This is a genomic window from Caulobacter sp. GW821-FHT10F06, assembly GCF_058809215.1.
In genome coordinates this window covers 168016-280512 of sequence record NZ_JBXASK010000003.1, presented here as the reverse complement: position 1 = coordinate 280512, position 112497 = coordinate 168016, and the positions used below count along the sequence as shown (strand labels likewise).

The window sequence follows — 112497 nt, the reverse complement described above, 5'->3', positions numbered from 1 at the left end:
CTGCTGCACTCGGCCGGTCTGCTGGAGCGTCCCGACGCCGGCCTCGTGGCCCTGGGCGGCCGCGACTGCTCCAAGCTGTCCGAGCGCGTGCGCACCCGCATCCGCCTGGGCACGGTGGGCTTCGTCTATCAGTTCCACCACCTGCTGCCCGAGTTCAGCGCCCTGGAGAACGTCGCCCTGCCGGGAATGATCGCCGGGCGCGGCAAGGCCGAGGCCGACGCTCGCGCCGGGGAGCTGCTGAGCGAGCTTGGCCTCCAGGCTCGCCTGAACCACCAGCCGGCCCAGATGTCGGGCGGCGAACAGCAGCGTGTGGCCATCGCCCGCGCCCTGGCCAACAAGCCGCAACTGCTGCTGGCCGATGAGCCGACGGGCAATCTCGATCCCGCCACCTCGGCGGCGGTGTTCCAGTCGCTCTACAGCCTGGCGCGGGGGCAGGGCGTCGCGGCGCTGATCGCCACCCATAACATGGACCTGGCGCGCTACATGGACCGGGTGTTCGCCCTGAAGGACGGCCATCTCGTGGCCCAGACCTTCTGATCTAGAACTGACGACGATAGGCCGTCTGCAGGACCGCTTGCCGTTGGTCGGGCGAGGCGCCCAGACGCCGCCGGTCTGGCCGGTGGCTGTCGATGGTCATGGCCTCGAACACCACCTGGGCGTTCGGCCTGACGTCCCAGCGATAGGCCGCCAGGGCCGACCAGCCGCGTTCGGAATTGTTGTCCACGGCCTTGTTCGTGCGGTCGCTGACCGAGAAGTGGTCGAGGCGGCCCGTCAGGCTGCCAGGGCCCAGCGCCTGGGTGACCGAGACATAGGCGGCCTCGAACCCGACATCGATCCAGACTCCGTTGGCGTTGGAATAGCCCATCAGGGTCTCGCCGCGCATCACCTGGGCCTTGGCCTGGGTGTCGCCCAGGTCCAGCCGTGCTCCGAGGTTCCAGAACCGGGTCTCCCACGACCATTCGCGGGCCTCGACGCTGACGCGGTCGCCGCGATTGTCGTAGCCGAAGAGATCGAGGGCCAGCTTCGGATCCGGTCGCCATTCCAGGCGGCCGTAATAGCCGGTGCGTCCGTCCAGCTCGAGCAGCGGCGTGGTGTGCGGCGCCTGGCGGCGGGCCATGAACGGGGTCAAGGCCGGCAACGGGAAGCGTCCCGTCACCGGCGACTTCAGATCGTGCAGCGCCCAACCTCGGAATGACAGCAGGGTGCCGGAGGTGTCGCCATGGGTGAAGGCGCCGGCGGTCGCCGACAGACCCTGTCCGAACAGCGAGCCGCGCACGGTGGCCTCGATCCCGGCGACCTTGGTCTCCTCGGCCACCCAGCTGTTGAGCGCCGACGGCGTGATGGTGTCGGGCACTGTCCAGTCCAGGCCGTCGTGCTCCAGGGAGATCTGCGGATAGTAGGCGCCCACCCGGCCCGACAGGCGCATGGCGTGGCCGGCGGGACCGCGATAGGACACATAGGCCTCGCCCAGGTCGACGAGGTGATCCTGGCCGTCCTGGCTCTCGGCCACGACGACGGCGGTCAGGCTGTCGGAGAAACGCGGGTTCCAGACCAGGGCGGCCTCGCCCAGCTTCACGCCGCGCCGGCCCGGCCCGAAACGCGACTTGCCCAGGCCGTTATCGACCCACGAGGTCTCGCCATCGGCGGTGGCTATGCGAAGATCCAGCACGCCGGAAAAGGCGTCACGCGAGAACAGGTCGACCTGCGCCTGGGCGGAGCCCGCCGCGAGGCTGGAAGCGACCAACGTGCCAAGAAGTGCGAAGCGCGCGCTGTTCATGGAAAACAGGCTACGCTCAGTCTCTTAGATACACGTTAAGCGCGTTATAGCAGCGCTTGCCTCATCGCCGCGAAGAAGCCGGCCTGGTCGATCTTCTTGACCACTCGGGCGTTGGGCGGCCGGCGCTTCAAGGCCGGGTCGGCCAGTTCGATGTCGGGCAGGATGGCGTGCGAGACGCTGAGATAGCCTCGCGTCAGCTCGCCCAGCGTCTCGACGTCGACCACGGCGTATTCGGCCTCCAGGATCAGGCTTTGGTCCAACGCGACGGCGCAGGTGAGGGCGTCCGGGTGCAGGCTGCCGTTCAAGCCTTCTGTCTCCTGGGCGAAGGCCAGGGAGGCGCGGTTGACCTCGTTAAAGAACCGCGCACGCGGCGTGCACAGCGCGTCCAGGACGGCGAGTTGGTCCAGGTCCAGCAGGCCGTCGCGCAAGGTCTCCGTCCAGGTGACGATGGTCATGTCGAAGCCGGCGTTGACCACGATCTTGGCCGCTTCCGGATCGACGTAGAAGTTGTACTCCGCCGCCGGCGTGACATTGCCGACCCCATTGTCCGTGCCGCCCATGATCCACAGGTGCTTGACCGCCTTGGCGATGCGCGGTTCGCGCAGATAGGCCAGTGCGATGTTGGTCAGGGGCGCCTGGGCGATCAGGACAATCTCGCCGGGCGCGGCCATCACCCGGCGGACGATCTCATCGACCGCGTGGCCCTCGGCCGGGCGCTGCGCGGCGAGGGGATAGCCGCTGTCGCTCATGCCGTCCGCGCCGAACACATAGGCCGCGTCCAGCGGCGCGCGCGAGAACGGCGCCTGGGCGCCCAGATAGACCGGAACCTCGCCGGCCTTGCCGCAGACCTCGAGGGTCTTCAGGGCGTTTTCGGCGTGCTGGACGAAGCCGACATTGCCGTGAGCGATGGTGATGGCCTCGACGGTCACGCCGGGGCGGGTGAGGGCCAGCATCAGGGAGAAGACGTCGTCCCCGGCGGTGTCGGTGTCGATGATCAGGCGCATGGGCTGATCTGACCTGATCCGTCGCCGAGAACCAGAGGCGGCGCGCCTCTACCCCCCCCACCGAGTGACTCGCCCAAAGAAAATGCGGTGGATCGTCGCGGAACATCTTGTGAACAGAACAAAAGCGGAATATGGAACAAAACAAGAAATTTGTGGAGGTTCCGATGATCCGTATCGCTCGTGAGTCTTTGGCCCTTGTGTCCGTGGCCAGCTTCGTCTGGATGATGTGCTCGGTCGCCCAGTTGGTGGCCTGAGTCGACTGAGCGGAGGCATGGGTCATGGCGAACGATGAGGGGCAGGGCTTCGTCCACCTTCGAGTTCGCTCGGCCTATTCCTTGCTGGAAGGCGCCATCAAGGCCGACCAGATCGGCAAGCTGGCGGCCGCGGCCGAAATGCCCGCCGCAGGCCTGACCGACCGGGCCAACCTGTTCGGCGCTCTCGAATACTCGTCCTACGCCAAGGACGCCGGCATCCAGCCGATCATCGGTTGCGCCATTCCCATCGCCGGCATCGGCCAGGGGCCTACCGAACGCTGGGCCCGGGCGCCGACGATCACCCTGCTGGCCCAGAACGAGCGGGGCTATCTCAACCTCTCCGAACTGTCGTCCATCGCCTATCTGGACAGCAGCGAACTGGCCGAGCCGATCGTGCCGTGGGCCAAGGTGGTCGAATATTCCGAAGGCCTGATCCTGCTGTCGGGCGGGACCGACGGTCCGATCGACGCGCTGTTCGCCTCGGGCAAGACCGCCGAGGCCACCCAGGCGCTGGTCGAGATGAACCGAGTGTTCGGCGACCGCTTCTATGTCGAGCTTCAGCGCCACGGCCTGCCGCGCCAGGCCGCCGCCGAGCCGGGCCTGGTCAACTGGGCCTATGAGAACGACGTGCCGCTGGTGGCCACCAACGACGTCTATTACGCCAAGCGCGAGATGTACGACGCGCACGACGCGCTGCTGTGCATCTCCGACGGCTCGTTCGTCGGCCAGGACGAACGCCGGCGGGTGACGCCCGAGCACTTTTTCAAGTCGGCCACCGACATGCGCAAGCTGTTCGCCGACCTGCCGGAAGCCTGCGACAACACCATCGACATCGCCCGCCGCTGCGCCTTCCTGGTCAAGAAGCGCGATCCCATCCTGCCCAGCTTCCCGACGGGCGACGGCCGCAGCGAGCCCGAAGAGCTCGAGCACCAGGCCCGCGAAGGCCTGAAGATGCGCCTCGACGGCCTGGAGCTGGCGGTCGAGGAGCAGGTCTACTGGGATCGCCTGGATTTCGAGCTGGGCATCATCAAGAAGATGGGCTTCCCCGGCTACTTCCTGATCGTGTCGGACTTCATCAAGTGGGCCAAGTCGCACGGCATTCCGGTCGGTCCGGGACGGGGTTCGGGCGCCGGTTCGCTGGTCGCCTGGGTGCTGACCATCACCGACCTCGATCCGCTGCGCTTCGGCCTGCTGTTCGAGCGCTTCCTCAATCCCGAGCGGGTCTCGATGCCCGACTTCGATATCGACTTCTGCCAGGAGCGACGCGAAGAGGTCATCGTCTACGTCCAGGAAAAGTACGGCCGCGACCGGGTGGCCCAGATCATCACCTTCGGCAGCTTGCAGGCCCGCGCCGTGCTGCGCGACGTCGGGCGGGTGATGCAGTTGCCGCTGGGCCTGGTGGACCGTCTTTGCAAGATGGTGCCCAACAACCCCGCCGCGCCGGTGACCCTGGCCCAGGCCATCGATCTGGAGCCGCGCCTCAAGCAAGCCAAGAAGGAAGACGGCAACGTCTCGGCCTGCCTTGACGTGGCCCTGCAGCTGGAAGGCCTGTTCCGCAACGCCTCGACCCACGCCGCCGGCGTGGTCATCGGCGACCGGCCCCTGACCCAGCTGACGCCGCTCTACAAGGATCCGCGCTCGGACCTGCCCGCCACGCAGTTCAACATGAAGTGGGTCGAAAGCGCCGGTCTGGTGAAGTTCGACTTCCTGGGCCTGAAGACCCTGACGGTGCTGGACCGCGCCGTGAAGCACCTGAAGAAGCGCGGAGCCGACGTCGACCTGGGCAAGCTGCCCTTCGATGACGCCAAGACCTACGAACTCCTCGCCTCGGGCCAGACGGTCGGCGTGTTCCAGCTGGAAAGCCAGGGCATGCGCGACACCCTGCGCAAGATGCGCTGCGGGTCGATCGAGGAGATCACCGCGCTGATCTCGCTGTATCGACCGGGCCCGATGGACAACATCGACACCTTCGTCGACTGCAAATTCGGCCGAAAGCCCGTCGACACCCTGCACCCGTCGCTGGAGACGGTGCTGAAGGAGACCTACGGCGTCATCGTCTATCAGGAACAGGTGATGCAGATCGCCCAGATCCTGGCGGGCTACAGCCTGGGCGAAGCCGACCTTCTGCGCCGCGCGATGGGCAAGAAGAAGAAGGAGGAGATGGATCTCCAGAAGATCCGTTTCGTCTCCGGGGCCAAGGACAAGAACGTTCCCGAGGAGCAGTCGGGCTCGATCTTCGAGCTGGTGGCTAAGTTCGCCGGCTACGGCTTCAACAAGAGCCACGCGGCCGCCTACGCCCTGATCGCCTACCAGACCGCCTGGCTGAAGGCCAATACGCCGGTCGAGTTCCTGGCCGCGTCGATGAGCCTTGATATCTCCAACACCGACAAGCTGGCGGTCTTCCACCAGGACGCCCGCCGGTTCGACATCACGGTGCGCGCGCCGGACGTCAATCGCTCGGGCGCCGACTTCGAGGTCGAGGACGGCGAGGTGCTCTACGCCCTGGGCGCGGTGCGCAATGTCGGTCTGGAAGCCATGAAGCACCTGGTCGCTGTGCGGGAGGAGGGCGGCCCCTTCCGAGACATCTTCGATTTCGTCGAGCGGGTGGATCCCAAGCAGGTCAACAAGCGCGCCATCGAGAACCTGGCCCGGGCCGGGGCCTTCGACAGCTTCCACAAGAACCGCGCCCAGATCCTGGCTTCGTCGGATGTGCTGATCGCTCACAGCCAGAGCATCGCCGCCGACCGCCAGGGCGGCCAGCACGCCCTGTTCGGCGCGGATCCGGCCGCCGGTCGGCCGCGCCTGAAGAAGGTGGATCCCTGGAACCAGGTCGACCTGCTGGACGAGGAACTCGCTGCCGTCGGCTTCTACCTGACCGGTCACCCGCTGGAGGACATGGTCGGCATGCTGCGTCGCCGGCGCACCGCCATGCTGACCGAGGTGATCCCGCAGGCCGAGGCCGGCATGGAGGCCTTCCGGATGTGCGGCGTGGTGCGTCGCCGCCAGGAACGCGCGTCGCAGAGCGGGGAACGCTTCGCCTTCGTGTCGCTGTCGGACCCGACCGGCGAATACGAGGTGCTGTTCCCGCCGGAAGCCCTGCGAAAGTGTCGCGAGGTGCTGGAGCCGGGCAAATCGGTGGCGATCAAGGTCCGCGCCAAGGCCCGCGACGGCGAGGTGCGGTTCTTCGGCGACGACGCCGAGCCGATCGAGAAGGCCATCGAGAACGTCGTGGCGGGCTTGCGGGTCCACCTGTCGCCCTCGGCCACCGAGGTCGAGGCCCTGAAGAAGCGCCTGGAGCCGGCCGCCTCGCAGAAGGGCGGCGAGATCAGCTTCATCGCCGCGATCGGCGGCGGCCGCGAGATCGAACTGAAGCTGCCGGGGCGCTATAATCTGGACGCCTCGTTGCGCGGCGCCTTGAAGACGGCGCCCGGCGTGGCCCTGCTGGAAGACGTCTAGGGCGAGGGAGAAGAAGCATGGCCAAGCATCAAGGCGGCTGCCAATGCGGCAAGGTGCGGTTTGAGGTCGAGGTGGGCCTGGACGAACTGATCACCTGCAACTGTTCGCGATGCGGCAAGCTGGGCTCGGTCCTGGCCTTCGCCGGCGAGGACGACTTCACCCTGCTGCAGGGCCAGGACGCCCTGAGCGAGTACCGCTTCAACACTCACAAGATCTCGCACCTGTTCTGCTCGGACTGCGGGATCGAGTCCTTCGGGCGCGGGGAGGGCCCCGGCGGAGTCCGCATGGCGGCCATCAATGTGCGCTGCCTGGACGATGTCGACGTGTTCGCCTTGAAGCCGGTCGAGGTGAACGGCAAGGCGTTCTGATCTCCCTGGCTCGGTCCGCCACCGGCGGCCGACGCCCGCTGGCCGCGCCTGACCAGAAGGCTCTCGGGCGGCGATTCGGCAAGGGCGCATGCGCTCCCTGGGCGACGTTGATGCGTTCGCGCGGACGCTGGTCGACGTGAACGGCAGGGGGTTCCGATCCTTCGAACCCGATACGCCGCGACTCCGATGTCCACCGGTGCTGGGAGCCACTGGCAAAGCCTGGTCAGTAGGTTTGCGGGAGACAGTCCGGCGGTGTCGATGGGGAAGACGATCCGAAGGAGAGGCGTTGTCCCAAAATCCGCGACTGGATCTGGGCAGGGGCCTCTTCATGAAGAGAGCCTTCCGCGTCCCTCCGCGCCCCTCCACGCCGCGCCAAGCGACTAGGGACGTACGCCGCCTGACGCGCCGCCCGCGCCGCCGGGCGTGTCAGGGCAGTCGATCGGGCGCGCGTCGCTGATCCAATCAAGGCCCAGGCGCCCCTCGCGCACCGTGATGCGGACGCAGGCGCCTGTCCTGACGAAGCCGTCTCGCGGGTCGGTCGGCTCGAGATCGGCCTTCCAGGACGTCCCGATCTCAGAGGCCTTGTAATGCGCGATGGTCGAGCCGCCGGCGGATCGCGCCGTGCGCGCGTCGCCGACGACGACCATGTCGTGGGTCCGGCCCGCCTGGATCCCATGGGCGTTGATCCAGACCAGACCGCCGGTCAGCCAGAAGACGCCGACGAAGGTCGCCATGAAGATCCCGACGCCGCGCAGGGTCGCGCGCCATCGCGCTTCATCCGGCCGAGGCGGCGAGGGACGGCAACAGACCACCAGGACGACGGCCACGATCGCGATCCAGCCCCCCTTCACCCACCCGGCGTTCACGAACCCCGTCTGTAGGTCGCCGGGCAGGGCGGTCAGCGGAACGAAGGCCAGCAGCGCCGCGAGGATGAAGCCCACGACGACGATGAGGCCGTCGAGCGCGCCTTGAGCAAGTCTGGTCAACAAAGCCTTCGTCCCCACCGCGCAACGGTAGCCGCCCCGTCGCCGTCTTGCCACCGGCGCATGATCGTCGCGGACCCCGAGGCGAACTTGCGATTCCCCATCGCTCCGCCAGCGCGTTAGATGCGCGCATGCGCCAACGTCCGTCCTCCCGCCTACTGTTGGTAGATCCGGAAGATCGCCTCCTGCTGTTCAGGTTCGAGCACAGGATCGGTCCGCTGGCTGGGCAGGCGTTCTGGGCGACGCCGGGCGGCGGCCTCGATCCGGGCGAAAGCTATGAAGCCGCCGCGTGTCGCGAGCTTCTGGAAGAGACCGGCCTGCTCATCGACGACCCGGGTCCGCAGATCGCGCGCCGCCAGGCGACGTTCCGGACGCCGGAGGGTGAGACGGTGGCGGCCGACGAGCGCTTCTTCCTGGTCCGGGTCGCCGGGCTGGATGTCTCCCAGGACCGATGGACGGCGCTGGAGCGGACGGTGGTGGCGGCGCATCGCTGGTGGTCGCCGGCTGATCTGCGCGCCACCGCCGAACAGGTGTGGCCGGAGGACTTGCCGGATATCCTGGCCGGGGCGGGTGTCTGGCGCACGGCCGACTGAACGCGAGATCCGGCGACGGCGAGGCGCAACCAAGTCGCGGGCGGTCCCTGACCGCTCCCGCCGTCATCGGCAGTCAGAACGACGAAAACCCCGCAGGCGACGGCGGAAAAGGGTCGCGTCTTGCACCTGTCGACGCCCTTTCGATCGACAAGGCTTGCATTTCGATCCGTTCACGACTATCTGCCGCGCCATTCCACACGTGGACGTTCGGTTGCTTCGGGGAGAAATCCTGAAGTCGCCGTTCCGGTCCCGCTTCGAAATGGTTCGAAACGGGGGTGTCCGCGGAGGTTCAACCGGAAAAAGGAAATAGGCCCGATGGCGCTTCCCGAATTCTCCATGCGTCAGCTCCTGGAAGCTGGCGCCCACTTCGGCCACCAGACGCACCGCTGGAACCCGAAGATGGACCGCTACATCTTTGGTTCGCGTTCGAACATCCACATCATCGACCTGTCGCAGTCGATTCCGCTCCTGCACCAAGCCCTGGTGAAGGTGCGTGAAGTCGCCGCCGCCGGCGGTCGCGTGCTGTTCGTCGGCACCAAGCGCCAGGCCAGCGACCCGGTCGCCACGGCCGCCAAGCGCTGCGCCCAATATTATGTGAACCACCGTTGGCTGGGCGGCACGCTCACCAACTGGCGCACCGTCTCGGGCTCGATCGCGCGTCTGCGCGAACTCGAAGGCGTGCTGGCCGGCGAAGGCCAAGGCCGTTCCAAGAAGGAACTGCTGCAGCTGACCCGCGAGCGCGACAAGCTGGAACTGTCGCTGGGCGGCATCAAGGACATGGGCGGCATCCCCGACATCATGTTCGTGATCGACACCAACAAGGAAGCGATCGCGATCCTCGAAGCCCGCAAGCTGAACATCCCGGTCATCGCGATCCTGGACACCAACTGCGATCCGGACGGCATCACCTATCCGATCCCGGGCAACGACGACGCCGCCCGCGCCCTGCAGCTGTACTGCGACCTGATCGCCGACGCCGTCCTGGACGGCCTGGCCGCCGGCCAAGCCGCCTCGGGCGTCGATCTGGGCGCCTCGGTGGCCCCGGTCGAGCCGACCCTGGCGCGCGAACTGACCCCGGAGCCGGTTGCCGAAGCCGCCCAGGAAGCCACCGCCGAAGCGATCCAGGCGGTCGCCGACGAGCCGGCTGCTAACTGATCGAACGACCGTCCTCTGCTGGAGGACCGTTGTGAACATGACATGCGACCGGGCTATCAAGCCCGGTCGCTAAACGTTTGAATCTGGAGGATCTCATGGCTGAAGTGACCGCTGCGCTGGTGAAAGAGCTGCGCGAAAAGTCCGGCGTCGGCATGATGGACTGCAAGAAGGCCCTCGTCGAAAACAACGGCGACATGGAAGCGTCCATTGATTGGCTGCGCGCCAAGGGCCTGTCCAAGGCCGCCAAGAAGGCCGATCGCATCGCCGCCGAAGGTCTGGTCGGCATCGCCGTCCGTAACGACGGCGCCGGCATGACCGCCGCCCTGGTCGAAGTGAACGCCGAAACCGACTTCCTGTCGCGCAACGACCTGTTCCAGAACGCCGTCCGCAAGATCGCGGCCGTCGGCCTGGACATCGAAGGCGTGGACGCCATCGGCGCGGCCAAGACCTCGGACGGCGAAGTCGTCTCCGACGTCCTGACCAACCTGATCGCCACCATCGGCGAGAACATGCTGCTGCGTCGTTCGGCCCGCTTCACCGTGGCTCAAGGCGCCGTCGCGACCTACATCCACAACGCCACCGCGCCGGACCTGGGCCGCATCGGCGTGGCCGTGGCCATCGAAGGCGCCGGCGACCAGGCCAAGATCCTGGAACTGGGCCGCAAGATCGCCATGCACGTGGCCGCGACCGCTCCGCTGTCGCTGTCGCCGGACGATCTGGACCAGGCCGCGATCGACAAGGAACGCGCCATCTTCACCGAACAGGCGCTCGAGTCGGGCAAGCCCGCGGCCGTGGTCGAGAAGATGGTTGAAGGCCGCATCCGCAAGTTCCTGGAAGAAGTCGTGCTGCTGAAGCAAGCCTTCGTCATGAACCCGGACCAGACCGTCGAGCAGCTGGTCGCCGAGACCGGCAAGGAACTCGGCGCGACCCTGACCGTGAAGGGCTTCTCGCGTCTCGCCCTGGGCGAAGGCGTCGAAAAGGCTCCGGAAGGCGATTTCGCCGCCGAAGTCGCGGCCATGGCCGCCGGCCAGGCCTAAGACACGAACGTCGTCCGTCGTCCCAAAAGACGACGGCGGCTTCATACGTCCTTCAAGGGCGCGGCGCGTTCGACGCGCGCCGCGCCCTTGTTGCGCCTAGAGCCTGTCCATTCGCGGCGTTCGAGGCGGATAAACAGGCTCCAGCCGAAATATCTGAAGCCAGGCGGACGCCGAAACCGGTATCCAGTTTCCGCCGCCGCGCCCTAGCGCGCAAAACCGATCCCACTTTTGACGAACGCGCACTATGTTGCGTGCCGACGACTCAGGAAGAGCCAGGTCCATGTCCGAACCCAGCGCCATCACGCCCCAGCGGTTCCGCCGCGTGCTCCTGAAGGTCTCCGGCGAAGTGCTGATGGGCGACACGCCCTACGGCATCGACACCAACACCGTCCAATCCGTCGCCGAGGACATCGCCGAGATCGTCAAGTCTGGCGTCGAGCTGTGCCTGGTGATCGGCGGCGGCAACATCTTCCGCGGCATGGCCGGCGCGGCCAAGGGCATGGAGCGCTCCAGCGCCGACTACATGGGCATGCTGGCCACGGTCATGAACGCCCTGGCCATGCAGGACGCGCTGGAGCGCATCGGCGTCTCCACCCGCGTCCAGTCGGCCATCCCCATGGCCACGGTCTGCGAGCCCTACATCCGCCGTCGCGCCCAGCGTCACCTCGAAAAGGGCCGGGTGGTGATCTTCGCCGCCGGAACCGGCAACCCGTTCTTCACCACCGACACCGCCGCGGCCCTGCGCGCCGCCGAGATGCAGTGCGACGCCCTGTTCAAGGGCACCAGCGTGGACGGCGTCTACACCGCCGACCCCAAGAAGGACGCCAACGCCAAGCGCTACGACCGTCTGACCTATATGGACGTGCTGGCCAAGGATCTGCGGGTGATGGATGCTTCGGCCGTCGCCCTGATGCGCGACAGCAATATCCCGATCGTGGTCTTCTCCATCAAGGGACGCGGCAACCTGCTCAGCGTCCTGGGTGGCGAGGGAACCTTCACCGTCGTCGCGCAAGACGCCGCCTAAACTCCAGCGAAAAGAGCCCAAGCCATGGCCGCTCCCGAAAAGCCCGTCCTGTCCGGATACAAAGACCGCATGGACAAGTCCGTGCTCGCCCTGAAAGAGGACTTCGCCGGTCTGCGCACCGGGCGCGCCTCGTCAAACCTGCTCGACCAGATCATGGTCAACGCCTACGGCTCGATGGTGCAGTTGAACACCGTCGCCTCGATCAGCGTGCCCGAGCCGCGCCAGATCAACGTCAACATCTGGGACAAGGGCGTCGTCTCGGCCGTCGAGAAGGCGATCCGCAACTCGGACCTGGGCCTGAACCCGGTGGTCGAGGGCAATAACCTGCGCATCCCGATCCCGCCGCTGACCGAGGAGCGCCGCAAGGACCTGTCCAAGATCGCAGGCAAGTACGCTGAGGCCCAGAAGGTCGCCGTGCGCAACATCCGTCGCGACGCCAACGACGACCTGAAGAAGGCCGAGAAGGCCAGCGTCATCAGCGAGGATGACCTGAAGAAGATGGAAACCGAGGTCCAGAAGATGACCGACGAGGCCATCAAGCGCATCGACGAGGCCTTGAAAATCAAAGAACAAGAGATCATGCAGGTTTGATCGTCGGCCGAAGTAACGGGGGACGATGAGGGAAGGCTTGAAGCGAATGTCGCCGACGACCGGCCTGCAGGATGTATCGACGCGCGCTGGGGGCGACGCTTCGAACCGCTCCCTGCACGTGGCCATCATCATGGACGGAAACGGTCGCTGGGCGAAGCGGCGCGGCATGCCGCGCGCGCTCGGCCATCGCGCCGGCGTCAACGCGCTCAAGCGCACCGTCGAGGGCGCGCCCGCGTTGGGCCTCAGCGTGCTGACGGTGTTCGGGTTCTCGACCGAGAACTGGCGCCGCCCGGCCCATGAGGTGTCCGAGCTGATGGGCCTGCTGAAGGCCTATATCGAATCAGATCTCGAGCGGCTGGCGCGCGAAGGCGTCCGCGTGCGGATCATCGGTCGTCGGACGGGCCTGGCCCCCGACATCCAGGAGATCATCGAACGCGCCGAGCGCCGCACGGCCCACAACACCCAGTTCACCCTGCAGGTCGCCTTCAACTATGGCGGCCGGGCCGACATTGCCGACGCCGCGCGCGCGTTCGCCGAAGCCGTCGAGCGGGGCGAGGCCAAGGCCTCGGATCTGGACGAAACCGCGTTCGAGGGCCTGCTGTCGACCGCGTCGACACCGGCCCCGGACCTGATCGTGCGCACCAGCGGAGAGCAGCGGATCTCGAATTTCCTGCTCTGGGAATGCGCCTATGCCGAGCTCGTCTTCCAGGACGTGCTGTGGCCTGACTATGGACCTGAGGCGCTTTCGGCGGCCATCGCGGACTATCGCGGTCGCGACCGGCGCTATGGAGGCATTGCCGCCGATGACGTCGCCGTCGCCGGCTAAGCGCTTCAACTGGAAGAATCTTCGGGTGCGGGTGCTTTCAGCCACCGTGCTCGTGCCCACGGTCGTGGCCGCCGTGTGGTTTGGCGGCGTGTGGTATCTCGCCCTGATCTCCGTCTGCGTCGCGCTGCTCGCCCGCGAGTGGGGCATGATGAGCGCGCCCAAGGCGCCCGTCGGCGTGTCCCTGGCCATTGGCGCGGCCAGCCTGGTGGCCCTCGTGGCCGCCTTCCGCGGCCATTACTATCTGACCGGACCGCTGCTGGTGGTGGGCGCGATCCTGGCCGGCCTGCTGGCCCGGGGCCGGGTGGAGCGCCGAGCCGACGCGGCCTATGGCGTCATCTATATCGCGCCGGCCTGCATCGCCCTGATCTGGCTGCGCCTGCTGGAGGCGGGCCTCAGCTGGACGCTGCTGCTATTCGCGGTCACCTGGTTCGCCGACATCTTCGCCTTCGTGGTCGGCAGCATCCTCAAGGGCCCCAAGCTGTGGCCGCGGTTCTCGCCCAACAAGACCTGGTCGGGCTTCTTCGGCGGGCTGGTGGCCTCATCGCTGGCCGCCATCGGCATCGACGCCCTGACGACCTGGCTGCCGTCCCTGCCGGACATGAACCTGACCTGGCCGATCGCCGCCCTGGTGGGCTTCCTCGGCGGGCTGTCCACCATGATGGGCGACCTCTGGGAATCGATGCTCAAGCGCCGGTTCGGCGTGAAGGACTCCGGCGATCTGATCCCCGGTCACGGCGGCATGCTGGACCGCGTCGACGGCCTGATGTTCGCGGCCATCGTCATCGCGGGCGTGCGCCTGATCTACCTGGCTGGATGGGCGCGTTGACATCGACCCGCAAGGTTGTGGTCCTGGGCTCGACGGGATCGATCGGCGTCTCGACGCTGAGCCTGTTCGAGGCCTCGAAGGCGCCGGTCCAGATCCTGGCCCTGACCGCCGGCCGCAATGTCCAGCGTCTGATCGAACAAGCGATACAATGGCGGCCGTCCGTGGCCGTGATCGAGGACGAAACCTGCCTCGAGACCTTGCGCGCCGGCCTGGTCGGGACCGGCGTCCGCGCCGCCGCCGGCACCGCCGCGGTCATTGAGGCCGCGGCCATGGGCGCCGACTGGGTGATGTCGTCCATCGTCGGCGCCGCCGGCCTGGCGCCGACCCTGGCCGCTGCTCGCACCGGGGCCGTCATCGCCCTGGCCAACAAGGAAAGCCTGGTCTGCGCTGGTCCGGCCCTGCTGCGGATCGCACGCGAGGCGGGCGGGTCGGTGATTCCGGTCGATTCGGAACATTCCGCCATCTTTCAGGTGTTGCAGCCCGATTGCATCTCGCGGGTCTCGCGCCTGATCCTGACGGCCTCGGGCGGCCCGTTTCGCACCTGGACTCGCGATCAGATGGCCCTGGCCACGCCCGAACAGGCCATCGCCCATCCGAATTGGTCGATGGGCGCCAAGATTTCGGTCGATTCCGCTTCCATGATGAACAAGGGCCTCGAGATGATCGAGGCGTCCTACCTGTTCGACACTTCCGAAGAGCGCATCGACGTCGTGATCCACCCGCAGTCCGTGATTCACAGCCTGGTGGAATACGCCGACGGCTCGACCCTGGCCCAGCTGGGGCCGCCGGACATGCGCGCGCCCATCGCCTGCGCCTTTTCCTGGCCCGACCGCCTGCCTTGGCCCGCGCCAAAGCTGGATCTGGCCGCCTATGGCCAGCTGACCTTCGAGGCTCCCGACCTGGAACGTTTCCCGTCTATCGCCATCGCCCGCGAGGCGATGAGGCTGGGCGGCGGCGCTCCGGCTGCTATGAACGCGGCCAACGAAGTGGCCGTGGCGGCCTTCCTTGACCGCCAGATCGGCTTTCTGGATATTGCCGCCTCGGTGGCGGGGACCCTGGAACGCATGAACAGTCTCGGGACCCTGGACGAAGCTGCCTCCGATCCGCTTGAAAGTGCGATGACGACGGATGCGAGCGCTCGCCGCATTGCGGCCGAGGTTGTCGCGCAGAAGCGTCAACGGAACTGACCGGGGAACCCCTGCCTTCATGATCGACGCCCTGATCTTTGTCGTCTCCACGGTGTTCGTGCTGTCGATCGTCGTCACGATCCACGAGCTCGGACACTTCTGGGCGGCGCGCGCCTGCGGGGTGGCGATCGACTGCTTCTCGCTGGGCTTCGGCCCGGCCATCGCCTCGTGGCGCGACAAGTCCGGCGTCGAGTGGCGCCTGGCCTCGATTCCCCTGGGCGGCTACGTGCGCTTCTCGGGCGACGAGAACGCCGCCAGCGTGCCCGACCAGAACGACCTGGACGCCATGAAGCGCGCCATCGTCGAACGTGAAGGGGAGGCGGCCGTGGGTCGCTATTTCCACTTCAAGCCGATCTGGCAACGCGCGGTCATCGCCGCCGCCGGTCCGATCTCCAACTTCCTGCTGGCCATCGTGATCTTCACGGTGCTGTTCGCCGCGTATGGCCAGGTGACCAACCCGGCCCGGATCGACGGCGTGCGCCCCGGCGGCGCGGCCGAGGCGGCGGGCTTCCACGCCGGCGACCTGATCACCCGCGCCGACAACAAGCGCATCCGCTCGTTCCAGGACCTGCAGCAGTACACCACCCTGCGCGCCAACGTGCCGATCCGCTTCACCGTCGAACGCGGCGCCGAGACCGTGGTCCTGACGGCCACGCCGCGCCTCGAAGAGCGCGTCGACAAGATTTCCGGCCGCGTGAAGGTCGGGACCCTGGGCCTGGAAAGCCGTTCGCGCCCGACCCTGGTCAAGCCGACCCTCATCGAAGCCGTGCCCGCCGCCTGCGACGCGGTCTGGGACATGCTCAAGACCATCGCCTACTATCTTGGCCGCCTGGTGCGCGGTCAGGTCCCCGCCGACCAGATCAGCGGCCTGATCGGCATCGGCCATACCGCCGGCGCGGTGGCCAAGGCCGGCGCCGCGGGCGCGCCCGACCTTCCTTCCAAATTGTACGGCGGCCTGGTGGGCCTCACCGTCCTGATCGGCAGCCTGTCGGTCAGCATCGGCTTCATGAACCTGTTGCCGATCCCCGTCCTCGATGGCGGTCACCTGCTGATGTACGCCTATGAGGCCATCGCCAAACGCCCCCTGCGCGCCGATTTCCAGGCCGCCGGTTTCCGGGCGGGGCTTGCGCTGATCCTGGGTTTCATGCTGTTCGCGGCATGGAACGACCTCAACCGCTACGACGTGTTCAAATTCATCGGCGGCCTGTTCACGTGAACGCCCGCTCTTCGTCCATGAATGGTCCCATGAACAATCTTCGCGCCCATAGCGCCGCGTTCGCCACCGGTCTGGCGCTTCTCCTCGGCTCCACCGCGCTGGTCGCCCCGCAGGCGGCTTTCGCTCAGGCCGCGCAGTCGAGCGTGGTCCAGCGGATCGTGATCCAGGGCAACGAACGCATCGAGCAGGGGACGGTCATGTCCTACCTGCCGATCCAGCCGGGCGACACGGTCGACGCGGCCCGCCTCGACCTGGCGCTGAAGACCCTGGCCCGCACCGACCTCTTCGCCGACGTGAAGATCGAGATCCTGTCGGGCGACCTGATCGTCAAGGTCGTCGAGAACCCGATCATCAACCAGGTGGTCTTCGAGGGGAATTCGTCCCTGAAGGAAGACAAGCTGAAGGACGAAGTGCAGATCCGCCCGCGCGGCATCTTCACCCGCGCCAAGGTTCAGGCCGACGTCCAGCGCATCATCGAGCTCTATCGCCGTTCGGGCCGCATCTCGGCGACCGTGACCCCCAAGGTCGTGGAGCTGCCGCAAAAGCGCGTCGACCTCGTGTTCGAAATCAACGAAGGCCCCAAGAGCGGCGTGCTCGGCATCAACTTCCTGGGCAATTCGGAGTTCTCGGACAACGACCTGCGCGACGTGGTCGTGACCAAGGAGTCGCACTGGTACAAGTTCCTGACCAGCAACGACAACTACGACCCCGACCGGATCGAGTACGACCGCGAACAGCTGCGCAAGCACTATCGCAACCGCGGCTATTTCGACTTCCGCGTCATCTCGTCGGTGGCCGAACTGGCGCCGGACAAGAACGGCTTCGCCGTGACCTACACCCTCGAGGAAGGTCCCAAGTACAAGTTCGGCAAGATCACCGTCGAGACCGAGCTGAAGAAGCTGGACGGCACGCTGCTGGCCCAGATCCTGCCAATCCGCACCGGCCAGCTCTATGAAGACGAGAAGATCGAGCAGGCGACCGACGCCCTGACCTTCGCCGCCGGCGCCGCCGGCTTCGCGTTCGTCGACGTGCGCCCGCGCTACGTGCCCAACCGCGAGACCAACACCGTCGACGTGGTGTTCCAGGTCCGCGAAGGCCCGCGCGTCTATGTCGATCGCATCGACATCGTCGGCAACACCCGCACGCTGGACTACGTCCTGCGTCGCGAACTCGAAGTGGCCGAGGGCGACGCCTATAACCGCGTGCTGGTCGACCGCTCGAAGAACAACATCCGTCGCTTGGGCTTCTTCAAGGAAGTCGACATCGAGGAAATCCCCGGCAGCGCTCCGGACCGCACCGCCCTGCGCGTGAAGGTCGAAGAACAGCCGACCGGCGAACTGTCGTTCAGCGCCGGCTACAGCTCGGTCGACAAGCTGGTGCTCGACGTCGGCATCACCGAGCGGAACTTCCGCGGTCGCGGCCAGAACATGCGCGGCCGGGTCTCCGTCGGCTCGCTGCGTCAGCAGGTCGACTTCGCCTTCACCGAGCCGCGGTTCCTGAACCGCAACCTGGTGGCGGGCGTGGACCTCTACTCGTTCCGCTACGACCTCAGCGACTACGCGGCGTATGACACCAGCTCGGTCGGCGGCAACGTGCGCGTCGGCTTCCCGCTGACCCAGAACGCCTCGATGAGCCTGCGCTACACCCTGCGCCGCGACGAAGTCAGCGTGTCGGACAGCCTGTGCACCAGCGGCTCGGTCTCGCAGATCCTCTGCCTGCAGCGCGGCGCCTACATGACCTCGCTGGTCGGCTACGGCCTGCGGATCGACAAGCGCAACGACCCGATCCAGCCGACGCGCGGTTGGTTCGCCGACCTGAACCAGGACCTGGCGGGCTTTGGCGGCGACGTGAAGTACCTGAAGACCGAAACCGACGCGGGTTGGTACTGGGGCTTCAACAAGGACTTCATCTTCAGCGCCACCGGTTCGGCCGGCTACATTGAGGGCTGGGGCGGCGACAACGTCCGCATCAACGACCGCTTCTACAAGGGCGGCACCAACTTCCGCGGCTTCGAGACGGCCGGTATCGGTCCGCGCGACATCTCGACGACCAGCAACTCGATGGGCGCCAAGCTCTATGCGATCGGCACGTTCGAGCTGACCGTCCCGACGCTCCTGCCCGAGCAGTACGGCATCAAGGCCGCCGTCTTCAGCGACTTCGGCACCGCCGGCCTGTTGGACGACGTCGATCGTCAATCGTCGACGGGGGTGTTCGACCCGAACATTCGCGACAACCTGGCGCTTCGCGCCTCGGCCGGTCTCAGCATCGACTGGAAGTCGCCGATGGGTCCGATCCGCTTCGACTTCAGCAAGATTCTCGCCAGGGAAGATTACGACCGGACCGAAACGTTCCGGTTCTCCACCTCCACAAGGTTCCAATGATCATGACGTCCAAGTTCCTGTCTGCGGCCGCTTCGAGCGTTGTCGCCATCGCCATCTCGACCAGCGCCATGGCGCAGACGGCTCCGGCCGCTGCTCCGGCCGCTCCGGCCATCACCCACGGCGCCGCGCTTCCGGGCGTCTGCATCTTCTCGAGCCAACGCGCCGTGGCCACCTCGCAGGTCGGCGGCGCCGTCGACGCGCGCCTGAAGACGATCATCTCGCAAGTGAACGCCGAGCTGACCAGCGAGCGCACCGCTATCGACAACGAGGCCAAGGCTCTGGACGCCAAGAAGGCGACCACGGCCCAGGACGCCCTGGAAGCCCAGGCCGCGACCCTGCAAGCCAAGGCCAACGCCTGGCAGCGCAAGGGCCAGCTGCGCCAGAAGGAAGTCGAAGCCACTGAGCAGAAGGCGCTGCAACGCGTCTATCAAGAGCTCGATCCGGCCATCAAGCAGGTCTACCAGCAGCGCACCTGCGGCCTGCTGCTCGACCGCGAAGGCGTTCTGCTCGCCAACCCGGCCATGGACATCACCGACGCTGTCGTGACCGCGCTGAACGCCCGCATCAAGACGCTGACCTTCGATCGCGAACGTCTGGACCAAGCCGTCCCGGGCGCTCAAGCTCTCCAGCCGACCAATAAGTAAGCGAGTCGGCCCGGGGTCAGCCCCGGGCCGTCCGCGACGAGGACTGGATGCCGGACCCGCGCTTCTTCGATGACCTGGGTCCGGCGTCTCTCTCCGAGTTGGCGCGCCTCGGCGGCGCCCAGCTTGCCAATCCGGCCCTCTCGGATCGCATGATCGCCGGCGTCGCCCCGCTCGACGCGGCCGACGACGACGCTGTCGCCTTCTTTTCAGACGCCAAGCGCAAGGACGCGGCGGCCAGCACCCGGGCCGGCGCCTGTTTCGTGCGTCCAGAGCACAAGCACCTGCTGGCGCCCGGTTGCGCCGCGCTCCTGACGCCGCACCCCCAGGCCGCCTGGGCCGCCGCGGCGGCGCGCCTCTGCGCGCCGCGCCGCCATGATCCCAAGACCGCCACGATCCATCCCGACTGCGAGCTGGAAGACGGCGTCCTGCTGTCGGCCGGCGTGGCGATCGGGCAGGGGGCGAGAATCGGACGCGGGACCCGCCTGGCGCCCGGCGTCGTCATCGGTCCCGGCGTCGCCATCGGCCGCGACTGCGTGATCGGCGCCAACGCCGTGATCGGCTTCGCCCTCGTCGGCGACCGGGTCAGCGTCCACGCCGGCGCGGTGATCGGCGAGGCCGGATTCGGGGCCGCGCCAGGGGCCAAGGGGATCGTCGACCTGCCCCAGCTGGGCCGGGTGGTGATCCAGGACAATGTCACCATCGGCGCTAACAGCTGCGTGGATCGTGGCGCTTTCGGCGATACGACCATTGGCGAGAACACCAAGATCGACAATCTGGTCCATGTCGCTCACAACGTCCGTCTAGGGCGCAATTGCGTGCTGGCGGCCTATACCGGAATCTCGGGCAGCACCGTCGTCGGAGACGGCGTGCAGTTCGGCGGCAAGGCCGGTGTCGCGGATCACTTGACCATCGGTTCGGGGGCGAGCATTGGCGCGTCGGCGTCGGTGTTCAAGGACGTGCCCGCAGGCGAAACATGGACTGGGTTTCCGGCGCGGCCGCTCAAGCGGTGGCTCCGGGAGACCGCATGGCTGTCACGCATGGCGGGCGGCCGGGGAACAAGGGGCTAAGTATGGGCCGAGACATCGCAGAACCGGTGCAGACCGACATCGACATCGCCGAGATCCTGGCCAGGATTCCGCACCGCTATCCCTTCCTGCTGGTGGATCGCGCCGAGGACTATCGCCCGCACCAGTCGATCGTCGGCATCAAGTGCGTGACGATGAACGAGCCGTTCTTCCAGGGCCACTTCCCGGGCAATCCGGTGATGCCCGGCGTGCTGATCGTCGAGGCCATGGCCCAGACGGGCGCGGTGCTGATGAGCAAGTCGCTCGAGGTCGACACCGAGGGCAAGACCATCTTCTTCATGTCGATCGACGGCGTGCGCTTCCGCAATCCCGTACGCCCCGGCGACGTCATCCGCATGGAGGTCGAGGTCACGCGCGCCCGCTCCAGCATCTTCAAGTTCAAGGGCGTGGCCAAGGTCAACGACAAGGTCGCCGCCGAGGCCGAATTCGCCGCCATGGTCGTGGAGACCCCGACCAAATGACCCAGGTCCACCCCACCGCCATCGTCGATCCCGGCGCCAAGCTGGGCGCCGACGTCGAGATCGGCCCGTTCAGCATCGTCGGTCCAGACGTGACGTTGCAGGCCGGGGTCAAGCTGATGTCCCACGTGGTGATCGAGGGCGTGACGACGATCGGCGAAGGCTGCGTGGTCCACCCGTTCGCCAACCTCGGCGGCCCGCCCCAGCACCTGGGGCACAAGGGCGAGAAGACCGAGCTGCTGATCGGCCCACGCAACATCATTCGCGAACACGTCACCATGCACACCGGCACGGCGTCGGGCAAAGGCGTGACGACGGTGGGCGCGGACGGCCTCTACATGGTCGGCTCGCACATCGCCCACGACTGCGTGGTCGGCGATCACGTGGTGATGGCCAAGGGCGCGACCCTGGGCGGCCACGTCGCCATCGGCGACTTCGTGTTCATGGGCGGTCTGGCGGCGGCCCACCAGTTCAGCCGCATCGGCCGCTACAGCTTCATCGGCGGTCTGGCCGCGGTGACCAAGGACGTCATCCCGTACGGCTCGGTGTGGGGCAACCACGCCCACCTGGAAGGCCTGAACCTGGTCGGCCTGAAGCGTCGGGGCTTCTCGCGCGAGACGATCAACGCCCTGCGCGCCGCCTATCGCCTGATGTTCGCCGACGAGGGCACCTTCCAGGAGCGCCTGGATGACGTCGCCGAGATCCACGCCGGCAACGCTGAGGTGATGGAGATCGTCGATTTCATCCGCGCGGACGCCAATCGTCCGCTTTGCCTGCCCGAACGCGAGGTCTAGGCTCATCTCCATGCGCAAGCTTGGTCTGATCGCCGGCGGGGGCGCGCTTCCCGTCGAACTGGCGGCCCATTGCGAGGCCGCCGGGCGGCCTTTCGCCGTCATGCGCCTGCGCAGCTTCGCCGACGCCGCCCTCAGCCGCTATCCGGGCCTCGAGGTCGGGCTGGGCGAGTTCGGCAAGGCGTTCAAGGCTCTGAAGGCCGAGGGCTGCGAGGCCGTCTGTTTCGCCGGCACGGTCGATCGTCCCGAATGGTCGGCCCTGATGCCCGACATGCGCGGCATGAAGGTCATTCCGGCGCTGATCAAGGCGGCCCGCCAGGGCGACGACGCCCTGCTGCGGCGGGTGCTGGACGAGTTCGAGAAGGAGGGCTTCGACATCGAGGGCGCCCACGAGGTGCGCAGCGAGATGACTCTGCCGTCCGGCGTGCTGGGCCTGCACGCACCGCGTCCCGAGGATCAACCCGATATCGAGCGCGCCCTGCTGGTGGCCCGCGAGATCGGCAAGCTGGACGTGGGGCAGGGGGCGGTCGTCTGCGAGGGCCTGGTCCTGGCCGTCGAGGCCCAGGAGGGCACCGACGCCATGCTCCGCCGCGTGGCCGACCTTCCCCAGGCCATTCGCGGCACGGCCGAGCACCGCCGCGGCGTTCTGGCCAAGGCGCCCAAGCCGATCCAGGAGACCCGGGTCGACCTGCCCACCATCGGCGTGGCCACCCTTCACCGCGCCGCGCGGGCCGGCCTGGCCGGGATCGTCGGCGAGGCCGGCGCCCTGCTGGTGGTCGACCGCGAGGCCGTGATCGCCTGCGCCAACGACCTGGGCCTGTTCGTCCTGGGGGTCGAACCGCGGAGCCGGGGATGACCCGCCCCCTGACCGTCATGCTCGTAGCGGCCGAGGCCTCGGGTGACGCCCTGGGCGCGGGCCTGGCCAGGGCCCTGAAGCGACGCCTGGGCCAGGCCAATGTCCGCTTCGTCGGCGTCGGCGGCGCCAAGATGGCGGCCGAGGGCGTCCAGAGCCCGTTCGACATCGCCCAGCTGTCGATCATCGGCATCGTCGAGAGCCTGAAGGCCTATCCGCGCGCCATGGCCCGGCTGAAGGACACCCTGGCCCTGGCCGAACGGGAAAGGCCCGACGTCGCTGTGCTGATCGACAGCTGGGGGTTCAACATCCGCCTGGCCCAGGCGCTGCGCAGGCAGCGGCCAAGCCTGCCGCTGGTCAAGTACGTCGCGCCCCAGGTCTGGGCCTATCGCCCGGGCCGCGCCAGGGGTCTGGCCAAGGCGGTCGATTTCCTGATGTCGATCCAGCCGATGGACAAGCCGTTCTTCGACGCCGCCGGCCTGGAGAACGTCTTTGTCGGCAACTCCGCCCTGGCCAAGGACTTCGCCAAGGCCGATCCGGCCCGCCTGCGGACCGCCCTGGGCCTGTCGCCCGACGAGCCGATCCTGCTGGTCCTGCCGGGCAGCCGGCCGTCCGAGATCGATCGCGTCATGCCGGCCTTCGAGGACGCCGTGCGTCGCCTGAAGGCCCAGCGTCCCGACCTCGCCGTGGTCGTGCCGGCCGCCTTCACCGTCGTCGAGGCGGTCAAGGCGCGCGTCGCCGGCTGGCCCTTCCGCGCCCACGTCGTCGAGGACGAGGGCCTCAAGGACGACGCCATGGTCGCCGGAACCGTGGCCCTGGCTTGCAGCGGCACCGTGACCACCGAACTGGCCCTGGCCGGTTGCCCCATGGTGGTCGGCTACCGCGTCAGCGCCACCACCTATCGGCTGTTGAAGATGCTGTTCAAGCCGCGCTGGGTGACCCTGATCAACATCGCCGCCGACAAGGCCATCGCGCCGGAATACCTGCAGGACGACCTGAACGGCGCAGCCCTGGCCCAGGCCGTTGCGGCGCGGCTGGACGATCCGGACCTGCGCTCCCGCCAGATCGCCGAGCAGAACGCGGCGCTGGATCGGATGGGGCGCGGCATGCCTGATCCCTCCGAGGCCGCCGCCGAGGCCCTGCGGGGCTTCCTGGAGCGTCGCCGATAGCCGCTTGATCGACATCGAGCGCGGTTGCTGCGATCCTCGACGCCGACCCCGCCCGGAGCCCTGAGTCTTGGCGATCGATCCGACAGCGCCCATCACGCCGATCCTCCCCGCCACGCCCGCGACCCAGGTGACGGACGCGGCCAAGGCCTTGCAGGCGGCGGCCCGGACCATCGCGGCCGAGAACGCGATGATGCTGGGCGAGATCGCCAGCGGGGAAGGGCGGTCCAACGTCGGCGCCGCTCAGGCCCATGCCGCTTCCGCTTCGACCGGCGTCGACAAGCCTCATACGCCGCCCAGCCTCGCGACCCTGGCTGATCAGGTGACGGCGGCGGTGAAGGCCGCCGCCGCCCAGGCGGTCGGCAAGCAGAGCGGCCTGGCGCCGATGATGACCAATCTGGACGCCGTCCTTCGGCGCCCCGAGACGCCCGAGCCTGTCCGCCAAGCCGCCCGCGCGGTGCTCGACAAGGCCTTGCCGACCACGCAGCCGGTAACCGCCAACGCCCTGCGCGAAGCGGTCCAGGGCTCCGGCGTCTTCCTCGAGGCCAGGTTGGCGAGAACACCGCCTCAACAGACGCACACGGCGCCCACACCGACGGCCCAGGCCGCTCTAGGCGCAGAAGCGGCCGGCGGCGACATGAAGGCCGCGCTGCTGGTGCTGCGCGCCGTGGTCTCGACCTGGCTGGCCAAGGCGCCGGCCCTGAAGTCTCCGACCGAAGAAGAGACTTCCGACCGCGCGCTGGATCCCGAGGGCCGCGCCGCTTCTCCCGCGCCCTACGGAAATACGGCCGCCGTGAGCGCCAGGATGGCGACGCCGGCGCAGACGCACACGACAACGCCGAACCCGCCCCAGGCGCCGTCCTTCGGGCCGGGACAGGCGCTCCAGACGCCCGAAGGACTGACACCGCCCGAGCAGCCTGACGTCGAACCGGCGCCGGTCGGCGTCGCAACGGCCGCCACGCCCTCGCCCGAGGAGCTGATCGACGCGCCGGAGCCGCTTCTGGCGGAAGATCTCGAGGCGCCGCCGCCGCATCCGCCGAAGACCGAGGCCCGCCCCTCGGCGCCCGCCCGTCCGATCCTGATGGTGGGGCTGATCGAGGAGGAGCCACTCGACGATCTGCCGGCGTCCGAAAGACCCGACCCGCCCGCCGTCGCCGCGCGCTATGGGGCCGTCGCCCCGCGTGTGCAGGCCGCGCCCCAGCCGCCGCCTCCGCCCTATGCCGGCGGTCCGACCACGCCCCAGGCGGCGACGCGCTCGGACCTGCCCCAGAACCTGCCCGCCGCCGAACTGGCGCGCCGGCTGCTGAAGGATGTCGGCGGCGCCATCGCCCGCCAGGAACTGTCGCAGATCGCCTCGCTGCCGGAGGGCCGCCACGAGCCGGAAAGAGCGGCCGAGGCCAAGTCGCCCCGCTGGGTGTTCGACCTGCCGTTCCAGACGCCTCAGGGCGTCGCCGTCGCCCAGTTCGAGATCAATCGCGACGGCGGAGGCGGCGGCTCCGACGGCGGTCCGGCCCTCGAACGCACTTGGCGGGCGCGGTTCTCGCTCGACGTCGAGCCCCTGGGCCCGGTCCATGTCCAGGTCGCCCTGACGGGCGCGATGGCCCGGGTCGGAGTATGGGCCGAGCGCCCGGAAGCCATGGCGCGGCTGCAGGCCGGAGAGGAAGGTCTGAACGCCGCCCTCCGCGAGGCCGAGCTGACGCCCGAGGTGGCCTTCCACCCCGGCTCCCCGACGGCCGCCCCGACGGCCCCGGGCCGGTTCGTGGATCGCGCCTCGTGAGCGGCGGCGTCACGGGACCGGGCGGTCGCGGCAAGATCGCCGTGGCGCTGCTCTATGAGGGAACCGACGCGCCCAAGGTCGTGGCCTCGGGCCAGGGCTGGGTCGGCGAGAAGATCGTCGAGACCGCCCGCGAGCACGGCGTGCCGATCGAAGAAAACCCCGCCCTGGCCCAGGCCCTGTCGACCATCGAGATCGACGAGGAAATCCCCGAAGCGCTCTATCGCGCCGTGGCCGAGGTGCTGAGTTTTCTGTTGAGGAAGTAGCGCCCCAACACCTGTCATCCCGGCCGCAGCGAAGCGGAGAGCCGGGACCACCGGAAACGCAGACGCTTGCCGCGGTCCCGGGGAGCCTCTGCGAGGCTTCCGCGATGACAAACTATTTTGCCCAAAGAAAAACCCCGCCTTGCGACGGGGCTTTTCCAGTTCAATCCAAACCGAAGGCTCAGCCGCGGGTTTCGACCGGCACGTAGTCGCGCTGGGTCGCGCCCGTATAGAGCTGGCGCGGACGGCCGATCTTGCGGGTGGGGTCTTCGAACATTTCCTTCCACTGGCTGATCCAGCCGACGGTGCGGGCCAGGGCGAACAGCACGGTGAACATGTTGGTCGGGAAGCCCATCGCGCGCAGGGTGATGCCCGAATAGAAGTCGATGTTCGGGTAGAGCTTGCGGTCGATGAAGTAGGGATCGCTGAGGGCGATCTTTTCCAGCTCCATGGCCACTTCCAGCAGCGGGTCGTTGATGCCCAGCTGGCCGAGGACCTCGTGGCAGGTCTTCTGCATGACCTTCGCGCGCGGATCGAAGTTCTTGTACACGCGGTGGCCGAAGCCCATCAGCTTGTACTTCTTGTCCTTCACGCCCTGCACATAGGCCGGGATGTTCTCGACCGTGCCGATTTCCTCGAGCATCTCGAGGGCTTCCTGGTTGGCGCCGCCGTGCGACGGGCCCCACAGGCAGGCGATGCCGGCGGCGATGCAGGCGAACGGGTGAGCGCCCGACGAACCGGCCAGACGGACGGTCGAGGTCGAGGCGTTCTGCTCGTGGTCGGCGTGCAGGATGAAGATGCGGTCCATGGCGCGCGTCAGGACGGGGTTGGGAACCCAGTCCTCGGCCGGCACCGAGAAGCACATGCGCAGGAAGTTTTCCGAGTACGACAGCTCGTTGCGCGGCGTCACGAACGGACGGCCGACGCTGTACTGGAAGGCGCGCGCGGCGATGGTCGGCATCTTGGCGATCAGGCGATGGGCGCTGATCTCGCGTTGCTTGGGATCGTCGACGTTCAGGCTGTCGGCGTAGAAGGCCGACAGGGCGCCGACGGCGCCGGTCATGATCGCCATCGGGTGGGCGTCGCGGCGGAAGCCCTGGAAGAAGCTGTCGAACTGGGCGTGCAGCATCGTGTGATAGGTGATGTTGCGTTCGAACTTGGCGAATTCATCGGCCGTCGGCAGTTCGCCGTTCAGCAGCAGATGGCAGACTTCCAGGAACGAGGACTTCTCGGCCAGTTGGTCGATCGGATAGCCGCGGTGCAGCAAAACACCGGCGTCGCCGTCGATATAGGTGATCTTGCTCTCGCACGACGCGGTCGAGGTGAAGCCCGGATCGAAGGTGAAGTGGTCGCTGTCGCCGTAGAACTTGCGGACGTCGACAACGTCCGGACCCGTGCTGCCCTTGAGGATCGGCAGGTCGTAGCTTTTGTCGCCGATCGTCAGTGTGGCTTTATCGGTCATGCGGGAAACCCCTTCATCGATGGAACGAGCAGTCCAAGTTTCATTTCGCGAGTGCGTTATAGGCGCCTCATGCGCGCACCGCTAGCGCGTCGTCAAGACGGCCGAGGGTCTCCTCGCGACCGATGGCGGTCATGACCTTGTTGAGGTCGGGAGCCTGCGAGCCGCCGGTCAGCACGCCGCGCAGCGACGGACCGAACTTTCCGAAGCCCACGCCCTCGGATTCCGCGAAGGATTTCAACAACGTGCCAAGCGCCTCGACCTCCCAGTCGGGCGTCTGGGCCAGGCGATCGCGCAGGCGCGTCAGCCGTTCGGCGGTTTCTTCGGTTAGTTGCTTGGCGGTCTTTTCTTCGATCGCCAGCGGACGGATTTTCAGTGCGAAAGCACAGTGTTCCGCCAGTTCGAGGATGGTTTTTGCGCCTTCCTTTACTTGCGGGACCACCGCCAGTAGGCGGGCCAGCGCATCACTCGGCAGGCTTGCGCTCTGGGCGATCAGCGCCTTGAGCACCAGGTCGGCCAGGCGCGAGTCGTCGGCGACTCGCAGGTGATGGCTGTTGATGTGGTTCAGCTTGGCCCAGTCCAGGCGCGCGGGCGCCTTGACCACGTCCTTGACGTCGAACCATTCGATCGCCTGGGCGTCGTTGAACACCTCGTCGTCGCCGTGGCCCCAGCCCAGGCGGGCCAGATAGTTGCGCAGGCCCTCGGGAATGTAGCCCATGTCGGCGAACTCGCCGACCGCCTGTGCGCCGTGGCGCTTGGAGAGCTTGGCGCCGTCCGGACCGTGGATCAGCGGGATGTGGGCGAAGGCCGGCAGGTCCCAGTCCATCGCCTGGTAGATCAGGGTCTGGCGGGCGGCGTTGTTGAGGTGGTCGTCGCCTCGGATCACGTGGGTGACGCCCATGTCGTGGTCGTCGACCACCACCGCCAGGTTATAGGTCGGCGCGCCGTCGTTGCGCAGCAGGACGAGGTCGTCGAGGTCGGTGTTCTTGAAGGTCACCGGACCCTTGACCAGGTCGTCGACCAGGGTCTCGCCCTCGGCGGGGCCCTTGAAGCGAATGACGTGCGGCGCCGACGGATCGGCCGGCGGCGGGGCGTCGCGCCAGGGCGAGCGGATGGCGTGGCCTTCGGCGCGGGCCTTCTCGCGGGCGACTTCCAGCTCCTCGACCGTCATCCAGCAGCGATAGGCGCGGCCGCGCTCCAGCAGTTGCTGCACGACCTCGGCGTGGCGCGGCGCGCGGGTGTGCTGGAACACCGGTTCCTCGTCCGATTTCAGGCCTAGCCAGTCCAGGCCCTCGAAGATCGCGGCGACGGCGGCCTCGGTCGAGCGCTCGCGATCGGTGTCCTCGACGCGAAGAAGGAACTTCCCACCCGTATGGCGTGCATATAACCAGTTGAACAACGCCGTGCGGGCGCCGCCGATGTGCAGGAAGCCGGTGGGCGAGGGGGCGAAGCGCGTGACCACGCCGCGGTCGGTGGAGGAGGGGTTCGACATCGAACTCAATGCTGAAAGGCTGGACGCCGCCGAGACGGCCGGGATCGCGCGCCGAGGCGCGGCTTGGGCGGCGCGTCTTAGCACGGCGGTTCGCGCGTGGCCTAGCCCGACGGCGATCTTGCGTTCGGTTCGCGACGAGGTCGAGGCCAATCTCGAGCGCTGGGTGCTCTGGAGCCCAGTCTGGTTCGGCCTCGGCGCGGCCGCCTATCTGGAAGCGCCGGTCGAGCCGCCGCTGCTTCTGCTCGTTGCCCTGGCGGCGCTGACCCTGGGCGGATGGGTCCTGGCCAGCCAACGGAACGCCGGTCGGGGAATCATCATTGTGGCCGCGCTTATGGCCTTCGCGGCGGCGGGCGCGCTGGCCGGAAAGATCCGGAGCGATCGCGTGGCCGCGCCCGTCATCGATGGCGAGCGTGCGCCCAGGCGGGTCGAGGGCTTCGTGGTCGATGTGGTCAGCCCCGGCGCAGGCGGACCCCGGGTGCTGATCGCGCCGGTGAGCATTTCGGGTCTCGCGCCGGAGGCGACGCCCAACCGCATCCGCTTGACCGTCGATCCGGCCGACGTTCCGAAACCCGGCGACGCGGTGCGTCTGCGAGCGATCCTGGGCGCGCCGCCGCCGCCGGCCGCGCCGGGCTCCTACGACTTCGCGCGCGACGCCTGGTTCGACTCGGTCGGGGCGGTCGGCTTCGCCTTGGGCGAGCTTCGCGTCATCCGCCTGGAGCCGCCGCCTTGGCGCCTGCGGGCGGTGATGGCCGTCAACGCCTTCCGCTGGCGGCTGGCCGAGCGGATCCTCCAGCACATGGGTCCGGTCAGCGGCGGCATCGGCGCGGCCATGGTCACCGGCCACGAGGCCTGGATCACGCCCGAACAGACGGAAGCCATGCGCGCCTCGGGGCTGGCGCACATCCTGTCGATCTCGGGTCTGCACATGGCCATCGTCGGCGGCTTCGTGTTCGGCCTGGCGCGGCTGGGGATAGCGGCCTGGCCTTGGCTGGCCTTGCGGGCGCCGGGCAAGAAGATCGCCGCCTTGGCTGGGCTGGCCGCTGTCGCGGGCTATCTGGTGATCTCCGGCGCGCCGCCGCCGGCCGAGCGGGCCGCGATCACCGCCAGCGTCGCCTTCGCGGCTATCCTGTTCGACCGCCAGGCCGTCACCCTGCACGGCCTGGCCCTGGCGGCGCTGCTGATCCTGGCGATGCAGCCCGAGGCGGCCGGCGCGCCGGGCTTCCAGATGTCGTTCGCCGCCACCGCCGCCCTGATCGCCCTGGCGGAGGCCTGGCCCAGGCCGGTGCGCGAGATCTCGGTGCCCTGGCCGATCCGCGCGATCCAGGCCGCCGGCGGCTGGCTAGCGGTCAGCATCGGGGCCAGCTTCGTGGCGGGCCTAGCCACCGGTCCCTTCGCCATGCAGCACTTCAACCGCGTCGCGGTCTGGGGGCTGCCGGCCAACCTCGTCGTCGCGCCGCTGTCGTCCTTCGTGATCATGCCGTTCCTGGCCTTGGGCACGGTGCTGGAAGGCGTCGGCTGGGGCGAGCCGTTCCTGAGGATCGCCGGCTGGGGCGTGGAGGCGATGGTCGCGGTGGCGGGCCGCTTCGAGGCCCTGGGCGGCCAGGCGATCGTCGCCAGCGCGCCGCCTTTCACCCTGGTGCTGGCCCTGCTGGGCGTGATGCTGCTGTGCCTCTGGACCGGCCGCCTGCGCTGGATCGGCGTGCCCCTGGCCCTGGCCGTGGCGGTGTGGCCGCGCCCCGTCGCGCCGGACGCCTGGGTGTCGGCCGACGGCTCGGCCGCCGCCGTTCGGCAAGGCCAGACGGCGATCGTCCTGCGGCCCGAGGTCCGTCGCTTCGGCGTCGAGCTGTGGGCCCGTCGGCGCGGCCTGGAGCCCAAGGACGGGGAGGGCTTCGCCTGCGATCACTTGAGTTGCAAACCCGGCCCTGGCGCGCCCGCGCCCGTCTCGCTGTCCTGGACCCGCAAGAGCCCCGAAGGCGCGCCGCTGGCGGCTCTGTGCCGAGACGCCGAGGTCGTGATCCTGCGCGGGCCCACGCCGCCCAGTCTGCCGACGGAATGCCGGGGCCGCACTCTGCTGACCGCCGAGGACTTCAAGGCCGGCGGCGCGGCCGAGCTCTATCGGCGCGAGGACGGCTGGTGGGTGGTCTGGGCTCAGCCGTTGCGCGGCGAGCGCCCCTGGTCGAAGCTGCCCTGATCGCTGCTGTCACTCCCTGTCACGCCCAGCCGATATCGAAGGCGAAACCTCGGAGGATCTCCATGTCGACCGATCTCACCGCCCGCCGCGCCGCGTTCCGGGCCCTGCACGACGAGGGCTGCTTCACCCTGCCCAATCCGTGGGACGCGGGCAGCGCCAAGCGCTTGGCGAAGCTGGGCTTCAAGGCCATGGCCTCGACCAGCGCCGGTGCCGCCTGGGCCTTGGGCCAGGACGACGGCGGACTGAGCCGCGACCAGGTGTTGGACCACCTGCGGATGCTGTGCGCGGCCACCGACCTGCCGGTGAACGCCGACTTCGAGGCCGGTTTCGCCAACGATCCCGAGGGCGTGGCGGCAAACGTCGCCCTGGCGGTCGACACAGGCGTGGCCGGCCTGTCGATCGAGGATCGCGTCGGCCGCGACCTCCATGACCTCGATCTCGCCGTCGAGCGGATCAAGGCGGCGCGGGCGGCCATCGACGCGACGGGTCAGAACGTCGTGCTGGTGGGCCGCACCGAGGGCTTCCTGATCGGCCGCAAGGACCTTCCCGCGACCATCGATCGCCTTGTCGCCTATGCCGAAGCGGGCGCGGACTGTCTCTACGCGCCGGGCGTCATCGAGATCGACCAGGTGTCGCAGATCGTGAAGGCGGTCGCGCCCAGGCCGGTCAATGTGCTGATGGCCTGGCCCGGCCAGTCGGTGGCTCCGTTGGCGCAGATCGGCGTGCGGCGGGTCAGCGTGGGGGCGGCCCTGGCGGGCGCGGCCTGGGCCGGCTTCGACGCGGCGGCGAAGATGCTGGCGGACCAGGGCAGGCTGCCCTAGGCGGCCATCGCCCTCGCCGCGCGGGCGTCGCGCAGCAGGCCCCAGGCGCGCAGGGCCATCTCGATCCGCGACACCGCGAACAGGCCCACGCCCAGCACCACGAAGCCGTCGGTCAGCAGCACCGCGTTGATGTGCCAGGTCGAGGCCTCGGCCTGCAGCACGGCCTTCAGGGCGAAGCGCACCACGAACAGACCCAGCAGGAACAGGATCGCCGCAGGCGAAGGCTTGGTGTTCAGCAGGTGGGTCTCGGGATCGATGCTGATCGGGATCAGCTTGCCGCGCAGCCAGCCGATCGATCCGCCGACCAGGAAGATCAGTCCCAGCCACAGCCAGTCCGTCCCGTGAGGCGGAAATTGGAGGAACAGCGCGACCATGGCCGCGATCATGATCGTCGGCAGGATCCACATGTATTCGAGCTTCAGGCGGCGCTCGCGGTTCATCGACCGGAAGCGGAAGATGAAGACGATCGCGACGATCACGCCGGTGATCGCATAGCTGATCATTTGCTGGTTGCCGTGCGGCATCACATCCCCCGATGCGCGGTTACTCTGAAGATCAGGCCCCGGCCAGGCGCGCCTGGTCAATGGCTTCGACGATCCGTTCGGACGTTTCGGCCCCGACGACCGCCACCTTGCCCGCGAAGATCGCGAACGGCACGCCGGTGACGCCGCCTTGCACGGCCATGGCGTGCTCGCGGGTGACGGCGTCCTTGTCCGCCCCTTCCGACAGCAGCTGCAGGATCACCAGCCGCTCCATGCCGGCGGCCTCGCCGATATCGGCCAGCACCATCGGATCGCCGATATCCAGGCCGTTGGTGAAATAGGCCTCGAACAGGACCTCGACGACCGCGTCCTGCACGCCGGCCGACAGGGCCCAGCGGATCAGGCGATGGGCGGCGTTGGTGTTGGGCGACAGGGCGATCTGGTCGAACTTGAAGACGATGCCTTCCTCGGCGCCGCCTTCGACCAGGGCGTCATGCGAGGCCTTCAGGCGGGCAGGGTCCTTGAACTTGGCGGCCATGTAGGCCTTGCGGTCCACGCCCTCTTCCGGGAGCGAAGGATCCAGCTGATAGGGCCGCCAGATCAGTTTGGCGTCGACGTCGGGACGCAGGGCCAGCGCGCCCTTCAGCCGTCGCCAGCCCAGATAGCACCACGGGCAGACCACGTCGGCGACGACGTCCACGATCATCGGAGCGCTTTGAGGCTGGCTCATAGGAAACCTCAGCCGGCTTCGCGTTGCAGGGCGCGGGCGGCGGCCCGCTCGAGGGCCTTCACCGCGCCTTCGCCGTTCTCGATCTGGGCGACACCGATGTCGAACTCGCAGACGAACGGCGGCCGATCCTCGCCGGCGTCGAAGGCGGTGCAGCCGATGACGGCGGCGATCCGCTCGGCGGCGGCGCGCGCGGCGTTCTGGTTGGTGGCGGGCAGGGCCAGGGCGAAGACTTCCGGCGCCAGGCGGGCGGCGGTGTCCTCGACGCGGACCAGGCGACCGACCATCGAGCCGATCTGCGGGATGGCGCGGTCCAGCCAGCCGTTCTGACGCGCCCAGACGGTCTCGGGCTTGTCGGCCACGCGCAGCACGCAGATCGACAGCGGGCGAGCGCGTTCACGGGCGGCGCCGGTCAGGCGGGCCAGGTGGGCGGCGAAGAGGTCGCGGGTGAACAGGCCCGTGGCGGCGTCCATCAGACCTGAGCTGCGGGCCTTTTCCAGCGCGCCGCGAATAGATTCGCCACGGCGATAGTTGCGGGCCAGTTCGATGACCCGGCGAGCGGTCTCGACCTCCGGCGTTTCGGGCGAGGCGACGTCCGAGACGCCTCGATGGAAGGCCTCCGACATCGTCACATAGCTCTCGGCCTTCAGGTACAGCATGGCCGGGATGTGGAAGAGGCGGGTGTTGCGGCGCATGCCGGCGGCGATCGACAGGGCTTCCTGCTGATTGTCGCCGGCCCATAGCACCACCGAGTCGAACGCCCGCTCGTGCAGGTAGTCGAAGGCCGTATAGGCGGTGAAGGCGCCGACCACCTCGGCGCCGCTGCGCTTGAGAGCGTTGGACAGGGCCAGGAACTGCGGCGCCGGCTCGCCCACCGCCAGGATGCGGAACGGCGAGGGCTGCGGCTCGGGCAGGTCCATCCGGCGGCCGCGCTCGCCGAAGGTTTCCAGCCGCAGCTCGAACTCCTCCTCGGCGATGGCGGTGCGGACCAGAGACTCCAGGCGCAGCGCGGCCTGCGACGGATGCAGAGGCGGTGACAGGGTAAGGTCGAAACTCTGGATCTGCTGGGCGCCGTCGGGCTCGCCGATGGCGATGACCGGCAGGCGGCGCGGGGCGACGGCGGCCTTCAGGCGCCGCGCCAGGGATTGGGTGTCGGGACCGGCGCTGGCCAGGTCGACGATGACGGCTTCGATCGGCAGGTCGCCCAGCGCGGCGAGGGCGGCATAGGGCCCGCGCGCGGTGATCGTCCGCCAGCCGAGCCGATCCAGCCCCTCGGCCAGGGGGCCGGCGCGCAGATCGTCGCGCGCCACGATTAGGATCCGGGCGTCTACCGCCACACTTACCTCCGACCCGAAACCCGTCGAACCTGATCGACATCGACCATCCAGATTCGACGCCGCAACATAGCAGAGGCTCGGACCGGAGATAGGGATGGAACGCCGCAGGCGGGCGACTGCCCGGGCAGCGGGCGCCAGGATGACGGCGCATGGGGACAGAGCGTGCTCTATCCCCGGCGTACGCGAGATAGAGCTCAGCGATTTCAACGCGCTAAAATTAAATGCATCACGCCAATCCTCGGCGCTTGAACCCGATTCATACTGATCTCACCCGGAAGCAAGGGAAGGGACGTCGGCCGGCGACCTGACGGGCTTCTAGAGGTGGTCGAGCGGGAAGCGCTCGTCGAGGTCTTGGGTGACGGCTTTCGCGGCGGTCCAGGTCGGGTTCCTGAAAGATCGGGACGAAGGCCTGGCGACGAAGGTTCGATGAGCGCGGCAGGCACAGGCTGAAATCGCCTGTGCGGTCCGGAGGGGACGCTAACCTCTCCGCCCGCCGGAGGCCGAATTTGGGAGCGGGTTAAGACCCCGCGTCTCGAAGGCTTCTGGAAGCAGGCCACGCGGAGCGGACGGCTTCGTCGAAACGGTACTCACTATTCAACCCTCCGGACGTCGTCCGGACGCTCCGCGGCCCTTCCCACCACCATCGCAGCGAAAGCGCGAGGTCGAGAAAGTGTGCGTTCAATTAGATGCTCCCCCTCTGGGGAGCTGTCGCGGAGCGACTGAGGGGGTCCTCCACGGCTTAGACCGGAGAGGACCCCCTCCGGCCCTCCGGGCCACCTCCCCCAAAGAGGGAGGATCTTCTCCTTGCATGACCGAAGGTCAGCGCCGTTCTAAGTCAGTCGAACGACCGCGTTGAAAGGTCGATGAGGAGGACGCCATGGGCCAGGGGCCGCTTTCGGGACTGAAGATCGTCGAGTTCGCCGGCATCGGCCCAGGTCCGTTCTGCGGCATGCTGCTATCCGATCTCGGCGCCGACGTGGTGCGCATCGACCGCAAGGGCGCGGGCAGGGGCTCTCCGGCCGACGTCACGGCGCGGGGCCGACGGTCGGTGGCGCTGGACCTGAAAAATCCCGCCTCGATCGAGACTTGCCTCAAGCTTCTCGAAAGCGCCGACGGCCTGATCGAAGGCTTCCGGCCCGGCGTGATGGAGCGTCTGGGCCTGGGTCCGGACGTGGCCCTGAAGCGCAATCCCAAGCTCGTCTATGGCCGCATGACCGGCTGGGGACAGTTTGGCCCCTACGCCAAGGCCGCCGGCCACGACATGAACTACATCGCCATCACCGGCGCGCTGGACGCCATCGGCACGGCGGACAAGCCCGTTCCGCCGCTGAACCTGGTCGGCGATTTCGGCGGCGGGGCGCTCTATCTGGCCTTCGGCCTGCTGGCCGGGGTGATCCATGCGCGGGAAAGCGGACAGGGCCAGGTGATCGACTGCGCCATGAGCGACGGCGCGGCCTCGCTGATGGCGATGTTCTACGGCTTCAAGGCCGGCGGCATGTGGAACGAGGGGCGGCGCTCCAACCTGCTCGACGGCGGCGCGCACTTCTACGACACCTATCAGTGCAGCGACGGCGGCTGGATCTCGATCGGCTCCATCGAACCGCAGTTCTATCTGCTGCTGCTGGAAAAGACCGGCATCACCGACCCGCAGTTCCAGCACCAGATGAGCCGCGAGGAGTGGCCGGAACTCCGCGCCAAGCTGGCCGCCGTCATCGCGACCAAGACCCGCGACGAATGGTGCGCGATCATGGACGGCACCGATGTCTGCTTCGCGCCGGTCCTGACCATGGCCGAGGCGCCGAACCATCCGCACAACGCCGCCCGCGAGACCTTCGTCGAGGTCGGCGGCGTGATGCAGCCGGCGCCGGCCCCGCGCTTCTCGGCGACGCCGGGCAAGATCCAGGGCCCGCCGCCGAAGGTGGGCGGCGACAACGACGCGGCCCTGGCCGACTGGGGCTTCTCGGCCGAGGCCATCGCCGACCTCAAGGCCAACGGCGCGTTGTGAAGATGACGCCAAGGCTGTCGACACCGTTCAGGCTGGGTTCAGCCGGCGAGACCTAGTTTGGCGCATACCGGTTGTCGCGCCATCCGTCCCTCGATGCGGCGGCCGGTTTCAGGTTTATCCTGCGGAGACGCGTCGCCTTCCCTGAGGCGGCGCGTCTTTGTCGTTGAAAAACGGGCCTTTCCCGGGCTGGGGTTGCGCCAGTCGCCGGGCGCGGGCAGTTTCCGGCCGATGCAAGACCACAATCCCATTCGCTGGCGCGACCTGGATCTGGATCCGATCCACTGGGCGCGGGAGATCCTGCGCGTGCTGGGCCTTGCCCTGCAACGCATCTGGGGTCGCGACGTGATGCTGTATGTCGGCGGCGTCTCGTTCTTCGTGCTGCTGGCGGTGTTCCCCGGCCTGGCGATTCTGATCGGCCTCTACAGCCTGCTGCTGACTCCCGAACAGGCCGCCGCCCAGGCCGACAACCTCGCCGACCTGATGCCCTACCAGGCCCGCGCCCTGTTCGAGGACGAGTTCTCGCGCCTGGCCCATGCCCCCGAACAGACCGTCTCGGCCCAGAGCGCCGTCGTGCTGGTCATCGGCGCCTACGCCGCCCATCGCGGCTTCAAGGCCCTGCTGGCGGGCCTGTCGTTCATCCACGACGAGGAGGACCAGCGCGGCTTCGTCGGGTTCAACCTGATGGCGCTGTTCGTGCTGATCGCCGCCTTCGCCCTGCTGTTCGTCATGTCGGGCGTCTTCCTGACCTTCCGCCTGCTGGGCAGCGCGTTGGACATCCAGCCCCTGGCCGGCGTCTCGTGGATCCAGAGCGAATGGACCTGGGCCAGCCTCGGTGTGGTCATCGGCATGACCCTGATCTACCGCTACGCCATGTCTCGCGCCCCGGTCGGCTGGCGCGCCTCGATCGCCGGCGGCGTCGCCGCGGCGGTGCTGTGCCTGTTCATGTCCTGGGCCTCGGCCTTCTATGTCGAGAAGGTGGCCCATCTGGGCGCGACCTACGGCTCGATCTCGGCCGTGATCATCTTCCTGATCTGGCTGTCCTGGAGCGTGAACGCCATCTTCCTGGGCGGCGCCCTGGCCACCGAGGTCGAGATCGCCCTGGACGAGCGGCCTCAGGCCTTGCTGCAGGGCCCGCGCCCTGTAGCGCTCAAGGCGCCTTTGTCACCAGAAAGCTGATCGCCCCGCCGGGCTCGTCGGTGATCGAAACCACCGTGGCTCCGGCGCTGCTGGCGAAATGCGGCACATCGATCCGGGCCAGCGGATCGTCGGCGATCAGCCGGACCTGACCACCGGCCGGCGCGGCTTCCAGCGCCCGGCGCAGGCGCAGGGTCGGGACGGGACAGCGATGCCCCCGGGCGTCGACGACCGTCGGCTCAGACATCGCCGAACACCTGCTCGGCCTCGACGGCCGGAAGGATGCGGTGCTGCCCCGGCTCGAGATCGGCCGGCAGAACGAGGCCGCCGATGCTCTCGCGATGCAGGGCGTTCACGTGATTGCCCGCCGCCGCGAACATCCTGCGTACCTGGTGATAGCGCCCCTCGGTGATGGTCAGCCGGGCATGGTGGGCGTCGATCACCGCCAGAACAGCTGGCAGCAGCGGCTTCTCCTCGCCCTCCAGCATCAGTTCGCCGGATGCGAACAGCGCGCCTTCCGCGCCGCTCAGCGGCCGGTCCAGCGTCGCCAGATAGGTCTTGGGCACATGGCGTTTGGGCGAGATCACCCGGTGCAGATAGTCGCCGTCATCGGTGATCAGGATCAGGCCCGAAGTATCCTTGTCGAGCCGGCCCACGGTCGACAGGCCCGGATCGCGGATCTGCCAGCGCTTGGGCAGCAGATCATAGATCCGCTCGCCGTCCTCCTTATGCGAGCACACCACACCCAGCGGCTTGTGCATGACCAGCACCAACGGGGCCGGCGGATCGACGGGGCGGCCCCGGATCGTCATCCGCTCGGGCAGGTCGGCGATGACGGCGACCTTGGTCCCGACGTCCTTCAGCACCTTGCCGTCCAGCACCACCTTGCCGCCGGCGATCAGCGCCTGGACGTCCTTGCGGCTGCCATAGCCCAGATTGGCCAGCAGCCGGTCAAGGCGGGCCATCAGGGGCTTGGTCACTTGCGGGCCTCATAGACCTTGTAGCCGTTGGTCTCGCCCGCCAGCTTCACCTTGGCGAAGTGCTCGTTGAGGATCACCTCATAGGGCAGGTGGCGGTTGGCCACGAGCCACAGGTCGCCGCCCTTCCGCAGGCTGGCCGCAGCGGTCTTGATGAAGGCCTGGCCCAGCGAACGATCTTCGCCGCCGGTTTCATGGAAGGGCGGATTGGTGACCACGAAGTCCAGCGACCCGAGCCGCGCGGCGGCCTGGCGGGCGTCGTCCCAGAGGAAGTCGGCGCGGCTGTCCTCGATATTGCGGACAGCCGCGTCGATGGCCCGGCGATCCAGGTCGATCAGGTTGAGCTTGGTGACCTTCGGCGAGGCCAGGACCGCCTTCGATAGCCAACCGATGCCGCAGCCGAAATCGGCGCCGGCGCCCAACAGCGGCGGCAGGGTCTTCAGCAGCAGGGCGGTGCCGGGATCCAGACGATCCCAGCTGAACACGCCAGGCTGGGTCCAAAGGTCGTCGACGCCCTTGCGCGGCGCGCCGGCCTCGATCGCCTCGACAAGGCCTGTCGGCGCAGCGGGACGCAGGGCCACGCAGATGCGGTTGTGGCGCTTGGAGCTTTCGCCGACCACGCAGCCGAAAGCCTCCAGTTCCTTCTTCAGTCGAAGGCCGCCGCGATCCTTGGGGCCGAACACCGTCAGCCGCCCTTCGACGGTCAGGGCGCGCAAGGCGTGAGCCAGGACAAATCGCCGCTCCACCACGCCGGCCGGAGCGCGGATGGCGATCTCGTCCAGCGCCCCGTCCTCGATCGACGCCAGGTCCGTCGCGCCGACGACCAGCGGCGAGAGCTGGATCGCGTCCGCCGCGACGGGAGCCAGCTCGTGGTCGGGCTGGCCGTAGGACGCGGTGCGGGAAAGAGCCATGGGAATCCTGGGCTTGAAGCCCTTCGCGCGCCGTGGCGGCGAGCCTTGCGCGAAGGTGAGTGAGGTGGCGGACAGAGTGGGATTCGAACCCACGATAGGCTTTCACCTACGGCGGTTTTCAAGACCGCTGCCTTAAACCACTCGGCCATCTGTCCGGAGCAGGCGGCTATATCAGCGCCGTCGCGCCTTAACCAGACTTCAAAACAACTGATGCATCATGAAGGCTCGGAAGGGCGAGCCCGCGTCGGAAAGACGTCTGAATGGTGATCGATCAACATCTGTGGCGTTGCGTGCGCGGCGTGAGCCTGGCCCTTCTCGTGGCCGTGGGCCTGGCGGCCTGCTCGACGCCCAAGCCGCGCCTGGATATCGGTCGCCCGGTCGCCTATTCGCCGCGCGGATCCATGACCTCGCCGTCCGGCAAGCCTTTGCGCGGCACCGAGAAGCCGTATCAGATCAAGGGCGTCTGGTATTATCCTCACGAGGACCCCGACTACAACGTCAAGGGCGTTGGCTCCTGGTACGGCGAGCAGTTCCACAATCGCCGCACCGCCAACGGCGAGATCTTCGACATGGACGTGCCCTCGGCCGCCCACAAGACCTTGCCCCTGCCTAGCCTGGTCGAGGTGACCAACCTCGACAACGGCCGCAAGATGGTGGTCCGCGTCAACGATCGCGGCCCCTTCATCGGCGAACGCATCATCGACCTGTCGAAAGCCGCCGCCGACCAGCTGGGCTATCGCCGGCAGGGCGTGGCCAATGTCCGCGTCCGCTATATCGGCCCCGCGCCAAAGAACGCCTTCGACACCCGCCAATATGTCCAGGCCGCGCCGCAACCGGCGCCGAAGCCTGCCTCGAACCGGTTGGCGTTCCGCGACGACGAACCGATCGAATGGCCGGCCGAGCCGCCGCCCGTTCGCACCCAGATCATCCCGTCGCGTCCTGAACCCAAGCCTGCAGTCTCGGCGCCCGCCCGTCCGCCATCAACGATCCAGCGCGCCGACCTCGACATCGTGCCGACTCGCGCCTCAACGTTCCGCATCCAGGCCGGCTCGTTCTCCAATCGCGAGAACGCCGAGCGCGCCGTCGCCCAACTCCAGAGCGCCGGCTCGGCCACGATCGAGCCGATGGAGCGCGCCAGCGGCACGTTGTATCGCGTCACCGTTTCGGCCGGCGCTGATGAAGGCGAGGCCTGGTCGATGCGCGAACGCGTCGTGGCCCTGGGCTATCGCGACGCCGCCGTGCTGCGCCCCTGACGCAAAGCCGCAAGTCCTCTGGACAAGCGACGCGATCCGGCCGAATTGAAGCCCGTGACACGCGGCGCATTCATCAGTTTCGAAGGCGGGGAGGGGGCTGGAAAGTCGACTCAGATCCGCCGCCTGGCCGATCGTTTAGAGGCGGCCGGCTTCGACGTGGTCCTGACCCGCGAGCCCGGGGGCAGCCTGGGCGCGGAGACCATCCGCGACCTGCTGGTCAATGGCGACGCCGATCGCTGGTCCTCGATCACCGAGACGCTGCTGATGTACGCTGCGCGCCGCGACCATCTGGAGCGTGTGATTCGTCCGGCCCTCGACCGCGGCGCCATGGTCCTGTGCGACCGCTTCGCCGACTCGACCCGGGCCTATCAGGGCGCCGGCGGTGACGCGCCGGCCTCCCTGATCGCCGCGCTTGAGGATCATGTCCTGGCCGGCTCGCTTCCCGACCTGACCCTGATCTTCGACATCCCGGCGACCATCGGCCTGGACCGCGCGGCGTCTCGCGGCGGCGCGGCGCGGTTCGAATCCAAGGGTCTGGATTTTCATGAGCGCCTGCGCGCCGGCTTCCTGGCCATCGCTCAGCGCGAGCCGGAGCGCTGTGCGGTGATCGACGCCAACGACACGCCCGACGCGGTCTGCGAGACCGTCTGGGACGTCGTGTCCAACCGGCTGGACCTCTGATGGATGCGCCTCTGCATCCTCGCGACGTCTACGGTCTGGAGGGCCTGGGCACCGCCGAGGCGTCCTTTCTCGACGCCCTAGATCGCGGACGCCTGCATCACGCCTGGCTGCTGACCGGCCCTGAGGGCGTGGGCAAGGCGACCCTGGCCTATCGGATGGCCCGCCGCCTTCTGGGCGCGCGGCCGGATCCCTCGCAGGGCGTGCTCGGCGCCTCGCCGTCGGACGTGGTCAGCCGCCAGGTCGCCGCCCGATCGCATCCCGACCTGATGGTGCTGGAGCGCGCCACCGACGACGGCAAGGCGCGCAAGGCCATCCCCGTCGACGAGGCCCGTCGGCTGCCGGAATTCTTCGCCAATTCACCCGCCATCTCACCCTACCGGGTGGCCATCATCGACGCCGCCGACGACCTGAACGTCAACGCCGCCAACGCGGTGCTCAAGACTCTTGAGGAGCCGCCGCCGCGCGGGGTGATCCTGCTGGTCAGTCATTCGCCGGGAAAGCTGCTGCCGACCATCCGCTCGCGCTGTCGTCGGCTGGCTGTGCCCGCGCCAGGCGTCGAGGCGGCGGCCAGCATGGTGGAGCGCCGCGTCGGCCTGGATCACCGCGACGCCGAACGCTTGGCACGCATGGCGCACGGCGCGCCGGGCAGGGCGCTGCAACTGGCCTCGTCCGGCGCCTTGGCCATGGATGACGCGGCCGGCGAAATCCTGCGAGGCCTTCCGGGCATCGATGAGGCCGCCCTACTGGCCATGGCCGACACCTTCCGCGGCGCCGAGGGCGCGGCGCGGTTCGAGCTGCTGTTCGAGCGTCTGGCCGATCAGATCCACGCCATGACCACGCGCCTGGCGAGCGCCGGCGCAACGCCCGCCGTCGACCGCTGGGCCGGCGTCTGGGATCGCATCACCCGCTGGCCGGGCGAGGCCGAGGCGGTGAACCTAGATCGCGCCGATGTCTTCTGGAGCGCGATCTCGGACTTGCGCGCGGCGGCCAAGACGGCGATGTGAGCCGCATGCTCATCGACAGCCACGTCAATCTCCACGCCCACCAGTACGACGAAGACCGCGATGCGGTGATCGCCCGCGCCCGCGACGCCGGCGTCGAGCTGATGGTCACCATCTGCGACAAGGTCTCGTCCTTCGAAGCCGTGCACGCCATCGCCATGGCCGAGCCGGACATCTGGTGCACGGTCGGAACACACCCGCACGAGTCCAAGGAAAATCCGGACCTGACGACGGCGACCTTGGTCGACCTGGCCAGCCGCCCACGCGTGATCGGCATCGGCGAATGCGGCCTCGATTTCCACTACGACCTGTCGCCGCGCGACGTGCAGGCCCAGGTGTTCCGCGCCCACGCCGCCGCCGCGCGTGAAACGGGCCTGCCACTGGTGGTGCACACCCGTGAGGCCGACGATGTCATGGCCGAAATCCTCGAGACCGAGCATGCCAGGGGCGCGTTCAAGATCCTGATGCACTGCTACACCAGCGGTCCGGAACTGGCCGCCCGCGCCGCCGCCCTGGGAGCCTGGTTCTCGGTCTCTGGCATCGCCACCTTCAAACAGGCTGAGAACGTGCGCGAGATCATCCGCGACATGCCGGCCGACCGCATCATCGTCGAGACCGATTGCCCCTATCTGGCTCCGGTCCCTATGCGCGGACGTCGCAACGAACCGGCATATCTGCCTCATATCATTGACAAACTGGGCGAGATCCGAGGCTGGACGCGCGCCGAGGCCGAGGCCCGGACGGAAGACGCCTTCTTCAGTCTGTTCGACAGGATACCGCGCCCATGACCGGCCCGCTGGAGTTCACGATCCTCGGCTCGGGCTCCTCGGGCGGCGTGCCCCGCGCCGACGGCAATTGGGGCGATTGCGATCCCGCCGATCCTCGCAATCTGCGCACGCGATGCTCGATGCTGGTGCGACGCAAGGGGCAGGGCGGTCCGACCGCCGAGACCACCGTGGTGGTCGACACCTCACCGGATTTTCGGCTTCAGGCGGTGGCGGCTGGCGTGAAACGCATCGACGCGACGCTGTTCACCCATGATCACGCCGACCAGGCGCATGGCATCGACGATCTGCGGCCGTTCTTCCTGAACCAGCGGCGGATCATTCCGACCTATATGGACGAGGCCACGCGCGCCGGGCTGACGCATCGCTTCGACTACGTCTTCAACACGCGTCGCGGCTATCCGGCGATCTGTGATCCCAGGCCGCTGCCGCCGCATGGCCAACCCTGGACGCTGAACGGCCCCAGCGGCGAAATTCCGGTGCTGAGCTTTGACCTCGATCACGGCGGCATCCGTTCAGTCGGCTTCCGGTTCGGCGACGTTGCGTATACGCCCGACGTTATCGGAATTCCGGAAGAGAGCTGGCCGGCGCTCATGGACCTCGACGTCTGGATCGTCGACGCCTTGCGCTGGACGCCGCATCCGACCCACGCCCATGTGGAGCGCGCCCTGGAATGGATCGTTAGCGCCAAACCCCGCCGCGCCATTCTGACAAACCTACATATCGATTTGGATTTCAAAGCCTTGAGCGCAAAACTTCCGCCGGGCGTCGAGCCAGCTTACGACGGGTTGAGCTTCACGGCGTGACGGTCGCCAACATCAAAGCCTGATGATCATAACCAATATTGCTGATAATATATCTTAGACGATATTGATCTAACCGCGCTAGAATGGTCGTCGCCTATCTCTCCGACGGTCACCCGAAGCTCAAGATACGCGATCGAACGCCAGATTGCGTCCGCTTGGATTGGGCAGACCCACGCGACGGCGACGCCGAAAGTATGTCACGTCGAGTCTCCCGAGCCGTCGAGGCTCGACGTATCTCACGACTCCAGCGCCGCCGCGTGGATCAGTTGCGACAGCTTGCTGATCGAGGCGTGCGGCGAAGCGTTGGTCTTGCGGACATAGGCGACGTCCGGCAGCGCTGGCAGGCCCGCGTCGCGAAGCGGCGCATGGTTCGGCAGGAACAGTGTCGTACGGCACGTCACGGCCAGGCCTGCCTGAACCGCCGCGCGCAGAGCCGAGAGGCTCGGCGTCTCCAGAGCGATCCTATAGGGTCGCCCTGCCCGTTCCAGCGCCGCCAACGCGGCGTCGCGGAAACGGCACGGCGATTCCAGCACGGCGATCGGCAAGACGGGCTGGTTGGAGAGCCCTTCGCTCCCATGCCAGACCATCGGCGCGACCCGGGCGGCGGCGGCGTCATCGGCTGGCCCCATGCACAGCACCACGTCGAGGCGATCGCTGGCCAGCAGGTCCAGCAGCTCGGGCGACCCCGCGACACGCACCTGAAGCTGGGCCTCCGGGTTGAGCTGGGAAAAGCGCGCCAGAACGCCGGACAGCAGCGTTTCGGCAAAATCCTGCACTAGGCCCACGCGCGCGGGTCCGGCCAGGACATCTCCCGTCAAGGCGACCACGGCGCTGTCGTTGAGCGCCAGGATCTCGCGCGCCCGCGGCAACAGCGCCTGCCCCGCCGGCGTCAGGACCAGCCTGCGGCCGTCACGATGGAACAGAGGCGTCAGAACCGTCTCCTCCAAACGCTTCATCTGTAGGCTTAGGGCGGACTGGGTGACGAAGACCCGCTCGGTGGCGCGCAGCATCGAGCCGGAATCGACGATGGCGACAAAGCTGCGGAGGAGTTCGGTCGGTAGATTAGTGGCCATGGCGCGCCCCTTGAGAAACTCTAATAAGACCCCTGAGGATAAGTCTATTGATCTAGTAGGAATTAAACGTCCTTCTCTGTGAACGAAAGGCGCTTGCGCCGCAACGCCTTACAGCTCGGAAGGTCCTCAGTGTCTCTGGCGCCGACCCACAGAATTTCTCCAACCCTTTCATGGCGTTGGCCCAGATGGTCCCACGCGCGCTGGCTATCGCCGATCGCGCTGCTGCTGCTGTGGGAGCTTGGCTCGCGCACGGGCGTGATCCCGCCTCGCGTGCTGACCGCACCGTCCGCCGTGGCGGAAACCTTCTGGTCGATGATCGTCTCCGGCGAGCTGCCCGCGAACCTCTTGGTGTCGCTGGGACGCGCCGCCACCGGCCTGTCGATCGCGCTGCTCATAGCCGTGCCGCTGGGCCTGCTGTCGGGCCTGTCGCGCTGGGGCGAGACGCTGAGCGACCCCTTGCTGCAGATCAAGCGCACCGTGCCGGTGGTCGCTCTGTCGCCTCTGTTCATCGTCTGGTTTGGGATCGGCGAGACCCCGAAGATCGCCCTGCTGGCCGTGGCGATCGTTTTTCCGATCTACCTGAACCTGTTCGCCGGCATCCGCAGCGTCGACAAGCGGCTGGTCGAAGCCGCGCGCAGCTTTGGCCTCTCGGGCTGGTCGCTGATCACCGAGGTGATCCTGCCCGGCGCCCTGCCCGCCTTCTTCACGGGCCTGCGCTACGCCCTAGGCATCTCGGTGATCATGCTGGTCGTGGCCGAGCAGATCAACGCGCAGGCCGGCCTGGGCCACCTGATCAACAACGCCCGCGACTTCATGCGCACCGACATCATCGTCGTCTGCCTGCTCGCCTACGCCCTGCTCGGCCTCAGCGCCGACGCCTTCGTCCGCATGCTGGAGCGCAAGACTCTGGCCTGGCGCCCCAGCCTCGTGGAGCAATGACCATGGTTCAGCCCCGCCTTCGCAGCCGTCCGCTCAAGGTCGTCTCCAACACCGCTCCGCCGCCCGTGGTGAACCTGAAGGGCTTCACGCGCCAGTTCGGCGACAACGTCGTCATCGACAAGCTGGATCTGGCCATCGCGCCGGGCGAGTTCGTCGCCTTGCTGGGCGCCAGCGGCAGCGGCAAGACCACGTTGCTGCGCACCTTGGCCGGCCTGGACTCCGCCCAGGGCCAGGATGTTACGACACCGGACGCCCGGGCTGTCGTCTTCCAGGACGCCCGGCTGCTACCGTGGAAGAAGGTCTGGCGCAACGTCGCGCTCGGCCTGAAGGACAAGAACGTCAGGGCTCGCGCCGAGGCGGCGCTGAAGGAGGTCGGCCTGGGCCATCGCCTCGACGTCTGGCCTTCGACGCTGTCGGGCGGCGAGGCGCAGCGCACCGCCCTGGCCCGCGCCCTGGTTCGCGAGCCAGCCCTGCTGCTGCTGGACGAACCGTTCGCCGCGCTGGACGCCCTGACCCGCCTGAAAATGCATGACCTGGTGCTGACGCTGTGGCGCGAGCACAAGCCGGCCGTGCTGCTGGTCACCCACGACGTCGACGAGGCCATCGCCCTGGCTGACCGCGTCCTGGTGCTGGACGGCGGCCGCATTGCCGCCGAGGAGCGCATCGGCCTGGAGCGACCGCGCTTGCCGGACACCCGCTTCCACGCCATACGCCGCCGCCTGTTGGGGCGCCTGGGTGTCGAAACCCCGGCCGCTCCCGCCGAGGGCGCGCTGATCGCCTTCCCGACCGGCGAGGTGGTGCTATGAGCGCCGCCGCCCTGAAACTGGCGCCCACGCCGGACCTCCCCGATCTCGACGCCGTGCTGCCGGGTCTGACCGCGGCCTTCGCCGCCACCGCCGGTCGCCACGATCGGGAGGCCAGCTTCCCGTCCCCCAATTTCGAGGCCCTGCGGGAGGCGGGCCTGCTGGCCCTGACCGCGCCCAAGCGCCTGGGCGGTCTGGAAGCCGATCTGCCGACCGCCCTGAAGGTGGTTTCGGCCGTGGCGCGCGGCGAGCCGGCCACCGCGCTCGTGTTGGTCATGCAGTATCTGTTCCACGCCTCGGTCGAAGGGCGCTCCGGCTGGCCGGAACATCTCAAGCAGCGTGTGATCGGCGAGGCCATCACCGATGGCGCGCTGATCAACGCCCTGCGGGTCGAGCCAGACCTGGGCACGCCCGCGCGTGGCGGGCTTCCGGCGACGGTGGCGCGCCGCACGCCGGAGGGCTGGCGGATCAGCGGCCGCAAGATCTATTCGACCGGCTCGACGGCCCTGACCTGGTTTGTCGTCTGGGCGCGCTCGGACGACGCCGAGCCTCTGGTCGGCGGCTGGCTGGTGCGCGCCGACAGCCCCGGCGTTGTCATCGAGGAGACCTGGGATCATCTGGGTCTGCGCGCCAGCGCCAGCCATGACGTGATCTTCGAGGACGTGCTGGTTCCGCTGGACCACGCACTGGACCCGCAGCCGCCCGGCGCGCCGCCGCCCTATCCGGCCAGCTTCGCCGCGTGGTCGTCGGTGCTGACCGCCGCGATCTACGACGCCCAGGCCCAGGCCGCCCGCGACTGGCTGGTCGACTTCCTGGCCAATCGCAAGCCCGCCAACCTGGGCGCGGCGCTGTCCACCCTGCCCCGCTTCCAAGAAGCCGTCGGCGAGATCGATAGCCTTCTGCTGACCAATCGCGTGCTGTTGGAAACGGCGGCGCGGGGCGAGGTGACCGGCGTCGAGGCCGGACAGGTCAAGCACCTTGTCACGGAGAACGCCATCGCCGTGGTCGAGAAGGCGCTGAAGCTGACCGGCAACCCCGGCCTGACGCGCAACAACCCGCTGGAGCGGCACCATCGCGACGTGCTGTGCGGCCGGGTCCACACGCCCCAGGCCGATGTGGTGCTGACCAGCGCCGGCAAGGCGGCGTTCGCGGCGCGGGAAGCCGGCAAATGAGCCGTCTCGTCGTCGCCAGCCAACTGCCCGAGCTGTTCAACAGCGTCTTCGCCCAGCACGCCGGCGACGCGGAGATCATCGCCGTGCCGCCGGGCCTGACTGCCCCCCTGCCCGACAAGACCAAGGTCCTGGTCGCGGCGCCGTTCCGCAAGGCCGGCGGCCAGCTGCCCAAGGATCCGCCCAAGGGCTGGCCCTATGACGTGGAGTGGGTGCAACTGGTTTCGGTCGGCATCGACTTCTATCCCGACTGGCTGTTCGACGGCCCCATCGTCACCTCGGCGAAGGGCTCTTCGGCGGTGGCCTTGGCCGAGTTCGCTCTGGCCGCCATCCTGGCCGACGCCAAGCGCCTGCCCGATATCTGGATCGACAAGGCCGAGCGCTGGGCGCCGCAGCAACTGCGTCTGGTTTCGGGCTCGACCCTGGGCCTGGTGGGTTTCGGCGCGATCGGCGAGGCCCTGGCTCCGCGCGCACAAGCCCTTGGCCTGAAAGTCATCGCCACCAGGCGCTCCGACCAGCCCATTCCGACGCCGGGCGTCGAGCGGGTGGCCGACCTTAAGACACTCTTCGCGCGCAGCGACCATGTGGTCCTGGCCGCGCCGGCGACGCCGGAAACCCACCATCTGGTCGACCGCGAAGTGTTGGCCCACGCCAAGCCGGGCCTGCATCTGATCAATATCGCGCGCGGCGCCCTGATCGACGACGAGGCCTTGCTGGCGGCGCTGCAAGACGGCCGCGTCGGTCGCGCCAGCCTGGACGTCACCCATCCGGAGCCGCTGACGCCAGGCCATCCCTACTACGCCCACCCGAAGGTCCGGCTCTCGCCGCACACCTCGGTGCATACGCCAGACACCCGCATCAACCTCGCGACCCGCTTCGCCGAGAACCTGGCCCGGTTCCGGTCCGGCGCGCCCTTGGCCGACGTCGTCGACCTGTCGCGCGGCTACTGAAGGACATCCGCTCATGACCGCCATCAGCCCCGCCCGGGCCTTCGCCGCTCAGGGACCGCACCCCGCCAAGATCGAGACCGTCCTGCCGGAATTCGGCTCGCGCGAACTGCCTCGCCAGCCGACCCACGAACAGGCCTCTATCGCAAGCAGCGCTTGGCGGCCTCCTATCGCCTGTTCGGCCGCTACGGCTTTGACATGGGCGGCGCGGGCCACATCACCGCCCGCGATCCGGAGCTGACCGACCATTTCTGGGTCAATCCGTTCGGCGTTCATTTCAGCCGCATCAAGGTCTCGGACCTGATGCTGGTCAGCCATTCGGGCGAGATCGTCCAACCGCCCGCCAAGGCGCCCGCTCGCCTCAATAGGGCGGCCTTCGCCATCCACTCGCAGCTGCACGAGGCCCGGCCCGACGTCGTGGCCGCTGCCCACTCGCATTCGCTGTACGGCAAGGCTTGGTCGGCGCTCGGCCGACTACTGGATCCCCTGACCCAGGACTCGGCGGCGTTCTATGACGACCACGCCCTGTTCGAGGAGTTCTCTGGCGTGGTGCTCGACACCAGCGAGGGCGAAAAGATCGCCAAGGCTCTGGGCCCGAAGAAGGCCGTGATCCTGCAGAACCACGGCATCCTGACCGTCGGCCAGTCGGTCGAGGCCGCTGTCTGGCGCTACCTGGCGCTGGAGAACGCCTGCCAGACCCAATTGCTGGCCGAGGCCGCGGGCCCGACCAAGCCGATGCCGCCCGAGGTGGCCAAGCACACCGCCGGCCAGGTCGGCAGCGAAGCCGGCGGCTTCTGGGCCTTCCAGCCGTACTGGGACGTCGTCACCGAGGAAGAGCCGGACCTGTTCGATTGATGACCAGCTTTTCCTTTTCGCGCCGCGACCTGATGGTCGGCGGCCTGTCTCTGGCGGGTCTGTCCATGGCCGGCCTCACCGCCTGTTCGCCCCAGAACGATCGCAAGGCCGCGTCGATCCAAGACCTGACCCTGAGGGTCGCCACCTATCGCGGCAACGCCGAAGCCTTCTTCACCGAAGCGGGCGTCGGCGCGCCCCCCTACAAGCTGGCGCGCAGCCAGTTCGCCAGCGGCAACCTGATCGCCGAGGCGATCAACGCCGGCGCGCTGGATTTCGGTGGCATGAGCGAGATCCCGCCGATCTTCGTCGCCGCCCAGCCAGGCAACCAGGTTCGCATCGTCGGCGTGTTGCGCGGCGACGTGAACAACCAGGTCGTGCTGGTCCCCAAGGGCTCATCGATCAACGGGCTCAAGGATCTGCGGGGCAAACGGATCGGCTATGTGAAGGCCACGACGTCCCACTACATCCTTCTGCGCCTGCTGAAGGAAGCCGGCCTGACCTGGAAGGACATCACCCCGGTGGCCTTGTCGCCCCAGGATGGCCTCGCGGCCTTCCAGAGCGGCGCGCTGGACGCCTGGGTGATCTATGGCGTCATCGTCTACCAGGCTCGTGCGGCCGGGGCGCGCGTGCTGACCACCGGCCTTGGAAGGCTGTCGGGCAACTACCTGATCACGGCCGCCAAGACCGCGCTGGACGATCCCATCCGCCTCAAGGCGATCGGCGACTATGTCGGTCGCTACAAGAAGGTCTTCGACTGGATCAACGCCGATGGCGAGCGCTGGGCGCGAGCGCGATCGGCGGCCACCGGCGTTGAGGCCGCCTATTACGTCCAGGAATTCAAGGAACGCAGCGCAGACTACGCGCTGACGGGGATCAGCGACGACGCGATCGCCTCTCAGCAGGGCGTCGCCGACACCTTCGCCGAGGCTGGCGTCATTCCAGCCAAGGTCGATGTGCGCCCGTTATGGGATTCACGCCTGAACGCCTCCATCTGAATGTTGAGGTCGGAGAATGATAAATATTCGCCGATCCGATATGAGCAAATCTGAGAACATCTAGATATTATGTTGTTTGCGATCGGCATCCTTATCGCGCCTTATCCCTATCAATTCTGTCGGGGATAAAAATGCACAACGCCTTCTTGAAGACTTCACTGGTCGCCGCAGGGTCGGTCCTGGCCCTCGCGACGGCGGCGCGCGCCGAAACCTCTCCTGCCGCCGCTGAAGTCGATGGCTCGCCCGCCGCGGTCGAGCAAGTGATCGTCACCGCCGAACGTCGCGCCACCGACCTGCAGAAGACCGCCATCGCCATCTCGGCCTTCGGCGAACAGGTGCTGGCCGACCGCAAGATCGACAACATCCGCGACCTGTCCGGCCAGATCCCGAACCTTACCATCAGCCGGGTCACCATCAGCCACACCACTCAGACCTACGCCCTGCGCGGCGTGGGCGAGAGCGATCCGATCCAGGAACCGGTGCTGGCCGTTTATGTCGACGACGTCTACATCCCGCGCCAGATCGGCTCGATGATCGAGTTCAACGATCTGGAGCGTCTTGAGGTTCTGCGCGGCCCGCAGGGTACGCTGTACGGCCGCAACTCCAGCGCCGGCGCGCTGCGCGTCATCACCCGCGATCCGGGCCAGGACGTCCGCGCCAAGGCCGAGGTCGGCCTGGGCAATCTGGGCGCGGTCGACGTCCGCGCGCTGATCGAGGGTCCGTTGGTCGCCGACAAGCTGGCCGGCAGCGTCTCGTACATCCACCACAGCCGCGACGGCACGGCCTACGATCCGACCCTTGGTCACGACGTTAACCGCATCGACGTCAACGCCTATCGCGCCAAGCTGCGCTGGACGCCGACCGACAAGCTGGATGTCCTGTTCACGCTCAACGCGGTGGCCGACCGCAGCGACAGCCGCGCCTATATCCCAGTCAAACAGCCCGGCGGCGTGTTCCGCAAGGACCGCTCCTATTCCGAGGTCGAGCCGGCCCAGGACCTGGACCAGGCCAGCGGTTCGATCCGCGCGCAGTACGAGATCAATGACGCTCTGAAGCTGAAGTCGATCACCGCCTATGGCGGCTTCAACCTCAATCCCGTCAACTACGACAATGACGGCGAAGCGGCCCTGATCCAGAAGAACCTGATCCATTACAACGATCAGTACGTCACCCAGGAAGTCCAGCTGAACGGCGACTACGGCGCCGTCACCTTCACCAGCGGCCTCTTCTATCTTCACGAAAGGTTCTTCGTGGAGCGCGACGGCTACAGCCGCCGCAATGCCCAAGCCACTGATCCGGCCGTAACGCCCAGCAACTACATCTTCGCCCGCGCCCACAACGTGACCAACACCGACGCCTACGCCCTGTTCGGCGAGGCGACCTGGAAGGCCACCGATCGCCTCAGCCTGACCGGCGGCCTGCGCTGGACCAACGAGGAAAAGAAATTCGTCTTCAACAACAAGACCCTGAATCTGGCCGGCCAGGTGACGGGTCAGTCGATCGCGGGTACGGCCGACAAGACCTGGTCGGCGATCACGCCCAAACTGGTCGCTCAGTACCAGTGGACGCCCGAGGTGCTGCAGTACGTCAGCTATTCCAAAGGCTTCAAGTCGGGCGGGTTCGACAACCGCGCCACCCGCCTGGACCTGGCCACCCTGCCCTTCGCGCCCGAGGACGTGACCACCTACGAAACCGGCCTGAAGACCCAGCTGTTCGACAATCGGCTGCGGGCCAATCTCGCGGCCTTCTACAACGACTATCAGGATCTCCAGGTGTCGTTCTACGACCCAGCCTATGTGGGCAGCCGTCGCGGCAATGCCGGCCAGGCCCACACCTATGGCGTCGAGTTGGAGACCGACGCCCGCCCCACCGAGCGCCTGGGCGTGCAGTTCAACGTCGGATGGCTGTTCGCCGTCTATGACGACTACAAGGGCGCCGGCGGCGCGGGCGTCAACGCCGACGGCAATCGCCTTCTGAACTCTCCGCGCTGGAGCGTCTCGAGCGGCGTCACCTACGATGTGCCGGTCGAAATTCCGGGTTCGCTGCGGGTCGGCCTGAACGCCCAATGGCAGAGCGGCGTCGTCACCAGCGCCACCCCGGCGGCGGGCGGCCAGAATAACATCCCGTCGCAGGGCTTCCTGAACGGCGTGGCCACCTGGACCTCGCCCGACCCGCACTGGGCGGTCAGCCTTTCGGTTCGCAATATCCTGGATTCGGACAAGCCGGTCGGCTCGACCTACACTCCGTCGACCGGCGTCTACTACCAGAACTTCCCCGATCCCCGGACCGCCGTGGTCACCCTTAAGTACGCGCTGTGATCGGATGAGCGCGCCCCGCTTGCACCGCCTGACCGATTTCGTGAGCGACCTGGCCGCCGTGCTGGATCACACAGCTGACGAGGCCAAGATCCTCGATCAGGGCGGACGGCTGCTGGCGGGGTTGATCGCTCAAGACGACTGGCTGCCCGAGACATACGCCAAGCCCGATCCGCTGCGCTATCAGCAGTATCTGCTGCATTGCGACAGCCGCGAACGCTTCTCGGTCGTCAGCTTCGTCTGGGGTCCGGGACAGGCCACGCCCATTCACGACCACACGGTCTGGGGCCTGGTCGGCGTCCTGCGGGGCGCCGAGCTTTCCCAGGCCTATACGCGAAACGGCGAAGCCTTCGCCGCCGCCGGCCCCGTCCATCGCCTGGAGCGCGGCAAGGTCGAGGCCGTCTCGCCCCGGATCGGCGATGTCCACCGCGTCACCAACGCCTTCGACGATCGCGTCTCGATCAGCATCCACGTCTACGGGGCCAATATCGGCGCCGTGCGGCGCGCCACCTACGACCGGGACGGACAGCGGAAGCCGTTCGTCTCCGGATACGCCAACGACACCCTGCCCAACCTCTGGGACCGGTCCAAGCCGGTCGCCGCCGAGACCGCGTCATGACCCTGCCCACCGTTACGCCGCGCGATGTCCGCCACGACCTGATCGCCCGTCGCGAGATCGCCCTGCTGGACCTGCGCGAGGAAGATCCCTTCGCGCGCGCCCATCCGTTGTTCGCGTCGCAACTGCCGTTGAGCCGGCTGGAGTTGGAAATCCTCGATCGCGTGCCGCGCAAGGACACGCGGATCGTCCTCTACGATAACGGCGAGGGCCTCGTATCGCCCGCCGGCAAGCGCCTGGCCGCGCTCGGCTACACCAATGTCAGCGCCCTCAAAGGCGGGCTCGCGGGGTGGCGTGAGGCTGGCTACGAGCTGTTTCAGGACGTCAATTCCTACAGCAAGGCGTTCGGCGAACTGGTCGAGGCGCGGCGGCATACGCCGTCCCTGCCCGCTCCCGAGGTCCAGGCCCTGATCGACTCCAAGGCCGACCACGTCATCCTCGACGCCCGTCGCTTCGAGGAATACGCCACCATGAGCATCCCCGGCGGCGTCAGCACGCCGGGCGCCGAACTTGTCCTGCGGGCTCGGGAGATCGCGCCCGATCCGACGACCACAATCATCGTCAACTGCGCGGGCCGCACGCGAAGCTTGATCGGCGCTCAGTCGCTGGTCAACGCTGGCGTGCCCAATCCGGTCTTCGCCTTGCGCAACGGCACCATCGGCTGGACCCTGGCCCAGCAGAGTTTGGAACACGGGCAAATCCGTCGCTTCCCGGACGTCTCCAACCAGACGTTGGAGGAAGCTCGAACCAAGGCGGGCGAAGTCGCCTACCGCGCCGGCGTGCGTCGGATCGAAGCCGACGGCCTGGCCGATCTCGCCCAGGACCGCAAGCGCACGCTCTATCGCTTCGACGTCCGCACACCCGAAGAATATGCTGCGGGACATCTGCCGGGCTTTCGCAGCGCGCCAGGCGGCCAACTGGTGCAGGAAACCGACGTCTTCGCGCCGGTTCGAGGCGCTCGCATCGTGTTGGCCGACGACCTGGGGCCCCGCGCCGACATGAGCGCCTCGTGGCTGGCCCAATTGGGCTGGGAGGTTTACGTCCTCGATGGCGGCTTCGAGGGCGATCTGGAGACCGGCGCCTGGCGCGCCGCCCGGCCGGCCTTGCCCACGGTGGAGACCATCACCCCGCGTGAACTGGCCGAAGCAATCGCCGACGACGCCGTCGTGGTCCTCGACCTCGCGCCCAGCCCCCTTCACCGCAAGGGCCACGTTCCCGGCGCGTGGTTCGCGATCCGCGCGCGCTTGGCCGAGGCCTTCGAGCGTATCGACGAAGGCAAGCCGATCATCCTGACGTCGCCCGATGGCGCGTTGGCGCGTCTGGCCGCCGCCGAGGTCGAGGAAATCTCGGACCATCCTGTGCGTGTGCTCGACGGCGGAACCGAGGCCTGGATCGCGGCCGGTCGCGCCGTCGAGCCGGGCCTGACCCGCGCCGCGAGCGATCCGGAGGATGTCTACAAGCGTCCATACGAGGGCACCGACAACGCCACCGAGGCGATGCAGGCCTATCTCGACTGGGAATATGGGCTGGTGGACCAACTGGCGCGCGACGGCTCGCACGGTTTCTACGTGATCTGAGCCTGAACCGCGCCGAAGCCTGATGAGCGAAGCTGATCAAGCTCTTGAGAAAGCCTCGCTTTTTACACCGCAACTCACCCGTAGACTTCAAACCAATCCAGACCGGAGCCTGCCCATGTCCGTCGAGTTCATCGGTTTTGTCGGCGCGCAGAATGCGTCGGAGATCCACCCACCCATCGGTCCGGCGATCGACCGCGACTATGTGGAGCGGGTCGCCCGCGCTCACGAGGACGGTGGCTTCGACCGCGTCCTGGCCGCTTTCCACTCCACGGGTCCGGAAAGCCAGCTGATCGCCGCCCACGCCGCTTCGGTCACGACGCGCCTGGGCTTCATGATCGCTCACCGTCCCGGCTTCACGGCGCCGACGGTGGCGGCCCGCCAGCTGGCCACCCTGGACCAATTCACCGGCGGCCGCGTCGCCGTGCACATCATCACCGGCGGTTCGGACGAGGAACTGGCCAAGGACGGCGACCACCTGACCAAGGACGAACGCTACGCCCGCACGGACGAGTATCTCGACATCGTTCGCCGTGAATGGACCAGCGACAAGCCTTTCGATCACAAGGGGCGCTACTACAACGTGGTCCAGGGATTCGGCGGCGTGAAGCCGTTCCAGAAGCCGCATCTGCCGATCTATTTCGGCGGCTCGTCCGACGCCGCCATTCCCGTGGCCGGGAAGCACGCCGATATCTTCGCCTTGTGGGGCGAAACCCAGGCTCAGGTCGCCGAGACCATCGCCCGTGTCCGCCACGCCGCCGCCAAGCACGGCCGTCAGGTGCGGTTCTCGTTGTCGCTTCGGCCCGTCATCGCCGCCACCGAGGAAGCCGCCTGGAAGCGCGCCGACGAGATCGTCGAACGCGCCAAGGCCCTGCGCGAGGCCTCCGGGCTGCCTACCACCGGCCATCGCCCGCCCAACGCCGGCTCGCAGCGCCTGCTGGACGCCGCCAATCAGGGCTCTCGCCTGGACAAGCGCCTGTGGACCGGCGTAGCCGCCGTCACCGGCGCCCAAGGCAACTCCACGGGGCTCGTCGGGACGCCTGAACAGGTCGCCGAAGGGCTGCTGGACTATTACGACCTGGGCGTCTCGACCTTCCTGATCCGAGGCTTCGACCCGTTGGACGACGCGATCGCCTATGGCCGCGACCTGATCCCGCTGGTTCGTCAGCTGGTCGCCGATCGCGACGCCCGCCCCGCCGTCGCGGCGGGCTGAGCACGCCATGGCGCCTTATGACGCCTCGGCCGGCTGGTCGCGCGCGGCAACGAAGCCCGTCACGCCGCCGGTCGATCCGATCTTGGTCAAGGATGCGCTGGCGCGGCTGGCGAGCGGCGTCGCCATCATCTCATGCTGGCATGAAGGTGCTCCGCGCGGTCTGCTGGTCAGCTCGATCACGGGCCTGTCTGTGGACCCGCCGCGCTTCCTGTTCTGCGTCCGAAAGGAAGCCGCCAGCCATGACGCCCTGATCGCGGCGGAGGCCTGCGGTGTCGCCATACTCGCGCACAGCGATGCGGAGGAGGCGTTGCGCTTCGCATCGTCTTCGCGCGCGCCCGAGCGATTCAAGGACGCGCGCTGGGCTTTGGATCCGGCCTCGCAACCGCGCTATGCGGGCGGGCTTTCGTCAGCCTGCTGCGCGATCCGGCAGGTGATCGACGCCGACAGCCATTCGATCGTGATCGTCGAAGTGCTAGAGCTAACCCTCGGCGACGGTCCTCCCCTGGTCGCCTATGATCGAGACCTTCACACCCTGTCGACGCCTCAGGTTCGCTAGCGACGGATGAGGATCGGCGCCGTGCAGTTGCGGCCGCTGTGGGCGTAGACGTGCGGACCGGTGCGTTCGAAGTCGACATCGGCTGTCTTGTCGCCCACGCTCAGTCCCTCGACGCCGAGACGGTCGATGCCGATCGGCAGGCGCGGATTGACGATGTTGACCTCACCCCGCCAGCCGTCGACCGTCACGCCCAGGCAAGCCTGCAGCATCATGAAGGCCGAGCCCGCCGCCCAGGCCTGCGGCAGGCATGCCACGGGATAGGCCACAGGGGGCTCGCCGGCGGCGCGCGGGAAACCACAGAAGAGTTCCGGCAGCCGCATCTCGTAGTGCGCCGCGGTCTCGAAGAGACCCGACAGCACGCGCACAACGCCGTCGCGCTCGCCGTATCGCGCCATGCCCATGGCGCAGAAGGCCGTGTCGTGAGGCCAGACCGAGCCGTTGTGATAGGACATCGGATTGAAGCGCGGCTCGCCCGACGCCAGGGTTCGTACGCCCCAGCCATTGTGGAAGGCCGAGGACAGCAAGGTGTCGATCACCTTGCGGGCGCGGTCAGGCGACGGAAGTCCCGAAAACAGCAGATGGCCCGGGTTTGAGCCACGAACCCGACAGGGCTTGCCATGGCCGTCGATGGCCATGGCGTAGAAGCCCATGTCCTCCATCCAAAACCGGTCCTCGACCGTCTTGCGCAGCGTTTCGGCCCGAGCGCTCCAGCGCTCGGCCTGCTCGACAGCGCCACGACGCCGCGCCAGGTCGGCCATGCCATTGAAGGCCGCGAAGGCGTAGCCCTGCACCTCAACCACGGCGATCGGGCCATCGGGGAACCGGCCATCGGCGTGGAAGACGCTGTCTTCGCTGTCCTTCCAGTTCTGGTTTGAAAGGCCCGTATCGGCGCCGCGTGCATAATCGATGAGGCCGTCGCCATCGCTGTCGCCGAAATGCTCGATCCAGCCGATGGCGCCGACCAGCGAGGTCCACAGCGTCTCGATGAAGGCCATGTCGCCAGTGCGCGCGGCATAGGCGCAGGCCAGGCCGACGAACAGCGGCGTGGTGTCGACCCCGCCGTAATAGCGACCGAACGGCAGCTCGCCGAGCGCGGTCATCTCGCCCTTGCGGGTCTCGTGCATGATCTTGCCGGGCGCGCTGTCACGGAAGGCCGAAACCTCGACCGCCTGGTTCTCGGCCAGATAGTTCAGGACGCCCTTGGCCAGGCTCGGCTCGATCCACAGCACCTGCCAGGCGGTGATGATGGCGTCACGCCCGAACGGCGTCGAGAACCATGGGATGCCGGCATAGGGATAGGGGCCGGTGTCGAGTTCTGTCGTCAACAGCGCCAGATCGGCCCGCGACTTGTCGAGCCATTCGTTGAACAGACGGCCGGAACTATGCAGTCGCGCCCCACGTCGTGTGCGGTTTCGCATGCTCATCCGGCCGCGCGCCGCCGCGGCGCGCCAGCGTTGACGTGTCGGCGGGTGGTCCTCTTCCGGGCCGACCTCGACATAGAGCTCGAAACGGTCGTCGGGCGTCAGCACGAACATGAAGTCGGCGCGCGACGAGGTCAGGCGCCCGGGCGGTTCGGAGAAGGCGACGACGCTCTTGCGGGTCACCGCGTCGAGGCCTTCGTAGCTGAAGGTGACGCTGCGCCCGTTTGTGGTCGGCGCCAGCGAGCGACCGCGCGCGGGTCGCTTGGAGCCTCGCACCTCGAACATGTCGTGGAAGTCGGCGGCGAACTCCAGGCTGACAGGCAGGATAACCATGTCGCGGCTGTAGTTCACGAAGGTCAGCCGCTCATAGAACCGCTGGTCCCACAGGAAGCGCTTTCGCTCGATATGGATCGCGCCATGCGGCGCAGCGCCCGCGCCAAGCAGCGGCAAGGCCTGGTTCGTTGAGTGAGAGTTGAAGAAGACGTTGTCCTGCGACACCGCCGCGCTCAGGAGCGCCGGTGCGCGTCCGCCGATCAACAGCCGCAGCTTGGATAACAGGCGCGTGTCATGGTGGAAGAGGCCGTCCGCCGCCCCCAGGATATCGCCGAACGCGTCGGCGACCAGGAAGGTGTCGCGATCCTTGAGGGCGAACAGCCGATAAGGAACGCGAGGCTCACCGGTCTCGCCCTGTTCCGCCGCCCCCACAGGGCCGGGCGTCATGTCATCCATGTGCGGCCTTTCTTGTGGGCCTTGCAGCTCAAGCGCTGTGGACCAGAGTCAGGTTCGAGCCATGCGACGCTTCACCAAGGTTTTCGTACAAATTCAGATAGCGACGAGCCATAGCGGTGGCCGAGAAGCGCAGTTCGAAGCGCTCGCGCACCACGCGCCGGCTCAGCGACGGCACGCGCCGCAGAGCTTCAACCGCCTCGTCCTCGCCCTTGACGATAAAGCCAGTGACGCCGTCCTCGATCACTTCGGGCACCGAACCGCAGTCATAGGCGATCACAGGCGTGCCGCAGGCCATGGCCTCGATCATCACCAGGCCGAAGGGCTCGGGCCAGGCGATCGGGAACAGCAGGGCGTCGGCGCCGCCAAGGAAGGCCGACTTCTCGCCGTCGCCGATCTCACCGACGAATTCGATCAGAGGATCAGAGAGCATCGGCTCGATCACAGTATGGAAATAGGCGAGGTCAGCGTGATCGACCTTGGCGGCGATCTTCAGCTTGCGCCCGAGCCGCTTGGCGATGGCGATCGCCCGGTCGGGGCCCTTCTCGGGCGAAATACGGCCGAGGAAGGCCAGATAACCTTCAGACTGCGGATGGAAATCATAGATGTCGGCGCGCATGCCGTGCAGCACGGTGCCGCTCCAGTTGGCGAACGGCAATGGCTTGCGCTGGTCGTCGGAGATCGACACCAGGCCAAAGCGCGTAAAGCGGCTGTAGACGCCTGGCAGATCCTTCAGGTCGAGGCGGCCGTGCAGCGTGGTCAGCGTCTTGGCCGCCATGTCCTCGAACAGCGGGAACTGGATCATGTCGGTGTGGAAGTGGATGACATCGAACCGGTGAGCCTGGGCCCGAACCTCGCATAGCATCGCCATGTGCGCGGCCAGATCCGACTTCAGCGGCGCCGGATCCAGCCGGATGGCCTGGTCCCGAACCACGACCAGCTCGGCCTTGGTCTGGGCGTCGGCGCTGGCGAACAGGGTCACATCATGACCCAGGTCGACGAGCGCGTCAGTAAGGTGTGACACGACCCTTTCAGTGCCGCCGTAGAAGCGCGGGGGAACAGCTTCATACAGCGGCGGCACTTGGGCGATACGCATCGGCGATGATCCTGGAAGGCGGCGCGGCTCAGTCCGCCCGTTGGCAATTCAAACCAAGCCGCACGCCGAAGGTTCCCTCGATTGTTGCGCTGCGGCGCTAATCGGCGGCCTTCGAAGATTCTGCTCCCAGGAACACCACCTTGGCGCCCTTCTGCACCGCCGCGCCAAGCTGGGCGGCGTCCCAGTTGGTCAGCCGCACGCAGCCGTGGGAAGCGCGTTTGTTGACCAGCTTCGGGTCCGGCGTGCCGTGGATGCCGTAGGTGTCCTTGGTCAGGTCGATCCAGGTTGAACCGACGGGGTTGTTGGGGCCCGGCTGGATTGTCAGCTTGCCCTTGGGCTTGCCGAAGGTCAGGCGCGAGGGGTCGTAGGTATAGGTCGGCTTCGGCGCGACCGTGTTGACGGCCCATTCGCCAACCGGCGCCGGACGCTCTGTGCTGCCGACCGTGGCGGGATAGACCGCCAGCTGGACAGCCTTGTCGTCGAAGACCCTCACCTGCCCCTTGGCCTTGTCGATCTCGATGCGCGCCACCTTGCCGGCCAGTTTGTCGGGACCGACCGCCGCGACCACGACGGATGTCCCGGCGACGGCCGTGTCGATGTTTGGGTTGAGGGCTCGCAGCAGGGCCTCGTCCATGTGGAAACGCTCGGCCAGGGCTTCGGCCAGACTGCCGTATGAGAGCGCCGGCAGCTTGGCCATCGCCTCATAGTCATCCTTCGGGATGTCCGGCGTGAAGGGGCCGGCTACGTCTTCGGCGGTGATCACATAGTCCGTCATGACCGCCGCGCCATCGGCGGCGACCAAGGCGTCCCACACCGCCGGCTGCAGCTTGCCGTCGACCGGCAGCCCTTGCCTGGCCTGGAAGGCGGCGATGGCCAGGGACAGGTTGGTTCCCTCGCGGCCGTCGATGACGCCCGGCGACAGGTGCGCGCGGCCCAGCAGGACCTGGGCCTTGATCAGCGCGGGCTTCTTGGCCTCGACATCGATGATCGCTGGATCGAACGCAACGGCGTCGATCGCCTGGGCCTGGGCCGACTTCGACGCCACGATCACCGCCGGCGGCGCATCGACTACGGGCGGCGCGGCTTGGCTGGTTTGCGCCGGGGCAGGCGCGGGCGCGGGTTTCGGCTGAGGGTCCGGCGCGGAATCCGAGCACGCCGCCATGAGAAAGGTCGAGCCAAACAGGGCGGCGACAGTGCGCGTGTTCAGGATCATGTTGCAACTCCAGACGGAACGACTCGTGGGTCTGAAGCCTTCAGCCATGGCGAAGTTCCAAGCCTCGCGGGGAGAACCGATTGAAGCTGCTGCGGCGTCTGGCCTGGATTTTCGGCGTGCTGGCCTTGGCGACGGCAGCCTTCGTCGCCTGGGTCATGTGGCCCAGCGCATCCACGACGCGACCATCACAAGCGCCTGAGCCGCCGCCATGGAGGCCGGCCGAGATGGCGACGACTCACATTCCCTCGATAGATCCGCCGAGTTCGACGCCGACGGTCGCCGTCGCCGAGGACTGCAGCGGTGGCGACGCGCCCGCCGGCGCGGCGGAGGTCAACGCAGCCTCTCTGACAACAGCCGCCTGGTCGCCGTTCGGTCGTCCGGAAGTCGGTTGGGAGATCTACGCGCCGCGCGTCGCCGCCGAGATCGGCACGACCTGTGCGCCGTCCAGCCATCGCTTCGCCGCCATGCTGGCGCGCTGGCAAGGCGGGCATGGCCTACGACCAACGGGCGTGCTCGATCCGGGAACCTTCCAGCCCATGGTCACCGGCTGGCACTTGGCGCGTCCCTTCGTGCGGGTCAACGCCAAGGGCGTCTGTCCCGACGCCCCGCCGATCTCTTCGTTGGCGACGGCGCGTCCCGAGGAGAGCTATGGCGGCAAGGTCATTCAGCTCCGCCCAGGCGCATTGGACGCCTATAGAAGGATGGTCATGGAGGCTCGATCGGCAGGCGTCGTCCGACGCCCCGAGGCCTTGACCCTGTTCTCGGGCTTTCGCGATCCGGCGGCGGACGCAGCCCGCTGCGCGCGCGACAACAACTGCCAAGGCTTGGTTCGGACGATCTGTTCTGCGCACCGCACGGGACTGGCGATGGATCTCTATATCGAAGCCGCCCCGGGGTTCGGCCCCGACTCCTCCGCCGACGAAAATCGGCGCGCGATGGCACGTTCGCCCTTGTTTCGCTGGATGGTCGCCAACGCCGGACGGTTCGGTTTCGTGAACTACGCCTTCGAGCCCTGGCACTGGGAATGGACGGGTGAGCCTATGCTGCCGGGCGTGCCGATCAGCAGCCTGCCGCAGGCCGGTTCGCAGCCTGCCCCGCCCTTCCCCGTCAAACCCTGACGAGGCGGGAACCCGACGCGGTCGCGCGGTATTCCCTTGCCATCAAGGAGATTGCCAATGGCCACCGATATCGAGAGCGACCGCGACGACCAGGACCAGTCCGAGGTCTTCGACGAAGACAACCAGAACCTCGATGGCGGCGGTCGTGTCAGTCGCGGCGAGATGCGCACCTTTGAGGAGTTGCCGCAGGTGATCGACCTCACTTCGGCGGAAGGCGACGCCGACGATGACGACGCCCTGATCGGCGAAGACCTGGAAGACGACGAGATTATCGCCCTGGAGCAGGACAAGGACGGCTCCGAAGACGAAGACTTGTCCTAGGAGCACTCCACATGGCCCGACGGAGCCTTGAGACCTACAAGGCCAAGCGCGACTTCGGCGTCACCGAAGAGCCCAGCGGCGAAGTCGAGATCGCCGCTGGGGACCGCGCGCGCTTCGTTATCCAGAAGCACGCCGCCACCCGTCTTCATTACGATCTGCGCCTTGAGCACCAGGGTGTCTTCCTCTCCTGGGCGGTGACGCGCGGGCCTTCGCGCGATCCTCACGACAGACGCCTGGCCGTCGAGGTCGAGGACCATCCGCTGGACTACGGCGATTTCGAAGGCACGATCCCAAAGGGGCAATACGGCGGCGGCACAGTCATGCTGTGGGATCGCGGCTGGTGGGCGCCGGAGCCTGGGTTCGACATCGACGCCGGCCTCAAGCGGGGCGAACTGAAGATCGTCTTCGCCGGCGAGCGGATGAAGGGCGGCTGGGCTATGGTCCGGCTGAAGAACGATCGCAACGGCGGGAAGCGATCCAACTGGCTTTTGATCAAGCACAAGGACGATTATGTCCATGAAGGCGACAAAGCCTTTCTGGATGAAACCGCCTTCTCGATCGCTTCCGGACGGACGATGGACGAGATCGCCGCAGGAACCGGCAAGGCGCCGACGCCTTTCATGGTCTCCAAGACGCAGAGCCCCAAGGCTGTCTGGAACAGCAAGGGTTCATCGCCAGAGGCCAGCGCGGAGGCCGTGGCCGAACGCGCGGCAGCGCCGAAATCCAAGCGCGCCAAACCCGCCGCCAAGGTCGAGGCGATGCCCGATTTCTTGCCGCCGCAGCTCTGCAAGCTGGTCGATCGTCCACCCAAGGGCGCGGGCTGGGCCCACGAGATCAAATTCGACGGCTATCGGATGCAGATGCGCATCGAAGGCGGCAAGGTCGCGCTGCGCACCCGGACAGGCCTGGACTGGACCGATCGCTTCGCCGCCATAGCCAGGTCCGCGAACAATTTGCCGGACGGAGTGATCGACGGCGAGATCGTCGCCTTGGACGACCACGGTTCGCCATCGTTCGCGGGTCTGCAGGCCGCGCTTTCCGACGGCGATAGCGACAACCTGATCTTCTTCGCCTTCGACCTGTTGTTCTCGGACGGGGAAGACTTGCGGGGCCTTCCACTCAGCAAGCGCAAGAGCCGATTGAAGAGCCTCCTGGGCGAACCCGCCGATCGCTTGCGCTATGTGGAGCACTTCACCAGCAGCGGCGACGCTGTGCTGGGGTCGGCTTGCAAGATGTCGCTGGAGGGCATCGTTTCCAAACAGCTTTCGGCGCCTTACCGATCGGGCAAGGGCGAGACCTGGACCAAGGCCAAGTGCCGAGCGGGCCACGAGGTGGTCATCGGCGGCTGGACCACCACGGGCGAGGCCTTCCGCTCCCTGATCGCCGGCGTTTATCGCGACGGCGAGCTGGCTCATGTCGGACGGATCGGCACCGGCTTTGGGCGCGACAAGGTCGCCAAGCTGCTGCCAAGGCTCAAGGCGCTGGAGACATCGAAGTCTCCCTTCAAAGGCCCAACGGCGCCGCGCGGATCCAGGGACATTCACTGGGTGAAGCCTGAACTGGTCGCCGAAATCGAATATGCCGGCTTCACCGGCGACGGCAACATTCGCCAGGCCGCTTTCAAAGGTCTTCGCGACGACAAGCCCGCCAATGAGGTGGAAGCCGAGGCGCCGACGCCGGTCGAGGACGCCGTCCTGGCGCGGCCCGCCGCCACGGGGGGCAAGAAGGCCGCCGCCGTCGTGATGGGCGTCACCCTGTCCAGCCCCGACAAGCCGCTCTGGCCGGATGGCGGCGACGGTCAACCGGTGACTAAGCTCGACCTCGCGCAATATTTCGAAGCGGTCGGCCCCTGGATGATGCGCCATCTCAAAGGGCGCCCCTGCTCGATCATCCGCACCCCGGACGGTCTGGACGGCGAGCGGTTCTTTCAGCGTCACGCCATGAAGGGCCAGTCGTCTCTGATCGACGAGGTGACGGTCAGCGGGGACCACAAGCCCTATTTGCAGGTGGATCGGATCGAGGCGCTGGCCGCCCTGGCCCAGGTGTCGGCCGTCGAACTCCACCCCTGGAATTGCCAACCGGACGCCCCCGACACGCCCGGGCGCCTGGTGTTCGACCTCGATCCCGCGCCCGACGTCGCCTTCGAACAGGTGATCGACGGCGCGCGGGAGATCCGTGATCGGCTGGAGGAACTGGGGCTGGTATCCTTCTGCAAGACGACGGGCGGCAAGGGCCTGCACGTCGTCACGCCGTTGAAGCGCGCCAAGGGCGCGGGCCCGGACTGGCCGACCGCCAAGGCCTTCGCCCGCGAGATCTGCGCCCAGATGGCTGCCGACAATCCCGATCTGTATCTGATCAGCATGGCCAAGAAGGATCGCGGCGGCAGAATCTTCCTGGATTACCTGCGCAACGACCGCATGAGCACCGCTGTCGCGCCGCTGTCGCCTCGCGCCCGGCCGGGCGCTCCAGTCTCCATGCCGATCACCTGGACGCAGGTTCGCAAAGGGCTGGACCCCATGCGGTTTACGCTGCGCACCGCGCCCGCCCTCGTGAAAGATCTGGCGGCCTGGGAGGATTATTGCGACGGCGAGCGCGATCTGGCCGCCGCAATCAAGCGGCTGGCCCGCTCGACCTAGGCCGACTTCTTCTTGGTGGCGGGACTTTTCGCCTTCGCGGCGGACTTCTTTGCAGGCGCGGCCTTGGCGGCGGGCTTGGTCGCGCCGCCCTTGCCGAGGCTGTTGCGCAGCGCTTCCATCAAGTCGATGACGTTGGTGTCCTCGGGCTCGGTCACCGTGACCTGCCGCCCCTTGCCCTTCTGCTTTTCCTTAATCAGCGCGCGAAGCGCGTCCTCGTAGCGGTCATTGAACTGGCTGGGATCGAACGGGCCCTGCTGCTGCTCGATGATCTTCTCGGCGATAGCGATCATTTGCGCATCAGGGCGCTTGTCGGGAATGTCGTCAAAGAAGTCTGCGGCGTCGCGCACCTCCTGGTGCGACCGCAGCGACCAGGCGACCATGCCGTTGTCGCGCGGCTCGATGGCCAGCAAACGCTCCCGCTGATGCATCACGACGCGGCCCAATGCCAGTTGGCCGGTCTTGCTCATGGCCTCGCGAATGACGGTGAAGGCCTCCAGGGCCAGCTTGCCATCGGGAACCAGGAAATACGGATTGTCCCAGTAGAGCCGATCAATACCGTCGGCTTCCACGAACCGCTCGATATCGATGGTTCGGGTGCTTTCCAGCCGAACCTCGTCGATCTCGTCCTGGCTCAGCACGATGTACTTGTCCTTCTCGTACTCGTAGCCCTTGACCAGATCGGCGCGCTCGACCGGGCCGATGTCGGGGTCGGTCGGGATCATCCGCACGCGGTTGTGGGTGTCCTTGTGCAGCAGATTGAAGTGCACCTCGCCGCTGGTCTGGGTGGCGGTGTAGAGCGCCACCGGACAGGTCACGAGCGAGAGACGCAAATGTCCCTGCCAAGTCGGTCGGCTGGCCATGGGTGAACTCCGTTGAAGGTTCAGGCAACAACGCTCAAGCAACCTCGCCGTTGCGGTTGACCGCTGCGAACGGTCAGAGCCGCCAGTCCAGGATGCTCCCCTCATAGGCGTCCTCGCCGCGCCCGATGGATCCGATCGCCTCGATCATTCTGCCTTTACGCCCCAGCAGGTCGTCGGCCAGCGCGACCATTCGAGGGTTTGGCGTGGCGCTCGGCGACATCGCCCTCAACTGCCCGGCCAGCCTCGCCTCGGCGCCAGATCCCTCACGACGGCAAGCTAGGATATAGGCCGCCGCCGTCGATCGGCTGACGCCCGCGTGACAATGAAGGAGCAGCGTCTCCGCCTGCTTGCTCAGCTCCAACAGCGCCTCCACGTCGCGACGTGATGGCATGACCAAGCCGTCTCGCGGTTCAGCGGTGTCGTTGAAGCGAAGGGTGTGGACAAGCGGCCCTGCGGAGCAAGCCGCCAACGCTTCGGCGTCGGGCGAGATGAGGCTGACGATCAGGTCGACCCGGTGCACGGCCAGCAACCGCTCGACGTGGCGCGCGGGAGCCACCAGCAACCTCATGCCAGGACCGCCCCGACGCCCAGTAGGAAGCCGACCTCGAAAACCTGCTCGATCCCGCCAAGTACGTCGCCCGTATGGCCGCCGATCAGTCGCTTGGAGATCAGGCAGAGCAGCATGGCGGGCGCCGCGCCGCCCAACAGCCCGGCCAGGATCGCGAGCGGGGGCAGCAAAACGAGCGGCCAGGTCGCGATCGCCAGAGCGCAGACGACCTCGCCCCATCGCACGCCGATCGGCGCGGGCTTCCACTTTCCCGCCTCGCCCAGCACGGCATACGGTGTCAGTCGCATGGCCACGACCGCCGCCGCACGCGCCGCTCCGTGCGCCGCCAGCAGCGCCAAGGCCGCCTTGGTGGTCGGCAGGTCGCTCAGGGTGAGGACCTTCAAGGCCAGGGCCAGAACAAGAGCCACGACGCCGTAGGTCCCGACCCGGCTGTCCTTCATGATCTCCAGCCGCCGCGCCGGCGTCTGTCCGCCGCCCAGCCCGTCGGCCGTATCGGCCAGCCCATCCTCGTGGAACGCTCCCGTCAGAGCGATCCCGACCAGGATCGCCAGGGCCGCGGAAATGGAGCCGCTCCAGACCTGTCCGGCCAACATCAGGACCGATGCCGACATGCCGCCGACGATCTGGCCGACCAGCGGGAAGTAGCGCGCCGCGCGGGTTATCCAGTCGCTCTGGAAGCCCGGGATCGACGGCACGGGGATGCGCGTCAGGAATTGCAGCGCGCAAGCGAAGAGCTTGATCTGCAGGACAAGCCAGGCGCGCAAGATCAGAGTCGCCCGGCCATCACGTCGTCCAGGCTGGCGACATCGGTCAGCAGCCGCGCGGCGGCTCGGACCATCGGCAGCGCCAGCAGCGCGCCCGTCCCCTCCCCCAACCGCATGTCCAGTTGCAGCAGCGGGTCGACGTCGAGAGCGACGAGCATGCGGCGATGGCCGTTCTCGGCCGAACAGTGGGCGAACACGCAATAGTCTCGCGCCGCCGGGGCGATCCGGATCGCCGCCAGGGCCGCGGCCGAACCGATGAAGCCGTCGATGAGCACCGGCCGCCGCGCCGCCGCCGCGCCAAGCACCGCGCCGGTCATCATGGCGATCTCCAGCCCCCCGAATTCACGCAGCACGTCGAGCGGCGCGCTGGCGTCGGATCGTTCGGCCGCACGCGCCAAGGCTCGTCGCTTGCGCGCCAGACCTTCGGCGTCCTGTCCCGCCCCGGATCCCAGGCAGTCGTCGAGGGCGGCCGGCGCCAGCCGGTGCATGATCAGGCTGGCCGAGGCGGTGTTGCCGATGCCCATCTCGCCAAACAGCAGCGCGTCGTAGCCTTCTGCGATGGCGCTCGCGGCGATGCCGGCTCCCGTCTCGAGGGCCTGAACGACCTCGTCCGCGGTCAGCGCGGCCTCTTCGGCGGCGTTGCGGGTTCCACGTCGCACCTTCGCCGAGACCAGACGAGGATGGGCGGCCAGATCACCGTCGACGCCGGCGTCCACCACACGAAGATCCGCACTGACGGCCTGGGCGAAAGCGTTGGCGCTGGCCTTGCCGGCCAGGAAGGTCGCGACCATCGCCTGGGTCACGGCGGCGGGATAGCTGGACACACTGGCTCTGGTCAGGCCGTGGTCGCCTGCGAAGACCAGCAGCAGCGCGCGATCCGCGCGAGGCGAGGCATGGCCAGCGATCAACGCCAACTGGATCGCCAGGCCCTCGATGCGGCCAAGCGCGCCCAAAGGCTTGGCCTTGCCGTCGATCAAGGCGCGGAAGACCGGAACCTGATTCTCGTCGATGGGAGTGATCGGCGGGAGTTTCATGGTCTTGGCTCCAAACCTGAAAGCGCCGCGAGCGCTTCGATGTCGAAGGCATGCTCCAGGGCGGCGGCGATCTCATCCAGGGCGCGGTCGACGCGAAGGCTCTGGTCCAAGCCGTCCGAGCCGGCGCCCAAGGAGTCCAGGAACGCCTGGCGCGCCGAGCCCTGATTGAACAGGCCATGGACGTAGCAGCCCATGATCTTGCCGTTGGCCGATATCGCGCCGTCGGCCCCGCCATCGCTCAGGACCAGCATTGGGGCGTAGCTGCTCGTCGTTCGGCCGACGTGCATTTCATAACCTTCGAAGTGGCCGTCCAAGGTCGCCAGTCGCCCTTGGACCGGTCGCAGGACCTTGTCGCCGGTCAGGACCGTATCGACGTCCAGCAGGCCCAGCCCCGGCGCCGTTTCAGGCGGCCCCTCGACGCCCTCGGGATCGCTCAAGGTGCCCCCCAACATCTGATAGCCGCCGCAGACGCCCAGCACCCGCCCGCCACGACGAACATGGGCGGCTAGGTCGATGTCCCAGCCTTGCGCCCGGAAGAACGCCAGGTCGGCCAAGGTGGCCTTGGTTCCGGGCAGGATGACGAGGTCGGCGTCGCCAGGCAGCGGCTGGCCCGGCGGCACGAAGGCGAAATCCACCTCGGGCTCCACCCGTAGTGCGTCAAAATCGTCGAAATTGGCGATCCGCGACAGCATCGGCGCGACGATCCGCAAGCGGCGGCGCGTTCCGGACGCCTGGCGATCCAAGACGACCGCATCCTCCGCCGGCAACGATCGCGCCGCGGCCAGCCAAGGCGCCATGCCGAGATCGGCCCAGCCGGTGCGCCGCACGATCTCCGCCCTACCGTCATGGAACAGCGACGGATCACCCCGAAACTTGTTGATCAGGAAGCCCCGGATCATCGCGCAGTCCTCTGCATCGAGCACCGCATGGGTTCCGACCAGAGCGGCGATGACATGGCCCCGGTCTATGTCGCCCACCAGCACCACCGGTACGTTCGCGGCCCGCGCGAAGCCCATATTGGCGATGTCGCCGGCGCGCAGATTGATCTCGGCCGGGCTGCCCGCCCCTTCGACGATGACCAGGTCGGCCTCGGCCTCGAGCTTGCGGAAGCTGGCCAGAACCGTGTCCAGCAGTTGGCCCTTGCGCTCCTGATAGCCACGCGCCTTCCAGGTTCCGGCCATCCTGCCCAGCACGACCAGCTGCGCGCCGACGTCGCTCTGGGGCTTGAGCAGGACGGGGTTCATGTCGACCGTCAGCGGCGTACGACAGGCCAGCGCCTGCAAGGCCTGCGCTCGGCCGATCTCGCCGCCATCCGCCGTGACAGCGGCGTTGTTGGACATGTTCTGCGGCTTGAACGGACGCACGCGCAGACCGCGATTGGCGAACACCCGGCAAAGTCCCGCGACCAGCACGGACTTGCCGACGTCGGACCCGCAGCCCTGGATCATCAACGCGGCCATGCCAGTCCTCCCGCCGCCAGCAACAGCCAGAGCAGGCCGCAGGCCGCCACGTAGACCTTGAGTCCGCGCCGCAGGTCGACGGCGCTCGGCTCTGGCCCATCACCGAACGTGGCGCGTGGCGTGACGACACCGTCGTAGGCGACCGGCCCACCCAGTTGCACCTTCAGGGCTCCCGCCATGGCCGCCTCCGGCCAGCCGGAATTAGGCGAAGCGTGCTTGCGCGCGTCACGGATCATGACCCGCCAGCCGCCGCCTCCAGCCAAGGCAATCAAGCCGCCTGCGATCCGGGCCGGCAGCAGGTTCATCAGGTCATCCATCCGAGCCGAAGCCCAGCCAAATTCCCGCCAGCGCGGCTCGCGGTGGCCGATCAGGCTGTCGGCGGTGTTGACCGCCTTGTAGACGAAGAGGCCCGGCAAGCCGCCGACCAGAAACCAGAACACCGGCGCCACGACGCCGTCGTTGAAGCTTTCCGCCAGACTTTCCAAAGCCGCCGACGCCACCCCGCTCTCGTCTAGATCGGCCACGTCCCGCCCGACGATCGCGCCGACAGCCCCGCGCGCGCCTAGTAGGTCGCCCGCCATCAAGGGCTTGGCCACTTCGGAAACATGATCCAACAGGCTGCGTTGGGCTAGGCCCAGGGTGCCTAGAGTCACCACGAGGCCCATGGTGATCTTGCCCGGAGCCAAGCTGGGCAGCCGCCCGGCCCCATAAGCGACGGCCATGACCCCGATCAGACTGAGCACGCCCAGGACACGCCTGACGATCGGCGTGTCCTTCTCCCGATTCAGACGCCTGTCACACCATCTAATCAGAGCACCGACCCAAGTCACGGGATGCGGCAAGGTCCGGTGAAGCCGATCCGGGTATCCCACGACGGCCTCGGTCGCCGCCGCCGCCAGGACTAGCCAGGGATCAGCTGGCACGGCTAACCACATCCAGGATCGGACCGGTAGCGCCCGCGATCATCCGAGCGTCCACGCCATAGGCGCTCATCAGCACTTCCGGCCTGAGCGCGTCGAGCGGTGCCCCATCGGCCAACACCTTGCCCTCGCTCAGGACGATGACCCGGTCGGCGGCGCGCGCCGCCAGCGGCAGATCGTGCAGGGTCACGACGACGCCCTTCTTCTGATCGCGCGCCAGGCTGCGGAAGAGATCGACCGTGTCGAGGGCGTGGCCGATGTCCAACCCGGTCAAAGGTTCGTCGGCCAGCACCCAATCGGTCCAACTCGACAAGGCGCGAGCGATCAGAGCCCGCGCACGCTCACCGCCAGACAGCGTCGTCACAACGCGCTCGCCGAGAGCGCCCAAGCCGGTCACGGCGATGGCTTCCTCAACGGCGGCTTCGTCCTCACGACCAAGACCGAAGGCGCCTTGGTGCGGGATGCGCCCGAGACCGACGAAGGTCCTGACGTCCACGGCCCAATTGATTTCCGGCGATTGCGGCAGGAACGCGATTCTTTTCGCCCGCGCCTTTGACGTCAGCGCCGCCAAGGGCGCGCCGTCCAGATTGACGAGGCCCACATCCGGCCTCCGCAAGCCGGCGAGACAGCTGAGAAATGTCGACTTGCCAGCGCCATTGGGGCCGACGATGGCGGTCACCGCGCCTGGCTGGAAGTCCAGCGAAACGCCATCGAGCACAGCGCGCTCGCCCAATCTGACGTACAGGTCTCGCGTCGACAGGCCGGAATGGGAGGTCATCATGCCAGCCTCCGGCGCATGGAAATCAGCAAGGTCAGGAAGAACGGACCGCCCAGCGCCGCCATGGCGACGCCCAGCCGCACCTCGGTAGCGGCCGGCGTCATTCGAACCAGCATGTCGGCCGCCAAGGTCAGGGCGGAACCCGCCAGGAACGAGGGAATCAGCAGCGCGCCGGGCCGCGAGCCGACCAGGGGCCTCATCAGGTGCGGAGTGACCAGGCCGATGAACGCGATCACGCCGCTGACCGCGACGCTGGATCCGACGGTCAACGCGACGCCAACGGTCATCAAGAGCCGCATCCGGCCAAGGTTGATCCCCAGCGAGGCGGCTCCCGCCTCGCCGAGGGTCAGGGCGTCGAGCGCCCGGCCGGTGGTCAGCAGGATCGCCACGCCCAAGGCGATGCCAGGCAGCGCCAGTTGCACCTCCTCCACGCTGCGATCGGCGAGAGACCCCATCAGCCAATTGACGATCTCGTTCACCGCCCACGGGTTTGGCGCGAGGTTCAGGGCCAGGGAAATTCCAGCCGAGCACATCGTCTGGATGATCATGCCGGCGAGCACGAAGGTGGTGACGCTGGAGGTCGCGCCGGCCAGGCCGAACAGGACGGCCACCCCGATCGCCGCGCCGATCATGGCTCCTATCGGCAGGACCCAGGACGCTTCGCCAGCCGCGCCGAAATAAAGCGTCAGCACCGCGCCCAACGCAGCGGCCGGCGATACGCCCAGCACGCTGGGGTCTGCCAGCGGGTTGCGCGTATAGCCCTGCATCACCGCGCCCGTCAGGCCCAACGCCCCGCCGACCAGGATCGCCAGCACGGTTCGCGGCAGGCGAAGGCCGAAGATGATGGCCCAGCGCGGATCCTGTCCCGCCGAAAGCCAAGCGCTCCAGGGCACCCAGACCCGACCCGCGCTCAGGCTGGCCACGGACAGTACGCACAGGAGCAGGATCAAGCTTCCGAAGATCAGAGGCCTTGGAACCGTCTTCAAGCCGCTTCTCCCCGGAGTTCTCGACGCGCCTTGGTCAGCACTCGCGCGGTTTCGATCAGGACGGGACCGCCGCAATAGAGATACTTCTCGGGCAGTCTCGCCATCTTCATTCGCCCCGACAGGCTCTTGAGCGCGGGATGGGTCATGACGCGATCGGCCCAGCTTCTCGCGCCTCGAGCCGGTTCGCCGACCAGCAGCGCCTCGGGCGGATCGGCCAGAAGACGTTCGAGCGGGACGTTCCCCCAGCTCTTCAGGCCGTAGCGTCGAGCGACATTGTCGAAGCCGGCGTGCTCCATCATTTCATCGACCAGCGTGCCCGGTCCTGCCGCGAAGCCGTTGGGTTGATAGATCAGCGCCCGCAGCGGTCGAGCGCCGGCGTTCGGCGCCGAGGCGGCGATGGCGGCCTGAATGCGGTCGACCAGCGCCCTGCCCCGTCCGGGATGGCCGAGCAGGCGCGCCACACGTGTGACCTGGCCCAGGCTTTCCTCGACGGACTTGGGTACCGCAAAGCGCTCGACTGGCACATGCAGACGCTTGAGCGCGTTTCGGGTGGCCAGCGCCGAATGCTTGCTGGCCAGCACTAGGTCGGGCTCCAGCGTAATGATCTCCTCGGCGCTTTCCCAGGTGAACGGCAAGGTCTTCGCCATCGCGGCGACGGTCGAGGAATGGTCTTCGCGGCCATAGTGGCTGAGCGCGGCGATCTGCGAGCGGTCGGCCAGGTGCACCACCATGGCGTCGAGGCAGGCGTTCAGCGAGGCCACGCGGCGCGCCGGCGGCTTGGCGGCGCCAGCGAAACTGAGCGAAAGTGCGCCGGCCATCATCGTGCGTCGATCAGGGGTCATGGCCTCGAAGCCTCCAGGGCCGCGGCGAGACGCGCCAGGCCGACGCTGTCGGGCACGCCAAAGCGCAAGCGATCCGAGGCATCCTCAAACGGGCGCGTCAGCACGCCCTGAGCGCATAGCCCGTCGAACACCGCGAAGGCGCGGTCGGTCTTGACCAGTCGAAAAAGTCCGGTCCCGCCGATGACGGACAAACCGTGCCCCTCAAGCAGATGATCCAACGCCTGAGCGTCTTGGCTCAGCCGCTCCAAAGTGGATGCTCTCCAGGTCTCGTCCGGATAGGCCGCCAAGCCGATGGCGACGGCGTCGGCCGAGACCGGCCAGTCGCCCTGCAAGGCTCGAAGCCTGCCGATGACGGTCGGATCGGCGATGACGAAGCCGAGACGTACGCCGGGCAGACCATAGAACTTGCCGAAGGAGCGCAGCACCACGAGGCGCTCGATGTCATCGCCAGCCACACTGAGCTCCGGCGCGGTCTCGACAAAGGACTCATCGATCACGGTCCACAGCCTGCGCACCGAGCGTCTTGCGGCAAGGTCAAGCACGGCGAGGCGATCCAGCCGCCGACCGTCCGGATTGTTCGGATTGACCACGACCAGCACGCCCGCCGAGGTCTCACGATCACCCTCAACTGCCGCGACTGCCCGCCCCGCGAGCCGCCAGGCCGTGTCGTGGCCCGTATAGGTCGGCGAAACGATGGCCACCTCTGGAGCGGCGATCACCGCCGGCAGCAGGCGCAGCCCCGCCTCCGCCCCGGCGGTGGCCAGGACGCGACGCGGATCGGCCACGGCCATCGCCGCCGCAGCGGCGGCCTCAAGATCTGAGATCGCTGCCGGATCCGGCAACCGGGCCAGGTCGGCCCAGTCCGCCCGCGCGCCGCGCCAGGGCCGTGGATTGATACCGGTCGACAGGTCCAGCCAGGGCGTAGGCGCATGGGGAAACGCGGCGGCCGCCTCGCGAAGGCGACCGCCGTGTCGATAAGCGCCGACGGGAAACATCGACGCCATCTCGGCTCCTAGAACTTGGCCCGCAGGCCCAGGAAGGCGCCGCGACCGGGCGTCCCGTAGTTCAGGATGGTCTGATAGTCCTCGTCGAAGGCGTTCTCGACGCGACCGTAGACCTCGAGCGTCTCGCTGATCGGATATGATGCCCGGAAGTCGACCAGCGTGTATTCGCTGACCGACACGGTGTTGGCGTCGTTGTTGAACGTCTTGCCGACATAGCGCGCCGCGACAGCGGTGCTCAGGCCGATCGGCCAGCGATAACTCGCCGACAGGTTGGCCATGTCCTTGGGACGGCGGGTCAATTGCTTACCCGCCGCCGTGCCCGAAGCGTTCTCGGCGTCGGTATAGGTGTAGTTGCCGGTGAAAGTCAGTCGATCGGTCGCCGCGAACTCACCGACCAGTTCCAGGCCCTTGGTCTCGGTCTTCTGGATGTTCTTGTAATAGCCGAAGCGGAGCACGCCGCCCGGACGGCACAGCGGATCGGTCGAAGCCGACGAGCACGAGTTGTAGCGGATCTCGTTGTCGGCATCGCGCTTGAACACCGTGGCCGAGACCTTGGCCTTGCCGCCCAGGAAACGCTGCTCGACGCCGGCGTCCCAGCTGTCGAACTCTTCCGGGTTCAGGTCGAGATTGCCATACTCGCTATAGAGCTCGTACAGGCCTGGCGCGCGGAAGCCCTGACCGAAGCTGGCCCGCAACACCGTCGCGCCCTCGTTCAGCGCCCAGGCGGCCGAGACTTGACCCAGGGTGTGCGAGCCATAGGTGTCGTGGTCCTCGTAGCGCAGGCCGCCGGTCAGGGTCAGACCGGGAACGACCTCGGCCTGCACCTGGCCATAGACGCTGTCGACGCCGACGCGGCCGGTGCGGAACGCCGGGTTGGGCGTGGCCACGCTCGGCGAACGGGTGCGCATGCGCGAACGCTCGCTTTCGGCGCCGAACGAGGCGGTGACCGTGTCGTTCACCGCGAAGGCGCCCTGATATTCCCAGCGCTTGTTCTTACCGGCGGCGTCGAAGGTCAGCGGCACCGCCGGACGTGCAGGGTTGATATTTTCGCGGTCGGTGTCGGTGTAGCCATAGGCGACGCGGTTGTTCCAGCGACCGTCCAGCAGGCTGAAGTTCAAACCGGTGTAGATCACCAGTTCCTTGGTGCGGCCAAACTCGGCGGAGTCGCCGGCGAAGCCGTCGAAATCGTACTTGCCGCGTGAATAGACCGAGCGGACCTCGGCCGAGACGGTGTCGGTCAGCGCCACGCGCACGCGGCCCGAAGCGCCAGTGTTCTGGTAGCCGTCCTTTTCCGTACCCAGCGTCGACGAGGAGAAGCCGTCGGTGGTGTAGTAGCTGCCGGCCAGTCGCCAGGTCACGCGTTCGGCCACACCGCCGGCGCCGGCCCGGACATAGGCCGTGTCGCGCGCGCCGCCTTCGACGCTGGCGTTGCTCTCGAATGGCTGGGTCGGTTCAGCGGTGACGATGTTGACGACGCCGCCGATGGCCTGGCTGCCCCACAGGGTCGACTGTGCGCCGCGCAGCACCTCGATGCGCGAGACATCGCCGATCAGCAGGTTGCCCGCGTTGTAGCCGCCTTGGGTCGAAGACGGGTCGTTCAGCTTGACGCCGTCGATCAGCACGACGGTGTGCTGGGTCTCAGCGCCGCGGATGTTGAGGCTCGTGGTGGTCCCCGGTCCGCCGTTGCGCACGAAACTGACGCCGGGCGCCTGAGCCAGCAGCTCGACCGCCGAGATGGCCTGGCTGGCCTTGATCGTCTCGGTGGTCAGCACGGTGACGGACGCGCCGACCTTATCGATCGGCTGCGCCGAGCGCGTGGCGGTGACCACCAGTTCGGCGACTGCGTTGGCGCCGGCGCTACCCGCCACGTCCGTTTCAGGCGCCTTTTGCTCGTCGGCCATGACGGCGCCGGCGATCAAGGTGGTGGAAAGTGCTGAAGTGCAAAGAAGAGCTCGGATCATGGATATTCCCTCGAAGATGATCCGTGCACGTCCTCCAGGCGCAAACGCTGAACACGCCTACGCCGGAGGCCGCGACGCGGCCTGACTGACATGTCGTTTCGCGGGAAATCCCGTTCGCTCGGCGCACCCCGGCCGGACGATGAACGACCGCGACAGGCAGGTCTCCTGGCTCACGGGTCAATGCTTGGCGCGCCGCCTTCCCAGGACCAGGGTCCCAGTGGCATGTGACGCGCAAGCTCGCCGCTTACAGTTGCGGGGGCAGCCGAGGTTTCAAACCTCGTTCCCTATTCATCCTCTTTCGAGGAACCTGACGCGAGCGAAGGCCTATATGCTGCGTCGCACACCGTCAATGTGGAGCTTCCATGACTGTCACCCTCGTCCTTGGCGGCGCGCGATCCGGCAAAAGCGCCTTTGCGCAAAGGGCGGCCGAGCTAGCGGCAGCACCTGGCCGCCCCATCCTGATCGCCACCGGGCAAGCCTTCGACGACGAGATGAGGGATCGAATCGCGCGTCACCGGGCCGACCGCGGCGATGCCTGGCGCACCCTGGAAGCGCCGCTCAACCTGGCCAAGGCCATCGTCGATCTAGCCGAGGACGATGTCGCGGTGGTCGATTGTCTGACCTTGTGGCTGAGCAACCATTTGCTGGCCGAACACGATCTGGCGGCCGAACGGGCTGGACTGATCGCCGCCGTCAGCGCCTGTCGCGCCCGCCTCTGGCTGGTCAGCAACGAGATCGGCTGGGGCGTCGTGCCAGACAACGCCCTCGCGCGTCGTTTCCGCGATGAGGCCGGCCGCCTGCACCAGGAACTCGCCGGAATCGCCGACGACACCGTGCTGATCGTCGCGGGCTTGCCGCTTGCTTTGAAGGCCGCGTCATGAGGCGGTCTCGGGCTCTCTCGGCGATCCAGGCGTTTCTCGCTACGGAGGCGTCTGGCGGTATTCTGTTGATGGCGACAGCCGCTGCCGCCCTGCTGATCGCCAACTCACCGCTCGGCGTGAGCTATTTTCACGCGCTGCATATCGAGATCGGTGGCCTCAGCCTGTCCCACTGGATCAATGATGGCCTAATGGCCGTGTTCTTCCTATTGGTCGGACTGGAGATCAAGCGCGAGACGATCGATGGCGAGTTGTCGTCCTGGTCGAGACGAGTGCTTCCCGGCGTCGCGGCGCTCGGCGGCATGGTCGCGCCGGCGCTGATCTATGTCGGCCTGAACCTCAATTCGCCAGCGACGCTACGCGGTTGGGCAATTCCCGCCGCCACCGACATCGCCTTCGCTCTGGGCGTTCTGTCGCTTCTTGGCCCTCGCGTGGTCCCGCCGTCGCTGAAGATCTTCCTGGCCGCCCTGGCCATCATCGACGACCTGGGCGCGATCCTGATAATCGCGATCTTCTATACCGATCAGCTCACGCTCTGGGCTCTAGTCGGCGCCGGCGTGGTGTTGGCGCTGCTCGTCGCGCTCAATCGGCTGAAGGTCATGCGCCTGACGCCCTATCTGCTGCTCGGCGTCGTGTTGTGGTGGCTGCTGCTGCGGTCTGGCGTCCATGCCACCCTGGCCGGGGTCGCCCTGGCGCTCACCATTCCGATCGGCAAGGTTCACTCAGGCCAGGCAGCCCCGCCCTCGCCGCTCCACACGCTCGAACACGCCCTGCATCCCTGGGTGGCCTACGCCATTGTGCCGATCTTCGGCTTCGCCAATGCGGGCGTGGACCTGGGCGCGACGGGCCTCGCGGCCGTCACCGCGCCTTCAACGCTCGGCGTGACGGCGGGCCTCTTCCTGGGCAAGCAGTTGGGCGTATTCGGTTTCAGCGCTCTGGCGATCCGCCTCGGCGCGGCCAGCCGCCCGTCCGGCGCCAGCTGGAGCCAGCTCTACGGCGTCTCGCTCCTGTGCGGCGTGGGTTTCACGATGAGCCTCTTCATCAACAACCTCGCCTTCAGTTCGGTCGAGCTGCAGGACGAGACCAAGCTTGGCGTCCTAGCGGGCTCGCTTTTGGCGGCCCTGGCCGGGTGGGCGGTGTTGAGCTGGAGCGCGCGTCGCGCCAAGTCGCCTACGGAAAGCTGACCTGAACGCCTGTTCGTACGCTCTGGCCTTTTGCTCCGGAACGCCGCACAGTTTGCATTTGGGGGATGATGTGCAGGAGATCCGTCCATGAGACAGTCACTCGCCATTGGCGCCGTGCTGGCCGCGCTTTCGGTTGCGCCGGCCTCGGCGGCTCCTCAAGTCTCGGCGGTTCGAGTGACCATCAGTCCCGATCTCGCCAAGAACACCAAGATCCTGGATGCGCGGGAATTCGACTACCTGACCAACGAGCTGCAGCGGTCTGTGGAGCGGAAGCTCGGACGCTCCGGATCGCTTGGCCCAGACGGCGGCGAGCTCGACCTGATCATCGAGGACGCCCGTCCCAACCGACCGACCATGCGCCAGCTCGGTGAAGAGCCCGGACTTTCCTATTCCAGCTTCGGTGTCGGCGGCGCGCGCATCAGCGGCCAATACCGCGCCAAGTCCGGCGAACGCACGCCGGTCGACTACAGCTGGTACGAAACCGACATCACGCGAACGCCCTACTATTCGACCTGGAGCGACGCCGGCACGGCCTTCGATCGACTGGCCGCCAAGATCGCCAAGGATGAATTCTCGGGACGCTAGTTCCGGTCAAGATGCTTTGAAAAGGCGGGACGAACCCGCCGTGTGGGAGGAGTAAGGGAATGGCCGATCGACGATCGTCCTGGTCGCTGGCGGCATTCGCCGCGCCCTGCCTTCCGCTCGCGGCGCTTGGCCTGCCCCTGGTGGTCTATCTGCCGGAATTCTACGTCAGCGAACTAGGCCTTTCGCTGGGCGCCGTCGGCGCGGCGTTCCTGATCGTTCGCTTGATCGACATCATGTTCGACCCCTTCATCGGCGGTCTGATGGATCGCACGCGCGCGAAATGGGGACGGTTCAGGCCTTGGCTGGCCGCCGGCGCACCCCTGGTGATGGCCGGAGCCTTCGCCCTGTTCATGGCCAAGCCTGGGATTGGTCCGGTATATCTCTGGTTCTGGCTGGTCGTGGTTTATGCCGGCTATTCGATGATGGTCGTCTCCCATACCGCCTGGGGCGCGGTGCTCTCCACCGACTATCGCGAACGCTCTCGCGTCTATGGCTGGTGGCAGGCCGGCAATGTGTTGGGTATGATCCTCGTCCTCACCCTGCCCCCGATCATCGCGCTGACCTTCAAGGGGGACCACGCCGCCGGCATCCGCTCGATGGGCTGGTTCGTCGTCGTGCTGATCCCGCTGACCGTACTGCTGGCGACCCGGTCGGTCGGCGAGCCGGCGGCGCCCATCGCCCGCCACGCCTCCGGTCTGAGGCAGTATTTCGGGCTGATGAGCCGCAAGTCGGTGCGCAAGCTGCTGGTCGCCGATCTGCTGATGGGTCTGGCTCCCGGCATCGCCGGCGCGCTGTTCTTCTTTTTCTTCGAGCGCATCAAGCACTTCGACAAGACCCAGGCCGGTCTGTTGCTGCTGATCTACTTCGTCGCCGCCCTGGCCGGCGCGCCGCTGTGGCCAATGCTGGCCAAGCACATCGGCAAGCATCGCGCCCTGGCCGTCGCGTCCGTGCTCTACGCCTTTGTCCAGGTCTGCGCGGTGCTGACGCCGGCTGGCAATTCCTGGGCCGGCATGGCGATCCTGATCCTGGCGGGAATCCCCTACGCCGCCGCGCCCTTGCTGGTGCGCGCCATGATGGCCGACATCGGCGACGAGGAACGGCTCGAGACTGGCGCGGATCGCACCGGTCTGCTGTACGCCATCGTCAACGGCACCGTGAAGCTGGGACATGCTCTGGCCATTGGCGCTTTCCCGTTGCTGGCGCTGTTCGGCTTCGATCCCAAGTTGCCCACGCAGACGGGCGAAATGGCCCTCATCGCCCTCTACGCGGTCGTGCCGGCCGCCATGGGCCTTGTGGTCGCCGCCGTCATGCTGCGCTATCCGCTGGACGCGACTCGCGTTGCCGAGATCCAGCGCCTTCTCGCAGCGAGGGATGCGACGACGCCCTCGCCCCACCAGCCCGAGCCGGATCCGAATGTCGCCTTTGCAGCCCCAGCCGAATGAGCCCGACCATCCGCTTTTCCAGCTGATCGAGATCATGGCCCGCCTGCGCGATCCCGTCGGCGGCTGCCCCTGGGACCAGCAGCAGACCTTCGCGACCATCGCCCCCTACACCATCGAGGAAGCCTACGAGGTCGCCGACGCCATCGAGCGCGGCGACCTAGGCGACCTGAAGGAAGAGCTTGGAGATCTGCTGCTGCAGGTCGTCTTCCATTCCCGCATGGCCGAGGAGCAAGGCGTCTTCGATTTCGCCGGTGTCGCCGCCTCCATCTCCGACAAGATGATCCGCCGGCACCCGCACGTCTTCGGCGATCACGCCTATGACGATCAGGCCGCCCAGGTCGCGGGGTGGGAAGCGCTGAAGGCGCAAGAGCGCAAGGCCAAGGCCAAGACCGGCGTCCTTGATGACGTTCCGGCCGGCCTGCCCGCCCTCACCCGGGCCGTGAAGCTGACCAAGCGCGCCGCCCGCGTCGGCTTCGACTGGCCCTCGACCAAGGAGGTGCTGGACAAGCTGCGCGAGGAGATCGCCGAGCTGGAGGTGGAGATCGAGGCCGGCGACCAAGCCAAGGCTCGCCAGGAACTGGGCGACCTGCTGTTCGTCTGCGCCAACTTGGCGCGCAAGCTGGATGTCGAGCCCGAGGACGCCCTGCGCGCCACCAACGCCAAGTTCAGCCGGCGCTTCGCCTTCATCGAAGCCGAACTGGCCAAGGACGGCCGCACGCCCGATCAATCCGACCTGGCCGAGATGGACGCCCTGTGGGACGCCGCCAAGGCCGAGGAGAAGAAGGTCTAGCTGGCCGCGATGACGAAGGCGTCGGGGAACTGGCGCTCAAAGCGGCCCAAGGCCTGAGCGTCGAGACGCGCCACCAGGGTGACCCCGCCTTCGCTCTCGTCCTCGCGGCTCATCACCCGACCGTTGCGGTAAATCCAGGCCAGGGCCTCGCCGTCGCCCGCGCCAAGGCGGATGGCGATGGGCGGAGAGTCGTCGATCAGGCCGCTGATCCGCTTGAGCAGCGCCGTGCAGCCTTCCCCGGTAACGGCGGAGACAGCCGAGGCCTCGAAGCGTCGGGCATGCCCGAGGATGACCTCGCGGTCTTCCTCGGGCACCAGGTCGATCTTGTTCCAGACCTCGACGACGGTCTTGCCTTCGTCGAGCGTGACGCCCAGCTCGGACAGCACCGTCTCGACATCACGGGCCTGGGACTCGCTGTCGGGATTGGCCACGTCCCGCACGTGCAGCACGACGTCGGCCTCTTGCACCTCTTCCAGCGTGGCGCGGAACGCCTCGACCAGTTCGTGCGGCAGGTCGGAGATGAAGCCGACGGTGTCCGACAGGATCGCGGGGCGGCCGTCAGGCAGTTTCACGGTGCGCAGAGTCGGGTCGAGCGTGGCGAACAGCATGTCCTTGGCCAGGACCTCGGCCTCGGTCAGGCGGTTGAACAGCGTCGACTTGCCGGCGTTGGTGTAGCCGACCAGAGCGACGGTCGGGTACGGCACCTTCTTGCGCGCCGAGCGATGCAGGGTGCGCGTGCGGCGCACCTCCTCAAGCTCGCGCTTGAGCTTCTGGATATGGTCGCGGATCAGGCGGCGATCCAGTTCGATCTGGGTTTCGCCAGGCCCGCCGGTGTTGCCGGTGCCGCCACGCTGCCGTTCTAGGTGGGTCCAGGTCCGGACGAGGCGCGAGCGTTCGTAATCGAGCCTCGCCAGCTCGACCTGCAACTTGCCTTCGCGCGTGCGGGCGCGGCGGGCGAAGATCTCGAGGATCAGCCCGGTCCGGTCGACGACCTTGACGTTCAGCCCGCGCTCAAGGTTTCGCTGCTGGACCGGCGTCAACTGATCATCGAACACCGCGACGTCGATCTTCTCAACTTCGCAGATCGACTTCAATTCCTCGATCTTGCCCTTGCCGAACAGGGTGGCGGGCGTGACCACGCGCAGGGGCGCGATCATCGTTTCGACGACGTCGAGGTCGAGCGCCAACGCGAGGCCAACCGCTTCTTCGAGACGCGACTTCGGATCGCGCGCCTCGAAGGAGGCTTGGCCCCGCACAGGTCTCACGGGGTGGATGACGAACGCCCTAAGGACCGGGACGGCGTGATCTACGGACTTGGAGGAGGATTTGGACAAGCGTCTCTAATTCAGTCGTCGGAATCGGCGCTCGGCTCGTACAGCTGAACGGGCTGGGCCGGCATGATGGTCGAAATGGCGTGCTTGTAGACCAGTTGCGACTGGCCATCGCGACGCAGCAGGACGCAGAAGTTGTCGAACCAGCTGACAACGCCCTGAAGCTTGACGCCATTGACGAGGAAGATGGTGAGCGGCGTCTTGGACTTGCGCACGCTGTTCAGGAACGTGTCCTGCAGGTTTTGTTTCTTTTCGGCAGACATTGGGGGTTCCCCTCTTATTGTTTCGGAAGGCAAAGCGCCCTCCACACAAACAAGTTCATGCTAGATCATTTTCCGCCGAACGCGATCTACATTCGGTGTGAAAATGCGCCCTGCGTCGAATTCACGCTCGTTTGGACCAGCGCGCCCTCGCCGCGATCAGACCGCCTAGACGGCCTTTTCCTGAGCGCGCTGGATATAGAGAGCCCGCAGCTTCGTCGCCACCGGTCCGGGCGATCCATCACCAAGTTTCACGCCGTCGACGCTGACGATCGGCGTCACCAGCGTGCCGGCTCCGGTGATGAAAGCCTCGCGCGCGGCCTGGGCCTCGGCGATCGTGAAGGGTTTTTCGTTGATCGGCAGGCCCGCTTCGCGGATCACCTCGAGCAGCGTCGAGCGAGTGATGCCCCGCAGGATGTTGGCGTTAGTGTCGCGCGTGCGGAGGTTGCCCTCGCCGTCCACAATCCAGGCGTTGGATGACGCCCCCTCGGTGACCAGACCCAGGTCGTCGACGAACCAGGCTTCGATCGCGCCGCGTTCGCGCGCCGCCTGCTTGGCCAACGCGTTCGGCAAGAGGCCGATCGACTTGATGTCGCAACGGCCCCAGCGATTCTCGGGTACGCTAATCACGCTGGAGCCCTGCGCGGCCTTGCGTTCAGACAGGCCGCGGTCGACCGACTTGGCGGTGACGACCATCGACGGCGGCACGGCGGGATTGGGGAAGGCATGGTCGCGACGCGCCACGCCGCGCGTCACCTGCAGATAGACGAGGCCGTTGCGAACCTTGTTGCGCCGAACGGCTTCACGCAACACGAAGGTCAGCGCGGCCTCCCCCATGGGATGGGCGATGCGCAGTTCGTCCAGGCTGCGCCACAGGCGCGCGAAGTGGCCCGCGGCGTCGGCCAACTTGCCGTCGAACACCGCCCAGACCTCATAGACGCCGTCGGCCAGCTGATAGCCGCGATCCTCGATATGCACGGCGGCCTCGCCGTGACGAACGAAGCGACCATTCACATAGGCGAAACGCGACATCTACTCTTCCTCGTCCGCCCGAGCGCCGGCGACACCTAGGGACTTGAGCTTTCGGTGCAGCGCCGAACGCTCCATCCCGATAAAATTGGCGGTGCGCGAGATGTTGCCGCCGAAGCGCAGGATCTGGGCGTTCAGATATTCCCGCTCGAACAGCTCCCGCGCCTCGCGCAGCGGCAAGGCGATGATCCGTTCAGCGCCGATCGCTCCCGCGTGCCCCGCCGAGGGCTGCTCTGCCCCCGACAGCATCTCAGCGGTGATCAGGTCGCCCGGCTCGCCGGCGGCCAGGATCAGCATGCGCTCGACATTGTTGCGCAGCTGTCGGACGTTGCCGGGCCAGGTCTGAACCTGAAGCGTCGCCAGGGCGTCGTCGCCGAGCCGGCGGCGTGGAAGTCCGGTCGCCTCGACGATACGGTCGATGAAGAAGCTGATCAGCTCCGGAATGTCCTCGCGGCGTTCCGACAAACCGGGCACGCGAACCGGCACCACGTTGAGACGGTGGAACAGGTCTTCGCGGAACCGCCCGGCGGCGATCTCGTCGCGCAGATCGCGCGAGGTCGACGAGATGACCCGCACGTCGACCTGCACGTCATTGTCGCCGCCGACCCGACGAAAGCGCTGCTCGACCAGAACTCGCAGGATGCGGCTCTGGGTCTCGCGAGGCATGTCGGCCACTTCGTCGAGATAGAGCGTGCCGCCGTGCGCGCGTTCGAACACGCCGATCTTGCGCGGACGGCCGCCTTCGCCTTCCTCGCCGAACAGTTCGACGTCCAGGCGCTCGGGCGCCATGCCCGCCGCGCTCACGGCCACGAACTCCTGCTTGGCCCGGGCGCTAGCGCCGTGGATCAGCCGGGCCACTAGCTCCTTGCCCGATCCGGGCGGACCCGAAACCAGCACCCGGCTGTTGGCCGGTGAGACTTTGGCGATCATCTGGCGCAAGGTCTGAGCGGCGGCCGATTTGCCCATCAAGCCGTCCGAAGTGAAGCTCTGGGCGCGCAGACGGCGGTTTTCCCGCTTCAGGCCGGCGGCCTCGAGAGCGCGTTCGACCACCAGCAGCAACCGATCTGATTTGAACGGCTTCTCCAGGAATTCATAGGCGCCGCGCTTGATGGCGCTGACGGCGGTCTCGATGTTGCCGTGCCCCGAGATCATGATCACCGGCAGGTCCGGATCCAGCGACTTGACCATGTCGAGCAGTTCCAGCCCGTCCATGCCGCCGCCCTGCATCCAGATGTCGAGCACCAGCAGGGCCGGTTTGCGCGCCCGAACCGCCGCCAGGGCCTGATCGGAATCGGCGGCCGTCCGCACGGCGTAACCCTCGTCCTCGAGGATGCCGGCAACCAGTTCGCGGATGTCGGCCTCGTCGTCCACGACAAGAACGTCAGCGCTCATATCATCTCCTCTACGCCACTATGGGCCGCGGCGGGCAAACGCGCGGTCGTGGGGAATTTCATGATCACTCGGGCTCCTGGAAGCTCGCGGGCGTCGGTCAGGACGAGGCTGCCCTCGTGGTCTTCCATGATGCGCTTGACGATCGCCAGGCCCAGGCCGGTGCCCTTTTCGCGGGTCGTCACATAGGGTTCGGTCAGACGATCGCGGTCGCGGGCGGGCAGGCCCACGCCGTTGTCCTCGATGATGACGCACAGGTCCTCGTCGGTCGAAACCAGGCTGGCGACGATCCGGCCGGGAGATTCCGGAGACGCCTGGCGACGCGCGCCCACGGCCTCGCCAGCGTTCTTGAGGATGTTGGTCAGGGCCTGACCGACCATGCGGGCGTCGCAGGTGATCATCACGTCCTCGCCGGGCTCGTCGAGAACGACCTCGATCTCCGGATCGACGAAGCGCTGGGCGAACACGCCCTGACGAAGCATCTCGGTCAGGTTGGCCGGCTCGAACCTTGGCGCGGGCATGCGCGCGAAGGCCGAGAACTCGTCGACCATGCGTCCGATGTCGCCGACCTGGCGAATAATGGTGTCGGTGCAGCGATCGAAAGTTTCCAGATCGCCGGTGATCTCCTTGCGATACTTGCGACGGATGCGCTCGGCCGACAGCTGGATCGGGGTCAGCGGGTTCTTGATCTCGTGGGCGATCCGGCGAGCCACATCCTTCCAGGCCGCGTTGCGCTGGGCGGCCACGAGGCGGGTGATGTCGTCGAAGGTCAGCACCAGCCCCTCGGCCACATGACCGGCGCCGCGCACGCGAAGGCGACGAGTTTCGCCATCGCGCGTCAGGTCGACCTCGACCTCGGCGTCAGAGCGGCCTTCCAGGATGGTCTCGACGACGACGTCGAATTCCGGCGCGGCCTCGATCAGACCCAGGCCGACCGCGTCCTCCTGCAAGCTCAGCAGGGTCACGGCCCGGCGGTTGAGCGCCGAAATCCGACCACGCTCGTCCAGGCTGATGACGCCGGCGCTTACGCCCGACAGCACCGTCTCGATGAACTGTCGACGAGTCTCGGCGTCCAGGCTGGCGGCCCGCAGCGCGGCCTGCTGCACCTGCAGGTCAGTGGTCATCATGTTGAAGGCGTTGGACAGCGCCCGGATCTCGTCGGGACCGACTTCGGCGTCGACGCGCGCATCCAGGTCACCGGCCGACACCCGACCGGCCGCCTCGACCAGACCGGCGACAGGTCCGGCGATCGAGTTGGCGGCCGCTATGCCCACCCAGACGGCGGCGACCAGCACCAGCAGCGCGGTCTCGACATAGCTGAGGCCGAAGATCGCCTGAATACGCACGCGGCTGCGTTCGGCGTCGCGATACGAGATCAGCGACTCTTCAGTCTCGATCAGGTGGCTCAGGATGCCCTTGTCGATCGGCCGCACGACATAGAGGTAAGCGTCAGGGAAAGCCTTCAGCCGATAGAGCGCCCGAAAGAGGTCGGACGACACGAAACGCTGGGCGATCACTTCGCCGGTGTCGGTGCTGGCGAAGCTGGTCGGCGGCGGCGCCAGGAACGGCGGCGCGCCCGGCGTTTCAGCCCGCGCCAGCACCCGGCCGTCGCGGTCCAGCACATAGGCGGCGGAGAAGCCATTGTCCTTGGTCTGGTCGGCCAGATAGTGCCCGAAGGCGACCGGCGACTGCGACATGGCCGGCGCGGCCTGATTGAGCTGCGTGGCCATCGGGCCGATGTGTTCGCCGATATAGGTCGTCTGCTCGGCGACGTAGGAATTGGCCACAGTGGCAGAGTTCTCGACCACCGTGCGAACGCGCTGGCTGAACCAGCCCTCGACGCCGCGATTGACCAGGACGCCGAAGAAAAGCGCCACGATCACGGCCGGCGCCACGGCGGCGAACGAGAACAGACCCACGAAACGAAGATGCAGACGCGCGCCGGCGTCGTTGGCCCGTGCATCGATCATCTCGAACAGGCGAAGCCCCACCACCGTCGCGATGGCCAGGATCAGAGCGAGATTGAAGCCCAGCACGATCAGGATGGCCGTGCTGGCAGGGCTGATCGGGCCGCTCTTGGGCGGCGACGAGGCTAGGGCGACGCCGGTCACCGTCAGCAGCACCGCGAGCGCATAGGCGCCGCCGATGACGTAACGCGACCGCAGAAGGTCCCGCCACCAGGCCCGGCTATAGCGGGTTGGCGGACTCTCGGATCCGGACTCGGACATGACTGACGCCATTGCCCCAGTTTAGAGGTTGGTGTGCCCTAAATTCAACAGCTATGTGCCAAATAAGCTTCAGCGTCGACCGCGGGTCATCTCCACGCCCAGGTCCTGAATCTTCTTGCGCAAGGTGTTGCGATTCAGGCCGAGAATCTCGGCCGCCCGCACTTGATTGCCGCGCGTCGCCGAGAGGGTCAGTTGGATCAGCGGCCGCTCGACCTCCTGTAGCACGCGGTCATAGAGCCCCGCCGCCGGTACGCCGTCGGGCTGGTCGGCGAAATGACCGGCCAGGTGACGCTCGACCAACATCGACAAGGTCACGGGCCCCTCTTCCGATCGCACCGCCGGGGTGTGATCTTGCAGCTCGCGATCGACGATGCGCGCGGTGATCAGCTCCTCGGCATAGAGGGCGCACATCCGACGGATCAGGTTTTCCAGCTCGCGAACATTGCCGGGCCAGGAGTGCGCCTTGAGACGATCCAAAGCGCTGGCGTCGATCGTCTTGGCTGGCAGGCCCTCACGGTTGGCGCGCAATAGGAAGGTGCGGGCCAGATCCGGAATATCCTCGTCGCGATCGCGCAGCGGCGGCAGGCGCACCGGCGCGACATTGAGGCGGAAGAACAGGTCTTCGCGGAACAAGCCTTGCTGGATCAGTCCCCGCAGATCGCGATTGGTGGCCGCGATGATCCGCACGTTCGGGCGACGGCCGGTCTTGGGGTTCACGACGGGCTCGGTGCCGTCGATCACGCGCAGCAGGCGTGTCTGGGCGTCGAGCGGCATGTCGCCGATCTCGTCGAGGAACAGCGTGCCGCCGTCGGCCTCGACCAGACGGCCAAGATCACCCTCGCCGCGTCCGAAGAGCTCTGTCTCGACCCGCTCGCGCGGCACGGCCGCCAGGTTGATGACCACGAACTTGCCGTCGCGACGACGTCCCAGCTCGTGCAGCGCGCGGGCGACCAGCTCCTTGCCTGTGCCGCTTTCGCCCAGGATCAGCACGGTCAGGTCGGCGCCGACCAGACGCGCGATTGTCCGATAGACCTCCTGCATCGGCGCCGAACGGCCGATCAGCGGCAGACGCTCGTCGCGCATGGCGCGCGCCTGGGCCTTGGAAGCCTCGGCGTCGGCCGGACGCGACAGCGCGCGGCGGGCCGCGGCGGTGACGTCGTCCAGATCGAAGGGCTTGGAGATGTACTCGAACGCGCCCGCGTCGGCGGCGTTGACCGCCGTCAGCAGGGTGTTCTGAGCGCTCATCACGATGATCGGCAGCTTGGGCCGTTCCTTGCGAATACGCGGCAGCACGTCGAAGACGTTCTCGTCCGGCATCATCACGTCTGTGACGACCAGGTCGCCCTCGCCGTCCTGAACCCACTTCAGCAGGGTCGTGGCGTTGCCGGTGGCGCGGACTTGATAGCCCAGGCGGGTGAAGGCTTGGCTGAGTACGAGTCTAATCGAGGAATCGTCGTCGGCGATCAGGATCTTCTTGCTCGCGGCGTTCATACTCACGCGTCTCCGGACGGGGATTCAGGGGCCACGGGCAGCAGCACGCGGAACACGGTGCGGCCGGGCTCGGACTCGAAGTCGATCAGGCCGCCATGGGCGGTGACCAGTTTGGTGACCAGCGCCAGGCCAAGACCGGTGCCATTGGCCTTGGTGGTCACGAATGGCTGGAACAGATGGTCGCGCAAGGTCTGCGGAACGCCCGGACCATTGTCCTGCACGCGGATCTCGATCGGCGCGCCGGCGGTCGTCTTGCCGTCAGCGCCGCGCACGCGAACGCCGGGCCGCCAGGCGGTGTGCATGGAGATCGCGCCACGACCGTCGCCACGCATGTGGGCGGCCTCGGCGGCGTTCTTCACGAGGTTCAGGAAGATCTGGATCAGGTGATCCTCGTCGCCCCACACCGGCGGCAGCGAGGGATCGTAGGTTTCCTTGAGGACCAAGCCGTCGGCGACGCCGTTGGCGACCAGGGCGCGGACGCGGTCCAGCACCTGGTGGATGTTAACAGCCTCCCGCGGGGTCGGCAGGTCTTCGGAGAAGGCCTCCATCCGGTCGACCAAGCGGCGGATGCGATCCGTTTCGTCGACGATCAACTGGGCCAGCGGTTGGTCCACGGCCGAGGCGCCGGTCTTCAGCAGTTGCGCCGCGCCACGAATGCCGGCCAGCGGGTTCTTGATCTCGTGGGCCAGCATCTTGCCGAGACCGACCACCGAGCGCAGCCCGGCCGCGTCGGCGGCGCGGTCGATGCCTAGCGCGCCCCTGACGTGCAGGGTCAGCAGCACAGCTCCGTCGCCGAGAGGCGCAGCGGCGCCATCCGCCTCGAAGGGCGGTTGGCCGAACAGATTGACCTCGACGCCGTGCTCGCGAACCAGCGCACCCTCGAAGATCGCGCGATCAAGCAGCGAGACCAGCACAGAGCCCGGCGGCAGGGCGGCGCGGAAACGGCCGCGCGCCAGCAGGGAGAGGCCATGACCAAACAGCGCCTCGGCCGCCTCGTTGACGGCGACAAGGCCGCCATCGCGATCCACGACCAAGGCCGGCTCGGGGCTGAGGTCGAAGGCGGCCGACTTCAACGCCTCCGGGGCCTTAGCGGTTAGTGCGCGCGCGTGATCGGTCATGCCGCGACCCTCCGATCGATAAGCCACAACTGGGTGAGTTCCCGCTCGACCGCCGCCGGATCTTCCAGGCGGCACAAAGTCGCTCGCGCCGCGCGGCGGGCTTCCGCCGTTTCGGGCCAGGGCGCGGCTTCGATGTAGGAAGCCAGGTGCTTGCGGAACATCTTCAGGCCTTGGCGTTCGCCGTAGAATTCCAGACTGCGCCGGAAATGGGTCAGGGCGATCGCCAGGCGCTCCTCGGCGTCCGGCTCCACGAAGGGGCGTCCGTCGAGCGCGGCTTCGATCGCAGTGGCGATCCAGGGGCGGCCATACACGCCGCGCCCGATCATCACGCCGTCTGCGCCGGATTGTTCTAGCGCTTCGCGGGCGGTGTCTCCGTCGATGATGTCGCCGTTGACGAGAACAGGCACGGAGACCGCCCCCTTCACCTCGGCCACCGCCGACCAGTCGGCGACGCCCTTGTAGAACTGGCTGCGGGTGCGGCCATGCACCGTGATCGCTTTGGCGCCGGCGGACTCGGCCCGACGCGCGATGTCGGCGGCGTTGCGCGTATTGTCGTCCCACCCCAGACGCATCTTAACGGTCACGGGCACGTCGACGGCCGCAACGGCGGCGGCGACCAGCGCCTCGGCCAGATCGGGTTCGCGCATCAGGGCGGAACCCGACTGTTGACCAGCCGAGACTTCCTTGGCGGGGCAGCCGAAGTTCAGATCTATGATCTCCGCGCCGGCGTCGGCGGCCATCCGCGCGCCTTGCGCCATCAATTCTACGTTCCGACCGACCAATTGTACGACCATCAGCGGCAGCCCCTCGCCCACGGCGGCGCGGCGCACGACGTCAGGGCGTCCCCGCGCGAACTCCGCGCAGGCCACCATTTCCGTCGCCACATAGGGCGCGCCAAGCGCCGTGGCCGTTTCTCTGAAGGGTAGATCGGAAACCCCCGTCATGGGCGCGATCCACACGCGCCCAGGAATCTCCACTCCACCGACCTCGAGCTTGTTGCTCATTTTGTAATCATCCCCACCGCCACGTTTTTAGGCATATTGTGCGGCGCAGTAAAGCCTTGATCGACTGGACAAGCTCAATGGTCCGACTAAACACCGGCCATGACCTTTTCAGCCGTGATCGTCGCCGCCGGCTCTGGAACCCGCGCGGGCCCAGGCCAAGCCAAACAGTGGCGACTTGTGGCGGGTAAACCCGTCCTGCGCTGGTCGGTCGAGGCTTTTCTGGCTGCTGGCGCGTCCAGTATCGTCATCGTGACGTCGGAAGATGGCGAATTGGCGTTGCCCCAAGTGCTCGAAGGCCTCTCGGGCTGGTCGATCGCCCGTGGCGGCGCGACCCGCGCCCTATCGGTTCAATCCGGACTCGCAACCCTTTCCGCACGCCCCGCCGATGAGCCCGTACTGGTGCACGACGCCGCTCGCCCCTTCCTGACTCGCGAAGCGATCGGGGGACTCCTTGAGGCGCTTGCTGACGCCGACGGCGCCATTCCCGCCCTACCCGTCGCCGACACGCTCAAGCGCGCCGAACCCGGCGCCGCACTGGCGACGACGTCGCGCGAAAATCTCTGGCGAGCTCAGACACCGCAGGCTTTCCGGCGCGAAACGCTCGTCAAGGCCTATGCCGCCTGGGCCAGCTCGGCCGAACCCACCGACGACGCGCAGGTCGTCGAGGCCGCAGGCGGTCGCGTCGCGATCTCGCCTGGCGATCCGCTGTTGATGAAACTGACCTATCCGGAGGACTTCGCCATGGCCGAACGACTGGCGGGCGCGGCGCGCCTTACTCGCATCGGCCAGGGCTTCGACGCCCACCGTTGGGGTCCAGGCGAGTCGGTCTGGCTATGTGGCGTCGAGATCGCCCATGACGAGACTTTGATTGGCCATTCGGACGCCGACGCCGGCCTGCACGCCCTGACCGACGCCTTGCTGGGCGCCATCGGCGAAGGCGATATCGGCGATCACTTCCCGCCGACCGACCCGCAATGGAAGGGCGCGGCGTCCGACAAGTTCCTGATCCACGCCGCCGACCTGGTCCGCGCCAAGGGCGGGGTCATCGTCAATGTCGACGTCACGTTGATCTGTGAGCGGCCGAAGATCAAACCGCATCGTGCTGCGATGCGGGAGAAACTGGCCGAGATCTTGGCGCTGCCGCTCGATCGCGTCAGCGTCAAGGCGACCACGACCGAGAAGATGGGCTTCACCGGTCGCGGCGAAGGCCTGGCCGCACAAGCCGTCGTATCGGTCGAGACTCCGGCCTGACAGGTATAGGCTTCACCCGAATCCGCTGGAGAGCCGCATGTTCCCGCTCGAGATCGAGACCCTGGCCCGACTTCTGGTCGCCGAGGCGCGCGAGAAATCGCTCCGGCTGGTCGCCGCCGAGAGCTGCACGGGCGGCTTGGTGGCCGGGGCGATCTGCTCGATCTCCGGTGCGTCCGACGTCTTCGAGCGCGGCTTCGTCACCTACACCAACCGGGCCAAGTCGGAGATGCTCAGCGTGCCGGGCGACCTGATCGCCGACGTCGGCGCGGTCTCCGAGCCGGTGGCGCGGATGATGGCCGAAGGCGCGCTGGACGCCAGCAACGGCCATGTGGCCGTCGCGATCACCGGCATCGCCGGTCCGGGCGGCGGAACGCCGATGAAGCCCGTCGGCACCGTCCATTTCGCCGTGGCGCGCAGCAATCGGTCGGTCGTTCACCGTCACGAACTCTTCGATGGTCAGACCCGCGAGGCGGTTCAACTCGCGGCGGTCCGCACGGCGCTCGAAATGCTCCGCGAGGCGGTGGCCTAGCCGTGCCGGACACCGCGCCCAGCGACTGGCGACGTTTCGCCGGCGTCGGGCTGTCCCGCGCCGCTTGGGCCAAGGCCGTAGCGCGCAAGAGCGAGTGGCGTCACGCCATCCGCGTTTCCAGCGCCGTCGTGGCGGCCTACGCCCTGGCGACGCTGCTGAGGCTGCCTCAAGGCTATTGGGCGGTTTTCACCGCCGTCATCATCGTGCAAGGCAGTCTCGGCGCGACGATCACCGCCTCAATCGAGCGCTTCATGGGCACCGTGGTCGGCGCCGCCGCCGGGGCTGGGGCAGCCATGTTGCACGCCCGCTGGCCCGAAGCCGGCGGACCGATCCTGGCGATCACCGCGGCCCTGCTGGCGTTTCTGGCCGCCGTTCGCCCCACGCTGAAGGTGGCGCCGATCACGGCGGTGATCATGCTGATCGGCACGACGACTCACATGGATCCGGTGGTGGCGGCCTTCCTGCGCGTGGCCGAGATCACCGTTGGCAGCGTCGTGGGCATCGCCGCCACCTTGCTGATCTTTCCGGCCCGAGCCCACGCCTCCGTCGTGCAGAGCACCCGGTCCGTCGCCAGCCTGCTGGCCGACCTGCTCGAACACTACGGCCTGAAACTGCGCGGCGGCGCGACCGACCTGGAGGCCCGCGACCATTACGACAGCACCCTGAAGGCGCTGACCAAGCTGCAGACCGCCATGACCGAAGCCGACCGCGAAAGCGCCAGCCGGCTCAGCGATCACACCGTCACCGACGCCCTGCCCCGCACGCTCTGGCGGCTGCGCAACGACTGCGCGATGATCGGGCGAGCCCTGCGCGAGGCCCTGCCGGCTCCGGGCCTCACCCTGCAATCGGCCGGCATGCTGAACGCCAGCGCCACCTTCCTGCGCGCAAGCGCCGCGCTGCTGGACAAGGGACCGCGACCCGACCGCATCGCTTTCGCCGAAGCCCACCAAGCCTTCCAGACGGCCGTAGAGACCCTGCGCGAGACCGGCGGCACGAGGGCCCTGGCTTTCGACGACGCGGCGCGGGTGTTCGGGCTGGTGTTCGCGATCGAGAACCTGTTCGCCAATCTCGGCGACTTTGAGGAGCGGATTGAGGAGACGGTCGCCAAGCGCGGCTAGGCCCTAGCTCCGTAGATCGCCGCCGCCCGATCCTCGAAACAGCCGATCAGCTTGCCGGCCGCCTTGTCGATATTGGCCGCCAGCATGGCGTCCAGCATCCGCGACTTGAAGGCGAAGTCGATGACGAACTCGACGGTCGTGTCGGCTTCCCCCATGGCGGTGAACCGCCATTGATTGGAGAGCCGCTTGAAGGGTCCATACAGCAGACTGACATCGACCGTCAGGTGCTCGGCGTCTCGGCGCACGCGGGTCGCGAACTTCTCTCTCAAGAACGAGAAACCGACCTGAGCCTCGGCGTCGATCGTGCTCACCGGACCATCGACCCGGCCGTTCCAGGTGCGCATGCCGGTGATCCACGGCACGAACTTGGGATAGGCCTCGACGTCGCCGACCAGCGTGAACAGCTGCTCCGGCGAATACGGCAGGACCCGCGTGACGACATGTCGATGCAAGCCTAGGCCGTCCGGGCGTCGAGGGCGCGGCGGGCCGCCTGCAACTTGGCGAAGTCGTCACCGGCGTGGTGCGACGAGCGGGTCAGCGGGCTGGCTGACACCATCAGGAAGCCCTTGGCGCGGGCGATCGCCTCATAGGCCTTGAACTCTTCCGGCGTCACGAAACGGTCGATGGCGGCGTGCTTGCGGGTCGGCTGCAGATATTGACCGATGGTGATGAAGTCGACGCCGGCCGATCGCATGTCGTCCATCACCTGCATGACCTCTTCCTTGGTCTCGCCCAGGCCGACCATCAGGCCGGACTTGGTGAACTGGCTTGGGTCGCGCTCCTTGACCCGTTCAAGCAGGCGCAAGGAGTTGTAGTAACGGGCGCCGGGGCGGATCTTCAGATAGAGGCGCGGCACGGTTTCGAGGTTGTGGTTGAAGACGTCCGGGCGGGCGTCGATGACCACGTTCTCGGCGCGATCCTTGCGCAGGAAGTCCGGCGTCAGGATCTCGATCGTCGTGCTAGGTGCGGCGGCGCGGATGGCCAGCACGACCTCGGCGAAGTGGCGGGCGCCGCCGTCGATCAGGTCGTCGCGGTCCACCGAGGTGATGACCACGTGCTTGAGGCCCATCTTGGCGACGGCCTCGGCCACGCGGCGCGGCTCATCGGGATCCAATTGAGTCGGCAAGCCTGTCGTGACGTTGCAGAAGGCGCAGGCGCGGGTGCAGATCTCGCCCATGATCATCATGGTGGCGTGCTTCTGGCTCCAACACTCGCCGATGTTCGGGCACGCCGCTTCCTCGCAGACCGTGGTCAGCTTGTGCTCGCGCACGATGTTCTTGGTTTCGTTGTACTGACCCGAACCCGGCGCGCGGACGCGGAGCCACTCGGGCTTGCGCAGCACCGGCGTGTCCGGGCGGTTCTGCTTTTCGGGGTGGCGCGTGGCCCGGTCTTCCGGGTTACGAGCCTTGAGCGTGTCGATCACCGTGGCCATGGCGCCTAAATCGGTCTTCTTGCCCTCCGGATCAAGCACGCGATCTTGCATGAGACGCTAAGGCGCGAAATGAGTGCTCCATATGCGTCGCCGCCTGCTTGCCGTCCTGCTGTTGCTTTCCCTCGCCGGCTGCGGTGATGGCGGCTCCCGCGCGCCTTTCGCCGAAAGTCGCACGCCGCCTTCGATCGCGCCGAGGTTCTACGCGCCCGATGGCTGGACCTGGGGCTATGTGCGGGTCGGCGACGGGTCCGTGCAGCGTTACGGCGTTTCCGCGACGGCGGTTCGGCCGCGCGCAACAGTGCTGATCCTGCCCGGCTACGCCGAACCCGCCGAGAAGTGGTTCGAGACCGCCCGCCGCCTGAACGAAGACGGCTATACGGTCTGGGTGCTGGAACGGCAGGGCCAGGGCGGGTCCGAACGGCTGACGCCGTGGCGCGACCTGGGCCATGTCGACAGCTTCGAACCCGACGCCGCCGCCGTCCGCGCCTTGGTCAATGTCGTCATCCGGCCCAAGGCCGACACGCCGCTGATCGTGCTGGGCCACGCCGTCGGCGGTCTCGTCGCCCTGCGGGCGATGGAGGCGGGCCTGCCGACCGACGGTGCGGTGCTGTCCTCGCCGGCGTTCGAACTGGCCCATCTGCCGCGCCCCAAGGCCGAGACGATACAGCTCGCCGTCTGGGCGCGCCGTCTGAGACTGGGATGGCTGAAGGTCCCGGGCGATCCGGGCTGGCGACGCGACGGGCCGGATGGGCTCGCCGCGGGCTTGACGAGCGACAAGCCGCGCGGCGCGGTGCAACAGGCTTGGCTGACGGCTAATCCCGACCTGCGGATGGGCCAACCCACTCTGGGCTGGCTGGCGGCGTTCTTCGAGGCTTCGGAGCGCGCCCAGGCGCACGCGCGAAAGGTCCCAGCGCCCGTGCTGATGCTGGACGGCGGCAAGGACGTGGCCGTTTTGACCGCGCCTCAGACCCGGACCTGCAAAGCCATGTTGGCCTGCCGCGAGGTGAGATATCCCGCCGGACGCCATGAACTTCATATGGAATCAGACGGAGTGCGCGACGCGTGGCTGGCCGAAGTCGAAGCGTTTATCCGCGCGCGCATCGAGGCCAGAACCCAGGCTGACAAGCCTCGACCTCACGCTTTGTGACTCTTTCTTGCAAAGCCGGACCTTCCCCGGCAGACTCCCGTGCTAACGAACGAAAGCGATGTCGCTTTTCGGGGAGGTTTCGCCGGGATGCCGGTAGTTTTCAAAGCGGAAGACGGCCAGAAGGCCCTCTTTGACGCCCTTATCGACGCGCGTGACACCTACGGCGCGAAAAAGCTCATCCTTGAGGATCAGGATCGCAATCCTCTCAGCTACACCGACCTGATCCGAGCCAGCTTCGCGCTGGGCCGCAAGATCGCGGCGATGACCAAGCCCGGCGAGAACGTCGGCGTGTTGCTGCCGTCGGGTTCGGGCGCGGTGGTGACCTTCTTCGCCCTGCACGCCTTCGGCCGCGTGCCGACCATGCTGAACTTCACGGCAGGCCTGCGGAACCTGAAGGCCGCCTGCAAGCTCGCCAAGGTGCAGCGCGTGCTGACTGCACACAAGTTCATTGAGTTGGGCAAGCTGCACGACATCGTCGACGCCTTGGGAAGCGAGGCGACGATCACCTATCTTGAGGATGTTCGCGAGACGATCGGCCTGGGCGACAAACTGTTCGCCGCCGCCGCTGGCTTTTTCCCGCGCCAGTTCCGGGCGCCGGCCAAGCCGTCCGACCGTGGCGTTGTGCTGTTCACGTCCGGCAGCTTCGGTGCGCCACGCGGGGTCGTGTTGAGCCAGGCCAACCTCGTCACCAATGCCGAACAGGTGGCCGCCCACATCGCGCTGGATCCGGCCTGGGTGTTCTTCAACCCGCTGCCGGTCTTCCACTGTCTGGGCCTGACCGCCGGGGTGATCCTGCCGTTGCTGAAGGGCATGAAGGCCTTCCAGTACCCTTCGCCCCTGCACACCAAACAGATCCCTCCGCTGGTCAAGGACACCGGCGCCTCGGTGCTGTTCGCCACCGACACCTTCCTCAATCACTATGCCCGTGCAGCCGAAAGTGACGAGCTTTCCGGCCTCAGGTTTGTCGTCTGTGGCGCTGAAAAGGTTCGGGAAGAGACCCACAACCTTATCCACGAGAAGTTCGGGAACGTGCCGGTCCTGGAAGGCTATGGCGCGACCGAGGCCTCGCCGGTGATCGCGGTCAACAAGCCCGAGGACAATCGTCGCGGCACGGTCGGCGGCCTGCTGCCCGGCCAGGAGTTCCGCATCGAACCGGTCGAGGGCATTTCCGGCGGCGGCAAGCTGCTGGTGCGCGGCCCCAACATCATGCTCGGCTACCTGCGCGAGGATGGCGGCGTCGACGCGCCCGAGGGCGGCTGGCACGACACCGGCGACGTCGTGTCGATGACCGACGACAACTGGGTCACCATCAAGGGTCGAGTGAAGCGCTTCGCTAAGATCGCCGGCGAGATGGTGTCGCTGACGGCGGCGGAAGATCTGGCCTCGGCGGTGTGGCCCGATGGCCGCCACGCCGTGATCTCGATGCCGGACAAGAAGAAGGGCGAGAAGCTCGTCCTCGTCACCGACCGTCACGACGCTGCGGTCGCCCAGCTGGTGGCCCATGCCCAGACCATCGGCGCGCCCGAGCTGGCCGTGCCGCGCAAGATCCTCAAGGTGCCGCAAGTTCCCGTTCTGGGCAGCGGCAAGACCGACTACGTCGCCATCCAACGGATGGCCGATCAGGACGCGAGGGCCGCCTAAGGCAAGTCACGGAGGAAAACTTGGAACGACTGCTTGTATGGGCGCCACGGGTGCTCAGCGTGTTGCGTGTCATCGCCGCCCTGCTCTTCATGGAGCACGGCCTGATGAAGGTTTTCCATTTCCCCGCCGCCCAGCCGGGCGCACCCGATCCCCTGCCCCCGCTGCTGGTCGCAGCCGCGTGGCTGGAGATCATTGGCGGCGCGCTGCTGGTGGTCGGCCTGTTCACCCGTCCGGTGGCGTTCGTGCTGTCGGGACAAATGGCCGTGGCCTATTTTCTGGCCCACGCTTCCAAGGGTTTCTGGCCCGCGCTGAACGGCGGCGAGGCGGCGATCCTCTTCAGCTTTACGTTCCTGTACCTGGTCTTCGCCGGCCCCGGCGAATGGAGCCTGGACGCGCAGGTGCGCAAGCGGCCCTAGAAGGATCCGCCCAGGGCTTCCAGCTCGGTCCGGAAGCCCTGCTTACGACCGTGGTTCAGACGCAGGTCCTCCATGAAGGCCTGATGGTCCTGGAATTCGCCAAAGTCCGAGATCATCGGGGCCAGGCTTTCGACTTCCAACAGATGCTTGGCGGCCGCCTTGTAGCGATGGGCGATGCCGTAAGTCAGGGCGTGGCGGATCAAGGCTCGAAGCAACAGGGTCGCGGCAAGCGGATGACTGCCCTCCAGCCGTCGCGCGGCGGCCGTCAGTAGCGCTTCATCCGCGCCGTCGGCCGCGCCATGGCGGCGTAGCACCAGCCGCGCGGCGGCCGGCAGGTCGGGCCACTCGATCAGGAACGCCAGGGCCGCGTCGAAACGCGGAAACTCCGAGGCGATCTTCTTGGCGTCGTCTTCCGCGACCACGTCGTCGAAGTCCGGCAGATTCTTCAGGAAGGCGCGCAGGCGCGGAATGGACAGGAAGGCTTGGAACGCCGCCCATCGGCGCTTCTGGGCCTCGTCCTGGCGGCCGTTGGCCTGCAGGGCGTCGAGATAGACCTCTTCCCAGGCGGCTCGCTCGGCGGCGTCTTCCGCGTCCTCGGCGCGTCCGCGCGGCTTCTCGCCGGGCGCGCCGGCGTTCAGCGCCACCAGCGCCTCGGCCCCGCGACCGGCCGCCAGCAGGCGCTTGCCGATCTCGGTGGCGATCAAGGGCGCCCTGCGGTGCGCGGGATCGAAGGTCGCCACGAAGGCGTCGACGTCATTCGACAGGTCGGCCAGTCGGCGCAAGGCGTCGCGTAGCAACGCCGCGCGGCCGTCATAGGCCGCGTTGATCCGCTTGGCGCGCGCAGCCAATGTCGTTTCGAACTGTCCGCGCAGGTCCGCGAGACCGGCGGGCCCCAACGCAGGCCCCATCACCTGGATCAGCGCGCCGAACAGCGCGTGGTCGTCGGTGAGGATCAGCTTGGAGACGCGGGCGGCCAGGTCGGTCGGCGCGGCCTTGGCCCGCACGGCGATCTCACCGACCCCGTCGCGCGCCTCGATAAAGACGTCGGCGATGACGCCCTCGGGCTGGTTGATGCGGTCGAGAACCGGCGTGGCCATGTCGAGCAGATCGAGCATCAGGCCCAGCGCGGCCTTGGGATTGTCGATCGCCAAACGCTCGATCATGCCGCGATGCAGGTCGAGGTCGCGGGCGAAGGCCGCGCGCTTGCGCCAGTGGATGCGCGAGGTCGACTTGCCGATCGTCGCGAAGCGCTTGGAGATCTCGAGCGCTAGCCCCTCGGGGCTGACCTCGGCCAGAAGTTCAAGCTTCAGGGCGCGCTTGACGTAGCTGTCGACCGTCAGATCCATCAAGATGGACGCCAGCCGCTCCGCGCCGAGGTCGGCGAGGTTGGCTTCGGAAAGGGTGGTCTTGGACCCTTTCCGAGCCTTGGCCGGCTTGTCGCTAGTGGCAGCCGTCGCGCGCGCCATTCAAGTCCCTAGATGTGCAGCACGCGTCCATAGGCGTCGAGCGCAGCCTCGTGCATGGCTTCCGACATGGTCGGGTGAGCGTAGACGATTCCGTGCAGGTCTTCCTCGGTCGCCTCGAGCGTGATGGCCGTGACGAAGCCCTGGATCATCTCGGTCACTTCGTGGCCGATCATGTGGGCGCCGATCAGGGCCCCGGTCTTGCCGTCGAACACCGTCTTGACGAAGCCTTCGGTCTCGCCGGCGGCCACGGCCTTGCCGTTGACCTTGAACGGGAAGCGGCCGGCCTTGACGTCGATGCCCGCGGCCTTCGCGGCGGCTTCGGTGTAGCCCACCGAGGCGACCTGCGGGTTGGCGTAGGTGCAGCCCGGGATCGGCGAGTGAACGGCGGGGGTCTTGTAACCGGCGATGTGCTCGGCGGCGTGGATGCCTTCGTGGCTGGCCTTGTGAGCGAGCCAAGGCGGGCCGGCGGCGTCGCCGATAGCGTAGAGGCCAGCCACGTTGGTCTCGCCGTGCTTGCCGGTCACCACGTGGCCGCGATCCATGTTCAGGCCGATGGCCTCCAGGCCCTCGGTGTTCGGAGCGATGCCGACGGCGACGATGCACTTCTCTGCGGTCAGGGCCTCGGCCTTGCCGGCCACCTCGACGGCGACGGAAACGCCGGTCGCGGTCTTCTCGACCTTGGTCACCTTGGCGCCGATGCGGAACCTGATGCCGCGCTTCTCGAAGGCCTTCTGGGCGGCCTTGGAGACCTCGGCGTCCTCGACCGGCATGATGCGGTCGACGGCTTCGACGACGGTCACATCGGCGCCGAGCGCGCGATAGAAGCTGGCGAACTCGATGCCGATGGCGCCCGAGCCGATGACGACCAGCGACTTGGGCATGGTCTTGGGGGCCAGCGCGTCGCGATAGGTCCAGATCTTGTCGCCATCAGACACTGCGCCGATGGCCGGAATGTTGCGGGCGCGGGCGCCGCTGGCCAGGATCACGTTCTTGGCCTGGATCGTGCGGCTGCCGCCGGCCTTCAGGGCCACGACGACCTTGGGCGAAGGGCTGCCCTTTTCGAGCTTGGCCTCGCCCTCGACGACCTCGATCTTGTGCTTCTTCATCAGGAAGGCGATGCCGCCCGACATAGTCTTGGCCACGCCGCGCGAACGCTCGATGATCTTGTTGAAGTCGAACGACGGCTTCTCGACCGACAGGCCATAGCTGTCCAGGTGCGACAGCTGCTCGAAGATTTCGCCGGACTTCAGCAGGGCCTTGGTGGGGATGCAGCCCCAGTTCAGGCAGATGCCGCCCAGGTTCTCGCGCTCGATGATAGCCGTCTTCAGGCCCAGTTGGCTGGCGCGGATCGCGGCCACATAGCCGCCAGGACCGGCGCCGATGACGACGACATCGAATTCCGTGGACATGTTCATCTTACCCTAGCTTGGACGTCGCCCGAGGGGAGCCGGGCGGCCTAGATCGATCGGCCTGCAGCCGACCTGGGATAATTAAAGCAGCGCCTCGACCGCGACCTTGAGGTCCTCGGGCTTGGTGTTGGGGGCGAACCGCTCGACGACTTCGCCGTCGCGGCCAACCAGGAACTTGGTGAAGTTCCACTTGATCCCCTCGGTGCCCAGGATGCCCTTCTGCTCCTTCTTCAGGAATGCGTAGAGCGGATGGGTCGAGGGGCCGTTGACGTCGATCTTGGCCAACATCGGGAAGGTCACGTCGTAGGTCAGTGAACAGAAGTTCGCGATCTCCTCGGCGTTGCCCGGTTCCTGAGCCCCGAACTGGTTGCACGGGAAACCCAGGATCGTCAGACCGCGATCCTTGTATTGGCGATAGAGCGCCTCGAGACCTTCGTATTGCGGGGTGAAACCGCACTTGCTGGCCGTATTGACGATCAGCAGGACCTTGCCCCGATAGTCGGCCAGGCTCACGTCCTGGCCGTCCAGCGTCTTGGCCGAGTAGTCATAGACCGACATGGCGCCCTCCTGCCCCGCCCTAAGATCAGACGATCAGGGTCAGCGGCTCTTCGATCAGCGGCTTGAAGGCCGCCAGGAACTTGGCGCCGACCGAACCGTCGACCACGCGGTGATCGCAGGTCAGGGTCACGGTCATGACGGTCGCCACGGCCAGCTGGCCATTCTTGACCACCGGGCGCTGCTCGCCCGCGCCGACGCTCATGATCGCGCCTTGCGGCTCGTTGATGATCGAGGCGAACGACTTGATGCCGAACATGCCGAGGTTGGAGATCGAGAACGTGCCGCCCTGGAATTCCTCGGGCTTCAGCTTCTTTTCCTTCGCCCGCTTGGCCAGGTCCTTCATCTCGTTGGAGATCTGGGCCAGGCCCTTGGTCTCGGCGGCGCGAATGATCGGCGTGATCAGGCCGCCCTCGACGGCCACGGCGACGGCGATGTCGGCGTGGTGGTGCATGGCGATGCCTTCAGGCGTGTAGGAGGCGTTGGCTTCCGGCACCTGCTTCAGGGCCACGGCGGCGGCCTTGATGACGATGTCGTTGACCGAGACCTTCACGCCCTGCTTCTCGAGCAGGCTGTTGATCTTGCTCCGCGCAGCCAGCAGCGCGTCGATCTCGAGATCGATCTGCAGCGGGAAGTGCGGCACGTCGCGGAAGCTTTCCGTCATCCGTCGCGCGATGGTCTTGCGCATGCCGTCCAGGGGGATGAGGTCGTACGAGCCGGCGGGGATGCCCATCTGCTCCAACGACTGCACCTGACGCGGCGCGGCGGCGGCCGGAGTCGCAGCCGGGGCGGCGGCGGGAGCCTTGGCGGCGGGCGCGCCGCCTTGGCCGGCGGCCTCGACGTCGGCCTTGACCACGCGACCGTGCGGGCCGGAGCCCTTGATCGACTTCAGGTCCAGATTGGCGGCCTGGGCCAGGCGGCGAGCCAGGGGCGAGGCGAAGACGCGATCGCCGGTCGGCGCGGCGGCGGCCGGAGCAGCAGCGGCGGGCGCGGCGGCCGGAGCAGCAGCGGCGGGCGCGGCGGCCGGAGCGGGAGTAGCGGCCTTCGGCGATTCGGCTGCGGGCGCGGCCTTGGCGGCCGGCGGCGGAGCGCTGTCGCCCTCCCCGGCCAGCTTGGCGATCAGCGCGTTGACCTTGACGTTCTCGGTGCCGGCGTCGACCAGGATGGCTTCAACCACGCCTTCGTCGACGGCTTCGACTTCCATCGTCGCCTTGTCGGTCTCGATCTCGGCGATGACGTCGCCGGCCTTGACGGTGTCACCCACCTTCACGTGCCACTTGGCGAGGGTGCCCTCTTCCATGGTGGGCGACAGGGCGGGCATCAGGATGTCGATCGACATTGAGCTTCTTCCTCAAGCGTTCGGGACGTTGTCGGCCGGGCCGTCGTCCGCTCGATCTCGCGCCGGGGCGAGGTGTTGTTCTTGGCCGAAAGAGAAACGGCTCACGTCCGACAGGTATGCAGCGATCGCCGCTCTCCCGCCAGACATGAGCCGCATCTTCATCAGCGGTAGCAGACCTTCTTCGCGGCCTGGACGATCTTGTCGACCGACGGCAGCGAGAGGGCTTCCAGGTTCGCCGCATAGGGCAGCGGCACGTCCTCCTGGTGCACGCGCAGGGGCGGCGCATCCAGATAGTCGAAGCCGTGCTCGGTGATGCGCGCGACGATCTCGGCGCCGACGCCCATCGGGCCCCAGCCTTCCTCGGCCGTGACCAGACGGTTGGTCTTCTTGACGCTTTCGAGGATCGTGGCGTGGTCCATCGGGCGGATGGTCCGCAGATCGATAACCTCGGCAGAGATGCCTTCGGCGGCCAGGGCTTCGGCGGCCTGGAGGGCGAAGCCCACCATGCGGCTGTACGCGACCAGGGTCACGTCCGAGCCTTCGCGACGGACCTTGGCCTTGCCGATTGGCACGACGTAGTCCTCGACGTCCGGAATGTCGAACTCGTGGCCGTACATCATCTCGTGTTCGAGGAAGACGACGGGGTTCGGATCGCGGATGGCGGCCTTGAGCAGGCCCTTGGCGTCGGCCGCGTCATACGGCGCGATGACCTTCAGGCCGGGCACGTTGCCGTACCAGGCCGCGTAGTCCTGGCTGTGCTGGGCGCCGACCCGCGAGGCCGCGCCGTTGGGGCCGCGGAACACGATCGACGACTTGATCTGGCCGCCCGACATGTAGAGCGTCTTGGCGGCGGAGTTGATGATGTGGTCGATCGCCTGCATGGCGAAGTTCCAGGTCATGAACTCGACGATCGGCTTCAGACCGGCCATCGCCGCGCCGACGCCCATGCCGGCGAAGCCGTGCTCGGTGATCGGGGTGTCGATGACGCGCTTGTCGCCGAACTCCTGCAGCAGGTCGCGGCTGACCTTGTACGCGCCCTGGTACTGGGCGACTTCCTCGCCCATCAGGAACACGCGGTCGTCGCGGCGCATCTCTTCGGCCATGGCGTCGCGCAGGGCGTCGCGCACGGTGATCTTTTTCAGCGGCGTGCCAGCCGGGATCTCCGGATCGGCCAGCTGGACCGGAGCAGCGGCCGGAGCCGCGGCGGGCGAGGCCGCAGGAGCAGCGGCGGCGACGGGCGCGGCAGTCGGAGCGGCCGAGGCCGCCTCGCCTTCGCCCTTCAGGCGTGCGATCAACGTGTTGACCTTGACGTTCTCGGAGCCGGCGGCGACCAAGATGGCCTCGACGACGCCTTCGTCGACGGCTTCGACTTCCATCGTCGCCTTGTCCGTTTCGATCTCGGCGATCACGTCACCGGCCTTCACGGTGTCGCCTTCCTTGACCAGCCACTTGGCCAGCGTGCCCTCTTCCATGGTCGGCGAGAGGGCGGGCATGAGGATGTCCACGCTCACTGGGCGGCCTCCAGATAGACGTCGGTATAGAGTTCGGAGGGATCCGGCTCAGGGCTGGTGCGGGCGAATTCGGCGGCTTCGGCGACGATGCGCTTCACTTCGCCGTCGATGCCCTTCAGGTCGTCCTCGGTGACGCCGGCCTTGGCCAGACGTTCCTTGATGTGGTCGATCGGATCGCGGGTCTGCTTGACCTCGTCGACCTCTTCCTTGGTGCGGTACTTGGCCGGGTCCGACATCGAGTGGCCGCGGTAGCGATAGGTCTTCATCTCGAGGATGTAGGGACCCTGGCCGCTACGGGCGTGCTCGCTGGCGCGGGCGCCAGCCTCGCGTACGGCCACGATATCCATGCCGTCGACTTCCTCGCCCGGGATCCGGAACGAAACGCCGCGCTTGTGGAAGGCTGTCTCGGACGCCGCGCGCTCGACGCTGGTGCCCATGGCGTATTGGTTGTTCTCGATCACGTACACAACCGGCAGCTTCCACAGCTGGGCCATGTTGAAGCTCTCGTAGACCTGGCCCTGGTTGGCCGCGCCGTCGCCCATATAGGCGTAGGACACGTTGCCGTTGCCCTTGTAGCTGTTGGCCAGCGCCAGGCCGGTGCCGAGCGCGACCTGCGCGCCGACGATGCCGTGGCCGCCGTAGAAGCCGGTCTCGATGTCGAACATGTGCATCGAGCCGCCCTTGCCGCGCGACGAACCGCCCGCGCGGCCGGTCAGCTCGGCCATGACTTCCTTGGGATCCATGCCGGCGGCCAACATGTGGCCGTGGTCACGGTAGCCCGTGATGATCTGGTCGCCCTTCTGCTGGATCGACTGCATGCCGACCGCGATGGCTTCCTGGCCGATGTAGAGGTGGCAGAACCCGCCGATCAGACCCATGCCATACAGCTGGCCCGCGCGCTCCTCGAAGCGGCGAATGAGCAGCATGTCCTGATAGAACTTGAGAAGCTCTTCCTTGCCGACGAAAGCGTTGACACCGGTGTCACTCGCTTTCCCCTCGGAAGCTTCACCCTTGCGCGTGCGCGCCATTCAATTCTCCCTGGCCAATCTTCATCGCGGCCTTCACCTCAGAGCACATCCCGCCGAAATAGTCGTCGGTTCCGCGAAGGAAGTGCTCCTCATGTCATGCCATGATCGCTCCCGGCTCGGATGATCCGGAGAACGATCGTCAGTCCGGGCCGGAGGTCGTGACCGCCCAGGCTATCGCTTGGTGCGGATCACATAGTCCTTCGGGTCGGCATATCCTAGGAGCGAACGCGCGCGTTCTTCCAGGAGATCAGCCGACAGACTGCCGCTGCGTAATAGACGAGCGCGGGCCTCCAGGTCCATCCTCTCCGCACGCACCTTCTTGAGTTCCTTCGTTTTCGCGGCGAGGTCGGCGTTGCGTTGAGACGTCGACAAAAGGCCGCGTTCGCCGGTCAGGGCGTGGAACGCGAAGTAGAAGATCAGGAAAAAGATCGCCGCTGTCGGCAGGATCGGTTGCAGTCGGGCGAACATCGGAGAATCCCGGGAAGGGGATCTCAGACTCTCAGATCGTGCTTAACGCCTTCTAAATCAGGGCCCGCGAGACCCTCGCAGATAGTCACGCTCGCAACGATCCGATCCTTTCATTTGAGATCGTTTCATCAGCATCTAGATACTGCATCGCAGCGCCCTGCTCGCAGGCGCGAAGACGCTAAATTTGAAGCCCAAACACGCTTCGTCGACGCTTATAGAAAAATTGTTGGTGAATTTCAGCGTTCGAACGAATGTTCGTCGCCCGTTGAACAATTTCCGCCCGAGAATCGACACGCTTGCCAAGCGTGATATCGCCCCAAGGTTGACTGGGGAACGCCACATGATCGATAGGCGAGATATCTTGCTGGCGCTCGGCGTCACAGCGGCTCCCGTTCTCGCCTGGGCTGAAGAAGGCGTGGTCAAGGGTCCCAAAGGCGGCCCCAACATGATCAAGGGCGATCCGCCGAAGCTCGACTTCGGCGGTGGCCTGGTGATCCCGATGAACGCCTCGATCTTCCGGACGCTGTGGGAAGGCGAGGATCGCTGGATCACCTATGGGCGCGCGCTATCCATCCAGCAGGTCCGCGCCATGGGCCAGGCTGAGACCGCCGCGATCGGATCGATGAAGCTGATGCTGTTGACCCTGGCTTTCCAGCCCGATCGCTTGGTGCGGTTCGAGACCTGTGGCTGGAAGCTGAAGTCCGGAAAGACCGATGACTTGGTGAAGGGCGATATCGTCCTGCCCGGCCGTCCGGTCATGCCTACCGTCGACGAGGTGTCGAGCGGGAGCGGCCAGGTTCCGGAAGGCGGCTCGGTCGGCGATCCGGCCTATCACGCCATCACAGGCTACATGGTGATGAAGAAGGACGCGCCGCTGAGCTACATAAAGGAAAAGGCGCAGCTTCTGTCCGAAGCCGCGCCTTCCTGAAGTCCGGAGTTCGTTGGGCGACTAGCGGCCCTTGAGAGCCGAGCGACCGGCATAGACCCCTTGGTCGTCCAGCATCTCCTCGATGCGCAGCAGTTGGTTGTACTTGGCGGTGCGGTCCGAGCGTGCAAGCGAACCGGTCTTGATCTGACCGCAGTTCAGGGCGACGGCCAAGTCGGCGATCGTGCTATCCTCGGTCTCGCCCGAGCGGTGGCTCATGACGCTGGTGTAGCCGTGGCGGTGGGCCAGATCGACGGCGTCGATGGTTTCCGACAGCGTGCCGATCTGGTTGACCTTCACGAGGATCGAGTTGGCCAGGCCCTTCTCAAGGCCCATCTGCAGGCGCGTGGAATTGGTGACGAACAGGTCGTCGCCGACCAGCTGCACTTTCTTGCCCAGGGTGTCAGTCAGCAGCTTCCAGCCATCGAAGTCGTCTTCAGCCATGCCGTCCTCGATCGTGAGGATCGGGAACTTCGAGACCAAGCCGGCCAGATATTCGACCATGGCGGCCGGATCCAGCGACTTGCCTTCGCCTTCCAGCTCGTACTTGCCGTTCTTGAAGAACTCGGTCGAGGCGACGTCCAGACCCAGGACGAAGTCGTCGCCGGCCTTGTAGCCGGCCTTCTCGCCAGCCTTGACGATGAAGTCGAGCGCGGCTTCGGCCGACGCCAGGTTCGGGGCGAAGCCGCCCTCGTCGCCGACGTTGGTGTTTTGACCAGCGTCTTTCAGGGCCTTCTTCAGGGCGTGGAAGATCTCAGCGCCCATGCGCAGGCCTTCGCGGAAGTCCTTGGCGCCGGTCGGCAGGATCATGAACTCCTGGATGTCGATCGGATTGTCGGCGTGGGCGCCGCCGTTGATGATGTTCATCATCGGGGTCGGCAGCACACGGGCGTTCACGCCGCCCACATACTTGTAGAGCGGCAGACCGGCCGACTCGGCGGCGGCCTTGGCGGTGGCCAGCGACACGCCCAAGATGGCGTTGGCGCCCAGGCGGGCCTTGTTCTGGGTGCCGTCCAGATCGATCAGCAGCTTGTCGACGCGGCGCTGGTCCTCGGCGTCCACGCCCGACAGCGCGTCGAAGATCTCGCCGTTGACGGCGTCGACGGCCTGCAGGACGCCCTTGCCCAGATAGCGGCTCTTGTCGCCGTCACGCTTTTCGTTGGCTTCGTGCGCGCCGGTCGAGGCACCCGAGGGGACCGCGGCGCGACCGAATGCGCCGTCTTCCAGGACGACGTCGACTTCGACCGTCGGGTTGCCCCGGCTGTCGAGGATTTCGCGGGCGATGATGTCGACGATCTCGGTCATGGGAGTTCCTCAAGGCGAAAAGGCGCGGGAGCCTTAGCCGCCATGGGCCCGGCGCGCAACTTGACTTCCCTTCCGGAGCGCGACTGATCATCGGTCATAAAAGGGAGAAGCCCATGCTGAGCGTCGAACGCAGCGGCCCGATCGCGGTCGTCACTCTCAATCGACCCGAGTCGATGAACGCCCTGTCCAAGGCGCTGCGGGCCGATCTGCACGCGGCGATAGTCGAGTTGGACGCCGATCCCGAGGTCAGCGTGGTGGTGCTGACGGGCGCCGGCGAGCGAGCCTTCACTGCCGGCCTGGACCTGAAGGAGCTGGGCAGCGACCCCAAGGCTATGAGCGCCGCCAACCACCAGGGCGCGGAATCCAATCCGGTCAAGGCCATCGAGCTTTGTCGCAAACCGGTGATCGGCGCGATCAACGGCGTGGCCATTACCGGCGGCTTCGAGTTGGCCCTGGCCTGCGACGTACTGATCGCCTCGGAGAACGCCCGCTTCGCCGACACCCACGCCCGGGTCGGGATCATGCCCGGCTGGGGCCTCTCCCAGAAGCTGTCGCGCCTGATCGGCGTCTACCGGGCCAAGGAGCTGTCGCTGACCGGCAACTTCCTGGACGCCAGGACCGCCGCTGACTGGGGCTTGGTCAACCGGGTGGTCCCGGCCGACGAGCTGATGCCGACCGCCTTGAAGATGGCCGCCGACATGGCCTCGATCCCCGTCGAGACGCTGTCGTTCTACAAGGCGCTGATCGACGAGGGTTTCAGCCGCTCCTTCCGCAAGGGGCTGGAGATCGAGCACGAGCGCTCAAGCGCCCATAACCGCAAGGTGACGCCCGAGGCGGTCGAGGCTCGCCGCGCCCAGGTTCAGGCCCGCGGACGCGGCCAGTAGGCTCAGGCGTTCATGATCCGGGGCTGAGCGACATTGCCCAGCCGGAACAGCACTCGGCCCGCCCCGAAATCCAGCTCGACCCGGGCGAACATCTGCAGCACGTCAACGCCCAGAAGCACCGCGGGCCGGTCGTTCATGCCCCAGATGTTGAAGATGTGCAGATCGGCGAAGGCCATCGGCAGGTTGGTGACGCGCACGTCACCCAGGGTCAGGGAAGGCGCGATCCGGAACTGCCCGACGGTGATCTCGCCCGAGGCCGTGAGCAACTGAGCCGGGCGAACGTCGTCCGCGGTCCGCCGACGCCGGGTCGCGATGGCCCGCGACAGCGCCATGTTGCCGATGCTCACGCCGCCGCCCGAGTCGATGAAGGCCAGGGCGCGGGCGCCGGCCACGCGGCAATCGACGACGGTCAAGCGGCCATATTTGTCGTCGGCCACCACCGAGACCTCACGAGACAGCCTGACGAAGTCGAAGGCCGAACGACTGCGCCGCACCTCGAGCCTGTGGCGCACGAAGTCCATGATGACGCTGCGACCTTCGAGGACGTCGACGCCTAACAGGCCATCGGCGCCGACCCGCTCCTGCGCCAACACCGGCAGGCTGACCTGGCTGAGCCTGGCGTCACCGACCGTCAACTGATCGACGACGGTCGTGTGGCTGAGCTGGGCCCCGGCGATGCCGTGCACGATCACGTCCGGACCACGCGTCAGGTCCAGGCGCTGAGCCAGGTCGGCCGACAGCACGCTGCGATCGGCGCCGGTGTCGACGATGAATTGGAAAGGCCCCTGCCCGTTGATCTTGACCGGTATGGTCAGGCGGTCATCGGCGTCGAGCGACGCATCGAGGAACAGCACGGGATCGGGTGTGGGAACGGATTGCGGCGTGAGCGCTGGCGTCGTTTGCCGAGCCAAGGCGGCTTGGCCGACGAATGACAGTCCCAGTCCCGCCGTTAGGATTCGGCGTGTGAGCATGGGCGGATCTCCCTGACCCGCTCAGCTAACGCCGTTTTTTCGACTTCCGCGACAAAAAAGCGGCGACGACGAAAAAACGAAAAACGCCGCCTGGGCTGAGCCCGGGCGGCGTCTTCGTACTCACGTCCGTGAAAGAAGACCTTAGTCTTCCTTGGGGGTGAGGATCTGCTTGCCGTTGTACAGGCCGGTCTTCAGGTCGACGTGGTGCGGGCGGCGCAGTTCGCCCGAGTCCTTGTCTTCCACGAAGGAATTAGCGCCCAGGGCGTGGTGCGACCGGCGCATGTTCCGGCGAGAAGGCGAAGTTTTTCTTTTGGGAACGGCCATCGAAGTGACTCTGCTCGCTGAGCGTGAAAATCGAGAGCGGCGACTCGGGGGATGCCCAGGTCGCCGCGTGAGGGCGCGCTTATGCCGTAAGACACGAGAAGATGCAAGCCGGTGGTTGAAGTACGATCCTAACGAGCACTTTCGGACAAGATCGCTCCATGGTTAACTGACTTTTTCACAGGGGGAGGCAAGATCATGGGACTGGTTATCGATACGGTGACTCTGAAAAAGTTCGCGTCCAGCTGCGATGTCGCGGCGGTGGCTCCGGGCCTGGAAAAAGCCCGATTGCTTCACGGCCTGACCACGGCCAAGCGGCTCACCCATTGGCTGGGGCAGATCTATCACGAGAGCGGCGGCTTCACGCGGCTGTTCGAGAACCTCGACTATCGCGCCGAGCGCCTGGTCCAGGTCTGGCCCAGCCGATTCCCGACAATCGCGGCGGCCGCGCCCTACGCCCACAATCCGCCGGCCCTGGCCAATCTGGTCTATGGGAAGCGACTGGGAAACACCGATCCGACCGACGGATGGCGGTACCGGGGACGCGGCTATATCCAGCTGACCGGCAAGGCCAATTACAAGGCCGCCAGCGCCTGGGCCGGGGCAGACCTGGTGGCCTCGCCCCAGATCGCCGGCGAATACGACGGCGCGGCCAATATCGCGGCCGCCTTCTGGGCGAACAAGGGCTTGAACGCCGTCGCAGACGGCCCCGACGAGGCCGCAGCGATCAAGGCCGAGACCAAGGCCATCAACGGGGGCTTCCTGGGCCTGGAGGAGCGCAAGGCCGCCGTCGCCCGGGCCCAGAAGATCTGGTCCTGACCCGGGCTAGCAGCAAGGCCGGGGGTTAGACCAGCCGGCCCTGTTCCTTCGCCGCCGCGATGAAACTCGCGAACAGCGGGTGCGGCGCGAAGGGGCGGCTTTTCAGTTCCGGGTGGAACTGGACGCCGATGAACCACGGATGGTCCTCGCGCTCGACGATCTCGGGCAGCACGCCGTCGGGCGAACGACCTGTCAGCTTCAGGCCTGACTCCTCCATCCGATGGCTGTAGCCGATATTGACCTCGTAGCGGTGCCTGTGGCGCTCGCTGATGGCGGTGTCGCCATAGATCTTGGCGACTTTGGAGCCCGGCGTCAGGACGGCGTCGAAGGCCCCCAGGCGCATGGTGCCGCCCAGGTCGTCGCCGGAGCGGCGCTGGACGGTCTCGTTGCCCTTGATCCACTCGGTCATGATGCCGACCACCGGCCGGTCCGTGGGACCAAACTCGCTGGACGAGGCGTCAGTGATGCCGGCCACGTTCCGCAGGGTCTCGATCACGGCCATCTGCATGCCGAAGCAGATGCCGAAATACGGCACTTTCCGCTCGCGAGCGAACTGGGCCGCACGGATCTTGCCCTCCGCGCCGCGTTCGCCGAAGCCGCCGGGCACCATGATGGCGTGGGCGTTCTCCAGACGGGCCGCGGCCGCGCCGGGATCGCCTTCGAAGGTCTCGCTCTCGACCCAGTCGAGATTGACCT

The 112497-nt window shown here is 67.2% G+C and carries 106 protein-coding genes, 1 tRNA gene and 1 riboswitch (2 of these 108 cut by a window edge); of the genes, 59 read left to right on the top strand and 48 right to left on the bottom strand.

Annotated elements, in window-relative coordinates:
- Positions 1-537 carry the 3' portion of an ABC transporter ATP-binding protein gene (locus AC1RUS_RS07660; RefSeq protein ID WP_492914673.1) on the top strand. It extends 150 nt beyond the left edge of the window, so the window shows 537 of its 687 coding nt (coding positions 151-687); the start codon falls outside the window, past its left edge; it ends in the stop codon at positions 535-537.
- Position 538: 1 nt separating this feature from the next.
- On the opposite strand, the gene AC1RUS_RS07655 is transcribed toward AC1RUS_RS07660, so the two are convergent.
- Entirely contained in the window at positions 539-1777 is a 1239-nt protein-coding gene (locus AC1RUS_RS07655; protein WP_492914671.1) for a hypothetical protein, read from the bottom strand.
- Between the two features lie 44 nt (positions 1778-1821).
- The gene (locus tag AC1RUS_RS07650) at positions 1822-2781 is read right to left on the bottom strand and encodes a nucleoside hydrolase (RefSeq protein WP_492914669.1); all 960 of its coding nucleotides are present in this window, start codon (positions 2779-2781) and stop codon (positions 1822-1824) included.
- A gap of 164 nt (positions 2782-2945) precedes the next feature.
- Between AC1RUS_RS07650 and sidA the strand changes: the two genes are divergently transcribed.
- Genes sidA through AC1RUS_RS07635 form a run of 3 tightly spaced genes read left to right on the top strand, consistent with a single transcriptional unit; the run spans position 2946 to position 6859 of the window.
- Entirely contained in the window at positions 2946-3035 is a 90-nt protein-coding gene (sidA, locus tag AC1RUS_RS07645; protein WP_156111316.1) for a cell division inhibitor SidA, read from the top strand.
- A 24-nt stretch (positions 3036-3059) separates the two neighbouring features.
- Positions 3060-6491 (top strand): DNA polymerase III subunit alpha, encoded by a 3432-nt coding sequence (dnaE, locus tag AC1RUS_RS07640; protein WP_492914666.1) that lies wholly within the window; start codon positions 3060-3062, stop codon positions 6489-6491.
- 17 nt (positions 6492-6508) lie between these two features.
- Entirely contained in the window at positions 6509-6859 is a 351-nt protein-coding gene (locus AC1RUS_RS07635) for a GFA family protein (RefSeq protein ID WP_492914664.1), read from the top strand.
- 380 nt (positions 6860-7239) lie between these two features.
- Here AC1RUS_RS07635 and AC1RUS_RS07630 read toward each other — a convergent pair whose 3' ends face one another.
- The gene (locus AC1RUS_RS07630) at positions 7240-7845 is read right to left on the bottom strand and encodes a hypothetical protein (protein WP_492914662.1); all 606 of its coding nucleotides are present in this window, start codon (positions 7843-7845) and stop codon (positions 7240-7242) included.
- Positions 7846-7973: 128 nt separating this feature from the next.
- On the opposite strand from AC1RUS_RS07630, the gene AC1RUS_RS07625 reads away from it, so the two are divergent.
- The 18 genes from AC1RUS_RS07625 to AC1RUS_RS07540 all read left to right on the top strand — a co-directional run bounded on the left by AC1RUS_RS07625 (position 7974) and on the right by AC1RUS_RS07540 (position 25715).
- Positions 7974-8435: an NUDIX hydrolase gene (locus AC1RUS_RS07625; protein WP_492914660.1), complete on the top strand. Its 462-nt coding sequence runs from the start codon at positions 7974-7976 to the stop codon at positions 8433-8435.
- Positions 8436-8750: 315 nt separating this feature from the next.
- Positions 8751-9590: a 30S ribosomal protein S2 gene (gene rpsB / locus AC1RUS_RS07620; RefSeq protein ID WP_492914658.1), complete on the top strand. Its 840-nt coding sequence runs from the start codon at positions 8751-8753 to the stop codon at positions 9588-9590.
- A 95-nt stretch (positions 9591-9685) separates the two neighbouring features.
- Positions 9686-10627 (top strand): translation elongation factor Ts, encoded by a 942-nt coding sequence (gene tsf / locus AC1RUS_RS07615; protein WP_492914656.1) that lies wholly within the window; start codon positions 9686-9688, stop codon positions 10625-10627.
- Between the two features lie 280 nt (positions 10628-10907).
- Positions 10908-11651, top strand: coding sequence for a UMP kinase (gene pyrH / locus AC1RUS_RS07610; protein ID WP_492914654.1), 744 nt, complete (start codon positions 10908-10910; stop codon positions 11649-11651).
- 24 nt (positions 11652-11675) lie between these two features.
- Entirely contained in the window at positions 11676-12242 is a 567-nt protein-coding gene (frr, locus tag AC1RUS_RS07605; RefSeq protein WP_492914652.1) for a ribosome recycling factor, read from the top strand.
- A 46-nt stretch (positions 12243-12288) separates the two neighbouring features.
- Positions 12289-13068, top strand: coding sequence for a polyprenyl diphosphate synthase (gene uppS, locus AC1RUS_RS07600; protein WP_492914649.1), 780 nt, complete (start codon positions 12289-12291; stop codon positions 13066-13068).
- Positions 13046-13894 (top strand): phosphatidate cytidylyltransferase, encoded by an 849-nt coding sequence (locus AC1RUS_RS07595; protein WP_492914646.1) that lies wholly within the window; start codon positions 13046-13048, stop codon positions 13892-13894. Before uppS ends, AC1RUS_RS07595 begins: the two co-directional genes overlap by 23 nt.
- Positions 13882-15081 carry a 1-deoxy-D-xylulose-5-phosphate reductoisomerase gene (locus tag AC1RUS_RS07590; protein ID WP_492914645.1) on the top strand — a complete coding sequence of 400 codons (1200 nt, stop codon included), beginning with the start codon at positions 13882-13884 and terminating at the stop codon, positions 15079-15081. The genes AC1RUS_RS07595 and AC1RUS_RS07590 overlap by 13 nt, the downstream gene beginning before the upstream one ends.
- Positions 15082-15100: 19 nt before the next feature.
- Positions 15101-16297: a M50 family metallopeptidase gene (locus AC1RUS_RS07585; RefSeq protein WP_492914643.1), complete on the top strand. Its 1197-nt coding sequence runs from the start codon at positions 15101-15103 to the stop codon at positions 16295-16297.
- A 17-nt stretch (positions 16298-16314) separates the two neighbouring features.
- Entirely contained in the window at positions 16315-18678 is a 2364-nt protein-coding gene (gene bamA / locus AC1RUS_RS07580; protein WP_492914641.1) for an outer membrane protein assembly factor BamA, read from the top strand.
- A gap of 2 nt (positions 18679-18680) precedes the next feature.
- On the top strand, positions 18681-19322 hold the full coding sequence (locus AC1RUS_RS07575) for an OmpH family outer membrane protein (RefSeq protein ID WP_492915286.1): 642 nt from the start codon (positions 18681-18683) through the stop codon (positions 19320-19322).
- A 47-nt stretch (positions 19323-19369) separates the two neighbouring features.
- Positions 19370-20389 carry a UDP-3-O-(3-hydroxymyristoyl)glucosamine N-acyltransferase gene (gene lpxD, locus AC1RUS_RS07570; protein WP_492914639.1) on the top strand — a complete coding sequence of 340 codons (1020 nt, stop codon included), beginning with the start codon at positions 19370-19372 and terminating at the stop codon, positions 20387-20389.
- 2 nt (positions 20390-20391) lie between these two features.
- Positions 20392-20868 (top strand): 3-hydroxyacyl-ACP dehydratase FabZ, encoded by a 477-nt coding sequence (gene fabZ, locus AC1RUS_RS07565; protein WP_492914637.1) that lies wholly within the window; start codon positions 20392-20394, stop codon positions 20866-20868.
- Positions 20865-21659, top strand: coding sequence for an acyl-ACP--UDP-N-acetylglucosamine O-acyltransferase (gene lpxA, locus AC1RUS_RS07560; protein WP_492914635.1), 795 nt, complete (start codon positions 20865-20867; stop codon positions 21657-21659). Before fabZ ends, lpxA begins: the two co-directional genes overlap by 4 nt.
- 10 nt (positions 21660-21669) lie before the next feature.
- Positions 21670-22512, top strand: a complete 843-nt coding sequence (gene lpxI / locus AC1RUS_RS07555; protein ID WP_492914633.1) for a UDP-2,3-diacylglucosamine diphosphatase — start codon at positions 21670-21672, stop codon at positions 22510-22512.
- Positions 22509-23678: a lipid-A-disaccharide synthase gene (lpxB, locus tag AC1RUS_RS07550; RefSeq protein WP_492914631.1), complete on the top strand. Its 1170-nt coding sequence runs from the start codon at positions 22509-22511 to the stop codon at positions 23676-23678. The genes lpxI and lpxB overlap by 4 nt, the downstream gene beginning before the upstream one ends.
- 67 nt (positions 23679-23745) lie before the next feature.
- Positions 23746-25452 carry a flagellar hook-length control protein FliK gene (gene fliK / locus AC1RUS_RS07545; protein WP_492914629.1) on the top strand — a complete coding sequence of 569 codons (1707 nt, stop codon included), beginning with the start codon at positions 23746-23748 and terminating at the stop codon, positions 25450-25452.
- A complete protein-coding gene (locus tag AC1RUS_RS07540; RefSeq protein WP_492914628.1) occupies positions 25449-25715 on the top strand; it encodes an EscU/YscU/HrcU family type III secretion system export apparatus switch protein in 267 nt (88 codons plus the stop codon). The genes fliK and AC1RUS_RS07540 overlap by 4 nt, the downstream gene beginning before the upstream one ends.
- 178 nt (positions 25716-25893) lie before the next feature.
- On the opposite strand, the gene gltA is transcribed toward AC1RUS_RS07540, so the two are convergent.
- Positions 25894-27174 carry a citrate synthase gene (gltA, locus tag AC1RUS_RS07535; RefSeq protein WP_492914626.1) on the bottom strand — a complete coding sequence of 427 codons (1281 nt, stop codon included), beginning with the start codon at positions 27172-27174 and terminating at the stop codon, positions 25894-25896.
- A 67-nt stretch (positions 27175-27241) separates the two neighbouring features.
- Positions 27242-28663 (bottom strand): glutamate--tRNA ligase, encoded by a 1422-nt coding sequence (gene gltX / locus AC1RUS_RS07530; protein WP_492914625.1) that lies wholly within the window; start codon positions 28661-28663, stop codon positions 27242-27244.
- Positions 28664-28781: 118 nt separating this feature from the next.
- On the opposite strand from gltX, the gene AC1RUS_RS07525 reads away from it, so the two are divergent.
- Positions 28782-30854, top strand: a complete 2073-nt coding sequence (locus tag AC1RUS_RS07525; protein WP_492914623.1) for a ComEC/Rec2 family competence protein — start codon at positions 28782-28784, stop codon at positions 30852-30854.
- A 62-nt stretch (positions 30855-30916) separates the two neighbouring features.
- Entirely contained in the window at positions 30917-31675 is a 759-nt protein-coding gene (locus AC1RUS_RS07520; RefSeq protein WP_492914621.1) for an isocitrate lyase/PEP mutase family protein, read from the top strand.
- On the opposite strand, the gene AC1RUS_RS07515 is transcribed toward AC1RUS_RS07520, so the two are convergent.
- Genes AC1RUS_RS07515 through AC1RUS_RS07505 form a run of 3 tightly spaced genes read right to left on the bottom strand, consistent with a single transcriptional unit; the run spans position 31672 to position 34221 of the window.
- The gene (locus AC1RUS_RS07515) at positions 31672-32199 is read right to left on the bottom strand and encodes a CcdC protein domain-containing protein (protein WP_492914619.1); all 528 of its coding nucleotides are present in this window, start codon (positions 32197-32199) and stop codon (positions 31672-31674) included. The genes AC1RUS_RS07520 and AC1RUS_RS07515 overlap by 4 nt on opposite strands.
- A gap of 31 nt (positions 32200-32230) precedes the next feature.
- A complete protein-coding gene (locus AC1RUS_RS07510; protein ID WP_492914617.1) occupies positions 32231-32887 on the bottom strand; it encodes a DsbA family oxidoreductase in 657 nt (218 codons plus the stop codon).
- 8 nt (positions 32888-32895) lie between these two features.
- Positions 32896-34221: a diguanylate cyclase domain-containing protein gene (locus AC1RUS_RS07505; protein ID WP_492914615.1), complete on the bottom strand. Its 1326-nt coding sequence runs from the start codon at positions 34219-34221 to the stop codon at positions 32896-32898.
- Between the two features lie 877 nt (positions 34222-35098).
- Between AC1RUS_RS07505 and AC1RUS_RS07500 the strand changes: the two genes are divergently transcribed.
- The gene (locus tag AC1RUS_RS07500) at positions 35099-36226 is read left to right on the top strand and encodes a CaiB/BaiF CoA transferase family protein (RefSeq protein WP_492914613.1); all 1128 of its coding nucleotides are present in this window, start codon (positions 35099-35101) and stop codon (positions 36224-36226) included.
- A gap of 228 nt (positions 36227-36454) precedes the next feature.
- Positions 36455-37402 (top strand): YihY/virulence factor BrkB family protein, encoded by a 948-nt coding sequence (locus tag AC1RUS_RS07495; protein ID WP_492914612.1) that lies wholly within the window; start codon positions 36455-36457, stop codon positions 37400-37402.
- Here AC1RUS_RS07495 and AC1RUS_RS07490 read toward each other — a convergent pair.
- The 4 genes from AC1RUS_RS07490 to AC1RUS_RS07475 form a co-directional block, all read right to left on the bottom strand.
- On the bottom strand, positions 37374-37607 hold the full coding sequence (locus tag AC1RUS_RS07490) for a sulfurtransferase TusA family protein (protein ID WP_492914609.1): 234 nt from the start codon (positions 37605-37607) through the stop codon (positions 37374-37376). The genes AC1RUS_RS07495 and AC1RUS_RS07490 overlap by 29 nt on opposite strands.
- Positions 37600-38340 (bottom strand): pseudouridine synthase, encoded by a 741-nt coding sequence (locus AC1RUS_RS07485; protein ID WP_492914607.1) that lies wholly within the window; start codon positions 38338-38340, stop codon positions 37600-37602. Before AC1RUS_RS07485 ends, AC1RUS_RS07490 begins: the two co-directional genes overlap by 8 nt.
- Positions 38337-39248 (bottom strand): class I SAM-dependent methyltransferase, encoded by a 912-nt coding sequence (locus AC1RUS_RS07480; protein WP_492914605.1) that lies wholly within the window; start codon positions 39246-39248, stop codon positions 38337-38339. Before AC1RUS_RS07480 ends, AC1RUS_RS07485 begins: the two co-directional genes overlap by 4 nt.
- 65 nt (positions 39249-39313) lie before the next feature.
- Positions 39314-39403 (bottom strand) — tRNA-Ser (locus AC1RUS_RS07475).
- A gap of 105 nt (positions 39404-39508) precedes the next feature.
- Here AC1RUS_RS07475 and AC1RUS_RS07470 point away from each other — a divergent pair.
- From AC1RUS_RS07470 to AC1RUS_RS07450, 5 genes are read left to right on the top strand one after another with little or no spacing between them, the layout of a single operon-like run.
- Positions 39509-40501, top strand: a complete 993-nt coding sequence (locus tag AC1RUS_RS07470) for a septal ring lytic transglycosylase RlpA family protein (protein WP_492914603.1) — start codon at positions 39509-39511, stop codon at positions 40499-40501.
- A gap of 54 nt (positions 40502-40555) precedes the next feature.
- Positions 40556-41182: a dTMP kinase gene (gene tmk / locus AC1RUS_RS07465; RefSeq protein ID WP_492914601.1), complete on the top strand. Its 627-nt coding sequence runs from the start codon at positions 40556-40558 to the stop codon at positions 41180-41182.
- Positions 41179-42186: a DNA polymerase III subunit delta' gene (locus AC1RUS_RS07460; RefSeq protein ID WP_492915284.1), complete on the top strand. Its 1008-nt coding sequence runs from the start codon at positions 41179-41181 to the stop codon at positions 42184-42186. The genes tmk and AC1RUS_RS07460 overlap by 4 nt, the downstream gene beginning before the upstream one ends.
- Positions 42183-42971, top strand: coding sequence for a TatD family hydrolase (locus tag AC1RUS_RS07455; protein ID WP_492914599.1), 789 nt, complete (start codon positions 42183-42185; stop codon positions 42969-42971). Before AC1RUS_RS07460 ends, AC1RUS_RS07455 begins: the two co-directional genes overlap by 4 nt.
- The gene (locus AC1RUS_RS07450; RefSeq protein ID WP_492914597.1) at positions 42968-43774 is read left to right on the top strand and encodes an MBL fold metallo-hydrolase; all 807 of its coding nucleotides are present in this window, start codon (positions 42968-42970) and stop codon (positions 43772-43774) included. Before AC1RUS_RS07455 ends, AC1RUS_RS07450 begins: the two co-directional genes overlap by 4 nt.
- A gap of 236 nt (positions 43775-44010) precedes the next feature.
- Here the strand turns inward: AC1RUS_RS07450 and AC1RUS_RS07445 are convergent, their stop codons facing one another.
- Positions 44011-44847 (bottom strand): LysR substrate-binding domain-containing protein, encoded by an 837-nt coding sequence (locus tag AC1RUS_RS07445; RefSeq protein WP_492914595.1) that lies wholly within the window; start codon positions 44845-44847, stop codon positions 44011-44013.
- A 255-nt stretch (positions 44848-45102) separates the two neighbouring features.
- On the opposite strand from AC1RUS_RS07445, the gene AC1RUS_RS07440 reads away from it, so the two are divergent.
- From AC1RUS_RS07440 to AC1RUS_RS07390, 11 genes are all read left to right on the top strand, one after another.
- Positions 45103-45786, top strand: coding sequence for an ABC transporter permease (locus tag AC1RUS_RS07440; protein WP_492914593.1), 684 nt, complete (start codon positions 45103-45105; stop codon positions 45784-45786).
- A 2-nt stretch (positions 45787-45788) separates the two neighbouring features.
- A complete protein-coding gene (locus AC1RUS_RS07435) occupies positions 45789-46592 on the top strand; it encodes an ABC transporter ATP-binding protein (protein WP_492914591.1) in 804 nt (267 codons plus the stop codon).
- A complete protein-coding gene (locus tag AC1RUS_RS07430; protein ID WP_492914590.1) occupies positions 46589-47761 on the top strand; it encodes an acyl-CoA dehydrogenase family protein in 1173 nt (390 codons plus the stop codon). The genes AC1RUS_RS07435 and AC1RUS_RS07430 overlap by 4 nt, the downstream gene beginning before the upstream one ends.
- On the top strand, positions 47758-48708 hold the full coding sequence (locus tag AC1RUS_RS07425) for a D-isomer specific 2-hydroxyacid dehydrogenase family protein (protein ID WP_492914588.1): 951 nt from the start codon (positions 47758-47760) through the stop codon (positions 48706-48708). Before AC1RUS_RS07430 ends, AC1RUS_RS07425 begins: the two co-directional genes overlap by 4 nt.
- Positions 48709-48861: 153 nt before the next feature.
- Positions 48862-49560: a class II aldolase/adducin family protein gene (locus tag AC1RUS_RS07420; RefSeq protein WP_492914585.1), complete on the top strand. Its 699-nt coding sequence runs from the start codon at positions 48862-48864 to the stop codon at positions 49558-49560.
- Positions 49560-50555 carry an ABC transporter substrate-binding protein gene (locus AC1RUS_RS07415; protein ID WP_492914583.1) on the top strand — a complete coding sequence of 332 codons (996 nt, stop codon included), beginning with the start codon at positions 49560-49562 and terminating at the stop codon, positions 50553-50555. The genes AC1RUS_RS07420 and AC1RUS_RS07415 overlap by 1 nt, the downstream gene beginning before the upstream one ends.
- Before the next feature lie 131 nt (positions 50556-50686).
- Positions 50687-52873 carry a TonB-dependent receptor gene (locus tag AC1RUS_RS07410; RefSeq protein ID WP_492914581.1) on the top strand — a complete coding sequence of 729 codons (2187 nt, stop codon included), beginning with the start codon at positions 50687-50689 and terminating at the stop codon, positions 52871-52873.
- 4 nt (positions 52874-52877) lie between these two features.
- A complete protein-coding gene (locus tag AC1RUS_RS07405) occupies positions 52878-53489 on the top strand; it encodes a cysteine dioxygenase family protein (RefSeq protein ID WP_492914578.1) in 612 nt (203 codons plus the stop codon).
- Entirely contained in the window at positions 53486-55063 is a 1578-nt protein-coding gene (locus AC1RUS_RS07400; RefSeq protein ID WP_492914577.1) for a rhodanese-like domain-containing protein, read from the top strand. The genes AC1RUS_RS07405 and AC1RUS_RS07400 overlap by 4 nt, the downstream gene beginning before the upstream one ends.
- Before the next feature lie 115 nt (positions 55064-55178).
- A complete protein-coding gene (locus AC1RUS_RS07395; protein ID WP_492914574.1) occupies positions 55179-56273 on the top strand; it encodes an LLM class flavin-dependent oxidoreductase in 1095 nt (364 codons plus the stop codon).
- 7 nt (positions 56274-56280) lie between these two features.
- Complete coding sequence (locus tag AC1RUS_RS07390) at positions 56281-56829, top strand: flavin reductase family protein (RefSeq protein WP_492914573.1); 549 nt, start codon at positions 56281-56283, stop codon at positions 56827-56829.
- Here the strand turns inward: AC1RUS_RS07390 and AC1RUS_RS07385 are convergent.
- The 3 genes from AC1RUS_RS07385 to AC1RUS_RS07375 form a co-directional block, all read right to left on the bottom strand.
- Complete coding sequence (locus AC1RUS_RS07385) at positions 56826-58979, bottom strand: amylo-alpha-1,6-glucosidase (RefSeq protein ID WP_492914571.1); 2154 nt, start codon at positions 58977-58979, stop codon at positions 56826-56828. The two genes, AC1RUS_RS07390 and AC1RUS_RS07385, sit on opposite strands and share 4 nt — an antisense overlap.
- Before the next feature lie 28 nt (positions 58980-59007).
- Positions 59008-60072 (bottom strand): glycosyltransferase family 4 protein, encoded by a 1065-nt coding sequence (locus AC1RUS_RS07380; protein ID WP_492914568.1) that lies wholly within the window; start codon positions 60070-60072, stop codon positions 59008-59010.
- Positions 60073-60169: 97 nt separating this feature from the next.
- Entirely contained in the window at positions 60170-61285 is a 1116-nt protein-coding gene (locus AC1RUS_RS07375) for a L,D-transpeptidase family protein (protein WP_492914566.1), read from the bottom strand.
- An 80-nt stretch (positions 61286-61365) separates the two neighbouring features.
- On the opposite strand from AC1RUS_RS07375, the gene AC1RUS_RS07370 reads away from it, so the two are divergent.
- From AC1RUS_RS07370 to ligD, 3 genes are read left to right on the top strand one after another with little or no spacing between them, the layout of a single operon-like run.
- On the top strand, positions 61366-62403 hold the full coding sequence (locus AC1RUS_RS07370; protein ID WP_492914564.1) for a D-alanyl-D-alanine carboxypeptidase family protein: 1038 nt from the start codon (positions 61366-61368) through the stop codon (positions 62401-62403).
- Between the two features lie 57 nt (positions 62404-62460).
- Positions 62461-62724 carry a hypothetical protein gene (locus tag AC1RUS_RS07365; protein WP_492914562.1) on the top strand — a complete coding sequence of 88 codons (264 nt, stop codon included), beginning with the start codon at positions 62461-62463 and terminating at the stop codon, positions 62722-62724.
- Positions 62725-62735: 11 nt separating this feature from the next.
- A complete protein-coding gene (gene ligD, locus AC1RUS_RS07360) occupies positions 62736-65360 on the top strand; it encodes a DNA ligase D (protein ID WP_492914561.1) in 2625 nt (874 codons plus the stop codon).
- Here ligD and ku read toward each other — a convergent pair.
- From ku to AC1RUS_RS07305, 11 genes are all read right to left on the bottom strand, one after another.
- Positions 65357-66220 (bottom strand): non-homologous end joining protein Ku, encoded by an 864-nt coding sequence (ku, locus tag AC1RUS_RS07355; RefSeq protein WP_492914559.1) that lies wholly within the window; start codon positions 66218-66220, stop codon positions 65357-65359. The two genes, ligD and ku, sit on opposite strands and share 4 nt — an antisense overlap.
- A gap of 73 nt (positions 66221-66293) precedes the next feature.
- Positions 66294-66788: a tyrosine phosphatase family protein gene (locus tag AC1RUS_RS07350; RefSeq protein WP_492914557.1), complete on the bottom strand. Its 495-nt coding sequence runs from the start codon at positions 66786-66788 to the stop codon at positions 66294-66296.
- Complete coding sequence (cobS, locus tag AC1RUS_RS07345) at positions 66785-67552, bottom strand: adenosylcobinamide-GDP ribazoletransferase (RefSeq protein ID WP_492914555.1); 768 nt, start codon at positions 67550-67552, stop codon at positions 66785-66787. Before cobS ends, AC1RUS_RS07350 begins: the two co-directional genes overlap by 4 nt.
- A 2-nt stretch (positions 67553-67554) precedes the next feature.
- On the bottom strand, positions 67555-68586 hold the full coding sequence (cobT, locus tag AC1RUS_RS07340; RefSeq protein WP_492914553.1) for a nicotinate-nucleotide--dimethylbenzimidazole phosphoribosyltransferase: 1032 nt from the start codon (positions 68584-68586) through the stop codon (positions 67555-67557).
- Positions 68583-70046: a cobyric acid synthase gene (locus tag AC1RUS_RS07335; RefSeq protein ID WP_492914551.1), complete on the bottom strand. Its 1464-nt coding sequence runs from the start codon at positions 70044-70046 to the stop codon at positions 68583-68585. Before AC1RUS_RS07335 ends, cobT begins: the two co-directional genes overlap by 4 nt.
- Complete coding sequence (gene cbiB / locus AC1RUS_RS07330; protein WP_492914550.1) at positions 70034-70981, bottom strand: adenosylcobinamide-phosphate synthase CbiB; 948 nt, start codon at positions 70979-70981, stop codon at positions 70034-70036. The genes AC1RUS_RS07335 and cbiB overlap by 13 nt, the downstream gene beginning before the upstream one ends.
- Positions 70959-71747, bottom strand: a complete 789-nt coding sequence (locus AC1RUS_RS07325) for an ABC transporter ATP-binding protein (protein ID WP_492914548.1) — start codon at positions 71745-71747, stop codon at positions 70959-70961. The genes cbiB and AC1RUS_RS07325 overlap by 23 nt, the downstream gene beginning before the upstream one ends.
- Positions 71744-72694 carry a FecCD family ABC transporter permease gene (locus AC1RUS_RS07320; RefSeq protein WP_492914546.1) on the bottom strand — a complete coding sequence of 317 codons (951 nt, stop codon included), beginning with the start codon at positions 72692-72694 and terminating at the stop codon, positions 71744-71746. The genes AC1RUS_RS07325 and AC1RUS_RS07320 overlap by 4 nt, the downstream gene beginning before the upstream one ends.
- A 32-nt stretch (positions 72695-72726) precedes the next feature.
- Positions 72727-73572 (bottom strand): ABC transporter substrate-binding protein, encoded by an 846-nt coding sequence (locus AC1RUS_RS07315; RefSeq protein WP_492914544.1) that lies wholly within the window; start codon positions 73570-73572, stop codon positions 72727-72729.
- The gene (gene cobD, locus AC1RUS_RS07310; protein ID WP_492914542.1) at positions 73569-74576 is read right to left on the bottom strand and encodes a threonine-phosphate decarboxylase CobD; all 1008 of its coding nucleotides are present in this window, start codon (positions 74574-74576) and stop codon (positions 73569-73571) included. Before cobD ends, AC1RUS_RS07315 begins: the two co-directional genes overlap by 4 nt.
- Before the next feature lie 8 nt (positions 74577-74584).
- Entirely contained in the window at positions 74585-76537 is a 1953-nt protein-coding gene (locus tag AC1RUS_RS07305; protein ID WP_492914540.1) for a TonB-dependent receptor plug domain-containing protein, read from the bottom strand.
- Positions 76538-76675: 138 nt separating this feature from the next.
- Positions 76676-76863: riboswitch (cobalamin riboswitch) on the bottom strand.
- A gap of 36 nt (positions 76864-76899) precedes the next feature.
- Between AC1RUS_RS07305 and cobU the strand changes: the two genes are divergently transcribed.
- The 5 genes from cobU to mazG all read left to right on the top strand — a co-directional run bounded on the left by cobU (position 76900) and on the right by mazG (position 81416).
- Positions 76900-77418, top strand: a complete 519-nt coding sequence (gene cobU, locus AC1RUS_RS07300) for a bifunctional adenosylcobinamide kinase/adenosylcobinamide-phosphate guanylyltransferase (RefSeq protein ID WP_492914538.1) — start codon at positions 76900-76902, stop codon at positions 77416-77418.
- Entirely contained in the window at positions 77415-78599 is a 1185-nt protein-coding gene (nhaA, locus tag AC1RUS_RS07295) for a Na+/H+ antiporter NhaA (RefSeq protein ID WP_492914536.1), read from the top strand. Before cobU ends, nhaA begins: the two co-directional genes overlap by 4 nt.
- An 87-nt stretch (positions 78600-78686) precedes the next feature.
- A complete protein-coding gene (locus AC1RUS_RS07290) occupies positions 78687-79184 on the top strand; it encodes a hypothetical protein (RefSeq protein ID WP_492914534.1) in 498 nt (165 codons plus the stop codon).
- A gap of 59 nt (positions 79185-79243) precedes the next feature.
- Positions 79244-80626, top strand: a complete 1383-nt coding sequence (locus AC1RUS_RS07285) for an MFS transporter (RefSeq protein WP_492914532.1) — start codon at positions 79244-79246, stop codon at positions 80624-80626.
- The gene (gene mazG / locus AC1RUS_RS07280; protein WP_492914530.1) at positions 80598-81416 is read left to right on the top strand and encodes a nucleoside triphosphate pyrophosphohydrolase; all 819 of its coding nucleotides are present in this window, start codon (positions 80598-80600) and stop codon (positions 81414-81416) included. Before AC1RUS_RS07285 ends, mazG begins: the two co-directional genes overlap by 29 nt.
- Here mazG and hflX read toward each other — a convergent pair.
- From hflX to dusB, 8 genes are all read right to left on the bottom strand, one after another.
- Positions 81413-82750 (bottom strand): GTPase HflX, encoded by a 1338-nt coding sequence (gene hflX, locus AC1RUS_RS07275; protein WP_492914528.1) that lies wholly within the window; start codon positions 82748-82750, stop codon positions 81413-81415. The two genes, mazG and hflX, sit on opposite strands and share 4 nt — an antisense overlap.
- An 11-nt stretch (positions 82751-82761) precedes the next feature.
- The gene (gene hfq, locus AC1RUS_RS07270) at positions 82762-83010 is read right to left on the bottom strand and encodes an RNA chaperone Hfq (protein ID WP_013079113.1); all 249 of its coding nucleotides are present in this window, start codon (positions 83008-83010) and stop codon (positions 82762-82764) included.
- Positions 83011-83175: 165 nt separating this feature from the next.
- On the bottom strand, positions 83176-84039 hold the full coding sequence (locus tag AC1RUS_RS07265) for a D-amino-acid transaminase (RefSeq protein WP_492914526.1): 864 nt from the start codon (positions 84037-84039) through the stop codon (positions 83176-83178).
- Positions 84040-85428: a nitrogen assimilation response regulator NtrX gene (gene ntrX / locus AC1RUS_RS07260; protein ID WP_492914523.1), complete on the bottom strand. Its 1389-nt coding sequence runs from the start codon at positions 85426-85428 to the stop codon at positions 84040-84042.
- Positions 85425-87665 (bottom strand): sensor histidine kinase NtrY-like, encoded by a 2241-nt coding sequence (locus AC1RUS_RS07255; RefSeq protein ID WP_492914522.1) that lies wholly within the window; start codon positions 87663-87665, stop codon positions 85425-85427. Before AC1RUS_RS07255 ends, ntrX begins: the two co-directional genes overlap by 4 nt.
- Before the next feature lie 57 nt (positions 87666-87722).
- The gene (locus tag AC1RUS_RS07250; RefSeq protein WP_492914520.1) at positions 87723-89144 is read right to left on the bottom strand and encodes a sigma 54-interacting transcriptional regulator; all 1422 of its coding nucleotides are present in this window, start codon (positions 89142-89144) and stop codon (positions 87723-87725) included.
- 2 nt (positions 89145-89146) lie between these two features.
- Positions 89147-90262 carry a two-component system sensor histidine kinase NtrB gene (locus AC1RUS_RS07245; protein ID WP_492914518.1) on the bottom strand — a complete coding sequence of 372 codons (1116 nt, stop codon included), beginning with the start codon at positions 90260-90262 and terminating at the stop codon, positions 89147-89149.
- Positions 90259-91266, bottom strand: coding sequence for a tRNA dihydrouridine synthase DusB (gene dusB / locus AC1RUS_RS07240; RefSeq protein WP_492914516.1), 1008 nt, complete (start codon positions 91264-91266; stop codon positions 90259-90261). Before dusB ends, AC1RUS_RS07245 begins: the two co-directional genes overlap by 4 nt.
- 99 nt (positions 91267-91365) lie before the next feature.
- On the opposite strand from dusB, the gene AC1RUS_RS07235 reads away from it, so the two are divergent.
- Genes AC1RUS_RS07235 through AC1RUS_RS07225 form a run of 3 tightly spaced genes read left to right on the top strand, consistent with a single transcriptional unit; the run spans position 91366 to position 94164 of the window.
- Positions 91366-92517, top strand: a complete 1152-nt coding sequence (locus tag AC1RUS_RS07235; RefSeq protein WP_492914515.1) for a bifunctional 2-C-methyl-D-erythritol 4-phosphate cytidylyltransferase/2-C-methyl-D-erythritol 2,4-cyclodiphosphate synthase — start codon at positions 91366-91368, stop codon at positions 92515-92517.
- 37 nt (positions 92518-92554) lie between these two features.
- Positions 92555-93046 carry a CinA family protein gene (locus AC1RUS_RS07230; protein WP_492914513.1) on the top strand — a complete coding sequence of 164 codons (492 nt, stop codon included), beginning with the start codon at positions 92555-92557 and terminating at the stop codon, positions 93044-93046.
- Between the two features lie 2 nt (positions 93047-93048).
- Positions 93049-94164: an FUSC family protein gene (locus AC1RUS_RS07225; protein WP_492914510.1), complete on the top strand. Its 1116-nt coding sequence runs from the start codon at positions 93049-93051 to the stop codon at positions 94162-94164.
- Here the strand turns inward: AC1RUS_RS07225 and AC1RUS_RS07220 are convergent.
- Both AC1RUS_RS07220 and lipA read right to left on the bottom strand, forming a co-directional pair.
- Positions 94161-94616, bottom strand: coding sequence for a type II toxin-antitoxin system RatA family toxin (locus AC1RUS_RS07220; RefSeq protein ID WP_492914507.1), 456 nt, complete (start codon positions 94614-94616; stop codon positions 94161-94163). The genes AC1RUS_RS07225 and AC1RUS_RS07220 overlap by 4 nt on opposite strands.
- Positions 94617-94618: 2 nt before the next feature.
- Complete coding sequence (lipA, locus tag AC1RUS_RS07215) at positions 94619-95596, bottom strand: lipoyl synthase (RefSeq protein ID WP_492915282.1); 978 nt, start codon at positions 95594-95596, stop codon at positions 94619-94621.
- Between the two features lie 82 nt (positions 95597-95678).
- On the opposite strand from lipA, the gene AC1RUS_RS07210 reads away from it, so the two are divergent.
- The 3 genes from AC1RUS_RS07210 to AC1RUS_RS07200 all read left to right on the top strand — a co-directional run bounded on the left by AC1RUS_RS07210 (position 95679) and on the right by AC1RUS_RS07200 (position 98800).
- On the top strand, positions 95679-96743 hold the full coding sequence (locus AC1RUS_RS07210; RefSeq protein WP_492914505.1) for an alpha/beta fold hydrolase: 1065 nt from the start codon (positions 95679-95681) through the stop codon (positions 96741-96743).
- Between the two features lie 87 nt (positions 96744-96830).
- On the top strand, positions 96831-98384 hold the full coding sequence (locus tag AC1RUS_RS07205) for an AMP-binding protein (protein ID WP_492914504.1): 1554 nt from the start codon (positions 96831-96833) through the stop codon (positions 98382-98384).
- A 20-nt stretch (positions 98385-98404) separates the two neighbouring features.
- Positions 98405-98800, top strand: a complete 396-nt coding sequence (locus AC1RUS_RS07200) for a DoxX family protein (RefSeq protein WP_492914502.1) — start codon at positions 98405-98407, stop codon at positions 98798-98800.
- On the opposite strand, the gene AC1RUS_RS07195 is transcribed toward AC1RUS_RS07200, so the two are convergent.
- The 7 genes from AC1RUS_RS07195 to AC1RUS_RS07165 all read right to left on the bottom strand — a co-directional run bounded on the left by AC1RUS_RS07195 (position 98797) and on the right by AC1RUS_RS07165 (position 106576).
- The gene (locus AC1RUS_RS07195) at positions 98797-100266 is read right to left on the bottom strand and encodes a DUF6880 family protein (RefSeq protein ID WP_492914500.1); all 1470 of its coding nucleotides are present in this window, start codon (positions 100264-100266) and stop codon (positions 98797-98799) included. The two genes, AC1RUS_RS07200 and AC1RUS_RS07195, sit on opposite strands and share 4 nt — an antisense overlap.
- An 8-nt stretch (positions 100267-100274) precedes the next feature.
- A complete protein-coding gene (gene lpdA, locus AC1RUS_RS07190; protein ID WP_492914498.1) occupies positions 100275-101675 on the bottom strand; it encodes a dihydrolipoyl dehydrogenase in 1401 nt (466 codons plus the stop codon).
- 81 nt (positions 101676-101756) lie between these two features.
- Complete coding sequence (locus AC1RUS_RS07185; RefSeq protein WP_492914497.1) at positions 101757-102233, bottom strand: glutathione peroxidase; 477 nt, start codon at positions 102231-102233, stop codon at positions 101757-101759.
- Positions 102234-102258: 25 nt separating this feature from the next.
- The gene (locus tag AC1RUS_RS07180) at positions 102259-103569 is read right to left on the bottom strand and encodes a pyruvate dehydrogenase complex dihydrolipoamide acetyltransferase (protein WP_492914495.1); all 1311 of its coding nucleotides are present in this window, start codon (positions 103567-103569) and stop codon (positions 102259-102261) included.
- A gap of 161 nt (positions 103570-103730) precedes the next feature.
- Positions 103731-105062 carry a pyruvate dehydrogenase complex E1 component subunit beta gene (locus tag AC1RUS_RS07175; RefSeq protein ID WP_492914493.1) on the bottom strand — a complete coding sequence of 444 codons (1332 nt, stop codon included), beginning with the start codon at positions 105060-105062 and terminating at the stop codon, positions 103731-103733.
- 14 nt (positions 105063-105076) lie between these two features.
- Positions 105077-106108: a pyruvate dehydrogenase (acetyl-transferring) E1 component subunit alpha gene (gene pdhA, locus AC1RUS_RS07170; RefSeq protein ID WP_492914491.1), complete on the bottom strand. Its 1032-nt coding sequence runs from the start codon at positions 106106-106108 to the stop codon at positions 105077-105079.
- 171 nt (positions 106109-106279) lie between these two features.
- Positions 106280-106576: an FtsB family cell division protein gene (locus AC1RUS_RS07165; protein ID WP_492914489.1), complete on the bottom strand. Its 297-nt coding sequence runs from the start codon at positions 106574-106576 to the stop codon at positions 106280-106282.
- A gap of 226 nt (positions 106577-106802) precedes the next feature.
- Between AC1RUS_RS07165 and AC1RUS_RS07160 the strand changes: the two genes are divergently transcribed.
- Positions 106803-107504 carry a hypothetical protein gene (locus tag AC1RUS_RS07160; protein ID WP_492914487.1) on the top strand — a complete coding sequence of 234 codons (702 nt, stop codon included), beginning with the start codon at positions 106803-106805 and terminating at the stop codon, positions 107502-107504.
- 21 nt (positions 107505-107525) lie between these two features.
- On the opposite strand, the gene eno is transcribed toward AC1RUS_RS07160, so the two are convergent.
- Positions 107526-108806, bottom strand: coding sequence for a phosphopyruvate hydratase (gene eno / locus AC1RUS_RS07155; protein WP_492914485.1), 1281 nt, complete (start codon positions 108804-108806; stop codon positions 107526-107528).
- Between the two features lie 113 nt (positions 108807-108919).
- Between eno and AC1RUS_RS07150 the strand changes: the two genes are divergently transcribed.
- Entirely contained in the window at positions 108920-109690 is a 771-nt protein-coding gene (locus tag AC1RUS_RS07150; RefSeq protein WP_492914482.1) for an enoyl-CoA hydratase, read from the top strand.
- Positions 109691-109692: 2 nt separating this feature from the next.
- Here AC1RUS_RS07150 and AC1RUS_RS07145 read toward each other — a convergent pair whose 3' ends face one another.
- Together AC1RUS_RS07145 and rpmF are read right to left on the bottom strand one after the other, a co-directional pair.
- Positions 109693-110661 carry an aspartyl protease family protein gene (locus AC1RUS_RS07145; RefSeq protein WP_492914480.1) on the bottom strand — a complete coding sequence of 323 codons (969 nt, stop codon included), beginning with the start codon at positions 110659-110661 and terminating at the stop codon, positions 109693-109695.
- Positions 110662-110802: 141 nt separating this feature from the next.
- Positions 110803-110985 carry a 50S ribosomal protein L32 gene (rpmF, locus tag AC1RUS_RS07140; RefSeq protein ID WP_007671126.1) on the bottom strand — a complete coding sequence of 61 codons (183 nt, stop codon included), beginning with the start codon at positions 110983-110985 and terminating at the stop codon, positions 110803-110805.
- 195 nt (positions 110986-111180) lie between these two features.
- On the opposite strand from rpmF, the gene AC1RUS_RS07135 reads away from it, so the two are divergent.
- Positions 111181-111801 carry a glycoside hydrolase family 19 protein gene (locus AC1RUS_RS07135; protein ID WP_492914478.1) on the top strand — a complete coding sequence of 207 codons (621 nt, stop codon included), beginning with the start codon at positions 111181-111183 and terminating at the stop codon, positions 111799-111801.
- A 25-nt stretch (positions 111802-111826) separates the two neighbouring features.
- Here the strand turns inward: AC1RUS_RS07135 and pyrG are convergent, their stop codons facing one another.
- Positions 111827-112497, bottom strand: partial view of a CTP synthase gene (gene pyrG / locus AC1RUS_RS07130; RefSeq protein ID WP_492914476.1) — the end only. Its footprint extends 982 nt past the window's final position; 671 of the gene's 1653 nt are visible here — the last part of the coding sequence; the start codon falls outside the window, past its right edge; the stop codon is at positions 111827-111829.

What these genes read in the sequence shown, in the direction of transcription:
- AC1RUS_RS07480 (WP_492914605.1), bottom strand. Translation starts at nt 39,248, where the DNA reads ATGGCTCTTTCCCGCACCGCGTCCTACGGCCAGCCCGACCACGAGCTG.
- AC1RUS_RS07625 (WP_492914660.1), top strand. Translation starts at nt 7,974, where the DNA reads ATGCGCCAACGTCCGTCCTCCCGCCTACTGTTGGTAGATCCGGAAGAT.
- hfq (WP_013079113.1), bottom strand. Translation starts at nt 83,010, where the DNA reads ATGTCTGCCGAAAAGAAACAAAACCTGCAGGACACGTTCCTGAACAGC.
- cbiB (WP_492914550.1), bottom strand. Translation starts at nt 70,981, where the DNA reads ATGTGGTTAGCCGTGCCAGCTGATCCCTGGCTAGTCCTGGCGGCGGCG.
- AC1RUS_RS07575 (WP_492915286.1), top strand. Translation starts at nt 18,681, where the DNA reads ATGACGTCCAAGTTCCTGTCTGCGGCCGCTTCGAGCGTTGTCGCCATC.
- cobU (WP_492914538.1), top strand. Translation starts at nt 76,900, where the DNA reads ATGACTGTCACCCTCGTCCTTGGCGGCGCGCGATCCGGCAAAAGCGCC.
- AC1RUS_RS07405 (WP_492914578.1), top strand. Translation starts at nt 52,878, where the DNA reads ATGAGCGCGCCCCGCTTGCACCGCCTGACCGATTTCGTGAGCGACCTG.
- lpxA (WP_492914635.1), top strand. Translation starts at nt 20,865, where the DNA reads ATGACCCAGGTCCACCCCACCGCCATCGTCGATCCCGGCGCCAAGCTG.
- lpxI (WP_492914633.1), top strand. Translation starts at nt 21,670, where the DNA reads ATGCGCAAGCTTGGTCTGATCGCCGGCGGGGGCGCGCTTCCCGTCGAA.
- dusB (WP_492914516.1), bottom strand. Translation starts at nt 91,266, where the DNA reads ATGAGCAACAAGCTCGAGGTCGGTGGAGTGGAGATTCCTGGGCGCGTG.
- cobT (WP_492914553.1), bottom strand. Translation starts at nt 68,586, where the DNA reads ATGAAACTCCCGCCGATCACTCCCATCGACGAGAATCAGGTTCCGGTC.
- lpxD (WP_492914639.1), top strand. Translation starts at nt 19,370, where the DNA reads ATGCCGGACCCGCGCTTCTTCGATGACCTGGGTCCGGCGTCTCTCTCC.
- AC1RUS_RS07410 (WP_492914581.1), top strand. Translation starts at nt 50,687, where the DNA reads ATGCACAACGCCTTCTTGAAGACTTCACTGGTCGCCGCAGGGTCGGTC.
- AC1RUS_RS07415 (WP_492914583.1), top strand. Translation starts at nt 49,560, where the DNA reads ATGACCAGCTTTTCCTTTTCGCGCCGCGACCTGATGGTCGGCGGCCTG.
- AC1RUS_RS07390 (WP_492914573.1), top strand. Translation starts at nt 56,281, where the DNA reads ATGGCGCCTTATGACGCCTCGGCCGGCTGGTCGCGCGCGGCAACGAAG.
- AC1RUS_RS07205 (WP_492914504.1), top strand. Translation starts at nt 96,831, where the DNA reads ATGCCGGTAGTTTTCAAAGCGGAAGACGGCCAGAAGGCCCTCTTTGAC.
- AC1RUS_RS07590 (WP_492914645.1), top strand. Translation starts at nt 13,882, where the DNA reads ATGGGCGCGTTGACATCGACCCGCAAGGTTGTGGTCCTGGGCTCGACG.
- cobD (WP_492914542.1), bottom strand. Translation starts at nt 74,576, where the DNA reads ATGGCGTCGATGTTTCCCGTCGGCGCTTATCGACACGGCGGTCGCCTT.
- AC1RUS_RS07285 (WP_492914532.1), top strand. Translation starts at nt 79,244, where the DNA reads ATGGCCGATCGACGATCGTCCTGGTCGCTGGCGGCATTCGCCGCGCCC.
- tsf (WP_492914656.1), top strand. Translation starts at nt 9,686, where the DNA reads ATGGCTGAAGTGACCGCTGCGCTGGTGAAAGAGCTGCGCGAAAAGTCC.
- eno (WP_492914485.1), bottom strand. Translation starts at nt 108,806, where the DNA reads ATGACCGAGATCGTCGACATCATCGCCCGCGAAATCCTCGACAGCCGG.
- AC1RUS_RS07325 (WP_492914548.1), bottom strand. Translation starts at nt 71,747, where the DNA reads ATGATGACCTCCCATTCCGGCCTGTCGACGCGAGACCTGTACGTCAGA.
- AC1RUS_RS07515 (WP_492914619.1), bottom strand. Translation starts at nt 32,199, where the DNA reads ATGCCGCACGGCAACCAGCAAATGATCAGCTATGCGATCACCGGCGTG.
- AC1RUS_RS07495 (WP_492914612.1), top strand. Translation starts at nt 36,455, where the DNA reads ATGCAAGACCACAATCCCATTCGCTGGCGCGACCTGGATCTGGATCCG.
- AC1RUS_RS07395 (WP_492914574.1), top strand. Translation starts at nt 55,179, where the DNA reads ATGTCCGTCGAGTTCATCGGTTTTGTCGGCGCGCAGAATGCGTCGGAG.
- AC1RUS_RS07175 (WP_492914493.1), bottom strand. Translation starts at nt 105,062, where the DNA reads ATGCCCGCCCTCTCGCCGACCATGGAAGAGGGCACGCTGGCCAAGTGG.
- AC1RUS_RS07445 (WP_492914595.1), bottom strand. Translation starts at nt 44,847, where the DNA reads ATGGCCACTAATCTACCGACCGAACTCCTCCGCAGCTTTGTCGCCATC.
- ntrX (WP_492914523.1), bottom strand. Translation starts at nt 85,428, where the DNA reads ATGAGCGCTGACGTTCTTGTCGTGGACGACGAGGCCGACATCCGCGAA.
- AC1RUS_RS07380 (WP_492914568.1), bottom strand. Translation starts at nt 60,072, where the DNA reads ATGCGTATCGCCCAAGTGCCGCCGCTGTATGAAGCTGTTCCCCCGCGC.
- AC1RUS_RS07435 (WP_492914591.1), top strand. Translation starts at nt 45,789, where the DNA reads ATGGTTCAGCCCCGCCTTCGCAGCCGTCCGCTCAAGGTCGTCTCCAAC.
- AC1RUS_RS07145 (WP_492914480.1), bottom strand. Translation starts at nt 110,661, where the DNA reads ATGCTCACACGCCGAATCCTAACGGCGGGACTGGGACTGTCATTCGTC.
- mazG (WP_492914530.1), top strand. Translation starts at nt 80,598, where the DNA reads ATGTCGCCTTTGCAGCCCCAGCCGAATGAGCCCGACCATCCGCTTTTC.
- AC1RUS_RS07135 (WP_492914478.1), top strand. Translation starts at nt 111,181, where the DNA reads ATGGGACTGGTTATCGATACGGTGACTCTGAAAAAGTTCGCGTCCAGC.
- AC1RUS_RS07470 (WP_492914603.1), top strand. Translation starts at nt 39,509, where the DNA reads ATGGTGATCGATCAACATCTGTGGCGTTGCGTGCGCGGCGTGAGCCTG.
- AC1RUS_RS07450 (WP_492914597.1), top strand. Translation starts at nt 42,968, where the DNA reads ATGACCGGCCCGCTGGAGTTCACGATCCTCGGCTCGGGCTCCTCGGGC.
- AC1RUS_RS07265 (WP_492914526.1), bottom strand. Translation starts at nt 84,039, where the DNA reads ATGTCGCGTTTCGCCTATGTGAATGGTCGCTTCGTTCGTCACGGCGAG.
- AC1RUS_RS07315 (WP_492914544.1), bottom strand. Translation starts at nt 73,572, where the DNA reads ATGACCCCTGATCGACGCACGATGATGGCCGGCGCACTTTCGCTCAGT.
- AC1RUS_RS07230 (WP_492914513.1), top strand. Translation starts at nt 92,555, where the DNA reads ATGTTCCCGCTCGAGATCGAGACCCTGGCCCGACTTCTGGTCGCCGAG.
- AC1RUS_RS07650 (WP_492914669.1), bottom strand. Translation starts at nt 2,781, where the DNA reads ATGCGCCTGATCATCGACACCGACACCGCCGGGGACGACGTCTTCTCC.
- lipA (WP_492915282.1), bottom strand. Translation starts at nt 95,596, where the DNA reads ATGGCCACGGTGATCGACACGCTCAAGGCTCGTAACCCGGAAGACCGG.
- AC1RUS_RS07365 (WP_492914562.1), top strand. Translation starts at nt 62,461, where the DNA reads ATGGCCACCGATATCGAGAGCGACCGCGACGACCAGGACCAGTCCGAG.
- AC1RUS_RS07250 (WP_492914520.1), bottom strand. Translation starts at nt 89,144, where the DNA reads ATGAACGCCGCGAGCAAGAAGATCCTGATCGCCGACGACGATTCCTCG.
- AC1RUS_RS07595 (WP_492914646.1), top strand. Translation starts at nt 13,046, where the DNA reads ATGACGTCGCCGTCGCCGGCTAAGCGCTTCAACTGGAAGAATCTTCGG.
- frr (WP_492914652.1), top strand. Translation starts at nt 11,676, where the DNA reads ATGGCCGCTCCCGAAAAGCCCGTCCTGTCCGGATACAAAGACCGCATG.
- AC1RUS_RS07510 (WP_492914617.1), bottom strand. Translation starts at nt 32,887, where the DNA reads ATGAGCCAGCCTCAAAGCGCTCCGATGATCGTGGACGTCGTCGCCGAC.
- AC1RUS_RS07235 (WP_492914515.1), top strand. Translation starts at nt 91,366, where the DNA reads ATGACCTTTTCAGCCGTGATCGTCGCCGCCGGCTCTGGAACCCGCGCG.
- AC1RUS_RS07195 (WP_492914500.1), bottom strand. Translation starts at nt 100,266, where the DNA reads ATGGCGCGCGCGACGGCTGCCACTAGCGACAAGCCGGCCAAGGCTCGG.
- ku (WP_492914559.1), bottom strand. Translation starts at nt 66,220, where the DNA reads ATGGCCAGCCGACCGACTTGGCAGGGACATTTGCGTCTCTCGCTCGTG.
- dnaE (WP_492914666.1), top strand. Translation starts at nt 3,060, where the DNA reads ATGGCGAACGATGAGGGGCAGGGCTTCGTCCACCTTCGAGTTCGCTCG.
- AC1RUS_RS07500 (WP_492914613.1), top strand. Translation starts at nt 35,099, where the DNA reads ATGGGCCAGGGGCCGCTTTCGGGACTGAAGATCGTCGAGTTCGCCGGC.
- rpmF (WP_007671126.1), bottom strand. Translation starts at nt 110,985, where the DNA reads ATGGCCGTTCCCAAAAGAAAAACTTCGCCTTCTCGCCGGAACATGCGC.
- AC1RUS_RS07165 (WP_492914489.1), bottom strand. Translation starts at nt 106,576, where the DNA reads ATGTTCGCCCGACTGCAACCGATCCTGCCGACAGCGGCGATCTTTTTC.
- AC1RUS_RS07635 (WP_492914664.1), top strand. Translation starts at nt 6,509, where the DNA reads ATGGCCAAGCATCAAGGCGGCTGCCAATGCGGCAAGGTGCGGTTTGAG.
- nhaA (WP_492914536.1), top strand. Translation starts at nt 77,415, where the DNA reads ATGAGGCGGTCTCGGGCTCTCTCGGCGATCCAGGCGTTTCTCGCTACG.
- AC1RUS_RS07150 (WP_492914482.1), top strand. Translation starts at nt 108,920, where the DNA reads ATGCTGAGCGTCGAACGCAGCGGCCCGATCGCGGTCGTCACTCTCAAT.
- bamA (WP_492914641.1), top strand. Translation starts at nt 16,315, where the DNA reads ATGAATGGTCCCATGAACAATCTTCGCGCCCATAGCGCCGCGTTCGCC.
- AC1RUS_RS07425 (WP_492914588.1), top strand. Translation starts at nt 47,758, where the DNA reads ATGAGCCGTCTCGTCGTCGCCAGCCAACTGCCCGAGCTGTTCAACAGC.
- pdhA (WP_492914491.1), bottom strand. Translation starts at nt 106,108, where the DNA reads ATGGCGCGCACGCGCAAGGGTGAAGCTTCCGAGGGGAAAGCGAGTGAC.
- AC1RUS_RS07385 (WP_492914571.1), bottom strand. Translation starts at nt 58,979, where the DNA reads ATGGATGACATGACGCCCGGCCCTGTGGGGGCGGCGGAACAGGGCGAG.
- AC1RUS_RS07375 (WP_492914566.1), bottom strand. Translation starts at nt 61,285, where the DNA reads ATGATCCTGAACACGCGCACTGTCGCCGCCCTGTTTGGCTCGACCTTT.
- AC1RUS_RS07255 (WP_492914522.1), bottom strand. Translation starts at nt 87,665, where the DNA reads ATGGCGTCAGTCATGTCCGAGTCCGGATCCGAGAGTCCGCCAACCCGC.
- AC1RUS_RS07585 (WP_492914643.1), top strand. Translation starts at nt 15,101, where the DNA reads ATGATCGACGCCCTGATCTTTGTCGTCTCCACGGTGTTCGTGCTGTCG.
- AC1RUS_RS07210 (WP_492914505.1), top strand. Translation starts at nt 95,679, where the DNA reads ATGCGTCGCCGCCTGCTTGCCGTCCTGCTGTTGCTTTCCCTCGCCGGC.
- uppS (WP_492914649.1), top strand. Translation starts at nt 12,289, where the DNA reads ATGTCGCCGACGACCGGCCTGCAGGATGTATCGACGCGCGCTGGGGGC.
- ligD (WP_492914561.1), top strand. Translation starts at nt 62,736, where the DNA reads ATGGCCCGACGGAGCCTTGAGACCTACAAGGCCAAGCGCGACTTCGGC.
- gltX (WP_492914625.1), bottom strand. Translation starts at nt 28,663, where the DNA reads ATGTCGAACCCCTCCTCCACCGACCGCGGCGTGGTCACGCGCTTCGCC.
- fabZ (WP_492914637.1), top strand. Translation starts at nt 20,392, where the DNA reads ATGGGCCGAGACATCGCAGAACCGGTGCAGACCGACATCGACATCGCC.
- AC1RUS_RS07305 (WP_492914540.1), bottom strand. Translation starts at nt 76,537, where the DNA reads ATGATCCGAGCTCTTCTTTGCACTTCAGCACTTTCCACCACCTTGATC.
- AC1RUS_RS07655 (WP_492914671.1), bottom strand. Translation starts at nt 1,777, where the DNA reads ATGAACAGCGCGCGCTTCGCACTTCTTGGCACGTTGGTCGCTTCCAGC.
- AC1RUS_RS07430 (WP_492914590.1), top strand. Translation starts at nt 46,589, where the DNA reads ATGAGCGCCGCCGCCCTGAAACTGGCGCCCACGCCGGACCTCCCCGAT.
- rpsB (WP_492914658.1), top strand. Translation starts at nt 8,751, where the DNA reads ATGGCGCTTCCCGAATTCTCCATGCGTCAGCTCCTGGAAGCTGGCGCC.
- AC1RUS_RS07490 (WP_492914609.1), bottom strand. Translation starts at nt 37,607, where the DNA reads ATGTCTGAGCCGACGGTCGTCGACGCCCGGGGGCATCGCTGTCCCGTC.
- AC1RUS_RS07335 (WP_492914551.1), bottom strand. Translation starts at nt 70,046, where the DNA reads ATGGCCGCGTTGATGATCCAGGGCTGCGGGTCCGACGTCGGCAAGTCC.
- gltA (WP_492914626.1), bottom strand. Translation starts at nt 27,174, where the DNA reads ATGACCGATAAAGCCACACTGACGATCGGCGACAAAAGCTACGACCTG.
- sidA (WP_156111316.1), top strand. Translation starts at nt 2,946, where the DNA reads ATGATCCGTATCGCTCGTGAGTCTTTGGCCCTTGTGTCCGTGGCCAGC.
- AC1RUS_RS07245 (WP_492914518.1), bottom strand. Translation starts at nt 90,262, where the DNA reads ATGACCGATCACGCGCGCGCACTAACCGCTAAGGCCCCGGAGGCGTTG.
- AC1RUS_RS07290 (WP_492914534.1), top strand. Translation starts at nt 78,687, where the DNA reads ATGAGACAGTCACTCGCCATTGGCGCCGTGCTGGCCGCGCTTTCGGTT.
- AC1RUS_RS07520 (WP_492914621.1), top strand. Translation starts at nt 30,917, where the DNA reads ATGTCGACCGATCTCACCGCCCGCCGCGCCGCGTTCCGGGCCCTGCAC.
- lpxB (WP_492914631.1), top strand. Translation starts at nt 22,509, where the DNA reads ATGACCCGCCCCCTGACCGTCATGCTCGTAGCGGCCGAGGCCTCGGGT.
- lpdA (WP_492914498.1), bottom strand. Translation starts at nt 101,675, where the DNA reads ATGTCCACGGAATTCGATGTCGTCGTCATCGGCGCCGGTCCTGGCGGC.
- AC1RUS_RS07350 (WP_492914557.1), bottom strand. Translation starts at nt 66,788, where the DNA reads ATGAGGTTGCTGGTGGCTCCCGCGCGCCACGTCGAGCGGTTGCTGGCC.
- AC1RUS_RS07185 (WP_492914497.1), bottom strand. Translation starts at nt 102,233, where the DNA reads ATGTCGGTCTATGACTACTCGGCCAAGACGCTGGACGGCCAGGACGTG.
- pyrH (WP_492914654.1), top strand. Translation starts at nt 10,908, where the DNA reads ATGTCCGAACCCAGCGCCATCACGCCCCAGCGGTTCCGCCGCGTGCTC.
- AC1RUS_RS07400 (WP_492914577.1), top strand. Translation starts at nt 53,486, where the DNA reads ATGACCCTGCCCACCGTTACGCCGCGCGATGTCCGCCACGACCTGATC.
- AC1RUS_RS07180 (WP_492914495.1), bottom strand. Translation starts at nt 103,569, where the DNA reads ATGTCGATCGACATCCTGATGCCCGCCCTGTCGCCCACCATGGAAGAG.